Raw genomic sequence first — 114861 nt, 5'->3', positions numbered from 1 at the left:
CGTGGTTTATACCCAAAGAAAACAGTCAGCAGTACCGTCCGGGCCAGTAGGGACGCACGGACCGTGCGTCCTGAATCTCCCTTTTCTTTTCCCGCAAAAGAAAAGGGAAAATCAAAAGAAAGCTCCCGGCTGATGTCCGAAAGCTGAAAAATGACTGCGAGGTCCGGGGAAAAAGAACTCGCCGGGCTCGCTTTGCAGCAGCCGTTCGGCTGGCTATACAGCTCCGGGCCCTTCGACTGATTCGCTTCGGCTCAAACATCTTTTTCCCTTGTTCGTCCCTCTCCGTCATTTTTCTTTCCGCTTTCTCCCATAGGCCGGATGGCTTCGCGCTTCGGTCATGCCGCACTTGGATGCGGCATCTAGTCACACCGACAAGATTACCCGTAAGATTCACTTTCCTGGACCCCGCATCGGGTGCGAGGTGACACGGTGCGCATCGAGTGCGAGGTGACACCCTTAGTCATACCGCGCCCCGACGCGGAATCCAGAAATATCCGGGGAAGAGTCACTGTTGCTATTCCTCTTATGTCATGAACTGGTCCCCGCATCGAGTGCGGGGTGACACAAAAGAAGCGCCCCCCCTTTGCTCTTCTATCTTTTTTCTAATAGGCCGACGGGTTGGCGCTGGTTAGTCGATTTTTGCGTGGGGATAGTTTGGTTTTATCATAATGTTGTGGGGTTGAAGGCTATTTACGAAGAAAAAAATCAAAATCTTTTGTTTTTCAAATAAAAAGCGTGTACCTTTGCAGTCCGATTATTACCCAAATTTGAGAAAATTTGAATGGCAGTCGTTATTCCTTTGGCCGGGAATGTATGCACTGCTGTTATTTAAGTGTTTAATTATTAAAACAATAAACGGTGGATACTTTAAGTTATAAGACCATTTCTGCAAACAAAGAGACCGCTAAGAAAGAGTGGGTTGTAGTAGATGCAACCGACCAAGTTTTGGGTCGTCTGTGTGCAAAAGTTGCTAAGATATTGCGTGGTAAATACAAACCGTGCTATACTCCTCATGTAGATTGCGGTGATAACGTGATTATCATCAACGCTGACAAAGTGCAATTGACGGGTAAAAAATGGACTGATCGGGTTTATCTGAACTTTACGGGCTATCCCGGTGGTCAGAGAGAGCTCTCTCCTGCTGTTCTGATGAAAAAAGGAGAATCGAAATTATTCAAACGTGTGCTGAAAGGTATGCTTCCCAAAAACAAACTGGGCGCTCAACTGCTGAGAAATGTATATATCTATGCAGGTAGCGAGCATCCCCACGCTGCACAAACCCCCAAAACAATTGATATTAACACCCTTAAATAAGTAATATGGAAGTAGTTAATGCATTAGGCAGACGTAAAGCCGCAGTAGCACGAGTATTTGTGAGCGAAGGTACGGGTGTAGTAACCATAAACAAAAGAGAGTTGGCCGTTTACTTCCCCTCTTCGATACTTCAATACATTGTAAAGCAACCGCTCGAAAAACTGGGCGTTGCCGAGAAATATGATATCAAAGTAAACCTGAACGGTGGTGGTTTCAAAGGCCAGGCCGAGGCTCTGCGCTTGGCTATCTCGCGTGCTTTGGTAAAAATCAACCCCGAAGACAAGTCGGCCCTCAAAGCCGAAGGCTTCATGACTCGCGACCCGCGTGCTGTTGAGCGTAAGAAACCGGGACGTCCCAAAGCTCGTAAGAGATTCCAGTTCAGTAAACGTTAATATGCGACGGCCCTGTGCCGAAGATATATTTGTGTTTAGTATCCAAATCGCAAGGACTTTACCCTATTGTGGGGTAAGCTACCTTGAGGTTGTATAAGTAGAATGTAAACAAATTAAAATCAAACCAATGTCTATTACAACTTTTGACCAATTATTGGAAGCCGGTGTTCACTTCGGACACTTGAAAAGAAAATGGAATCCCGCTATGGCTCCTTACATCTTCATGGAGCGTAACGGTATCCACATCATCGACTTGTACAAAACCGTAGCCAAAATCGACGAGGCCGCTGCTGCCTTGAAATCGATTGCCAAATCGGGCAAGAAAATCCTGTTCGTAGCTACGAAGAAACAAGCTAAACAAGTGGTTGCCGACAAGGCTTCTGCCGTAAATATGCCGTATGTGATCGAGCGTTGGCCGGGTGGTATGTTGACCAACTTCCCCACAATCCGCAAGGCTGTGAAGAAGATGTCGACCATCGACAAGATGGAAAAAGACGGTACGTTTGACAACCTGTCGAAACGTGAGAAACTGCAAATCTCTCGTCAACGTGCCAAATTGGAGAAGACGCTGGGTAGCATTGCCGACCTGAACCGTCTGCCGTCGGCCCTGTTTGTTGTCGATGTTCTCAAAGAGCATATCGCCGTACGCGAGGCCAACCGTCTGGGTATCCCCGTATTTGCCATGGTCGATACCAACTCCAACCCCAATGACGTAGATTTCGTAATTCCTGCCAACGACGATGCTTCGAAATCGATCGAAGTTATCCTCGACGCCGTTTGCGGTGCTATTGCCGAGGGTCTGGAAGAGCGCAAAGCTATGAAAGAAGATGCTCCTGCCGAAGGCGAGGAGGCTCCTGTAAAGAAAGAGCGCAAAGCTCGTATCTCGCGCAAGAAAGCCGATGATGCCGAGGTTGCCGATGCCGAGGAAGCTCCTGAAGCCGAAGCTAAAGAAGTAGAAGAATAAAAATAATCAAAAGACAAAGAGTGAAGTCAAAGAACCGACTCCACTCTTTGTTTGTTTCTAATTTAAAGAATAGGAGATTAAGTATATGGCTGTTACAATGGCTGAAATCAGCAAGCTGCGTAAACTGACGGGTGCCGGTATGATGGATTGCAAAAATGCATTGACCGAGACCAATGGTGATATTGAAGCTGCAAAAGAGATTATTCGTAAAAAAGGTCAGGCCGTCGCTGCAAAACGCGAAGACCGCGAAGCCTCTGAAGGTTGTGTTTTGGCTGCCGCTAAAGGCGATTTCGCTGCTATCGTTGCCTTGAAGTGCGAAACGGACTTCGTGGCTAAGAACGAATCGTTCGTAGAGTTGACCCGTGCTATCCTCAACGCTGCCATCGATGCAAAAGCTGCCAATATGGACGCTGTAAAGGCTTTGGAAATCAACGGTACTCCCGTTGCCAACCTGATTGTTGACGAGATTGGTAAAACGGGCGAGAAGATGGAACTCGGTTACTACGAGGCTATCTCGGCTCCCTATACCACGGCATACGTTCACCCGGGTAACAAACTGGCTACCATCGTAGGTTTCAATTTGGCCGATACCGACTATCAAGTTGCTCACGACGTAGCCATGCAGGCTGCCGCTATGAGTCCTCTGGCTGTTCGTCGCGAGGATGTTCCTGCCGACGTGGTAGCTAAAGAGCTCGAAATCGCTAAAGAGAAAGCTCGTCAAGAGGGTAAGAAGGAAGAGATGCTCGACAAGATTGCTCAAGGTCGTCTGAACAAATTCTATCAAGAGGTTTGTCTACTCGAGCAATCGTTCGTAAAAGATCCGAAGCACAACATTCAACAATATCTCCAAACCAGCAACAAAGAGCTTACGGCTGTTGCCTTCAAGCGTGTTACTCTGAACGAGGAGTAATCAAGAGATAGGGTTACCGAATATAGAAAACGCCACATCATGCGATGTGGCGTTTTTTTGTATTTGAATTTCGAATCGATTGCATCGACAAACAAGTTGGCGTACTATCGCACCACCACCTTCACGGTGCTGGTCGGTGTCGATACCAGGTAGAATCCCGCAGGGAGTGGCAGGGAGCCGTGGCCGGCGATATGTTGCTCGCTTACGAGAGTGCCGTCGAGGGTATGGATGCGGAGGTTGACAGGCTGTGAGGCTTCGAAACAGAGAGTGCCTTGGGTACCCCACAGGCGAGTTGTGGCCTCGGTAGAGGTAGCTGTAACGGCCGACGGGGTGTAGTAGTCGCTGATGTGTATGTTGTCGATGTCTATGCCGTTGGCCGACGGGTCGGTCTTGGCAATCTTGATGCGCCAGGTGCCGGGGCGCATAATCTTGAACTGGTATTCGGTGAGTTCTTTTTCAATGGCAATGCCGGTTTGCACGGTCTCCCAGCTTTCTCCTTGGTCGTTGGAGAGGAAGATGCCGAACGAGGCGGCTCCTTTGTCCTCTTTGTAGCGGGCGGCCCACAGGCGGATATAGCCTATGCCGTCGGGTTTGTCGTCGAGCATGCAGATATAGCCCGGACTGCCGCTGGTCGATTGGGTGAGGCGCAGGTGAGCAGCGGCGTTGTCCCACTTCATGTCGTTGGAACTGTCGCCGTAGGTAGCACCCGCAAATTCCCACCGACAGGTCTCGCTGCTGGTGTAGGTGCCGCCGTTGTACATTTGCTCTCCGGCGGAGATATAGGCTTTTTTCGTCTCGAAAGTCTCGTAGAAATTCCAGTAGTGCGACTCGTCGTCGAGCGGTTCGGCCGGGGCAATCCAGTCGGTAAGGTTCTTGATGCCCGGCAGTGTGAAGTAGTCGGTGAGCGTACCTTTCACGGTGAGCTGCTTGCGCCAGTATTGCGGGTTTTCGTCGAGGTTGTAGTTGTCGACATAGTCTTTTATCTGTACGGGCATCATTCGGCTCAGGTCCATCTCGTCTACATCGTCGGCAATCAGGTAGGCCGAAGTACCGTCGAAGGGCGGAGCCAGGTAGTAGAAATGCTTGTTGTTGGAGTAGTCGCGATATTCGCCTACGATATATCCGCTCACGTAGTAGCTTTTCTGGTTGTTTTTCTTGACGAGGGCCTGCGATACGGTGAGGGGCGATTGGGCCGAACTGCCGTCACCGGCCATAACCGGGAGGATAGAAACGAGTAAGATGATAAACGATAATAGACGAAGTTTCATGGGAAATCGAGTTTTGGTCTAGGTGGGGCAAAGGTACGAAAACCCCTCGATTCCGGCGCAAAAGGTTTAAAACAAAAAAAATTGATTGTCATCACGACAACCAATCTTTGTTAACCTTAATTCTAATACCATGAAAAACACATTGCAAATGTACGCATATAATTTTATATGCAAGCAAAAAGTAGAAAAAAATCGCTGGTATTTAACATTATTTTTACAATCAGGGGTTTTTGTGGCAATATGACAGGCGATTGTTACAAACGTGTTACAAAATGCTTTGCTCTTTGTACTCTTTCGAGCTAAAATTTTGCATAAAAAGATGACCCATTACCCTCTAATATTGTTATGATGCTGTATAGTCATTCATTCAAAAAAGAGTCTTATGAAGAAAATCTTGTGCAGTTTTATGGTTTTGTTCGCTTGGGTAGCGATGAGTTCTTGCGACGATGACAAGCGGGTAGACTATCAGTATCTGCCGGCTGCCATTCACCAGTTTGTCGACAATTACTTTGCCGATGTGCAGGTGCTCAAGGCCGAGGAGGAGGACGATGAGCCCCGCTATAAATTGTGGTTGAGCAACGGTTTTGAGTTGAAGTTTTACCGCGACGGCGGTTGGCAAGAGGTCGACGGCAATCTGCAGGTGTTGCCTTCGGCGTTGCAGATAGGCATCCTGCCGGGCAATCTGCTCACCTATACGGCTACGCAGTACCCCGATGCCGGCATCGTAGAGGTGTCGCGCTACAGGTGGGGATACCAGATTGAGCTGAATACGGCGCCCGTCACCGAAGTGAAGTTCAACAACGACGGCGAGGTGACCACGACCGGCGGAGGGCGTTGACCCCCTCTCTTTCGGGCAATTCCTTTGCAGGTTTACCGTTTGCGTCGATAAGTGACAAAGGTGTAGGGGTAGGCGTGCCGTTCGTCGGCAGGCATCTCCTGCACCTCTTCTTTTGTCCAGAGGGCCTCGTCGATTGGGGGGAAGAAGGTATCGGCGTCGGCAAAGGTGTGGTGTATGTGGGTGATGTAGAGGGTGTCGGCCCGGTTGATAGTCTCGTTGTAGAGGGTGGCCCCGCCGATGATGAAGATGCGTTCGTCGGACGACAGGGAAGCCACCTCGTCGAGGCTGTGCACCACCTCGACCCCCGGCCACGAGAGCTCGGGATTGTGGGTGAGCACGATGTTGCGTCGGTTGGGCAGAGCCCCTTTGGGCAGCGATTCGAAGGTGCGGCGCCCCATCACCACGGTGTGGCCCGAGGTGAGGGTCTTGAAATGTTTCAGGTCGTTGGGCAGATGGCACAGCAACTGCTGGTTGCGACCGATGGCACCGTTGTCGGCTACGGCGGCGATGAGGGCTATCGGAGTCATGGGCGTCATACAGATACTTTTCCCGCAATGTGGGGGTGCGGATTATAATCGGTAAGTTCGAAATCTTCGTATTTGAAATCAAAAATGCTCTTCACGTCGGGGTTCAGCTTCATCTTGGGGAGCGGACGCGGCTCGCGGGTGAGCTGCTCGTGTACCTGCTCGAGGTGGTTGTTGTAGATGTGGGCATCGCCCAGCGTGTGGACAAACTCGCCCGGCTCGAGCCCCGTAACCTGGGCTACCATCAGAAGCAGCAGGGCATACGAGGCGATGTTGAAGGGTACACCCAGGAAGATGTCGGCGCTGCGCTGGTAGAGTTGCAGGCTCAGTTTGCCGCCGGCCACGTAGAACTGGAAGAAGGCGTGGCAGGGGGGCAGATTCATCTGGGGCAGGTCGGCGACGTTCCAGGCGCTCACGATGATGCGTCGCGAGTCGGGATTGTGCTTGATGGTCTCGATGGCCTCGGTTATCTGGTCGATGTGCCCGCCGTTATAGTCGGGCCACGAACGCCATTGGTAACCGTAGATGTGGCCCAGGTCGCCGTTCTCGTCGGCCCATTCGTTCCAGATGCGTACGCCGTGCTCCTGCAGATATTTCACATTGGTGTCGCCTTTGAGAAACCACAGCAGTTCGTAAATAATCGACTTGAGGTGCAGTTTCTTGGTGGTGAGCAGGGGGAACCCGTCGTGCAGGTCGAATCGCATCTGGTAGCCGAATACGCTATGGGTGCCGGTGCCGGTGCGGTCCTCCTTGAGCAGGCCGTGGTCGAGCACATGTTGCAGTAGGTCGAGGTATTGTTTCATGTCGTGTATCTATGCTTATTTGATTTGCAGCAAGCGGCTGAAGCCGAGGCACGAGATGGAGAATCCCAGTTTGCAGCCCCGAATCATGTCGCCCTGTATGGCATTGAAATTCTTGAATTGTTCGCGGTTGATAAAGATTTTGGTCCGAATCGACGCAGTGAATATCTCGCGGTGTCCGCGCCAGAACGAGGGAACCATCGATATGGTGTTGGAGAAGCGGTAGTCGAAGCAGATGCCCGCCGTCCAGTTGAAGTTGGCGTAGGCCAGCGTAGCCCGTTCGTTGCTGCCTTCGGGGATTTTCACCTGATCGGAGTAGCCCGACCAGATGCAGCCGGCGTAGGGCATGAGGGCGAAGTATTTGGTCGAAATCAACTGTTGGCCCAGGCTGAGCGAAATCGAGGTGTAGGAGTTGTGCCCGTTGCGCAGCCACACGTCGTGGATGTTGCCCTTTTGTACCCGGATGTCGCGGCGCGTGCGGGCCATACCGGCCGAGAAGTCGCACAACAGGTGGGTATTGATGTAGCCCAGGTCGAAGCCGAAGTGTATCTGCCAGGCGGGGTCCCAATAGTGTTCGATGTCGCCCACGGGCCACGATGCCCCCGTACCCAGGTAGAAGCCGTAGCCGAACCGGCGGGGCGAGATGCGGGGTATCGACGGGGCGGGATTCTCGATGAGCTCTTTGGTTACGTAAAACTCCCACTCTTGCAGTTTCTCCTCGTTTTGTCCGTGTTCGGTCTCCTCTTCGGCCTTCTGGCTTTGCTCCTTGTAGAGGTCCATATACTGGCGGGTGCGGTTGTCGGCCTCGATGCCCACCACGCCCAGGTTCAGCTCGGTCTGCAACCGGCGGCGATAAAACTCGAGCAGGTCGTATTTGAGCTGGAAGAAACGCAGTTGATTGTCGGTGCGCATCGTCGAGTCGGCAAAGGAGTGCCGACGGTCGAAACAGGCTTGGGCCTCGTTGCGTACCGTGCTGGTGTTTCCGTCGCGGTTTTTGGTCTTCTCGATGCGCAGGAAGGCGGTGAAAGCCGCGGGTACGCTTTTGAGACTGAGCGTATCCTGAAAGTCGTCCCAGGTCAGCTTGCCCTCGTTCCAGAACTTATAGTCGGCAAATTCTTCGGCCCGGGTGTATGCCGGGAGCAAGAGCACTGTCAAAAGGAGAATCAAAAACCGTTTCATAGGAGTAGAATTTATTGATTAAAGAGATTCGAGTATGCGTTTCAAAACGACCTCGGCCGAGATTTCGCGGTTGGCCGCTTCGGGGATAACCAGCGACTGGGGGCTCTCGATGACGTCATCGGTCACGATCATGTTGCGCCGCACGGGCAGGCAGTGCATGAAGAAGGCGTGGTTCGTGAGGGCCATCTTTTCGCTGTCGACCGTCCAACTACGGTCGGTGCTCAGCACCTTGCCGTAGTGCGGGTCGGCATAGGCCGCCCAGTTTTTGGCGTAGATGAAGTCGGCACCTTCGAAGGCTTTGCGCTGGTCATACTCCACGCGGGCCTTCCCCACGAAGCGCGGGTCGAGTTCGTATCCCTTGGGATGGGTGATGACAAACTCGTAGTCGGTCTCGTTCATCCACTCGGCAAACGAGTTGGGTACCGCTTGCGGTAGCGCCTTGGGGTGAGGCGCCCAGGTCAGCACCACCTTGGGGCGTTCGGTCTGCTTGTGCTCCTCGATGGTGATGAGGTCGGCAAAGCTCTGCAACGGGTGGCGGGTAGCCGCCTCCATGCTGAAGACGGGGCGTCCCGAGTATTGGATAAACTGGTTGAGAATCTTCTCTTCGTAGTCGTCGCGCTTGTTTTCGAAGCGGGCAAAGGAGCGTACCCCGATGACGTCGCAGTAGCAGCCCATCACGGGGATAGCCTCGAGCAGATGCTCGGGTTTGTCGCCGTCCATCACCACGCCGCGTTCGGTCTCGAGCTTCCAGGCGCCCTGGTTCACGTCGAGCACCATCACGTTCATGCCCAGATTCATCGCAGCCTTCTGGGTGCTCAACCGGGTGCGGAGGCTCGAGTTGAAGAAGATCATCATCAGGGTCTTGTCCTGTCCCAGGTGTTTGTAGGCGAAGCGGTTGGCCTTCACTTCGAGGGCCTCGCGGACGGCAGTTTTCAAATCGCCTATGTCGTGTACGTTGGTGAAGTGTCTCATAATCGTAGTTTATTCGCGGGTTTGTCCGTTGCCGGAAATGATGTATTTATAGGTCGTCAGTTCGGGTAGCGCCATGGGCCCCCGGGCGTGCAGTTTCTGGGTGCTGATGCCTATCTCGGCGCCGAAGCCGAATTGACCGCCGTCGGTGAAGGCCGTGGATACGTTGGTGTAGACGCAGGCGGCATCGACCTGCCGGGTAAAGCGGCGCTTGTGTTCCTCGTCCTCGGTTACGATACACTCGCTGTGTTTCGACGAGTAGCGGGCAATGTGTGCCAGAGCTTCGTCGAACGAGGCGACGGTCTTGATGGCCATTTTGTAATCGAGAAATTCGGTGCCGAAGCTCTCGGCCGTAGCCGGTTGCAACAGTTCGTCGGGGTATTGTCCGGCGAGGGCGTCACGGGCCTGCGGGTCGGCATAGATGATGACCTGCTTCTCGGCCAGCGGAGCGCAGAGTGCGGGCAGGTCGGTCAGCCGTTTTTGATGGACGATGAGGCAGTCGAGGGCGTTGCACACGCTCACCCGGCGGGTCTTGGCGTTGCACACGATGCGGCGTCCCTTCTCCAGGTCGCCCGCCTCGTCGAAGTAGGTGTGGCATATCCCTGCCCCGGTCTCGATGACCGGCACGAGGGCATGCTCGCGCACATAGTTGATAAGTCGGCTGCTGCCCCGGGGGATAACCAGGTCGACTTTACCCACAGCTGTTAACAACTGGTCGGTATAACGGTGGTCGTTGGGTAGTAAAACGGCTGTATTAGAGTCTATTCCATGACTTATCAACACCCTGTTGATAATGTTGATAAGTGCGGTGTTGGAGTCGTGGGCGTCGCTGCCGCCCTTCAGGATGCAGACGTTTCCCGACTTCATGCAGAGGGCGAAGACGTCGAACGTCACGTTGGGCCGGGCCTCGTAGATGATGCCGATGACGCCGAACGGAACCGACTCCTTGTCGATGTGCATGCCGTTGGGCCGGTCGTACGAGGCCAGCGTGCGTCCCAGCGGCGAGGGCAGCGAGGCCACGCGTCGCATATCGGCAGTGATGCCTGCCAGCCGTTCGCGGGTCAGCATCAGCCGGTCGTACTTGGGGTCACTCTCCGACATCCGTTCCAGATCGCGGCGGTTTGCCTGCAGAATGTAGTCGACCTGCCGATCGGCCTCGTCGGCCACGGCACAGAGCACACGGGCTATCGTGGCATCGTCGATGAGGTTCAGCTTGTTGGCGGCCACCCGGGCATTGTCGAGAATATGTGACAGATCGGTAGTCATGGCTGTGATATGTGTATTTGAACAAAAGTAATCTTTTTTTTCGAGTACGGGAATAAGATTGCCGTTAAAGTTGCTCGAGGTAGAGATAATCGCAGTGGACGAGCGGTCGGGCTCCCTGCTTGCCGATGAGCTGGCGGGCCGACTCGCTGTCGAACGCGACACGTCCCACCCCTATGGTGTGGCCGTCGGCATCGACAATGCGCACGATGTCGTCGCGCTCGAAGTCGCCTTCGACCCGGGTCACCCCGATGGGCAGAATGCTGGTCGCCTGTTGCGAGTGAATGGCCTCAACGGCCCCCGCGTTGAGGTGCAGCCGCCCTTTGGCAAACCCCTCGGAGTGGGCTATCCACCGCTTGATGCTCGAGATGGGCGTGGGCGAGGGGATGAATCGGGTGCACACCTCGGTGCTCCCCTCACGCAGCAGGAGGGGCAGGATGTTTTCGCGCTTGCCGTTGGCGATGATTACCTCGATACCCTCGTCGGCTACCTTGCGGGCAATGTGGCTTTTGGTCGTCATGCCGCCCCGCCCGAACGACGAGCGGCCCGACTGGATGTATTGCGACAGCTCCTCGCCCGGTCGCACCTCGGTGATGACCCGGCTGCCCGGCTCGCCCGGTGTGCCGTTGTAGATGCCATCGATGTTGCTGAGGATGACGAGCGTCTCGACGTCCATCATGGCCGAGATGAGGCCCGACAGTTCGTCGTTGTCGGTAAACATGAGCTCGGTCACCGATATGGTGTCGTTCTCGTTGACGATGGGGATGACGCGGTTTTCGAGCATCACCTCCATGCACTGCTTTTGGGTGAGGTACTGTTGCCGGGTCGAGAAGTTCTCCTTGGTGGTGAGCACCTGTCCGCAGGCGATGTGATGCTCGCGGAAGAGCTCGTAGTAGCGGTTGATGAGCTTTGCCTGCCCCACGGCCGAGAAGAGCTGCCGGGCCGATACCGAGTCGAGCTTGCGGTCGATGTGCAGCTCGCTGCGGCCCGAGGCCACGGCCCCCGACGAGACGACAATCACCTCGAGGCCGGCCTTGTGCAGGTCGGCAATCTGGTCGGTGAGGGCCGACATGCGGGTGATGTCGAGCGTGCCGTCGGGGCGGGTGAGCACGTTGCTGCCTATCTTCACGGCAATGCGTTTGCAGTTGTACCTCATGGCTGTATGGCAAATTGTTGTACGGTCTCGATATAGCTCTTCCACTCGGGGTCGCTCTCGGCTCCTATCCGTATGGGCAGGGGCGGATATTGGGCGAAGGTCTCTTCGACGATGCGGCCGAACTCCTCGGCCGACGTGCCGTAGTATTCGTAACGGGCAGCCCGGTTGCCGATGAAGATGGCGGTGAGTATGGCCGCCTCTTCATCTTCGAGCTTCTGGCGCAACTGCTCGTTGAGCAGGTCGAGCCCCCGGGTCTCCTTGTCGGTCGGCAGCCCCTTGCCGTCGCCGCCGTATGGCCACACGAGGGCGATGCGGGTGGTATACCGCCCCGACTGCCTGAGGGCGTCGAGAAACAGCCGGCCCCGTACGATGAGGGGCATCCCCTCGCTTTCGGCATCGGCCACGAACCATTCGTTGCTTGCTTGCATGGTCTCGGTTTTTATGGGGTTATTGAGCTTTTTCCTTATTGTCCTTGTCGCGAATCTCTACCCGGCGTATCTTGCCGCTGATGGTCTTGGGCAACTCGTCGACAAACTCGATCACACGGGGATACTTGTAGGGAGCAGTCACCCGTTTTACGTGGTCCTGTATCTCCTTGACGAGGGCCTCGCCGGCCTTCTCCTTATAGGCGGCCGAGAGCACGATGGTGGCCTTGACCACCTGTCCGCGTATCTCGTCGGGTACACCGGTGACGGCGCACTCCACTACGGCGGGGTGTGTCATCAGGGCACTCTCTACCTCGAACGGGCCGATGCGGTAGCCCGACGATTTGATAACATCGTCGGCACGGCCTACGAACCAGAAGTAGCCGTCCTCGTCGCGCCAGGCCACGTCGCCCGTGTAGTAGATGTTGTCGTGATAGACCTCGCGAGTTTTTTCGGGGTCGCGGTAATACTCCTTGAAGAGGCCCAGCGGCTTGCCGTGGTCGGTACGGATAACGATTTGTCCCTGCTCGCCATCCTCGGCGGGGCGACCGTCGGCCGTGAGCAGGTCGATGTCGTACTGCGGGTTGCGTATGCCCATCGAGCCCGGTTTGGGTTCTACCCAGGGGTAGGTGGCAATGGTAAGGGTGGTCTCGGTCTGGCCGAAACCCTCCATCAGCTTGATGCCCGTGAGGCGCAGCCACTCTTCGTATACCTTGGGGTTGAGGGCTTCGCCGGCGATGGTGCAGTATTGCAGCGACGAGAGGTCGTATTTCGTAAGGTCTTCGCGGATGAGGAAGCGGAAGACGGTGGGCGGCGCGCAGAACGAGGTGATGTGGTAGTTGTGTATCATGTCGAGCACGTCGGCCGGTTTGAACTTCTCGAAATCATAGACGAAGACGTTGGCTCCGGCAATCCACTGTCCGTAGAGCTTGCCCCACACGGCCTTGCCCCAACCCGTATCGGCCAGGGTGAGGTGCAGGCTGCCTTCGTGCAGGTTGTGCCAGAAGGAGCCGGTGATGATGTGCCCCAGCGGATAGGTGAAGTCGTGGGCTACCATTTTGGGTTCGCCGGTGGTTCCCGAGGTGAAGTAGAGCAGCGAGATGTCGTCGTTGCTGTTGGGGTGCTCGGGGCGCACGAAGGGGGCAGCCGCCTCGATACCCTTGTGGAAGTCGTCCCACCCTTCGGGGATAATCGGGCCTATCGAGATGCGGTGCTGCAACGAGGGCGAAGCAGGAAGTGCCCGGTCGATATGGCCGAGTACAATCTCGTCGCCGCAGGCTACGATGGCCTTGATGTCGGCGGCGTTGCAACGGTAGATGATGTCTTTTTCGGTCAACAGGTGGGTAGCCGGTATACACACCGCACCCAGCTTGTGGAGGGCGATAATCGAGAACCAAAACTCGAAACGGCGTTTGAGGATGAGCATCACCATGTCGCCGTGGCCGATGCCCAGCGATTGGAAGTAGGCGGCCGTTTTGTCGCTCTCGCGTTTGATGTCGGCAAAGGTAAAGTCGATGCGTTCGCCCCGGTCGTTGGTCCAGAGCAGGGCCTGCTTGTCGGGCTCGATGCGGGCCCATTCGTCTACGACGTCATACCCGAAGTTGAAATTCTCGGGTACCTTTACCTTGAAATTCTGCATGAAGTCTTCCTGCGATGAGAAAGAGGTCTTATCTAAAAAGCGTTCTAACATAATCGTGTATATGAGAGAGGAATGTCCCCTTCGATTTCGTTTTGATGTTTATAAATAAATAGGTCGTTTCGTGGACCGTCAGAAGATGATGGCCAGAAACTTGACCGGCTTTTCGCCAATAGCTTTCATGCCGTGTGGCCGGGTGGAGTCGAAAATAATGCTGTCGCCCTCGTGGAGTACCAGCTCTTTTTCACCGATGCGCAGGTGCATGCTCCCCTCCATCACGATGTTGAACTCCTGTCCCGGGTGGGTGTTGAGGGTGAAAGGCGCTTCGGGAGCCGTAGGCTCTACGGTCACCATGAAGGGGTCGGCCTTGCGGTTGGCAAACCCGGCTGCCAGCGACTGGTACTTGTAGGCTTTGGTGCGCTCGATGGCTACCCCTTTGTCTTTACGGGTGAGGAAATAGGCGTTCATGCGGGGCTCGTATCCAAACATGAGTGCCGGCAATTCCACGCCGTAGTGGCGGGCTATCTGGTGCAGAAAACTCACGGGAATATCTTTTTCGCCCGACTCGTAACCGCGGTAGGTCTCCACGTCGACGTGGCAGGCGGCGGCTATCTCTTCGGGCGTGAGGTCGAGTGCATCTCGCAGCCCTACCAGCCGTTCGGCTATCTGTTTTATCTCTTCGCTCATAGTGCAAATGTTTAAAAGAGGATTAAATAACTCTTACAAAATTAGCAAAATGAGAGAGCAAAAAAGAAAAATGCAACAAAAAATAGAAAAGACGATTCTATTTTGTAACTTTTATTAAGAAAAGGTATACAAGGTAATAACCTGGGTTGCGCATTTGCAAAACCGGTGTGCAGGTTCTACTCCTGAGGCTCGGCCTGGGGCACATACTGGTAGGCTCCGATGTCGACCCGGTCGGTACGAAGGTTGCCATACATGTCTTTGTCGAGGGGGGGTACGGCAAATGCCGGGTCGCCCTTGCCGATGGCCTGCGACTTCTCGGAGCCCAACTCGTAGTTGTAGTAGTAATGCTCCTCGCCGGTGGCCTTGAAGAGGGGCATGCCGCCCCACACGGTGTTGATGAAGTTGTCGTCGTCGGTACCCATGGAGTTGAAGAGGCACGAGCGGAAGAAGACGTGACTGCCCATGAAGTCGATGCCCGACACCTCGGAGGTCTTGCCGCAGAGAATCGAGTTGTTGAAGCTGGCCCGCAGCAGGGGCAGACCGCCGTCGATTGAGTCGGCTGCGGCGCAGTAGTTCACCGTGACGATGGGCGAGGAGATGACGTCGTAGAAGTAGTAGTTGACGATGGTGCAGTGGGTGAAGTCGGCTATGCCGCCCGTGAGCGAGAGTACAGCCCCGGCAGCATCGGACAGCTCGCTGTTCCAGCAGTAGAGGCGGCTGTAGTTCGAGGTGATGAGGTTGCCCGACGAGTTGCGTATGCGCGAGTTGGCAATCTCGAGGCGCATCTCTTCAGTGGCACACGAGTCGAGCACGATGCCCGAACTCATGCCCCTCACATAGGCATGGGAGATGACATTGCCCGTGCTTTCGGGGTAGAAGTGTATGCCGCCCCACTGTCCGCCCAGATTGTCGTAGGGCAGGTCGGCAAAGAGGCGGTCGAGCCGGTCGCCCCGTATCTGTATGGGAGCCTGCTGAGTACCCTCGGCCTGCAGGCGTCCCTGCACCAGCAGCGAGGCCCGGTTGTGGAAGTGCAGCCGGGTGCCCGGGTCGAGTTGCAGTGTGGCACCGGGAGCCACCACCAGACTGTCGTAGATGAGGTAAGGGCGGTCGGCCGTGAGCCGGGTGTCGGTAGTGAGGGTCTCACCCCGCTTGATGATGACGTCCTGTCCGTAGGCGGTGAGCTTCACATCCTGCTGCACGCCGTTGGTGAGGAAGACGATGGAGTCGACGATAAAGATGGGGTTGTCCTGGTTGGTGGGGTCGATGTTGGCCTCGACAAAGACATAGAGGCTGTCCTTGCCCCGGATTTCGACATCGGTAAAGTAGTCGCCCGACATGCCGTCGACATTGATATGGAATCCCGAGTGTTCGGCGTCGGCCAGCTTGATGCTCGAGATGTTGAGCGATTTCTTGTTGGGGTTGTAGATGCGGAACGAGCGGGTCGAGGTACCTATCGTGGTGAATACCGTGTCGAAGGCGACCGTGTCGGTCGAGAACGCAAGCACGTGCGACGGGCTCGTGGTGAAGTCGTCGTCGATGCAGCCGGTCAGCAGCATGGCCGCCAGCAGGCATAACGAAGTGATGGCAACGGTTATCGCTCTCATAGTATTATAAAAACGGGCTTTGTGCGGCTTTATTGCAGGGGCCGGCCTATTTCTTTGAATGGCTCCTGTTTTCGGCCGCAGGCAAAATTCAAATTCGGAAACTTGGTTTCCTGCTGTTTTTTCGCTATATTTACCACATGGATATTTCTGTTTCGAGACAGAGGGGATAAGGGAAAAATCATTTCTATTTTACGGACTGGTTGCACAAGGAGCATAGGAGATAACAGGCTTTGGCAAGAAGGGGCGCGAGACGCTCCGCTGTGGCATTCGGTGTGTGGCTGCAAGGGGGAATCGGGGAGAGGACGAAACGGATAGCCAGTGTAAAATGTAAAACGAATATGTGATGAAAAGTGTATGTTATGGAGCGACCGATGTGGGGCGTTGTCGACAGAACAACGAGGATACCTATCTTCTTCAGCCTGTGGGTGACGACAGTCATCTGTTGGCTGTCGTGGTCGATGGCCTGGGTGGGCACGAAGGGGGCGAAATAGCCGCAGCTCTGGCCGCCAAGTGTATGGTAGACTATCTGGAGGGGCTGTCGGTCGAGGAGTTGGGACTCGATGCCTTGAAGCAATCGGTGATATATGCCAATAATTCGATTGTGTCGCAACAGGCCAATCCCCGGTGGTATAACATGGGGTGTGTGCTTACGGCCCTCCTGTTCGACTTCGGGCAGGCGGTCGCCTACCTGTGCCATGTGGGGGATACGCGTTGTTACCAATTCGGAGAGGGGGCATTGACCAAACTGTCGCGTGACCATTCGCTGGTGGGTATCGAGGAGGACGAGGGCCGCCTGACCGAAGAGGAGGCCATGCACCATCCCCGGCGCAATGTGATTACGCGGGCCTTGGGACTGGGGCGGCTGGACTGGACGACCGACTACTTCTGGACGGCCACTATTCCCGTAGAGCCGGACGCGCAATATCTGCTCTGTTCCGACGGGCTGTACGACATGCTCCCTACCAGGGCCATCGCACAGGTGCTTGCCGAACAGCCCACCGCGAAGCAGCGGGTCGAGACCCTGATACGGCAGGCCAACGAGGCCGGCGGGAAGGACAACGTCACCGTGGTTCTGGTAGAGACTCGCCCGTGAGGCGAGGATGGATGCTTGCCGAAACTTGTACATTGTATATCCATGTTCCCGCAATCAGATAACCGGCACGTCCTGCCCGAGAGTTCTCTTTTTCATATCTGCGGGTGTTTTGTTTGTGTTGTTGCAAAAGAGCACTATTTTTGTAGAAGATAATTCTAAAAACAGAGATTATGCTACTGACGACAACGCCCACGGTAGAGGGGCGGCGAATTGTGACCTATTACGGAGTGGTAACCGGCGAGACCATTATCGGTGCCAATGTGATGCGTGACTTTCTGGCCGGCATACGCGACTTTTTCGGCGGCCGCTCGGGCGCCTATGAAGAGGTGCTGCGCGAGGCCAAGAACACGGCGCTCGAGGAGATGTCGCGCGAGGCGCAGAGACTGGGAGCCAATGCCGTGGTGGGTATCGACCTCGACTACGAAACGGTGGGCGGTTCGGGCAGCATGCTGATGGTGACGTGCAGCGGTACGGCCGTGCGCATCGAGTAGAAACAATTATGCTATCGGTTTGTCTATGAAATACTATCTGATTGCCGGTGAGGCTTCGGGCGATTTGCATGCCTCGAACTTGATGAAGGCGTTGAAACGGGAGGACCCCGACGCCGAGTTCCGTTACTTCGGGGGTGACCTCATGGCCGCTTGCGGGGGTACGCTGGTGAAGCACTACCGCGACATGGCCTACATGGGTTTTATCCCGGTGCTGATGAATCTCGACAAGGTACTGGCCAACATGCGCCTGTGCAAACAGGATATTGCCGCCTGGCGTCCCGATGTGGTGATCCTGGTCGACTACCCGGGTTTCAACCTGAAGATTGCCAAGTATGTAAAGACTCACTTGAATATCCCTGTCTATTACTATATCTCACCCAAGATATGGGCCTGGAAGGAGTGGCGGGTGAAGAGCATCCGCCGCTATGTCGACCGACTCTACTCCATCTTGCCCTTCGAGGTCGATTTCTATGCCCGCCACCACTATGCGGTGGAGTATGTGGGCAACCCCACGGTCGACGAGCTGGCGGCTCGTCCTCAGGCCGACGAGACGTTCGACGACTTTGTGACCGAGTGCGGGCTGGAGCGCAAACCCATTATCGCCTTGCTGGCCGGTAGTCGGGTCTCTGAAATCAAGGACAACCTGCCTATGATGATCGAGGCGGCCGAGGCTTATCCCGAATACCAGTTGGTGGTGGCGGGGGCTCCCGGTATCGCACCCGAGCTGTATGCGCCCTATGTGCAGGGTCATCGGGTGAAGGTGGTGCAGGGCAAGACCTACCGGCTGTTGCAACAGAGCCGGGCGGCACTGGTCACCTCGGGCACGGCTACGCTCGAGACCGCCTTGCTGCGGGTGCCGCAGGTGGTCTGCTATTGGGTAGGTGGCGGCAAACTGTTCTACAAGACGTTCGAGAAGATTTTGCGGGTGCCCTACGTGTCGCTGGTCAACCTCATTGCCGATGCTCCCGTGGTGTGCGAGCTGCTGGGCTACCGGGCTACGGTCGAGAATCTGCGTCGCGAGTTGGCTTGCCTGTTCGACGAAGAGAATCGCGAGCGCATGCTGGCCGGCTACGATCTGGTGGCCCGTCGGTTGGGTGCGCCGGGTGCGCCCGAGCAGGCTGCCCGCTCCATGGTCTCGGCTCTGCGAGGCTAAATCAATCTTGTTTTTTCAGCCCTTCGATGAGGGCGTCAAAGGTGGTGAACGGCTGCACTCCGGCAGCGGTGCGCAGGGTGAGCGTGTGCGCGTCGCTTACCGTCAGGCGGGGGAGTGAAGAGGTGTCTTCGTCGGGAGCGATGCGGCAGCCGTAGCTGTTGCGGTTGAGGGCGTTGACCGTCCAGTGGAGCAGGGTCTCGTCGGATGCTTCGACCACAATCTCCTTTTCCCATTGTACCGAGGGGTAGTAACTGCCGTGTGCGCGGTCGAAACAGATGTCGCGGCGGTCGAACAGCGTGTCGAGATCGCCGTTGAGGATGAGGTCTTCGGTCACACCGCTGCACAAGCCTTGCCCCTTGCGCAGCAACCACAGCCGGTCGGCCAGCACGAGCGCCTGCTCGATGTCGTGAGTCGACAGCAGTATCGCTTTGTGTTGCGTAGTGGCGATGCGGTGCAGCAAGGTCATGGTCTCGATGCGGCTCACGGCGTCGAGAAAGGCGGTGGGCTCGTCGAGAATCACCAGCGGGCACTCCTGGGCCAGCACTTTGGCAATCATTGCTTTTTGCTTTTCACCGTCGGAGAGTTGCGCCATGTAGGTGTCGGCTTTGTGGGCGATGCCTGCGGCCTCGATGGCCTCGTCGACCACCTGGCGGTCGTGGCGGTCGAGCCGTCCGAAGAATCCGGTGTGAGGCTGCCGCCCCAGCGATACCATTTCGTAGACGGTGAGTCCGCCGGTCTGGGTCTTGTCGGTGAGCACCACCCCGATGAGGCGCGAGAGTTCCCGCTCCGAGAGTGTCGACAGGTCGCGCCCCTCGAGTGTGATTGTGCCGGCCAGAGGCGGTTGTGCCGCGGCCAGGGTGCGCAGCAGCGTCGACTTGCCCGACCCGTTGGCACCCAGCAGGCAGGTGAGCTCGCCCCGATGCAGCGCAAAGGAGAGGTTGTGGTGAATCTGCTTCACCCCGTGGTGCCCCGTGCGGTAGCCGATGCTCAACGCTTGAGCCGATAGTATGGCGGTCGTGCTCTCCATCAGTTGAAATATTGTATTTTACGTTGGTTGATAATCACATAGATGATGACCGGGGCCCCCAGCACCGGCGTAATGGCGTTGATGGGCAGGATGCCCGACTCGCCGGGCAGGATGCAGATGAGGTTGCACAGCAGCGTGGTGACGGCCCCGCAGAGCAGCGTGACGGGCAGCAGGGTGTTGTGGTTCGAGGTGCCCAGCAGCAGGCGGGCGATGTGCGGCACGGCCAGCCCGATGAACGAGATGGGCCCGCAGAAGGCGGTGGTCGATGCTGTGAGCAGTCCCGTGACGATGAGCAGCAGGTTGCGGGTGAGCTTGATGTTCACCCCCAGGTTGGCGGCGTAGCGGTCGCCCAGCAGCAGGGCGTTGAGCGGTTTGATGAGTAGGATGGCGATGGCCAGCCCCACCCCCACCGAGAGGGCGAAGTAGGGCAGTTGTTCGCCGGTGACGCCGCTGAAGTTGCCCATGCCCCAGATGGTGTAGGAGTGTACCCCCTCGGCTGTGGAGAAGTAGTTGAGCAGCGAGATGACCGACGAGGTGACGTATCCCACCATGATGCCCACGATGAGTAGCATGATGTTGTTTTTGACCAGAGTCGAAAAGAAGAGTATCGTGCCCAGCACGATGATGGACCCGACGAAGGCCCCCGCGATGATGGCGGTAAAGCCCGTGAGGGTAGTCGATTGGGTGAGCCCCAGGCTTCCTCCGAAGAGGAGCATGACCAGTGCCACGCCCAGACTGGCCCCCGTGTCGATGCCCAGTATCGAGGGCCCCGCCAGCGGGTTGTTGAAGGCCGTTTGCAGCAGCAGGCCCGCCACGGCCAGCGCGGCTCCCGAGAGCAGGGCGGCCACCATTTGCGGCAGGCGCGACTCGAGTACGATGAAGCGCCACACCTCTTTTTCGCTCTCCCGGCCGCAGAGAATATCCCACACCGCCGAGGCCGGTATCTGCACCGACCCGAACCACAGGTTGGCGGCACACAGGGCGACCAGCAGTACGATGAGCAGCCCGATGAGGCGCTTGGCACGTGAGGAATGGCGAGGCTTGTTCATTCGGCTAAGGGTTGGAAGTAACGAAGTTGATAGTGGGGGAAGCGATCGGGGTGGAAGAGGGCCGCCAGCTCCTGCAAGAGCAGGTCGGGACGGAAGGGTGTCTCTTCGTAGTAGTTGCATTCGGCCGTGTTGCACCCGTAGATATTATGATTGCGGAAGGCCTTGAAACGGGCATAGGGAGCATACTCCTTCTGCAGGGCGCGGTAGGAGAGTTGTCCCACGTTGAACGACTTGATGAGCCAGATGTCGGCCTCGCCCGCCCGGTTGAATACCGTTTCGAACGAGAGGGGGATGGAGCCCGACTCGCCGTTGTCGCTCCAGGGGTACGCGCCGCCGGCGTCGGCAAAGAGGCGCGCCATGTAGCTTTTGCCGCCCGGCATGTACCAGGCCGAGCCGCTTTTCAGTTCGCTGATGACCATCGGTCTCGAGCCGCTTTGTTCCAGTTGCTCCTTCAGGGCGTTGTATCGCTGTTCGATTTGGGCAAAGAGCGAGTCGGCCTCGGCCTCTTTTCCGTAGAGCAGCCCCAGCAGCTTTATCCACTCGGCGCGGCCCAGCGGAGAAGTTTCCAGATAGTCGGCACACTCGATGATGGGGATGCCCATCTTGCCGATGCGTCCATAGCCCGCATTTTCGAAGGGCGAGAGCAGAATGGCGTTGGGCGAGAGTTCCATCACCCGCTCGATGTCGGGGCTCATGGAGTTGCCGGCGTCGACCAGTTTGCCCTGGCTGGCCCGGTCGAGCAGGGCCGGAGTCTTGATGTAGGCGAGGTCGCACACACCGCCTATCCGGTCGAGCGCACCCAGCAGCTCGAGGGCACTGGCGTGAACCGACGAGTAGACCAGTGTCTTTTCGAGGGGAGTCCTCACCACCGTACCTTGCGGCAGATTGGCAGGCAGCTCTTCGTCGCGGGGCACGAGCAGATAGCGGTGCAGCAGTCGGGTGGTGTCCCAGGGGTTGGTCACGGCCACGTCGGTAAAGCCGTCGTGACGGGTAATCGACAGCAGGTCGGCGTAGTGCACGAGGGTATCGTTGGCCGCCTCCCCGCCCGACTTTTGAGTCTTGGGGTTGTGGCACTGCACCGTGAGGAGCAGCAGGGTGGCGAGAGAAATCAGTCGAAACAGTCGGTTCATGGCGGGTATCGGTTTTTAACGGGGTTGATAACCTATGTATTTGCCGGTAAGGCCGTTGCTCATCAGGTATTGAGCCGTTTGCAATATCGAGAAGGAGTAGTCGCGCAGCGATTGGCGGGCCGCCGGGTCGGCTATGTCGCCGCTCTGTTCGATGGTCTGTTTGTGGGCGAGCAGCCACTCCTGGTTATCCTTGGGTTTATAGATGTAGAAGAGCGAATCGTTCACGCAGCCTACGGCATCGTCGGAGGTGAAGACCACCGCCGGACGCTTCTCGCGCAGCAGGTCTACGCCGAAACCGTTGTTGACGTAGTCGATTTGCAGCAGCCCCAGCAGCGTAGGAGCTATGTCGGTCTGTCCGCCCAGGTCGTCGATCTGGCGCGGCTCGATGGTCGAGGGGGCATAGATGAGCAGCGGCACGTGGTTGAAACTGAGGGGCATGTCGCTGCGAGGTGTCCCTACCAGCTTCCCGTGGTCGCCCACAAAGACAAAGATGGTGTTGTCGAACCACTCCTCCCGGCTGGCCTGGGTGATGAACTGCTCCAGAGCGTGGTCGGCAAACTCGACGATGCGCAGCTCGTCGGTGTTGTTGCGGGCCTTGAAATCTTTGGGCACCACATAGGGCGGGTGGTTGCTGATGCTCAGCAGGGCGGCAAAGAAGGGTTTACCCTCGCGGGCCGTCTGGGTGAGTACCGGCAGGGCATACTGGTAGAGGAAGTCGTCCTGCACGCCGAAGCTGTTGACCACCTTCTCCTTGGGATAATCTTCCTGGGCAAAGATGCGGTCGAAGCCGTTGGTGCGCAGGTAGCCGTTCATGTTGTCGTATTGCGACTCGTGCGTCATGAAGAAGAGGGTGCTGTATCCGTTGTCCTGCAGGATGGTGGGCAATCCGGCAAAGAAGGGGATGACGGCCCCCTTCATCGAGTTGCGTTTCATCAGAGCCGGGTAGGAGTACAGCGTGGAGTGGATGGCGTGGTTGGTGTGCGTGCCGGCCGAGAAAAATCGGTTGAAGCAGAGCGATTTCGTAGCGATGGTGTCGAGGAAGGGGGTCAGCTGCCACGGATTGCCGAAGTGCCCCATCAGCTCGGCCGACATCGATTCCATGAAGATGAGCACCACATTCTGGCGGGTCGGTTCGCCCGGGTTCTCTACCCGGCGGGCGATGGGCGACACCTCGGGCAGCGAGTCGGCGATGTGGTATTCCCGGCGCACGCGGGCGATGGCCTCCTGGTCGTCCATGAGCTCAATCTCGCGGTTCTCCGATTTCGAAGCCTCCAGCGAGCTGCGCAGCAGATTGAAGGCCGGGCTCACACCCAACTGATTCAAAAACGTATTGTTGCAATAGTAGGCCGCACTCACCTTGATGGGGTTGTAGCCCACCCGGCCCCGGATGCCGAACATGCAGCCGCCTATCAGCACGATAGAGCCCAGCAGCATGAGCAGCTCGTTGGGCCAGTGAAATTTCTCGTCCGATACCCGATGGATGTCGAGGCAGGTGCGTTGCCGCAACCAGCGGAGCAGAAAGACGAAGAGAATCGAGAGGGCGAGGAAGAGCACGAAGGCGACGATGTAGGAAAACTCGCCGAACATCAGCCCCAATGTGGTACCCGCGTAGCCGAACCAGTTGAATATCGAGGCGTTGATATGCTTGAAGAAGTAGGCAAAGTAGGGTATGTCGGCCGCCGATATGGCAAAGGCCAGCACGTAGAAAAGGGAGAAGAAGATGCCCACACCCCGGAACAGCGCCTTCCCGTAGTACCCCAGCAGGGCACATATCGATACCACCGTGAGCGGCAGTATCATGATGTAGCAGGCCACCACGTTGTCGAGCCACACGCCCCGGGCGAAAGCCTCGGCACGGGTGAGTACCGACAGGTTTTCACCCGCCAGGTAGTCGTAGCCTTGCATGAACAATATCAGGCGGAACGCGGCAAAGAAAAGAAGCCCCAGCAGATGTATCGAAACCAGATAGCGCAGGGCGTACAAATATCGTTTCATCGGTCGTATTGCTTAAACAACGCTGTAAAGATAGTGAAAGGAGAAAGCCGAGGCAAATGAAAACGGAAATTCCTGTGGTTTGTGCCGCCCCCGCACTGGCTGCAGAGCCAGCTTGGGGCGTGGGGAGAAGTCTCTTTTGTTGGCACGATTCCGCATCGTAGCGTGGAACAACCGCACCCACATCCGCGTGGAATATTCGGGCAGCGGAGTCCGGCTCGGAGAGATATGCCGGTCTTACCGGGCCGTAATGTGGAAACAGCCCTGCCGAACCTCGTACTTCACATAGCATTTGTGGTTTTTGCGCAGATTGTAGAGCACCTCGCCCAGCAGCAGGCGCAGGCGGTCGGAGGGGACGAAGCAGGTCGAGTCGGTCACGTTGTAGCGGTTGTAGGCAATGTCGAAGGTGGTGCCGTAGCGGTGGGCCGAGTTTTCGCTGGCGTTGGTGTTGCGCCGGCGCAGCGAGCGGATGGACTCGTCGGAGCGGAGGGCACTGGTGAGGATGATTTGCCGTCCGCCGGCACCGCGGCTCTCGAGCGAATCGTTGAAGTTCTTCCCGATGGTCATCAGCAGCCACTTGGTTCTGGGGGTGAGGTAGGGAATCGAGTGGGTGAGCTTGTCGACCGAGTAGTATTCGCAACTGTCTATTTTGGCCAGCTTCCAGAAGCCCATGCTGCGGGCCTCGTCTAGCGACTCGAGCGGGGCGATGCCGTTTTTGCGGGCAATGGCCAGGTGCTGGTCGTTGAGGTCGTTGAAGAGTTTGCGGAAACTGGTGTACTGGATGGGGCTCTTCGGCCAACCGGTGGGGCGGGGCTGGGTCTGCTGCTTCACCTCGAAGGTGTCGATAAAGGAACTGTCGGGGTAGTCGGGCTCGACCTGCTTGCCTTTGCAGCCGGTGATGAGGAGGGCGAAGATGACGAATATCGGTAGTAAGGTGTGACGCATGAGGTGAGGCTTTTCCGGGGGATTATCGAGCCGGATAGCCGACTGTCTGTGTCAATATTACTTTCTGGCGTTCATTCAGTTTCAGTACCTGGGCCAGTTCGGCGGCATCGAACGAGCCGCGCACCACGCTGCCCAGTCCGGCCGAGGCACAATAGAGATAGATGTTCTGGGCTATGAAACCGCAATCGACAAACATCATGTCGTTGCCCGGAGCCTTGTCGAGGTCGGCCACAAAAACGATATTGAGCGGAGCCGTCTGGGCAAAAGGCTGTTTGCCGGCACTCTTGCGGAAGTCGCCGGCGGCTACCTGAGTCAGCACGTTTTGACGGGCATCGTAGCAGTAAGCCCCCTGGGCGGTGATGACATAGAGCGAAATCTCCTGCCGGTTGAGGGCCGAAGGTGCCGTGCGTTTATCCTCCCGGTTGTATCCCCAGGCGGCCCACAGGAGGTCGGCCATGGTTTGCGGCTCGATGGCCCGGGTGGTATCGAACTGGCGGGTAGAGGCCCGTTGGGCGAGTACCTGCATGAGCGGTTGGCCTCCCTGTTTCTGGGGGGCGGGGAGCTCGATGTTCTGGGCCATGGCCATCATCGGGCTCGCTATGAGGAGCGACAAAAGTAAACCTTTGATTTTCATACTGCTTGGTTTTGAGTGCGACGAACAAAGATAACGATTTATTCGGTAGAGCCCTAAAATAAAAATGTAAAAATTATCAAAGTCGAAGAAAATAAAAGAGTTACCCTTCGGGTGAATCGAGCGGAAAGTTGTACTTTTACACCACATTTTTTCAGGCGATGAAATCGAGCATGTTGATAAAGGTACGATTATTCGTGGCTGCGCTGGTGGCCGCGCTGGCAATGAGTGTACAGGCCCAGGTCGAGAACCGCGACTCCCTGCAGGTGAGTCTGCTCACGTGCGGCCCCGGTACCGAGGTGTACGAGCTTTTCGGACACACGGCCTTGCGGGTCAGGCAGTTGACTCCCGGCGGATTTGACTATGTGTTCAACTATGGCATGTTCGACTTCAATGCCCCGGCCTTTGTGTGGCGGTTTACCAAGGGCGAGACCGACTATTGCCTGGGTGTGAACGACTTCCGCACCTTCCTGTTCAACTATGTGATGCGCGAGTCGCGGGTCGACGAGCAGATTCTCAACCTCACGCCCGAGCAGAGCCAGGCACTCTTCTACGCCCTGCTGGAGAATGCCCAGCCCCAGAACCGCGTCTACCGCTATAACTTCCTCTTCGACAACTGCGCCACCCGGCCCCGCAACATGGTCGAGGCGACCCTCGGCAATCGGGTGCGCTACCACGAACCCGAGGGCGAGTTGCCCACCTTCCGCGAGGAGATCGACAGCTACGCCGAGCGTTGCCCCTGGCTCATCTTCGGCATCGACCTGGCCCTGGGTGGCAGTCTGGACCGCCCCATGACTTACCGCGAACAGATGTTTGGCCCCGAGGTGCTGAAAGAGGCCTTCGCCCGGGCCGAGATTCAACTCGCGCCCGACTCGGCTGCCGTGCCGCTGGTGAGCCGCACCGAGGTGCTCTACGACCCCGAAGTCCCGGCCCGTCCCGGTGTGACCCCCTTCTACCTCACCCCTCTCTTCGTGGCCTGGTTGCTGGCGGCGATTGTGGCGGTGTGGTCGCTCTGCGACATCCGGCGGGGACGTTGCTCGCGGGTACTCGATACCGTGCTCTTTACCGCCTACGGATTGGGAGGAGTGATTGTCTTTTTCCTCATGTTCGTCTCGGTGCATCCGGCCACCTGGCCCAACTATTCGGCCTTTTGGCTTCATCCCCTGTGGTTGTTGATGGCCCTCTTCATTTGGTTTAAATCTCTTAAAAATATCGTTAGATACTATCATTTTGCTAACTTTGCGGGGCTGTTGATTTTTCTGGTGCTGTGGCACTGGATTCCCCAGCAGTTCAACCCGGCATTCATTCCGCTGGTGCTGGTGTTGATGATGCGTTCGCTCACCTGGCTGTGGGTGGAGCACGGCAAGAAGCGGAATTGAACAGATATGAAAAAAAAGGTATTAGCAACACTTCTGCTCTCTTTGCTGGTTGTACCGCTGGTACAGTCGGCCGACCAGGCACCGCGTCTGGTGGTGGGTATTACGGTCGACCAGTTGCGCACCGACTACCTGATGGCCTTGCAGCATCTTTTCGGAGAGAAGGGCTTCAAGCGATTGATGAAGGAGGGGGTGGTTTGCGAAAACTTGGTCTACGACTATCCCAATGTCGACAAAGCCTCGGCTACGGCCACGCTCTACACGGGCACGATGCCCTTTTTCCATGGCATCCCCTCGGAGCGGTTTTTCAATACTACATTCCAGCGCGAAGAGTTTATTCTGAACGACCCTTCCAAGATAGGCAACTATACGCAAGAGACCTTTTCGCCCGAACGGCTCAAGACCTCGACCATCAGCGACGAGGTAAAGATTGTGAGCGGCGGCCTGGGGCGCGTCTATGCCGTGGCTCCCGATGCCCAGCAGGCCATCATCAGTGCGGGTCATGCTGGTAACTGTGCTTTCTGGATAAACGACCGTAACGGCAAGTGGGCCACCACGACCTACTACCGCGATGTGCCGGCCTATATCGAGCAGTTCAACTACGGACGTTCGCTGTCGGCTCGCATCGATACGCTGGCCTGGACGCCGGTCTATACCCCCGACCTCTATACGGCCATACCCTACCTGACCAACGATTTTTCGTTCAAGCGCACCTTCTCGCACGACAACCGCGACCGCTTTGCCCAGTTCAAGACAACGGCGCTGGTCAACCGCGAGATTACCGATGTGGCCGTGGAGTTCCTCGACAAGGGGCTTCTGGGACGCCGGGGCGTGCTCGACATGCTCAACGTCGGCTATACGGCCGGGGTCTACCTGAACAAGACCGTGCAGGAGTACGGCCTGGAGTTGCAGGACACCTACGTGCGCCTCGATCGTGATCTGGCCCGGCTGCTCGACGAGATAGACAAGAAGGTGGGGCTCGACCATACCGTCATCTTCGTGGCCTCGACCGGCTACTTCAAGGGCGAAGCCAAGGAGTCGCCCATCTACAACATACCCTCGGGCGAGTTCTATCCGCGCCGTGCCGTGTCGCTGCTGAATGTCTACCTGATGGCTCTTTATGGCCAGGGCGACTGGGTCATCGGCTACCAGAACCGACAGATATTTCTGAATCGCAAACTCATCAAGGAGCGCGACCTCGATGCCGACGAGATGCGCGACAAGGCCGCTTCGTTCCTGATACAGATGGCCGGTGTACAGGATGTGTACACCATGCAACGGCTGTTGCTGAGCTACGGTACCGACCGGCTTGCCGCCATGCGCAACGGCTACTGCCCCAAGCTGTCGGGCGACCTCGTGCTCGATCTTTGCCCCGGGTGGGAGGTGGTGTATGAGGACAATGTCGACACCCGCGAGTATGTGCGCATCAATGCCATACCGGCCCCCTGCTTTATCCTCGCTCCCGATGTGAAGCCGGTACACATTGCCACGCCGGTGCGGGCTACGGCCATTGCACCCACCGTTTCTCGCCTGCTGCGCATCCGTTCGCCCAACGGTTCTTCGTCCACTCCGCTCTCCGAAATTCAATACTAATTTCTTCCTTTTTGCGGAGTTAGCAAAATTTGCATTATTTTTGCAGGGTTCTATAAGGTTCCCTGCGGGGAAGAACCTTTTATTAACGAATAAAACAGACACTTTATATGGGATTTAACGATTTATTGAAAAAGCTGTTCGGCAACAAGTCGCAGCGCGACTTGAAAGAGATAGAGCCTTATATCCAGAAGATTAAGGCCATATCGCCCGAACTCGAAAAACTGACGAACGACGAGTTGCGTCATCGCGTCGATGTGGTGAAGCAGCATATCCAGGATACGGTTGCTCCCGACCGTCAACGCATTGCCGAGCTCAAGGAGCATGTCGAGACGCTCGACTACGACAAGCGTGAATCGACTTGGGAAGAGATTGACAAAATCGAGAAAAACATTCTGAAGAAAATCGAAGATGTGCTCGACGAGTCGCTCCCCGAGGTTTTTGCCATCGTGAAGGAGACCGCCCGCCGTTTCTGCAACAACGAGACTATCGAGGTGACCGCCAACGACTTCGACCGCAACCTGGCCGTAGACCACGACTTCGTGCATATCGAGGGCGACAAGGCCATCTATGTGAACCACTGGATGGCCGGTGGCAACGAAGTGGTGTGGGACATGGTACACTACGACGTGCAGCTCATCGGTGGTGTGGTACTGCACAAGGGTAAGATTGCCGAGATGGCTACCGGTGAAGGTAAAACGCTGGTGGCCACGCTGCCGGTATTCCTCAACGCCCTGCCGGGCAACGGCGTGCACGTGGTGACGGTCAACGACTACCTGTCGAAACGTGACTCGGAGTGGATGGGCCCGCTCTACATGTTCCACGGCCTGTCGGTCGACTGTATCGACAAGCACGAGCCCAACTCCGAAGCTCGCCGCAACGCCTACAATGCCGATATTACCTTCGGTACCAACAACGAATTCGGTTTCGACTACCTGCGTGACAACATGGCCAGCTCGCCCCTCGACCTGGTACAGCGCATGCACAACTACGCCATTGTCGACGAGGTCGACTCGGTGTTGATCGACGATGCCCGTACGCCGTTGATCATTTCGGGTCCCACCCCCAAGGGCGACGACCAGATGTTCGAGCAGTTCCAGCCCAAAGTCGAGGAGCTGGTGAAGATGCAGCGTACCCTGGTAACCAAGCTGCTGGCCGAGGCCAAGACCAAAATCGCCTCGGACGACAAGAAGACCCGCGACGAGGGTGCCGTGCTGCTCTACCGTTGCTTCAAGGGTCTGCCCAAGAACGGAGCCCTTATCAAATACCTCAGCGAGCCCGGTATCAAACCCCTGATGCTCGAGACCGAGGCTATCTATATGGCCGACAACAACCGCCGTATGCCCGAGATTACCGACGACCTCTACTTCGTAATCGACGAGAAGAACAACAGCATCGACCTTACCGATAAGGGTATCGATGTGATGACCGGCAAGTCGGACGACCCCAACTTCTTCGTGCTGCCCAACATCAGCGAAGAGCTCTCAGACCTCGAGAATCAAAACCTCACGCCCGAGGAGAAACAGAACCGCAAGGACGAGCTGCTGCAAAACTACGCCATCAAGGCCGAGCGGGTTCACACCGTGCATCAGTTGTTGAAAGCCTATACCCTCTTCGAGCTCAACGACCAGTATGTGGTCATCGACAACAAGGTGAAAATCGTCGACGAGCAGACCGGCCGTATCATGGAGGGGCGTCGCTACTCCGACGGTCTGCACCAGGCCATCGAGGCCAAGGAGCACGTGAAGGTCGAGGCCGCCACGCAAACCTTTGCCACCATCACGTTGCAGAACTACTTCCGCATGTATCACAAGCTGGCCGGTATGACCGGTACCGCCGAGACCGAAGCCGGTGAGTTCTGGGACATCTATAAGCTCGATGTGGTGACTATCCCCACCAACAAGCCGGTAGCCCGTATCGATATGGACGACCGGGTATACAAGACCAAGCGTGCCAAGTACAACGCCGTAATCGAAGAGATTGTGAAGATGGTCGAGGCCGGACGCCCGGTACTGGTAGGTACTACGTCGGTCGAGATTTCGGAGTTGTTGAGCCGTATGCTCACCATGCGCAAGATCAAGCACAATGTGTTGAATGCCAAATATCACCAGCGCGAGGCCGAAATCGTGGCCCAGGCCGGACAGACGGGTACCGTGACCATCGCTACCAACATGGCCGGTCGTGGTACCGATATCAAGCTGTCGCCCGCCGTGCGCGAGGCCGGAGGTTTGGCCATCATCGGTACCGAGCGTCACGAGTCGCGTCGTGTCGACCGTCAGTTGCGTGGTCGTGCCGGACGTCAGGGCGACCCGGGTTCGTCGGTATTCTTCGTATCATTCGAAGATACGGTGATGCGTCTGTTTGCCACCGACCGCGTGGTGAAGATGCTCGACCGTCTGGGCCTCAAGGAAGACGAGATGATCGAACACCGCATGGTATCCAAGTCGATTGAGAACGCCCAGCGTCGCGTCGAAGAGAACAACTACGGTATCCGCAAACGGTTGCTCGAATACGACGACGTGATGAACGCCCAGCGTAACGTCATCTACACCAAGCGTCACCACGCCTTGATGGGCGAGCGTATCGGTATCGACATCATGAACATGTTCTACGATACCATCGAGTCGCTGGTCGAGGCCTACAACGGCTCCAACGACTACGAACCGCTGTCGATGGAGATGTTCAAGATATTTGCCGTAGAGATGCCTTTCGACGAAGAGAAATTCCGCTCGATGCGCAAGAACGAGATTATCGACAGCCTCTACGAGGCCGTGGTCGCCACCTTCAAGCGCAAGGGCGAACGCATGGCCGAGATTGCTCACATGAATATCAAGCCCTTCGTAGAGATGCGCGGTCTGTCGACCGGCATGATACGGGTGCCCATCACCGATGGCAAACGGGTGTTTGGTATCGCCTGCGACATCAACGAGGCCTACAAGAGCGAATCGCAGTCGGTGGTTAAGCAGTTCCAGAAAGCCGTATTGCTGATGACTATCGACGAGGCTTGGAAAGAGCACTTGCGCGAACTCGACCAGTTGCGCCAGTCGGTACAGAATGCCAGCTACGAGCAGAAAGACCCGCTGTTGATCTACAAGCTCGAGTCGTTCAACCTCTTCAAGTCGATGGTCGAGGCGATGAACCGCAAGGCTATCGCCATCCTCATGCGGGGTCAGATATACATCCAGGAGCCGCAGGATGTGCGCGAGGCCGCTCCCGAACGTCGCGAGGATTACAGCAAGTACCGCACCCAGAAGGACGACTACCCCGGTCAGGCCCAACAGCCGGCCCAGCAGGGTCAAGCCCAAGCTCAGGCACAGGCCGCCGCTGCACCGCAACAGCCGCGGGTTACCGAGCCTATCAAGGCTGCTCCCCGCGTAGGCCGCAACGATCCCTGTCCTTGCGGTAGCGGCAAGAAATACAAAAACTGTCACGGGAGAGGACTTTAATCTCCCTTTTGCCATACGCACGCAGCAGGCGACTCTCTTCGGAGAGCCGCCTGTTGTATTTTTGTTGAATAGCTTTTAAGGTCGGGGGGGAATACCTTAGAAGGGGTAGCCGATAGCCAGGTGGAAGGCGAGGCTGTTTTTGAATGAGGTCATGTTGTAGTACCCTTTGCGGCCGGTCTCGTAGGGGGCGTGGATGCCGATACCCAGATCGCCGCGTATCACCAGCATCCCGATGTCGTAGCGCAGCCCCACGCCGGTACCCAGGGCGATGTCTTTGAGGAAGGTGCGACCGTCCAGCTCGCCACCCGGGCGGTTGGGGTCGCGCTTCAGCAGCCAGATGTTGCCGGCATCGACAAAGGCGGCGCCGTGCAGGTCGCCCCAGATGGGGAATCGGTATTCGAGGTTGGCCTCGAGCTTGAAGGTACCCGTCTGGTCGAAGTATCCGTCTACATCGTCCTGCGGCGGCAGGTAGCTGCCGGGGCCCAGCGAGCGGATGGTGAAGGCGCGTATGCTGTTGGCTCCACCGATGTAGAACTGTTCGCTGTACGGAACCTCCTGCGAGTTGCCGTAGGCATGTTCGGCCCCGATGAACAGGCGGCCTACCAGCCAGTGGTCGGGGCGGAAACGGTGGTAGTAGACCATCTCGGCGCTCCCCTTGACAAACTGGGAGAAGCTGCTGCCGAAGATGCGTTTCTCGCCGTGTTGTCCCAGCAGCGAGGTAATGCCGCTCAGGATGTTGCCGGCCGACATGCCCATCAGTTGCCATACGAAGCGATTGTCGACTTCGCGGCCGTAGGAGGTGTCGTAGGTATAGGTGTAGCTCGACGAGGGGATGAACTGGTCGCGGAAGCTGAGGGCGATGGCGGGGTTCTCCTCCATGGTCTTGTCGAACGACTCGGTGGTATTGAGCAGTTTGGTATAGACCAGTTTGAAGGGGGTGACCGAGTGGCCGGCCCGCAGCGAGGTGCGGTACTCGTAACTCATCGACCCGTTGAACGACACCATGCGGAAGTAGTGCGGCCGATTCATCAGGTTGGCACCCAACTGGAACCGCGTGTAGGCGGGGTATCGGCGGGTGCGGGGCATCTGCGGCAGGAAACCGGGCACGATGCGGGGGAAGGAGAGCGACGAGTTCAAGCCGAATTCATAGGAGTTGAAGAGCGATGCCTTGCCGTGTTGCGAGCCGCCGCCCGTCTGCCACTCGTAGCTGCCGTTGAGTTTCACCGAGAGCTTCTCGCCGCCCCCGAAAAGGTTGTTGTGGTTGATACCGAAAATCAGTCCCGGGCCTATGTAACTGTTCGACTTGGACGAGACGTTGGCCTCGATGGTGGCCTCGAGCGGCACGTCGAAAGCCGCCTGTATCGTAACGTCGAGCGAGTCTCGTTGCGCAAGCGAGTCGAGCGGGGTCACCTCGACGGCTACCGAGCGGAATATGCCCAGCCGTCCCAGATTCGACTGGGTGGTGTTCTGCGTGGCTACCGAATAGATGGTGCCCGGTCTGAAGGTGATGTTGCGGGGCAATATCCACTGCTTCAGGTGGACAGGCTTGCGGTAGACTACCGTCAGGTGGGGATACCGGATGGTGTCGGGCGTGCCGCCGCCGTCGGCCCGTTGCAGGTTCACGTGGATGTGCCCCACGTAGTAGGGTTTGAGCGCCTGGGTAGGGATACCCTTCTTGAGGGTCATGCGCAGCGCCACTTTGCCGGGCGAGAGGGTCGTATCGGCCAGATACTCGATATACTCGGGACGGAAGTAGAAATAGCCGTTGTTGCGCAGGGCGCTGGTGATGCGGTCGCGTTCGGCCGAGAGCGAGTCGAGGCAGTAGCGGTCGCCGCGTTGCAGCAGGGATGCGCTGCTGATGCTGTCGATAAACCGGGTGAGGGGGGTGGTGGGTGCAGGCAGCTCGATGGTGTCGAGGGTGTAGGGCGGCGGCACCTCGACCTTGTACGAGATGCGGGCCTTGCGGGGGTTACGCTTGTTGTAGATGAGTTCGTAGTCGGCCTCGGCCCCGAAGTAGCCGTTGTTGCTCAAGATGTTCTTGATGACATTCATGCGCAGTTCTGGCTGTACGCTCGAGACGAGCACCGGCTCTTTGGCCAGCTTTTCGTAAATCCAGTGCTTCAATCCTTTGTCGCTTTTGGGTTCCAGATAGTTCCACACCCAAAGCCCGATGGGGAAGGGGGTGCGCACGTAGGGCGAGAAGAGGGGATTGTTGGGAGCCACCGAGAGGGAGGTCTTGATTTCGGACTTCACGTTGTCGGCAATCTTCACCCCCGAGTCGGGGATAATCTCCATCTTCTTCACGCCGGTATAGAGCACCTCGTCGTCGGTGAGGCGACGGGTGGTGGAACACCCGATGAGTATCGCCGTGGCCAGCAGGGCGACAAAGAGGTAGGCAAGGGTCTGTTTCATGGTGCGGCCTCCTTTCGGCTTTTGCGGGAACGGAAGAGCTCCCAGAGGTTGACCAGCCGTTTCTTCACGACGAAGCCCACGCCGGTCTGGGTGATTTCGCCCTCGAGAATACTCTCGTAACCCGTGTGGCGGAATACCTTGATATACATGTTGTCGCGCTGGTTGAGGTAATATTCCAGCGAAATATCGTCGATAAAGTTCTCCTTGAAATTGACGTCGGCATTGTCGTCGGGGCTGAGGCTACCCCCGATGACCACCTTCACCCGGTTGTTGAAGAGGCTCTTGGCCGCCCGGTAGGAGTAGTCGGTGCGGGTGTTGATGCCCGAGGCGTCGGTGTAGGAGTCGATGCCGAACGAGAGGTCGATGCCCTTCAGCCCCTGGGCCCACTGGTTGAGCTCCTTCTCGAGGAACGAGTTGAGCGGGTTGCCCAGCAGGTCGCTCCGCGTGGTCGAGGTGCCCGGCCCGGTGTAGGTATTGTAGATGAGCAGACTCATGGCTTGCGAGGCCCGCTGCTCGGCCGTGAGCGAGGTGAGCTGGTTTTGCAGGGTGAGGTCTTCGGGGGCCGAGAGGTCGAACGAGACCGAGAGGTTTTCGAGCGAGTTCTTGATGAGGATGCTGATGTCGAAGTTGACCTGCCGCGAGTTCTTGTCGTCTTCGGTAATGGTGGTGCGCACCGTCTCGACGGCGGTAATAGACATTTGCGGGTCGGCAATGTCGCCGTTCCACGAGACGAAGCTGCCGTCCTGTATCTTGAACAGCTTCTCCGAGATGATGGGCGGGTTGTAGCGCACGAATCCGCCCGAGAGGTTGTAGCGGCCCGAGAACCGGCTGTCGCCCAGGGTATTCATCGTGTAGGTGAGGTTGCCGCCACCCTGAAGATCGATGCGGTTTTTGCCGTCGACCGAGAGGTTTACCCCCATCTTCACGGTGGGCGATATGTTGATGTTGACCAGGATGTCCATGCCCATCATGTTGCTTTTGGGCAAAGTATCGGCCTCGATTACTTCGGTGCTGTCGTTGAACGAGACGAAAGTGACGATGTTGTTCTCCTGCTGTTGCAGGGCAAAGGGCGAGTCCTGCATCACGTAGGTCACCTCGGTACCGGTGAGCAACCCCACGTTGCCGGTTATCTTCAGGCCGTCGAGGGGGCCGTTTACCCGCATGTCCATATCGGCGATGACCGAGCCGTAGAGGGTGGCCTTGGTGCTGCGGCCCGACTTCACGGGCTGGAAGGCCGAGGCGAAGATGTGCAGGTCGGTGTTGATCTTCTCCAGATTCCGGAAGTCGACGTTCCCGTCGATGTGCAGCGGGTTCTTGTTGGCACCGGCAATTTCGTAGTTGTCGAACAGCAGCACGTTCCGGTCGATGCGTATGGGGTTGGGCGAGAAGCTGAGGCTGGCCCCCATCGATTTGGAGCTGGCCGAGGCCTGCTCCATCTGCAAATAGCCGTCGAGCTGGGGAGCCGAAGTGGTGCCGCCCACGGTCATCTGCCCGTTGAGGTATCCCTGCAACTGGGCCATGTCGGCCGGCAGAAAGGGGTTGGCCGTGGCCAGGGGGAGGCTGTCGACCGACAGTTGTAGCGTCACGGGCGATTCAGCCTTGTCGTCGAGCTCTCCCGACAGGGTCAGTACCTGCACGCTGTCAATCTGCAGGGCGGCCTGAGCCTCCTGCCGACCGAGCGAATCGAGCCGGTAGTCGACCTTCAGGTCGAAGTCGCCCACCCGTCGCTTGCCGTAGTAGAATTGCGATACCTCCAGGTTGCCGGCTACCTGGGTGCCGCTCTGCGGGAAATCGACCAGCAGGTTGGCCGAGACGCTGCCTGCAATCTGCGGCGAGAAGGGTGACAGTGCCAGCCAGGGGGCAATCTCCATGCCGTTGATGTCGACCTTCAGAGGCTCCTGCCGGGCCAGGTCGTGGTCGGCGGGCGAGCCGTGCAGGGTGGTGACAATGAGGTGACGGTCGCCGTGGGTGAGGGCGATGTTGGCATCGAAGTGGTGCCGGTCGTAGTGGTAAGCCAGGAAGTTGTCGGGGTTCAGGGTCCAGGTTTCGAAGCCGATGATGGGGTTTTTGGGGAAGAGCGAGACCTTCACGAGCGAGTCGAGGAAGTCGACCTGGCTACCGATGCGGAATCCCTCCTGTCCCTGCCGGTTTTTCTGCACGCAGAAGAATTTGGTTGTATTGCCCGACAGGAACCCGTTGAGGTTGACCGAGGCCAGTTGGTCCAGATTGCCGGGTTTGTTGCCCACCTGGAGCGAATAGTAGAGTCGCTCTTCGCGTTCGTGCCGTTCGAACAGCGAGAGCTGTATGGTGTCGATGACGATGCCGCTCGCCGAGAAGCGGTCGATCTGACTCCTGGCATTGAGCAGGGAGTCGTTGGCCGCCGTGAGGCTGAATTGCGAGAACCCCATGCCTGCCCCCTGGAGATATTGTTGCACCAGGTTGTTGCGTTTGGCACTGGCCGTGAGTTCGAAAGGGGGCAACGCCTGGTGCAGTGCCTCCATGTCGAGCCGTTTCTTCTCCTGCACCGAAGCGACGATGGGCATCGCGTCGCTAAGTTTGGCCAGGAATGGCGTGAGCCCCGTAGCCGAGGTGAAGTTCACCGCCAGGTCGCCGCTTTGCAGCGAAGCCTGTATGCGGGTCGAGTCGGTTTGAGCCGCGAGCGACAGCTTGTCGGTCTGCAGTCGCCCGGTGGGCAGCAGGAGCGACAGCTTGCTGAGGTCCAGGGTCGCCTGGTATTGCTCCTTCTCTGGTTCTACCTGCCCCGACAGCGCTATCGAGGTCGACATCTGGCAGGTCTCGGTGGTGAGTCGCAGCGCGTGGAGGTCGGTATGGATGTCGCCCGAGAGGGCTACGAGGTACTGTTGTGGAGAGATCGAGCCCGACAGGCTGAGGCCGACGAGCAGGTTGGGGTCGGTGCAGGCGATGTGGCCCGTGGCCCTCCCGCGGTTCACGCGGGCGTCGACGGTCAGTCCCGAGTAGAGATACCCCGCATATTGGGCGGTGTCTACCTCGAGGTGGGCCGTGAGTCGGGCCAGCGAGTCGAGCGGATTGTATCGCTCCCCTTCGATTCGAGCCGAAGCCGAGAGTACACCCAGCGAATCGTGCGGCAGGAAGGCCGAGAGGGGGAAGCGGTCGATGTGCAGACGCCCCCGGTATTGCTGGCTGCGGGTATCGAGTCGGGCTCGCAGTGCGATGCTGCCGTCGCCCGTTGAGAGTCGGGCCCGCGATTGGATGGTCGGGCCGGCCAGGGTGGCCCTGCCCGAGAATCGGGTAGGGGGAAGATGGAGGCGATGGCGCAGCGAGTCGGGTATGAATTGGGCGATGAGCGGCGACTCCCTGAGGGCGATGCCCCATTGCAGTTCGCCGGCCAGACGCTCGGTATCGGGCAGGTGTTGCACGCGCCCGGTGGTGCGGGCATTGAATGTGCCGGGCAGCGACAGGTCGCCCCGGGTGAGGAGCAGGTCGCCCAGCGTGCCGCCCACGGTTATGTCGGTGTGCAGCGTGCTCGAGAGGAGCACTCCCCGGGTATAGGAGTCGTATTGGGGAAAGAGTCGGATGAGGTCGCCCACGGCAATGCGGGCTTGCAGCTCGGCCTCGACGGGAGCCTGGGGCGACTGGGTGAAGATGTCGCTCCCCGCCTGCAGTTGGGCCGAAATTTCGGAAAGGGCGGTTTGCAGGAGGAAGTCGTGCAGGGCGATGCCGGTCGAGTCCATCGCAAAGACGCCTTGCGTGTGGGTGACGGCCAGCCCCGAGCGTTCGACAAAGGCAAGCTGTTTGATAGGTACCCGTATGGCACTGCCCTGGTTGTAGAGCGAGTCGATGGCAATCTCGATGCCGTTGAGCGACAGGTAACCCGGGTCGAGCCCCTTTTGTGGAATCTTCGTCGGCAGGGCATAGAGGGCGCTGTTTTGGTGCAGCCGCAGTTGTGCTATCCGCACGGTCCACGGTGGCGAGACCACCGTGTCGGCAGCCTCTTCGGAGGGAGTGGTAGTTTCGCCGGTCTCGCCGCTGCCCGGGTAGTAGCGGTAGTCGCCCCGGTCGATGGTCGCCTCGGCCACATCGACCTGCTGACGATAGAGGTCGATGTATCCCTTCCGCAGGGTCGCTGTCTCAATCGAGGCGTCGAGCTGCTGGATGGTGGGCTGCATCTGCATGGCGTAGTGTATCTGCGACAAGCCTATCTCGCCGACCGAGATGCGCCAGTCGAGCGGGGCGCTGGCGGTATCGGTGGTGTCGGTCGACTCGCCCGCGATGTCGAGGGCAATGTCGCCACCCTGGAGCTGGAGCGAGGGCAGCTCGATGAGCGAACCTTTCAGGTCGACGCGGGCCTCTTGGGTAGCAAACCGTTCGACGCGAGCTGAGAAGGTGAGGGTCGAGTCGGCATTTGCAAAGCGGAAACGGGTGGCGTGCAGGGCGATTTCGGTGACATCGACCTCGCCCTTCAGCAGCCGGGCCGGGGCGATGCCTACCTGTACGTTGCCACTTTGCAGCAGGGTGTCGCCCGGAGCGGTGAGCAGCAGGATGTCGTCGATTTGCAGCTTGAAGGGGAAGCGCAGCGACAGGTCGCCGATGGTCAGTTGCATGCCGGTCGACTGGTTCACGTAGCGGCATATTTCGGTTTTCCCCCATCGTTGCACGGCCGGTATGTAGATACACAGCGGCAGGGCAAGCAGCAGCACGAAAAGCGAGGCAAGGGTGATGGCAATATATTTCAGTGCTCTTTTCATGAGGGAGGAATCTTTTTCAAGTCTCTGTATTTACACCCTATTTAACGGTTTTCCAGTGACTGGATTATAAACATTGGCTTCGAGAAATTTGTTTTGAGAATATACCGAAAACCTAAAAAACGAGGTAAATATATGAAAAATTATTTGTATCTTATCGTTTTGTTCACAACGATTGCATTAGGCATAGGGCCGAGCCGAGGCGAAAACAAAACGACCAATCGGAAAATCTCGCTGTCGGAGCTTCCACAATCGGCGCGTCAGTTGTTGCAAACCTATTTTCCAGGGGCTCGGGTATTGCAGTGTGTACACTCGCGCACGTGGAACGAATACGGGGTGAAGGTCTCGGGTGGTTACGACCTGGAGTTCGACCGCAAGGGACGTTGGGAGGAGATCGATTCGCACGACAACCCGTTGGCTCCCGAGCTGGTGAAATTGCTTCCCGCACCCGTGGGCGAATATCTCGAGCAGCATTACCCCGGTGCGAAAGTCGAGAGTATGGAGCAGCGCAAGAATCTCTATAAGCTCACACTTGTCCATCCCGAGACCCATCTCTATTTTTCGAAAGCGGGCGAGTTTGTCAAGGCCCGGAACGATTGACGATTATCGGCCCGAGTAGGTCATGCCTATCCCGATGAGCTTGTCGTAGCGTTCGCCCGGTGCGCGGTGGTATACCTTCACCAGATACTCGTTGACCGTCTGGTAATAGTTGCCCTCGACAGGAGCTGCCGTGGCCGAGCTTGCGCCGTCGGGCAGGAACAGATACTGGTAGTTGTAGGAACCCTGTTTCAGAAGCAGGGTTTTCTCGTATTGGCCCGTTTCCGGGTTATAGACCATCTCGTTGTAGGGGGTGTAGAGATGGTTGGTCATCTCGCCGTCGATATAGATTTTGCCGCCTGGTATGGGGTCGGAGTCGAGGGTGAAGTGCACCACGAAGTAGTCGGCCTCGGTGTCGCTGTCGTTGGCACCGCTCTGGCGGATGACGAAGCGTCCGTTTTGAGTCTTGTCGTAGAGGTAGCTCGTCTCGGCCCGGGGCTCCGTGGTAGTCAGAACCACGTGGTAGTAGGGGTCGAAGTGGTAAATTTTCGAGACACCCAGCCCGGCGTAGCGGGTGGCTACCATCTCGAACCGGCGGAACTCGTTGCCCGCCTCGAAGATGAGGTTGCGGTCATGGTCGAATATGACCTGGTTGCCCTGTACGCGCAACGGCCGGGTTACAATCACCTCCTGGTCGCGCCGTCCGTTGGGGGTGACGCTCACCTTCAGTTCGTTGTAGGGGTTTTGTATGCGGTAGTTGTTGGCATTGAGACTGACGCTCACCTGCTGGTGCTCGCTGTTGTAGTCGATGTCGGTACGCGAGGTGACGCTGGGGGCTACCAGAATATCGTTTTCGTAGACCGAGAAGCAGACCTGCAGCAATATCTGTTCGGGTTCGTTCTCGGGGTAGACCAGCAACACGTAGTTGCCCGATGCCTTGAACTGTACATCCTCGTTGGGGAGGGTGAGGCTGTAATGCACATAGTGAGCAAAGGTGGCGATGGAGTAGTCGAAGGTTTCGATGGGGTTGGTGTTGAAGCCGTCGAGGTATTCGAGCTCCGACAGGGCCGAGGGTCGCCAGTCGGCATTGCAGTGTATGAGACTGTATTGCAGGTACGAGGCCTCCTCGGTCATCTCGTCGAACGAGATGGTGATGTGCTCGTTGCTGTTCAACTCGATAATCGGGGGGAAGAGGTCGCGCCCCTCGACGTCGGTGCGGATGGTCTTGAAGCGGTCGCTGAAGGCGCGGGTTTCGTAGACCTCGTTCGAGAAGTTCTGGGCCAGAACGGTCAGCGGACTCCACAGGGCAATCGCGGCGAGCAGGGCGTACAGTCTGTATTTCGGTTTCATAAAGTGTCGGTTTGAAAGTTCTTAGTGGCAAATGTACGAAATTTTATGCCGGTTTCCTAATAACTGTTATACAAATGGAGCAATTATCGCGTAATATGAAAATATTGGCTATATTTGCGCGCAACTTGACATGAGAATTGAATAAGAAAGACGATATATGAATTGTAAACATTTGACTATTGCCTGCGCATTGTCCGTGGTTTCGGTGTGCGCTTGGGCCGGAGAGAACAAGAAAGATTCCGTAGGGTATCAGTTTACCGTTACGAAAGAGTTGAAAACCAATTCGGTGAAAGACCAGAGCCGCTCGGGCACGTGCTGGAGCTTCTCGACGCTGTCGTTTATCGAGGATGACCTCTTGCGCCAGGGCAAGCCGGCGGTCGACCTCTCCGAGATGTTTATCGTTCGCAACGACTATATCGAGAAGGCCATCAAGTATGTACGCATGCACGGCAGCATCTCGTTCTCGGCCGGAGGTAGCGCCTACGACGTGCTCTACATTATCGATAAATACGGTGTGGTTCCCGAGGAGGTCTATACCGGCCTGAACTACGGTACCGACAAACACCAGCACGGTGAGCTCGATGCCATTCTCAAAGGCTATGTCGATGCCGTTATCGCCAACCCCAACAAGAAGCTGTCGTCGGCCTGGCTCGACGGATTCAAGGCGGTGCTCGATACCTACCTGGGCAAGGTGCCCGAGAAGTTTACCTACAACGGGGTAGAGTACACGCCCAAGTCGTTTGCCGAGTCGCTGGGTATCAAGTCGAGCGACTACATTCCGTTGACTTCGTTTACACACCACGACTTCTACAAACCTTTTGCCATCGAGGTGCCCGACAACTGGTTGTGGTCGCAGTACTACAACATACCCCTCAACGAGCTGATGGAGACCATCGACTACTCGATTGACAAGGGGTATACGGTGATGTGGGCGTCGGACGTGAGCGAAAAGGGATTCCAATACCTCAAGGGCTTTGCCGTAGTTCCCGTCGAGAAGAAAAACGACAACCTCTCGGGTACCGAGCTGGCCCGCTGGGTGAAACTGTCGAAGGCCGAGAAAGAGGGCGAACTCTACAAATTCGAGGAGCCCGAGGAGGAGATGGTCATCGACCAGAAGGTGCGCCAGGAGGCTTTTGACAACTACGAGACAACCGACGACCACGGCATGGTGTTCGTGGGTACGGCTGTCGACCAGAACGGTACGAAGTACTACAAGGTGAAAAACTCGTGGGGGACCGAGCAGGTGTATGGCGGATTCTTCTATGCGTCGGAGGCCTTTGTCAAATACAAGACGATGGATATTCTGGTGCACAAGGATGCCGTCCCAGCCAAGATTCTGAAGAAATTGCATTTGCAGTAAAGATATGAAACGGCGCTTAGGTGCCGTTTTTCTGTTGGTGTTGTGCCTGCCGTTATTGACTATCCCCCTTTGTAACGACAAAGTGGTGGACCATTATATCGATAAGATATGGTTGCACCGGACCAATACGATAGAGAAGCTGCACGAGTTTGAAGGAGAGTATAAGAATTTCGAGTGCGATGTGCTGTTTGTACCCGAGCTGTCCGATTTCAGAACCGGGCACGACACCCCATCGTCCGAGTCGCTCGGCCTCTATCTCGATTTTCTGGGCAAGAATCCCGGTCGGGAGTTGTGGATAGACCTGAAGAATCTGAACGAAGCCAACAGCCGGCAGGCCGAGTCGCTTCTGACTGCCATGCTGGCCCGCTCGGGTGCCAGCAAGGAGCAGCTCATTGTCGAGTCGCGCGACTGGAAGGCCCTGCGCCATTTCACACAAGAGGGGTATTATACCTCGTGTTACCTCGATATACCACATCTCGACGAGATGAGCGACCGCGAGCGAGGCGAACGGCTCGACTCGATTCAGCAGATAGCCCGAAGCGGAGCCGTCGAGGCTCTGTCGTTCCCCGCATCGTATTATGGATTTTTGAGAGATCTCGATTTTTCGGTCGATTTGCTCACGTGGGAGCACCGCCGTTGGGCCTGGCAACTGCCCTTCTTCTCGCGCTCGAGAGCCATCCTCAAGGATGGCCGGGTGAAGGTGGTGCTGGTCAAGGAGAAGGGGCACTATCACCAGTGAAGCCGCGTGTAGAGGGCGAGCAATACCTTGCGGTAAATCCAGGCAACAGCCAGGCACAGAGCTAGGTAGAGCAGCCCCGACCATTCGGCAGGTAGCGGCTTGGCATAGATGAGTATCTGTTGCCGCACGAAGGCGTGGGTGATGAACAGTGCGGCCGACAGTCCGCCCAATACCAGAGTGATTTTGTAGAGAATGCCTCTCTTGAAAAGCGGCAGAACTGCCGTGAAGGGGAAGAGCACCAGGGTCGAGCTGAATACCCACAGATAGGGGTTGAAGAGACTCAATACAAAGAGCACGCACCCCAGAGCCACCCAACCCCACGGGAGCCGCAGCGGATGCCGGGCTGCGAGTATGCCGATGCAGAATACCGGCAGCCACCCCACAAAGTTGTAACGGAGGGTAAAGACGAGGTCGTTGCAGCCCAACCCTTGAAGCACAAGCAGCAGTGCCCAGGCGACGGCCGAGGCAATCCACACCGCCCGGTCACCGGCCCGGCGCAGAAACAGCACATAGATAACATAGAGTTGAAAGGCCATGCCGAAGTACCACCACGGACCGGCAATGACGAAGCGGTCGACCAGGAAGTTGGCGGTAAAGGTAAGCATCGCCAGCAGGTCGGTCCATATCTTTTGATTCTCCAGATACTGATAGGTAATGTGGGTGTGGCCCGAGTAGCGGTCGAGCAGGAGCAACAGGGCCATGGGGACTATCCACTTCCACAGTTGCGTGGCCCGGTGCAGCAGAATGCGCCACCCCGCATCGGGGCTCTGTCCGTATCGCTTGGCCAGTCCGTAACCGCTCACGAAGACAAAAACCGATACTCCGTAATGCCCTAGAAAAGAGAAAAGCGACAGCACGATGGTGCGCAGGTTGCCCCTGCCCAGGGTGTCGACAAACCGTTCCACGTTATCGGGGATATATTCAAACTCGCACTCGGGCGGGAACTCGGGGAAGGTGTGGAAAAAGTTGTGTAGGACAATGAGTAAAATGCCTATACCCTTGAGTACCTGAGAGTCGGAGCGGTCGTATTGCAGCGTGGGCATGGCGGCATCATGCTTTATCCAGCTCTTCGTTGAGCTTTTCGCCGATGAGGCGGGCTGCCGAGGCTACGTAGTTGGCACAGGGTCGGCGCTTGTAGTAGGCTTCGGTGCGAGGTTCGGGTGTAGGTTCGTCGCTCTTGTGGTCGAGCCCGAGCAATTCGCGGCAGATGATGGAGCCGTTGAGTGCTTTGGAGCGCGCCGCCAGATCCTGCACGGCCGTGTAGACCACTTTCCGTTTGGCCAGATCGCCCGGCTTGTCGTTTTTGTAGTAGAGTCCGGCAATCATGAACATGCCGCTCACGGCACCGCACACCTCGCGTAACCGGCCCATGCCGCCGCCCAGCGGGGCGCTTATCGAGGCAGCCAGTTGCTGGTCTACGTCAAACAGGTCGTTATAAGCCAGTACGACCGATTGGGCACAATTGTAGCCCTCGCAAAAAAGTTGGCGAGCCTTCTCGGCTCTCTGTTCTACATCTATCTTTTCCATGCTTGTTTTTATGATTTACCATTGAATAGGCTCGATGCCGTGGGCCACCAGATATTGGTTGGCCTGGCTGAAGTGATGGTTCCCGAAGAACCCCCGGTGAGCCGACAGGGGCGAGGGGTGGGGCGATTGCAGCACCAGGTGCCGGCTGCGGTCTATGAATTCGCCCTTGCGTTGGGCATAGGCTCCCCACAAGATGAAGACCAAGTGTTCGCGCTCCTCGGCCAGTTTGTGGATAACGGCATCGGTAAAGGTCTCCCACCCTTTGCCCTGGTGCGAAGCGGCCCGATGCGCCTCGACCGTGAGCGTGGCGTTGAGCAGCAATACCCCCTGGCGTGCCCAGCGGGTGAGGTTGCCGCTTTGAGGTACGGGAATACCCAGGTCGCTCTCGATCTCCTTGAAAATATTCTGGAGCGAAGGGGGGAAGGGCACGTGGTCGTTGACCGAGAAGCAGAGTCCGTGAGCCTGATTGGGTTCGTGGTAGGGGTCTTGTCCCAGAATCACCACCTTCACCCGGTCGAAGGGGCAGGCATCGAACGCCGCGAATATCTGGCTGCCGGGCGGGTAGACCGTTTTGGTGGCATACTCGTGACGAACGAAAGAGGTCAGTTGTTCGAAATAAGGCTTGTCAAATTCGGGTTGTAACCGCTGTTGCCAACTGGGTTCGATGCGAACATTCATAATCTTTTTTATATAAGATTTTAACCGTAACTGTTTGCAAAGCTACAAATATTTCTTACTTTTGCCACGCAATTAGGGGGAGATTCTCACCGACGAGGCGTACTTTTCTCCCGAATCGTTTAGCGGCACCCGTAGTTCAATGGATAGAATAAAGGATTCCGGTTCCTTCGATTGGGGTTCGACTCCCCACGGGTGTACAAGGCGTTCCATCGGGCTCTTCCGGTGGAACATTTTTTAATATCTCTCCCTCAAGTTTGTATTGCGAGCTTCCCGATAAAATCCATACCTTTGCGGCATGAAAAGTAAGCAGATAGATTGGAGCCGTACCGACGCTCTTATTTTCGATATGGACGGCACCCTGTGGGACGCGGTCGACACCTATGCCCGCATCTGGAACGAGGTCTTTGCCCGGGCGGGCCGCGAGGTTCACGTTACCCGCGAGACACTCATCGGCAACATCGGGAAACCGATTCCTCGCATTATGGAAAATCTTTTCCCCGATATAACCCCCGACGAGGCGGCCCGCTTCTCGGCCGAACTGGCGCAGGAGGAGCCCGCCTTGCTGTCGCGCTACGGAGGCACGCCCTATCCCGGGGTGGTCGAGGGGCTGGAACGGCTGTCGCACAAGTACAAGCTGTTTCTGGTGAGCAACTGCGACTCGCACACCTTGCCCGTGTTTATGGCCTGCATTGGCATTACTCCCTACATTACCGAGGGGCTCGCTTTTGGCAACACGCACAAGCCGAAGGGCGACAACATGTTGTTGCTCAAGGAGAAATACGGATTGCAGCAACCGCTCTACATGGGCGACATCGACGCCGACGGGCAGGAGACCCACCGCGTGGGTCTGCCCTTTGTCTATGCGCGTTACGGCTTTGGACAGACCGACGACTACGAACTGGCCTTCGACTCGTTTACCGATTTTACCGAATTCTTTTTAAATTGTAAATAAGCTATGTTCTCGAGTGAATTTCATGCCGAGATTTTGCGGCGTTGTCAAAAAATACAGGCGGGCTTGCAGGCCGTGGGGGCCGATGCCGCCTTGATTCACACCAATGCAAACCTCTATTACACGTCGGGTCGGGTGTTCAACGGTTACACCTATATCCCGGCCGTGGGCGAGCCGCACTATTTCGTACGTCGTCCCGTGGGGTTGAAAGGCGACAGCGTGCACTATATCCACAAGCCCGAGCAGATACCTGCCCTGTTGACCGAACTGGGTATGCCGCAACCCCGGCGTATCGCGCTGGAGTGGGATGCCTCACATGGCGATTATGTGCGTCTGGCTGCCGTATTCCCCGAGGCCGAGGTGGCGAACGCGTCGGCTGTGATGCGTGGGGCGCGGGCCGTGAAGACCGAGTATGAACTGGCCCGGTTGCGCGAGTCGGCCGTGAAGCATGCCGAGGTGTACCACCGCATCGAGTCGATTTATCGCGACGGCATGACCGACATCGAACTCCAGATCGAAATCGAGCGTCTGTTGCGTCTGCACGGCAACCTGGGGCTCTTCCGCATCAACGGGCAGAGCATGGAGATATTCATGGGCAATGTGCTTTGCGGCGACAATGCCGACACTCCTACACCTTACGATTTTGCCATGGGCGGAGCCGGCATGAGCTGCTCGATACCGGTGGGTGCCAACGGTACCCTCATGCGTCCGGGCATGGCGGTGATGGTCGACATGTGCGGCAACTTCACCGGTTACATGACCGATATGACCCGGGTCTATTCGATAGGCGAACTGCCTCAGAAAGCACTCGATGCACACCGCTGCTCTATCGAGATACACCGCCAGATGAGCCAGATGGGCAAGCCCGGCGTGGCTGCGTCCGACCTCTACCACAAGGCGGTCGAGATAGCGCACGAGGCGGGGCTGGACGACTACTTCATGGGTCACACCCAGAAGGCGGGTTTCGTCGGTCACGGCGTGGGCATCGAGGTGAACGAGTCCCCGGTGCTGGCTCCCCGCTCGAAAGAGGTGCTGGCCGAGAACCAGGTGATTGCCATCGAGCCCAAGTTCGTGATTCCGCACGTGGGGGCCGTAGGCATCGAAGATACCTATGTGGTTACTCCCGACGGTTTGCAGGCCATCACACAGGCCCCGGTCGACATCTTCCCGCTCTTCTGATTCCTTCCCCCCCCCTCTCTGGGGGTGAGCGAAACGATATTTTCCCTTTTGGGGATTCCTGTCCCGGCAGAGTTGTCTGCCGGGACAGTTTTTTCAGGAGCGGGCCGGTGTGTATAAGTTGTTCAAAAAACATCGGCCGGCGGCTTCGTTCTCTGCGAATATCTTTGTACCTTTAAGCCCACGAATCTAAATCCAGTCTCATATATGCAACCCTTTGTTCATCTGCACGTTCACTCCCAGTACTCTATTCTCGACGGACAGGCTTCCATACCGGCGCTGGTCGACAAGGCCATGAAAGACGGCATGAAGGGCCTGGCCCTGACCGACCACGGCAACATGTTCGGGATAAAAGAGTTTTTCAATCTGGTGAAGAAGAAAAACGGTGCGGTGAAGGATGACATCAAAAAGATACAGAAACGCATCGATGCCATCGAGAAGGGCGACGAAACGGTCGACGACAAGGAGGCCGAGCTGGCCTCGTTGCGCCAGCAGGTAGCCGACCTCGAAGCCAAGATATTCAAGCCCATCCTGGGTTGCGAGGTGTATGTGGCCCGCCGTCGGCTTACCGACAAGGAGGCCACTCCGCGCGAGGTGCGCAGTGCCGTGGTCAACGAGGTGAACGGCATCTCCATCCGCAAGGGTGCCATCGATGATGGCGGTTATCACTTGATTGTGCTGGCCAAGAACCTGAAGGGGTATCACAACCTCATCAAGCTGGTGTCGAAAGGGTGGACCGAGGGTTTCTACTCGCGTCCCCGTACCGACAAGTACGAACTCGAGAAATATCACGAAGGGCTCATCGTCTGCTCGGCCTGTTTGGGTGGCGAGATTCCCCGCAAAATACTGACGGGCGACCTGGCGGGAGCCGAGGAGGCCATCCTGTGGTTCAAGCGGATTTTCGGCGACGACTACTACCTGGAGTTGCAACGCCACAAGGCCACCGTGCCGCGGGCCAACCACGAGACCTTCGTCTTGCAAAACGAGGTGAATGCCCACCTTATCGAGATGTCGCGCAAGCACGGCATCAAGCTGGTATGTACCAACGACGTCCATTTTGTCGAAGAGGAGAATGCCGAGGCGCACGACCGCCTCATCTGCCTGAGCACGGGCAAGGATCTCGACGACCCCACCCGCATGCTCTATTCCAAACAGGAGTGGCTGAAGACCCAGCAGGAGATGAACGACCTCTTTGCCGATGTGCCCGAGGCGCTCGCCAATACGCTCGAGATTCTCGACAAGGTCGAGTTCTACTCGATAGACCACGCCCCGCTTATGCCTACCTTCCCCATTCCCGAGAGCTTCGGTACCGAGAAGGAGTATCGCCGCAAGTTTACCGATGAAGATATTTTCAACGAGTTTACCCGCGACGAGAACGGCAATGTGGTGATGGACGAGGAGTCGGCCCGCAAGAAAATCGAGAAGCTGGGCGGTTATGAGAAACTCTACCGTATCAAGCTCGAGGCCGACTATCTGAAGGAGCTCACCTTCAAGGGGGCACACGAGCGCTATGGCGAGGAGCTCTCGCCCGAGGTGCTGGAGCGCATCACCTTCGAGCTGCACATCATGAAAACGATGGGTTTCCCGGGTTACTTCCTCATTGTGCAGGACTTTATCAACGCCGCCCGCACCGAGCTCGACGTGTCGGTAGGCCCCGGTCGTGGTTCGGCCGCCGGTTCGGTGGTGGCCTACTGCCTGAAGATTACCCAGATAGACCCCATGAAGTACGACCTGCTGTTCGAGCGGTTCCTCAACCCCGACCGTATTTCGTTGCCCGATATCGATGTCGACTTCGATGACGATGGTCGCGGACGGGTGCTGCAGTGGGTGACCGAGAAGTATGGGGCCGAGAAGGTGGCCCACATCATCACCTACGGTACCATGGCCACCAAGTTGGCTATCAAGGATGTGGCGCGGGTGCAGAAGCTGCCGCTCTCCGAGTCGGACCGCCTGACCCGCCTCATTCCCGACCGCCTGCCCGAGAAGAACGGCAAGGCTCAAAAAATCAATCTGAAAAACTGTATCGAAAATGTTCAGGAGTTGAAAGATGCTTGCAACTCGAGCGACCAGCTCCTGGCCGATACGATGAAATATGCCCAGATGCTCGAAGGCAACGTGCGCAATACCGGCGTGCATGCCTGCGGTGTCATTATCGGCCGTGATGCCATTACCGACTGGGTGCCTGTGAGCACGGCCGACGACAAGGAGACCGGCGAGAAGATGCTCGTGACCCAGTACGAAGGGAGCGTGATCGAGGATACCGGCCTCATCAAGATGGACTTTCTGGGGCTGAAAACCCTCTCGATTATCAAGGAGGCGGTCGAGAACATCCGGCAGACCCGACATATCGACCTCGACATCGATTCGATTCCCATCGACGACCCCAAGACCTACGAGCTGTACAGCGCCGGCCGCACGACCGGTACCTTCCAGTTCGAGTCGGCCGGTATGCAGAAGTACCTGCGCGAGCTGCATCCCACCACCTTCGAAGACCTCATCGCCATGAATGCCCTCTACCGGCCGGGACCTATGGAGTATATCCCCCAGTTCATCGCCCGTAAGCAGGGCAAGGAGCCTATCGTCTACGACATCCCCATCATGGAGAAGTATCTGAAGGATACCTACGGCATCACCGTCTATCAGGAGCAGGTGATGTTGCTCTCGCGTCTGTTGGCCAACTTCACCCGCGGTCAGTCCGACGGTCTGCGTAAGGCCATGGGTAAGAAGTTGAAAGACAAGCTCGACGCCTTGAAGCCCCTCTTCATTTCGGGCGGCGAGAAGAACGGTCACAAGAAGGAGGTGCTCGAGAAGATTTGGGCCGACTGGGAGAAGTTTGCCTCCTACGCCTTCAACAAGAGCCACGCTACCTGTTACTCGTGGGTGGCTTTCCAGACCGCCTACCTCAAGGCCAATTACCCCTCGGAGTACATGGCGGCCGTGCTCAGCCGAAACCTCAACAACATCACCGAAATCACCAAATTCATGGACGAGTGCAAGGCCATGAAGATTCAGGTGCTGGGCCCCGATGTCAACGAGAGCCAGTACAAGTTCTCGGTCAACAAGAAGGGAAACATCCGTTTCGGTCTGGGGGCCATCAAAGGGGTGGGCGACTCGGCCGTGCAGGCCATCGTGCGGGAGCGCGAGGCCAACGGTCCGTACAAGGGCATTTTCGATTTCGTCGAGCGGGTCAACCTCTCGGCCTGTGGCAAGAAGACCATCGAGTCGCTGGCCATTTCGGGGGCCTTCGATTCGTTCAAGGAGATTCACCGCGAGGACTTTTCGGCCATGACCAGCAAGGGCGAGCCCTTCCTCGATACGCTGGTACGCTACGGAGTGAAGGTACAGAGCGACAAGCTGTCGCAGGTGGCTTCGCTTTTCGGCAGCGACTCCTCTATCGTGACGACTCCGCCCGAGATACCGCGGGGTGTACCTCTCTCCGACATCGAGCGGCTCGACAAGGAGCGCGAGCTCGTGGGCATGTATCTCTCGGCTCACCCTCTCGATGCCTATAAACTGGAACTGCTCTACGGTTGCAACACCCGTATGACCGACTTGAAGAACCGCGAGGCGCTGCTCGACAAGGAGCTCACTTTCGGCGGCGTGGTGGTCGACTACCGCACCGGCATCGGCAAGCGCGGCGGGCAGTATGGATTCATCAAGATCGAAGACTATTCGGGGGCCGACGACATCCCTCTCTTCGGGCAGGATTTCATCGACTACGGCAAGTTCGGTGCCAACAACGGCACCTTCGTGTGGGTGCGGGCCCGCTGTGTCCCCTCGAAGTATACCCCCGGACGCATCGACCTGAAGATACTCGAAATGAAACTGCTCTCGGAGCTGAAGGGCACGATGCTCAACTCCATCACCATCGAGATGCCGGCTCGCCTCGTGAAGAACGGTTTCATCCAGACCCTCTCCGACTTTATGCCGCCGGCTCATCAGCACAAGGCCGAACTCAACTTCAAGATTTACGATTCGGAGCTGGGCAAGTCGGTGCGGTTGCGCTCGCGGCGTCGTCCCATGATTACCGAGGAGCTCATCGATTTCCTCAACGAGAACGAAGAGGTGACCTTCAAAATAAATGAATAATCGTTTGCGACTCAACCACAGAATACCTAATTTTGTTCCGTAATACGTGATAACGATAAATTATAAACAGATAGAACTATGGCATTGAAAATCAATGATGAAAATGCAAAGGAGCTGATTGCTTCGGGCAAACCCGTGGTAATCGATTTCTGGGCAGAATGGTGTGGCCCTTGCCGGGCTATCGCCCCCTCGGTCGACGAACTCGCCGAAGAGTATGAAGGCAAAGTGATTATCGGTAAATATAACGTCGACGACGATTCCGATATCAGCGCCGAGTATAGCATCCGCAATATCCCCACGTTGCTCTTCTTCAAGGAGGGTAAACTGGTAGATAAGCACGTAGGTTCTGCCTCGAAGGCCGACCTCGAAGCTAAGGTGAAGGCTCTGCTCTAAGCGTGGCAGAAAAAGCTAACACGGGCCGACTCGAAATCAATCGAGCCGGCCCGTGGTGTATTTGTGCGCGTCACTCCATACCCCGATGCGCATTGTGTTACCCCGCACTCGATGCGGGGTCCAGCTTTGGAGGTGGTAGTGGGTGGAGTAGGGACGCGCGGCTCGTGCGTCCTGAGTTATACCATGCCCGGGTATTTCTGGATTCCGCGTCGTGGCGCGGAATGACACAGACGTCGCTACTTCTGGCTACCGCATGATGCCTCGCTTACAGTTTCAGATACTCCTTGAGCGCCTCGACATACTGTTCGAACGCATCGCGGCCCCGTTCGGTAATCTGGCAGGTCGTGCGGGTCTTTTTCCCTACAAACTCTTTCTTCACCCCAATGTATCCGGCCGACGCCAGTTTGTCTATCTGCACGCTCAGGTTGCCCGCCGTGGCGCCCGTCTGCTCTTTCAGGTAGACGAAGTCGGCTTCGTCTACCGAGAGGAGTATCGACACGATGGCCAGTCGCAGTTGCGAGTGTAGCAGGGGATTCAGTTCGCGCAGCATCACTTACGACATTTAGCGTTCAGGTTATGCCCGGGGATAACCATCATAATCAGAAACGAAATACCAAAGTAGAGGTGCCAGGTGGCAGGTACGTGCTGCAAGGCAGGCAGGGTCATCAGCATGTAGATGGCAAAGACCAGTCCGAAGAGCGGCAGGTAGGCCAGCACCGAGTCTTTAATCACCAGCCCCGTAATCGAGGTACCTATACCGCAGTAGATGAGGGCCAACGGCATCATCAGTCCGAAGTTGACACTCCCCAGGGCATAGCCCAGAATCATCATCGTCAGCACGGTGATGACGAAGAGGGTGCCTATCACCTTCCACGTCTCGTCAATCATGCGGTCGGTATAGGTAATCACCGCGGGGCGGTGCTTGCGGTCATGTACGGTGGTATAGATAAAGGGGGCAAACATGAGGAACCAGGCGGCGGCCCATACCGAGTTGCCGGTTGTGCTGACCAGCGCAAAGACCACAACCGCAAGCACTACGGCCAGGTAACCGTAGAGCAGAAACCGGTTCCCACTGCCGGTCCCGATATTCTTCCGGCTCTGCCGAATCATTTGGGTGATGAGCTCCAGGCTCTCCTTTTCGTTCAGTTTTTTCTCTTCCATACGTTCAAATTTTAAGGTTTACAAATTGGTTTGTTTTATAAACTATATAGCTATATGGTTTCTCTTTAGGGAATATTGATGCTGCAAATATAAATCGGTTTATAATATAAACCAAATATTCCGGAATATTTTTTTATGCGAGGGTGAATTTTTTTTGAGGGAGGAGGAGCCGCTCTGCATCCGATGGGGTCTTTGTGTCACCTGTACCCCGATGCGCACTGCGTCACCCCGCACTTGATGCGGGGTCCAGCTTCTGGAGGTGGCAGTGGGAGGAGTAGGGACGCACAGCTTGTGCGTCCTGAGTTCTTGCCCGGATAATTCTGGATTCCGCGTCGTGGCGCGGAATGACGAGAGGGTCACCCCGCACCCCGATGCGCATAGTGTCACCCCGCACTCGATGCGGGGTCCAGCTTCTGGAGGTGGCAGTGGATGAAGTAGGGACGCACGGCTCGTGCGTCCTGAGTTATATCTTGCCGGTATTTCTGGATTCCGCGTCGCAGCGCGGAATGACGAGAGGGTCACCCCGCACCTTGATGCGCACAGTGTCACCCCGCACTCGATGCGGGGTCCAGCTTCTGGAGGTGGCAGTGGGAGGAGTAGGGACGCACGGTTCGTGCGTCCTGAGTTATATCTTGCCGGTATTTCTGGATTCCGCGTCGTGGCGCGGAATGACGAGAGGGTCACCCCGCACCCCGATGCGCATAGTGTCACCCCGCACTCGATGCGGGGTCCAGAGGGTGCAGGCGGAGGATTTATTTACGTAGTCTCTTGCCGGTATTTCTGGATTCCGCGTCGTAGCGCGGAATGACCGAGAGTATCACCCCGCACGCGATGCGGGGTCCAGAGAGTGCAGGCGGAGGATTTATTTGCGTAGTCTCTTGCCCGGATATTCCTGGATTCCGCGTCGCAGCGCGGAATGACAAGAGTGGCCGGTATATCCTTGGATATTGTGCTGCAAAACGTCAGGGTCATTTTCTGTGTAGAGTAGCGGTACCCCCGCCTTTATCGGGCCGGGAGGAGGCCAGCCGGTTGAGGAGTGAGGGCGAGGACTGTTTGAGCGCAGCGAGTTCCGCAGCCCCCGAAGGCGGCGCCAGCCTCCGAACGAGATAGCCCGATAACAGCAGCGGCGCTTCTTGGTTCGTTCTTCTCGCTGTAGAGAAGAATGAACATAGTGTGTCACTCGCCCCCGATGCGGGGTCCAGCTTCTGGAGGTGACAGTGGGAGGAGTAGGGATGCACGGCTTGTGCGTCCTGAGTTATATCTTGCCGGTATTTCTGAATTCCGCGTCGTGGCGCGGAATGACCGAGAGTGTCACCCCGCACCCCGATGCGGGGTCCAGAGGGTGCAGACGGAGGATTTATTTACGTAGTCTCTTGCCGGTGAATCATGGGGTTTTGTGCTTAACGAGAGGCAGAAAGGTGATGCCAATTTTGTTTTTTTAAGAAAAAGCACTACTTTTGTTTCGTTCGCCCGAGGGGCGGGCAGACATATGACGACATAAAAAGCGCATTGGCTTTTCTTTCTTACTGATGAAACTTGGCGGTTTTAAGAGAAAAGGAAGAGCAAAGTTGATGTTCGCGCTGTTCATACGGCGTGGGCGTTTGCATCATCTCTTTTCTCGGGTACGCCAAGACCTCATCAGTGGATAGTGCAAATTGTCCACGTTTTTTTTGTCTGGAGTAGCACTAAGTTTAATCCTTAATATTTACTGTTATGAAGACAAAAATTTTTATGATGATGGCGTTGGTTACCCTGCTGATGGGGGGTAATGCTTGTACGGAGGAGGATAAGGGGCTCGCTCCGGATGACGGTACCTCATTGGGGAATGGTGGTGATGCAGTTCCCGATCCAGAGGGGACAATCCTTGTTTCGGTTCGCAATGAGAGTAATGGAAAAACTATTGTCAAACTCTCGGAAGTAGGAACTTTTTACATAGATGAGGGTGATAATTTTGTCTCATCATCTACTTATATAGAATTTTGTTCGGTAGGAGCGGTCAATAGCTTGGGTAATATACGTGCTGTCCCTGATAAGGGATGGGCATCGCGAGTCGCTGTACAAAAAGGATGTGGTTATTGGGTGCGAGCTAAGATTAATGATGATAATATATATGATGATTATATATATGCTCGATTGTATGTAGATGACTACATTTTATCGGCTATCAATACGATATTAGGAGCCTATGTCAAATATCAGTCTCCATATACGCCTGTAAATCCAGAAGATTTATTAGAATACTTTCCAGATAAGGCGTTTAAGGATTATGTGCTTCGCGAATTTGATATTGATAATAATAAAAGATTAACGCGAAAAGAGGCCGATTTAGTAACGAGTATTAACTGTGTAAAAATGGGAATTTCATCTTTAAAAGGGATTGAATTTTTTACGAATTTAACATCTTTGGAGTGTGATAGCAACCAATTGACCACATTGGATATGAGTAAAAATGTATTGTTAAATTGGTTATGGTGTGATGCTAATCAGTTGACTTCTTTAGATGTGGCCTCTAATATTCGGTTGAGATATTTGTCTTGTAATGATAATCAATTAACCTCCTTGGATGTTCGTTCAAATCAGAGGTTAGTATTTTTAGGATGTAGTAACAATAAATTGAGAGCGCTCGATGTGAGTAAAAATCCAGAAATATATTATTTGTCTTGTTGGAACAATGAGTTAACAGAGTTGAATATAAGTGCCAATATTCTATTGGAGCGTTTATACTGTAATGATAACCAGCTGAGTTCCTTAGATGTAAGTAAGCATAGTGTATTATCGTCTTTGACCTGTGGTAATAACTTATTAACTACATTAGATATCAATTCAAACCAGATGCTAAAAAGTTTATCATGCTATAATAATCAAATACAGGCATTGGATTTGAGTAAGAATACACAACTAACGCATGTATGGTGTAATGGAAATCAATTAACTTCATTAGATATAAGTGAAAATAGAGCTTTGGAAAGGTTTATGTGTGCAAACAATCCGGGAGATGGATTGGTATTCCTTATAACCGCATGGTTCGATAATTCCAATATTCCTGAAAATTTTTCGAAAGGAAGCTATACTTATGATGGTAAGGCAATAACTATTCAGTATATACTCAAAGATTGAGACAGAATAAAGAAAAGGAAATTCAATAGCAAGGATGGTCCTAAGAATATAATTATTATAGAGAAAAATTTATGAAAAGAAAGATTATACATATTGTGGTATTTTTTGCTTCGTTGTTGAGTTTGAATCAAGTACATGCACAAGCTTGGACTTCATTTGGCTCTACTGTTGGATTGGAACTCAAACAAAATAATGCTTCATATGAAAGTGCGTTTAGTCCAGATGTAGAACTGGGATTTCGATGGCCTACAACTGTAGGTTTTGGCGCTGTTGTTGATTTGCGATGGATAAATACCGAGAAAATAGAATGGTTCAGTGATTATAAATTTATATGGGATGTCTATGTAGGGCCATCGTTCTTTTTCCGATTTGGTGACGATTATAGGACGGGAATTCTCCTAAATACATTTTTTGGATATTCTACCTCGGGGGCTTGGTTTGACCCAGATGTTAGTTCGGGCTCTTTTTCTATCAAATTATCGGCTGATCTGGTTATCAAAGGTGTTATGATAGGTGCCTTTTGGTATCCTTTGAAACAACATGTCGAGGGGAACAGTTCTTCGTCCAAATATGGGGGCAACATGAGGTTTGGCGAATTTGACATGCCTTCGAGATTTGGATTGAGGATAGGGTATGTATTTACCTTTAGCTAAGTTTATAAAGTTTTTACAACATACAACAGGCGAGAGACTCTTTGGAGAACCTCCCGCCTGTTGGGCTTATTCAACAATAACTAACTGTCTGTTTGTTACAAGATGCCTTGTGCCATCATGGCCTTGGCCACTTTCATGAAGCCGGCGATGTTGGCGCCCTTCACGTAGTTGGTGTAGGTATCGCTCTCTTTGCCGTAGCGGGTACACTGCTCGTGAATGTCGTGCATGATTTGTTTCAGTTTCTGGTCCACCTCTTCGGCTGTCCAGCTTATCTTCATGGAGTTTTGCGTCATCTCCAGTCCGCTCACCGACACGCCGCCTGCGTTGGCAGCCTTGCCCGGAGCGTAGAGAATCTTGGCGGCGAGGAACTGCTCGATGGCCTCGGGGGTCGAGGGCATGTTGGCGCCTTCCGACACGGCGAAGCAGCCGTTGGCCAGCAGGGTGCGGGCGTCGTCGCCGTCGAGTTCGTTCTGGGTGGCGCTGGGCATGGCGATGTCGCACTTCTCGCCCCAGGGCCGTCCGCCCTCGACATATTTGCAGCCATACTCCTCGGCATATTCGCGGATGCGGCCGCGGTAGAGGTTCTTGAGTTCGAAGATATAGGCCAGTTTTTTCTCGTCGATACCGTCGGGGTCGTAGATGTAGCCGTCGCTGTCGGACATGGTCACCACCTTGGCACCCAGTGCGATGAGCTTCTGCACGGTGTATTGGGCCACGTTGCCCGAGCCCGATACCGTAACCACCTTGCCCTTGAGGTCGATGCCGCGGGTCTTGAGCATCTCGAGCAGGAAGTAGACGTTGCCGTAGCCGGTGGCTTCGGGGCGGATGAGCGAGCCGCCGAACTCAAGGCCCTTGCCCGTAAAGGTTCCCGTATTCTCGCGGGCCAGCTTCTTGTACATGCCGTACATGTAGCTTACCTCGCGGCCGCCCACGCCTATATCGCCGGCGGGTACGTCGGTATCGGGGCCGATGTAGCGCCACAACTCGGTGACGAAGGCCTGGCAGAAGCGCATGATTTCCATGTCGGATTTACCCTTGGGGTTGAAGTCCGACCCTCCTTTTCCGCCACCCATGGGCAGCGTGGTGAGGGCGTTTTTGAAGGTCTGTTCGAAGGCGAGGAACTTGAGGATAGAAGGATTGACCGACGAGTGGAAACGGATACCTCCCTTGTACGGGCCGATGGCGTTGTTGTGCTGTACGCGATAGCCCATGTTGGTTTGCACGCGGCCCTGGTCGTCGACCCAGGTGACCCGGAACGAGAAGATGCGGTCGGGGATACACAGGCGTTCGATCAGGTTGTAGCGGTCGAACTCGGGGTGTTGGTTGTAGACCTCTTCGATCGTCGACAATACCTCTTCGACGGCCTGGTGGTACTCCGGCTCGTTGGGGAACCGGCGTTTCAATTCGTTCAATACTTCTGTTGTTTTCATCGATAAGTATGTTTTTTGGTTTGATGGAATGCTATTCCTGGTGTAACACGTTGCAAGCGTGATGCTTTCTTATGGCGACATCGTGTTGTGCAGTGCCTCGATTCCGTAACAAATTGTGCTGTAGAATAGCGGCTCGGCTTTATTTGTGCCGACAAAGATAGTAAAAATAAATAAAGTGAAAGCCTTTTTGGATAAAAACTTTCATTTTACAAAGAAAATTGACGGAATAATATCTTTTTGAGCGAATTATCGCTCGAAATGTGAGAAATCTCTCATAATTATACTATTTCTCGACCGGTTGCAATCCCATGGCGGCTGCGGTCTCGAGCATGAATTGGCGGGCCGGCTCGTGTTCGTTGGGAATTTTGCCGTCGAGTATGGCCTCTTTGATGGCCGAAAGCAGTTCGCCTACCGGGCGCGAGGGGGGCAGCCCGAAGGTCTCCATAATCTCTTCGCCGCGGATGGGCAGCTTCATGTTGCGGATGCTGTCCTTCTCTTCGATTTCGCGCAGTTTGGTGCGCACGAGTTCGAAGTTGTCGAGAAACCGTTTCACCTTCTCGCGATTTTTCGAGGTGATGTCCGACTCGCACAGCAGCATCAGGTCGTCTATGTCGTCGCCCGCGTCGAAGAGCAGCCGGCGCACGGCCGAGTCGGTAACCACCTCTTCGGCCAGGACGATGGGCCGCATGTGCAACCCCACGAGCTTCTGTACATACTTCATCTTGTCGTTGAGGGGCAGTTTCATACGGCGGAAGATACCGGGTATCATCTTCTCGCCCACGTAGTTGTGGTTGTGGAAGGTCCATCCCAGCCGGGCATCGTAGCGTTTGGTGCGGGGTTTGCCTATGTCGTGCAGCAGAGCGGCCCACCGCAGCCACTCGTTGCGGCTGCGCAGCGCTACGTTGTCGAGCACGGCGAGCGAGTGGTAGAAGTTGTCTTTGTGTCCGCGACCCTTGACGGTCTCTACCCCTTTGAGGGCGGCCACCTCGGGGAAGATGAGGGGCAGCAGCTTGCAGTCGTCGAGCAGGATGAATCCCTTGGAGGGGATGTCGGAGCGGATGATTTTGCCCAGTTCGTCGATGATGCGCTCTTTCGAGATGATTTCGATACGCGAGCGGTTGCGCTCGATGGCGGCGAAGGTCTCGGTCTCGATGCGGAAGTTGAGCTGCGTGGCGAACCGTATGGCCCGCATCATGCGCAGGGGGTCGTCGCTGAAGGTGATGTCGGGGTCGAGCGGGGTGCGGATAATCCCTTTTTCGAGGTCGTCCATACCGCCGAAGGGGTCGACCAGTTCGCCCCAGCGGTCGCGGTTCAGACACAGGGCCAGGGCGTTGATGGTGAAGTCGCGCCGGTTCTGGTCGTCCTGCAGGGTTCCGTCCTCGACTACCGGCTTGCGCGAGTCGTGGCTGTACGACTCCTTGCGGGCGCCGACGAACTCGATTTCGAAATTCTCGCCCCGGCGGTTATATTTCACCTGAGCCGTGCCGAAGTTGCGGAAGGTCGAGAGGTGAGCCCGTTTGCCCAGCCGGGCGGTGAGGGCCTCGGCCAGTTCGATGCCGCTGCCCAGGGTGACGATGTCGATGTCCTTGGAGGGGCGGTTCAGAAAGATGTCGCGCACATAGCCGCCGATGACGAAGCAGGGGCGGTTCATCGCGTCGGCCACCTCGCCGATGAGGTGGAATATGGGTTGATCGAGATGATCGAGAATAAGCTGATTGTCGGCTTGCATAATCGTGGGGTTGAATTGACGGTAAAAATACGACTTTTTCGCCATTGTGGCAAATGCCGCCCGCCGTTAATACCAGTCGAGGCGGTCGTAGGAGTTGCCCCGCTTGTCGTACTTGAGGTCTTGCAGCAGCGACGACTTGACGCTGATGTGGAAGTTGTACGACTTGTAGGGGCCCACGGGCACGAAGCTGGCACTCATCGACCAGCAGTGCAGGTCGCGGGTGATGTTACAGTTCATGTAGGCAATCTTCTTGGCCTCGAAGTCGTAGCTGGCCGAGAAGTTGAACGACCAGTTTTTCGTGAGGTTGATGTTGCCCGAGAGGCTGAGGTTCTGGGTGAACTTGCCGTTGTACTCCATCTTCTTTTTGTTGAAGGTGCCGTAGCCGTAGTTGACCGAGTAGTTGATCGAGAGGCTCCACGGCACTTCCCAGATGGCATATCCGTCGGGGCCGAACTGCACATCGTCGTCGCCCGACGAGCTCTCCTCCTCGTCGTTGCTCATGTTGGGGTCGGGTGGCATGTTGTTCTGTGGCAGGTTTTGCTGCGTCTTCTTGGTGTCGGAGCCCTTGTCCTTCTTCTTGAACGTATCGTTGTTGAAGGTGTAGGAGAACGAGGTACCGGTGCTCGAGAGTCGTCCCAGTCCCTTGCCTACGGTCCAGCGGGGCTTGTTCACCCGCACGGGGTTGCCGTAGCTGTCGAGCTGGTAGGTATAGGTATCCCACGTGGCGCTCATCTGCAGGTTGAAGTTCTTGGTGAGCTTGATGAGAATCGAGGTATTCAGGTTGCTCCACTTCATCGAGTCGGCAGCCATGTTGTAGCTCATGTTGGCCGAGAGGTTCTCGATGAGCGATATTTTGCGCACGCCGGTCGAGTCGCGGTCCGACTTGACCTTCATCTCCAGATTGTTCGATACGGCAAACGAAACGGTTCCCTGCTTGCCCTGCGACACGGTGCCGTAGATGCCGTTCGAGAAGGGGGAGTATTTGGTGGTTACCGTTTCGCCCAGCGAGTTGACGTAGGAGTAGGAGTCCCAGAATCCGTAGCGGGGCGAACTGAAGTCGGGCGCTGCGCTGAACGATACCGAGGGGGTGAAGATGTGGCGGATGGCCTGCACCTTGTCGCCGAAGATTTTCCACGGGGTGTAGAAACCGTAGAGTTTGGTATCGGCGCTCAACGAACCGTAGTAGTTGTAGACGTTGTAGAAGCCGTAGACCGTGTCCTGCACGACGCGGGCCTGCTGGGTGTCCCACGACTGCATCACCTTGTTGGAGTACATGCGGTCGGTAAAGTTGAAGCTGGCGGTGAGGTTGAGGTATTTGAATACGTTGAACGTGGCCGAGATAGGTATGTTGTGATACATGCCGTTGCGCCAGTCCTTGATGAGGTTCGATTTGAGTATCTGGTCCTGCTTGGTGAGAATCGAGTTCTGGAACCGGCCGCTGTACGACATCTGTATCTTTTCGTACCAGCGCTCGTTGCCTACCACGGTTTTACGCTTGAAGGGGTAGATCTGGCCCATCGAGATGGTGAGGTTGGGGAACGAGACATTCAGCGTAGAGTCCTGTGTACGCTGGGTGACGTTGGCCGTAGCCGAGAAACTCCACACCGAGTTGGGGATGCGGTAGGTCATGTTTACCGTCGAACTCTTGGTGTTCTCGGTGAAGCTGTTGGCGTTGTAGTAGCTGTTCAGGTCGTTGCGGGTGTAGCCGCTGGTGGTGTAGTTCACACTGGCCGAGAGCGACATGTTGGGGTTGTTCTTGGTGTCCTGGGTGTGGGTCCAGGCCACTTTGAAGTTCTTCATCTTGGTGTAGTCGGGCAATCCCTTGTCGCCCGTGATGGTGGTGATGAAGCTCAGGTCTACGTTACCCGAGTATTTGTATCGCTTGATATAGGCCGACTTGGCATTGACACCCCACGAGCCTTTGGTGTAGATTTCGCCCGTGAGAGCCAGGTCGACGTAGTCGTTGATGGCAAAGTAGTAACCGCCGTCGCGCAGGTAGTAACCGCGCGCCAGCTCGTCGCCGAAGGTGGGCATGATGATACCCGACGAATACTTCTCGGTGAAGGGGAAGAAGCCGAAGGGGATAGCCAGCGGCAGGGGCACGTCGGCCAGCACCATGTAGGCGGGGCCGGTGACGATGTTCTTTTTGGGGCGCACCTTGGCCTGGGTCAGTTGCAGGTAGAAGTGGGGGTGTTCGTGGTTGTCGCAGGTGGTGTATTTACCGTCCTTCATGTAGAACTCGTCGTTCTCCATTTTCTTGGTCTTGCCGCCGGTGAGGTAGCCTTCGCCCTGCTGGGTGACGATGTTGGTGATGTATCCCTTCTTGGTCTTGAAGTTGTAGTGCATGGTCTCCGACTCGTATTCGCCGCTCTTGTCCTTGAACACGGGTCGACCCACGATGTCGCCTACCGAGTCGGGGCGGCCTACGGCATAGACCAGGCTGCTGTCCATGTTCATCTCTATCTGGTCGGCGTTCAACTCCATGCCGTCGAACTGTACCACGCCTTGGCCATACATGTACACCTCGTTGCCGTGGGTGAATACAATCGAGTCGTTGGCCTTGTAGTCGACGACCGAGGTAAGTCCGGCTTTCTTCTTTTTGGGAGCTACCGAATCGGTAGCCAGCGAATCGGCCGCCAATGAGTCGGTGAGCAGCGAGTCGACCCCGAGCGAGTCGATGCCGAGGCTGTCGGGCAGTGCCGGTAAGGTGAGTCGGGCTGCCCCGGTGCTGTCGCCGCCGGGTGTAGTGTCGGATGCAGCCGGTTGATTATAAGAGGGATGCCTGTCTTGCGCTATGAGCGACACAAACAGGGAAGAGAATAGCAGCGATAGAAGTATGGCGTATTTCTTGCTCACTTTCGGCATCGGGGTGTCCATCTGTAATCAACGTGCAAAAATACACATTTTCTACGACTTATCGGCTTTTGGACTTTATTTAATATATTTTATTCTCTGTTGGGTAGAGTGGCCGGCGGGCTTGAACGACAGTCGGTCAGAGGAACAGGGCGGCCATCTCTTCGAACCGACGCAGCGAATCTTCGCCATACCGGGCTACGCTTTTGCGTACCTTGTCGAGTGGTTTTTCGCGATCGGGATTCGACTTGGAGTAGAACTTGTCGGCAAAGCAGACGAGCTTCTCCTCGAGGCTCACGGGGCACATGTCGCGGTGGGGCAGCGGCAGGTTCTGGGCGATGATGTCGGCCACGGTGAGGCCCGTGCCGGTGTGGCGCTCGCACACGAGGGCGTGGCGGGGATAGCCGTCGGCCCGCATGAGTTCGGCCCCCAGCACGCCGTGGCAGATGTAGGGCTGGTCGCCCGTGCAGTAGATGGAGGGGGCGTTGGTGAGGAATACCCCGATGTCGTGAATCATGGCGGCCTCGTAGACGAAGTCGAGGTCTATCTCGAGCTCGGGATGAGCCTGGGCCAGCTGCAGGGCCTTGTCGGCCACCAGGCGGCTGTGCGACCACACGCTGTTGTATAGCGGGGTGCCGGGTTGGTAGTATTTGTTGAAAACGGCTTGAACGTCCATGGTGATGTGTGGTTATAAAAGCAGCAGCCCGAAGCGGATGCCTTCGAGCTGCCTGAATATGAAGCGGGTTTGTAATTACTCGACGATGGTTACCCAGTTGTGGGTATCGGGCTCGTCGCCATATTGGATGGCACGCAGCTTGTGATAGAGCTTCTCGCAGATGGGGCCGGGTTTGCCGTCTTTGGAAAACACATACGACTTGTTCTCGTCGAGGTCGTCGATGCGGGCGATGGGGCTGATGACAGCAGCCGTACCGCAAGCACCGGCTTCGTCGAACGTGGCGAGTTCTTCCTCGGGTACCTGACGTACTTCGACCGTCATGCCCAGGTCTTCGGCCAGTTGCATGAGGCTCTTGTTGGTTATCGAGGGGAGAATCGAGCTCGATTTCGGCGTGATGTAGCTGTTGCCCCGGATGCCGAAGAAGTTGGCCGGACCGCATTCGTCGATATATTTCTTCTCTTTGGCGTCGAGGTAGAGCACGGCCGAGTAGCCCATGGCGTGAGCCTTTTCGCCCGATACCAGGCTGGCTGCATAGTTACCGCCCACTTTGTAGCGGCCGGTACCGAGCGGTGCGGCACGGTCGTATTGACGCAAGATGACCATCGGGGTGGGTTTGAATCCCTCTTTGAAGTAGGGACCTACCGGCGAAACGAAAACGATGAAGAGGTACTCTTTGGCCGGTTTCACACCTACCTGGGCCGATGTACCGATGAGCAGCGGGCGGATGTAGAGCGAAGCGCCGCTTTCGTAGGGAGGCACGAAGCGCTCGTTTTTCTTGACAACCGTCAGGATAGCCTCGTTAAATTTTTCGGTGGGCAACTCGGGCATCATGATGCCGCGGCACGAGCTTTGCAGGCGGGCGGCATTCTCGTCCATGCGGAAGATGCGGATTTTGCCGTCTTTCCCCCGGAAGGCCTTCATACCCTCGAAAGCCTCTTGTCCATAGTGCAGACAGGTGGCTGCCATGTGTATTTCGAATGTTTGAGAGCTGGTAACCGTGATGTCGCCCCATTTTCCGTCCTTGTAGGTGCATCGTACGTTGTAGTCAGTGGGCATATAGCCGAATGACAGGTTTGACCAATCGATACTTTCCATAGTTTCGTTGTTTTTGTGTTTGACTTTATAGGGACAAAGATAACGATAAAAGCCGAAAATTAAAATTTGAAACCGATTAGTTTGGTCTGACTTTTCAGCTATTTTTCAACGAAACTCAGACTCTTCATGCCGGGCGTGGAGCTGGTTGGTGTTTACAGGGGGGCAGGGGCTGCGCAGTCGGGGGGACAATTACAAGGCCACTTTCTGGGTCTTGCCTTCGATCTTGACCAGATAGATGCCGCGGGTACCGATTTTCAGCTCCGATATGCCGGGGTTGATGGTGCGCTCGGTAACAATCTGTCCCAGAATGGTATATACCGTTACTTTCACCCGGCGAGGTGTGCGTATGTAGATATTCCCCTCTTTGCTCGAGACTTCGATTTCGGGGGCTCGGCTGGAGCCGTCGGTGCGGTCGTCGTCGCTGAGGGCCCATGCCGATTGGCTCGTCCAATCTTGAGCGAATGCCTGTGGAGCGGCCGAGCAACCGAGTGCCAATGCAATGAGAATAGCGTATAGATGTTTCATGACGACGACAATATCTTTTGCAAAGATAACCTTTTTTTGCGGAATGGTGCAGGATAAGTCGTTAAATGTGGCCCCTTTGTCCCTAAAATTTGTAGGTACGCTTGGGATTTTTGGGGAACCACCCCTTTTGCACCCGCTTCTCCTGGTCGAAGAGCTCTTTGATGGTCCAGAACGACGAGAAGGCAAACACCCCCGACAGCGACGAGAACATGACGTTTTCGAGGTACAGCGAGGCGGCGATACCGGCCAGTCCCAGCAGCAGGAATATCCACCAGCAGCGGGTGCCCCAGTGGTACTCGGCTTTGACTACAATCGGGTGAAACAGCCCGATGATGAGAAAGGTGCAGACTCCGATAACGAGTCCTTGCAGGTGGTTGTCGATGATGAAGTCCATAACGAAACGGTAAAAAAGGTTGTCTACGGTTTTTGTAGCCTCGCAAGCTGTGCCGGTCGTGCCGGGGTATTTGTTTGCGGGGTGTGCAAAAATAAAAATTCCCGTTGAAAGTAAAACTCTCGAACGGGAACTTAGTTCGCTTAAAATCTATAATTCTTTGAAACAGCTCCGGGGTGCCTGGCATACCGGGCATTTGTAGTCGTCGGGCAATTCTCCTTCGTGTATGTATCCGCACACTTCGCACACATACCGTTTGGTCGAGGTTGTGGTTTGGGGTGCTTCGGTAGCGGGGGCTTTCTCCTCCTCGACATAGGTAGGGGCGTTTTTGGGAGCCCGACCTTTAATCACCTGGTGATAGTAGGTATAGGTCATGGGGGTGCCGTCGTCGGGCAGGGTGTCGATTACGCGGGCAAAGAAGACGTCGTGTGTCTCGTTGTCGGCCACATGCAGCAGCTCGCATACGATGTGGCCCGAGAATTTACCCTTGAGGATGGGCACGTCGTGTTGCCACGTGTAGTCGCGTCCGTCGTATTTGTTGCGGTCGCGTCCGCTCTGGAACCCGAAGGTGGTGATGAGGCTCGTGTCGCTCTCTTCGGCCAGGATGGCCAGGCTGAACCGGCGGTGGCTTATGATGGCATCGTGGGTATAGTTGTTTTTGTTCATCGAGATGGCCACGATGGGATTTTCGCTGGTCACCTGAAAGCAGGTGTTGATGATGCAGCCGGTGGGCCGACCCTTGTCGCTGGTCCCCACTACGTAGAGGCCGTAAGTTATTTTTTGCAGGGGTGTTATGTTCATAGGAGGTAGCGTGGTGGTAAACAGCATCGGCCTGCCCCGACAGAGCAGGCCGATGGTAGTTTACGGGGGATTGATACTGAATTAGTAGTTGTTCTTTTTGCGTTCGAAATAGGCGCGCGGGTGTGCACAGGCGGGGCAGGCTTCGGGAGCCGTTTTGCCGCGGTACACATATCCGCAGTTGCGGCATTGCCATTCGATCTCTTCGCTGTCGGAGAATACGGTGCCGTTCTCGACATTCTCGAGCAGTTTGCGGTAACGCTTCTCGTGCTCGGCCTCTACCTTGGCCACGTTGCGGAAGGTGAGGGCAACGGCGGGGAAGCCTTCCTGTTCGGCCACGTCGGCAAAGTGGGGATAGAGGTCTACCCACTCTTCGTTCTCACCCTCGGCGGCAGCCTTCAGGTTTTCGGCTGTGGTGCCGATGACACCGGCGGGGAACGATGCGGTAATCTCGACCATACCGCCTTCGAGGTATTTGAAGAATTTCTTGGCGTGCTCCTTCTCCTGTTCGGCCGTCTCCATGAAGATGGCACTAATCTGTTCAAAACCCTCTTTCTTGGCCACGCTGGCAAAGAAGGTGTAGCGAGTGCGGGCTTGAGATTCGCCGGCAAAAGATTTCAGCAGGTTCTGCTCGGTTTGGGTTCCTTTGATACTTTTCATGACGTTTCGTTTTTTGTTGATGTGTTTGTTATTTCTGGTGCAAATATAATTAGAATGATTCTAAAACTAAAATTATTATAGATAAAAATGGCCAGATTTAAGATAATTTCAGATTCGGGGGTAAAGATAGTCGCTTTGTGGAAAGAAAAAAATAGTTGGAGCAATTTAACAAATTCTTACTATCGTTCTCGGGCGGTAAGGATAGCGGTGTGCTGCTCAACTTGTGCCTCGACTATATCCGCCGCCGGCAGCCGGGGCGTCGACTGGGAGTGTTTCATATCGATTACGAGATGCAGTATCGCGAGACAATCGACTATGTAGACCGGGTATTGGCCTCCAATGCCGATGTATTGGATGTCTATCGGGTGTGTGTGCCTTGCAAGGTCTCTACCTGTACTTCGATGTTTCAGAACTACTGGCGGCCCTGGGAGCCGTCGAAACGGGAGTTGTGGGTACGCCCGTTACCCGCGGAGGCTTATACTCAGGACGATTTCGATTTCTTCGACGATACCCTGTGGGACTATGAGTTTCAAATCAGGTTTACCGAGTGGCTGCACAGGCGCAACCGGGCCGGTCGCACTTGTTGCCTGATAGGCATACGTTCCCAGGAGAGTCTGAACCGATGGCGCACCGTGCACAGCGACCGCAACTACAAAAAGTATAAAGGGCTCCAGTAGATTCGCGAGATGAAGCATGGCATTTTCAATGCCTACCCCATACACGACTGGCTCACGACCGATATTTGGGTGGCCAACGGACGTTTCGGCTGGGATTACAACCGCCTTTACGATCTCTACTATCGGGCGGGTGTACCTCTCGAGAAGCAGCGGGTGGCCAGCCCCTTCATTTCGCAGGCGCTCTCGAGCCTGCATCTCTACCGGGCTATCGACCCCGACATGTGGGGCAAGATGGTGAGCCGGGTCAACGGGGTCAATTTCGCCGGGCTGTACGGCCGGTCGTCGATGATGGGCTGGTATTCCATCAAGCTGCCGCCCGGCATGACGTGGGAGGGGTATCTCGACTTCCTGCTGAAGACGTTGCCCGAGCCGACTCGCCGCAACTACCAGCGAAAACTGGCGGTGAGTGTCAACTTCTGGCGGGAGAAAGGGGGGTGTCTCTCCGATGAGACCATCAAGAAGTTGGAGGCGCTGGGTATCCCTATTGTCGTGGGCGACCACTCCAACTACAAGACCAACAAGTGGCCGGTGCGGATGGAGTATCTCGACGACATAGACCTGCCCGAGTTCAAAGAGCTGCCGACCTTCAAGCGCATGTGCATCTGCATACTCAAGAACGATCATACCTGCAAGTACATGGGTTTCTCGCTCAACAAGGTCGAGAAGAAGCTGAAAGATCAAGTGATGGAAAAATATAAAGCGTTGAAGTAGAAAATGAAAGAGTATAAAAGTCCGGTGTATCAGGTCCGGGCGGTACCTGTAGAAAAGGTGGTGGCCAATACCTATAATCCCAATGTGGTGGCTCCGCCCGAGATGAAACTGCTCGAGCTCTCGATTTGGGAAGATGGCTATACGATGCCCTGTGTCTGCTACTATTTGCCCGAGACCGACCAGTACGAACTGGTGGACGGGTTTCACCGCTACAAGGTGATGCTCACCTCGCCGCGCATCTACGAGCGGGAGAAGGGGATGCTGCCGGTGGTGGTCATCGACAAGGATATTTCGAACCGCATGGCCTCGACCATACGCCACAACCGGGCACGGGGTACGCATTGTGTCGAACTCATGTGCAAGATTGTCTCCGAACTGACCAAGGCGGGCATGTCGGATAGCTGGATTATGAAGAATATCGGGATGGACAAGGACGAGCTGCTGCGCTATAAACAGATTTCGGGTCTGGCCGAGCTCTTTGCCGACAAGGAGTTCAGCCTTACGAAAGAGATATAGAGCAGAGCGCAACATACAACAAAGGGAGCTCCGTCTGGGGCTCCCTTCGTTGTATGTAAACCGGTTGAGGTGTCATTTCGCATGACCTGCCGGCTGGTGCATGCCGGCCAACAGCAGGTGGTTCTGGCGGGCATAGTCGAGGTAATAGCGGCGTTGCTTGATGGCCGATTGCGGGTCCATGTCGTAGGCGGCGCAAATCTCGGGGTGGGCCAACTGCAGGGCGGCGCCATGCACAAGGTCGCCCACGATGAGGAACTTGCCGGCCCGGTAGGCGGTGTGTCCCGGGGTGTGCCCCACGCAGTCGAGGGCTACCACGCCGCAGGGCAGCGTGTCGCCGTAGGCCACGAGGTGAAGCCGGTCTTTATAGGCCTCCATCGTAGCGGCTACTTGAGTCTTTTTGTCGTCGGGCATCTGCATCCAGGCGTCGTACTCCTGTTGGGCGGCATAGACTTCGGCCTTGGGGAAGACGACCGTATCGCCCTTCATCATGCCGCCGATGTGGTCGCCGTGGAAGTGGGTCAGGTAGAGGTAGTCGATGTCGGCGGGAGTGACTCCGGCGGCCGACAGATTGGTGAGCAGACGGCTGTCGGGTGCTCCCATACCGGTGTCGAACAAGATGCGTTTACCGTCGATCTCCAGCAGGAAGGCGCTCACCGAGGCGGGCACTCCCTGGCCGATGTTCAGGCTGTCGATGAGCGTTTGCGGCAGTTCGCCGAAGAGGCGCAACTGCATCAGCCGCTCCTGGGCATTGTCTCTGATTTGGGTTAGTTTCACTCCGTCACACTCGGTGGTGACGCTGTCGGTACAGGCAAATACGGCCTCCGTTTCGTCGGTAGCCGATGCCTGCTTTTGCGACGAGCTGCAACCGGCTCCGCACAGCGAAGCCACCAGCATGCTCGAAAGCAGGAATACACTTTTTCTCATCATCGTATGATTGGTTTTGTGGGTTGTCGATGAGGTAAAAATAAAACATTCCGTGCGGTTTGTCAAGCGAAATTTCTCTCGTTTTTTGTCGAGGGCAAGAGCCGTGACACAACGGAGCGGTTGGTCAGGGGGGCGTGCCTGTCGCTACGAAACAAAAGCAAAGCGAGACCGGCCGGAGCCCGTCTCGCTTTGTATGGGATTGTTGCAAGGAGGTCGATTACATGATGCCTCTTTCGCGCAGTTTCAGTTGCCATTTCCACGCCGAAGCCAGCGTATCTTCGATGCTCTCTTGAGCCGTCCAGCCCAGCACCTTGTTGGCCTTTTCGGGGTTGGCCCACACCTGCTCGATGTCGCCTTCGCGGCGGCCTACGATCTTGTGGGGAACTTTCACACCCGTAGCCTTTTCGAAGGCAGCGATGAGTTCGAGCACCGATACGCCGCGGCCCGTGCCCAGGTTGAAGATTTCGATAGCCTCGGGCGATTTCTTTTCGAGCATGCGGTTCATGGCGATGACGTGAGCCTTGGCCAGGTCGACTACGTTGATGTAGTCGCGGATACACGAACCGTCGGGCGTGTTGTAGTCGTCGCCGAATACACTCAACTCCTTGCGGATACCCATAGCCGTCTGGGTGAGGTAGGGGATGAGGTTTTGAGGCACGCCGTTGGGCAGTTCGCCGATTTCGGCACTGGGGTGAGCACCGATGGGGTTGAAGTAGCGGAGGATAATCGATTTGAACGGAGCGTTGGCATGAATCGTATCCTTGATAATCTCTTCGCTTATCTGTTTGGTATTGCCATAGGGCGACAGAGCCGGTTTGATAGGAGCCGTTTCGTCGACCGGCAGCACGTCGGGCTGACCGTAGACGGTGCACGACGACGAGAATACGATACCCTCTACACCATACTCGGGCATGAGTGTGAGCAGGTTGATGAGCGACAACAGGTTGTTGCGGTAGTAGAGCAGCGGTTTCTGTACCGATTCGCCCACGGCCTTGCTGGCGGCAAAGTGGATGATACCCTTGATACCCGGATTCTCCTCGAAGAGTTTACGCAACGCCGCGATGTCGGTACAGTCGGCCTGTACGAAGGTGGGGCGTACACCCGTGATGCGTTCGATACCGTCGAGAACCTCGATATTCGAGTTAGACAGATTGTCGATGATAACAACTTCGTAGCCTGCATTCTGCAGCTCTACGGTCGAGTGGGAGCCGATATAACCCGTCCCCCCGGTAACCAAAATTTTTCCCTTCATGACGATTGGTCTGTTATTAAGTTTCTTACTGAGCTACAAAGATAGTGAAAGGCGAGAGCAAAAAAAATTAAGTTTGCTTGAATTTTTTTTGCCAAGCCGCATCCTCTCTTCTGGAAAGAGAAGAAAACTTCTTTTTCAGTGAACGCGTATCATCTCCTTAGAACTGCGAATAGATGAAGGGCACCAGTTCGCTCGAACGCACCTGCAACACAAAGAAGAGCACCAGGGCCAGGATGGCGGCCTTGACCACCAGCGGCGACCACGAGAGCTCGCGTTGCAGCCATTGCGACCAGCGGTGCGGGGCAAAGTGCAGCAGGTATCCGGCCACGAGAGTAACGAAGATAACGGCATATCCCGAGACGAAGGCGGGGATGGCTTCGGGGCGGAAGTTGGTGAATATCTGGGTCAGTATCTGCCAGGCGATGTCGAGCGAAGGGGCGCGGAAGAATATCCACCCGGCGGCTACCACATGGAAGGTGAGCAGCACGTTGAGGAAGTGGCGGAAGTGCCCGGCCCGATAGTTCTTGGCCACGGGGAAGATACGCCGGTAGAGTTTGTGGATGATGAGCATCAGGCCGTGCCAGGCTCCCCAGATGACAAAGAGCCACGAGGCACCGTGCCACAGACCGCCCAGCACCATGGTGATGAAGAGGTTGAGATAGGTGCGCACCGTACCCCGCCGGTTGCCGCCCAGCGAGATGTAGAGGTAGTCGCGCAGCCAGCTCGACAGGGAGATGTGCCACCGCCGCCAGAACTCGGTGATGGAGCCCGACTTGTAGGGCGAGTCGAAGTTGATTTTGAACCGGTAGCCCATGAGCAGGGCGATGCCGATGGCCATATCGGAGTAGCCCGAGAAGTCGCAATAGATTTGCAGCGTGTAGCCGTAGACGCCCATCAGGTTCTCGAACCCGGTATAGAGCATGGGGTTGTCGAAGATGCGGTCAACGAAGTTGACGCTGATGTAGTCGGAGATGACTACCTTCTTAATCAATCCGCACATGACCAGGAAGAGCCCTTCGCCCAACAGCGCCGGGGTGATGTCGAGCGGCCGGTGTATCTGCGGCACGAAGTCTTTGGCCCGCACCACGGGGCCGGCGGCCAACGGCGGGAAGAACGAGAGGTAGAAGAGGTAGTCGCGGAAGCTGGTGACCGGAGCCATCTGCCGGCGATAGAGGTCGATGATGTAGCTCAGCGAACGGAATGTGAAGAACGAGATACCGATGGGCAGCACGATGTCGAGCGGTTCGAACGGCTGGTGCGTCAGGTCGGCAAAAGTCCCCAGCAGCAGATTGGTATACTTGAAGTAGCAGAGCATGCCCAGGTTCACCACCATGCTCGCCAACACGCAGAGCTGCCGCAGCCCCTTTCGCGAGAGCCGCCCCAACAGCCGCCCCAGCGAGTAGTCCGAGAGGGCCACCACGACCAGCAACAGGAAGCAGAGTCCGCTCGACTTGTAGTAGAAATAGAGCGAGAAGAGGATGACAAACCCGATGCGCAGGGCCTCGCGATGGGCCAGCAGACGGTATATCCACATGAACCCGATGAAGAGAAAGAGGAAGAGCCCGGTATTGAACATGAGGGGATTCTGCCCGTCGTAGACGAACAGCGAAGCCACCTTCGACCAATCGATACTCTCCGCAAAGGCGGCCACGTCGGCCACCCGATTATTGAGCCACTCCATTATCCACATAATCTTGATAAGCATTCATAAGTGTGCGATACAACATTTCGCCCTGTATGCGATAGCCGGTCTCGGTACAGTGCGTGCGGTCATAAGCCATGAGCCCCGCCTTGCGCCACGCCGTCGATGAGCCCTTGCCACCCGATACCTCGTACCAGTCCCAGCAGGCCAGATGGTGGTCGGCGGCATAAGCCTTCAGGGTCTCCCGCACCAGCGTGACCCGCGAGTTGGGCGAATAGTAGACCCGGCGGCGCTTCTTCACCCAGCGGGTACGCCGGCGGGCACACTCGGCCGGGGTCGTGAGCAGAATCAGGGCCTGCGGGCAACTCGCTTGTAGCGGAGCCACCACGGCATCGATCTGTTTATAGAGTTCGTCGCGGGTCAGCGAGGTAGAAAACGATTCGTTGGTGCCGAGCGAAATGACGATGAGCCGCGGTGCCAGGGCGGCCACCTGCTCGGCAAAGTGAGGTATGGCGGCGTAGCTGCTGTAAAAAGCACCGTTGTTGCCGATGGTATGGTAAAGGATACCGCTCTCGCCCGTCTCGAGACTCGCCCCGTAGATGGCCAGCCGTTCCTCGCCGGGAGCAATCTGTCCCGAGAAGTGGATGCTGCACACCGGGTCGTTCCACGAATAGCAGGTGAGGAAGGGGCTGCGAGCCTCGCCCGTGACCCGATAGGGTTCGGAGATGACTGCCGGGAACGAGTCGGTAGGCTCGTGGAAGAGGCGCACCCGTCGGAACCCCTCGCAATCGTCGGTCTTGCTGAGGGTCGAGACCGTAAGGTCTATGCGGTTGGTACGAGGCACGATGGCTATCCCCCCGATGCCCGGGGTATAGGCGCTGTATTTGCGACCCACACAGCGGGCGAAATTCCAGGCACCGTCGGCCACCACCGAGTAGTCGTGCGGCTCGTTGGTCTTGGCCAGTTTCAGTGGCACCACCAGCCCGCGTCCGGCATCGCCGAAACGCCGTTGCAGCGGCAACCGCACCGCCTCGGTGAGGTAACCCGCCTGGATGTGCGAGTCGCCTATGTGTACGATAGAGACCACGCGGGCCGTCGAGTCGGAGCCGTTTTGCAACGAATCCATCTCGGCAAAGAGCGGCGACCAGTCGGCCCCGTTGAAGTCGATGAGGTTCTTCTCCTTGTTCAGGAACGCCGGTACCGATACGGTGTCGCCCACCCATTGCGCGCGCAGCGGTGCGGCACACATCAGCAGCAGAAGAGATGCTATGAGGTGACGTATTTTCATAACCCGTTTCGGTTCAAGCTGTATTCCAGCGATTTGACAAACTCGCCCGCCAACCGTCGGCCCCCTTTGTGGTTGATGTGCGTATAATCCTTGTTGGCCTGTTTCTGGGCTACATAGTCGGCCATGCCGTTGAGGCCGCCCATGGCGGCAAAGGTATCCCAGAAGACTACGCCGGCATTTTTGGCCGCCAGCCGTTGCGCCCGCGAGAGAGCCAGTACGGCCGGCATGGTGGTAAACGACCCGTTGAGCTTGCGGCTGCGGTCGCCCACACCCATCAAGATGATGTCGGTATTCGGGTAGCAGGCCTTCAGGTGGTTGATGACCGCCACCATCTTGCGGGCATACGACTCGTAGTGAAGTATCTCGGGGGTCATTACATTCAAGCCATATTGCAGCACGATGGCATCGTAGGGGACGATAGCCTCCATCTGCGTGCAGCGAGCGGCCGGGATAGATACCAGCGACAGACCCGAATAGCCGCGCGTCGAGATGTTGTCGACGGCAATGCCCTGCGTATCGTCGAGCCATACGCCTATGGCTGTAAAGCCGGCAATGGCGCCGGTGCGCACGTCGAAGCGGTTGGTCTTGCCCTCCACCTCGAGCGCCTGGATGTCGGGCGAGCCGGTTACGGCATAGCTCTGCCAACTGCCATCGCCTGTCTTAAGGTCGACCGAACAGTCGTTGCGTGCCACGAAGAGGAACCGCGAGACGGTCCAACTGTCGGCCCGTTCGATGCGTGTGGTTCCCCGGTATTGTGCCCGGGCCCCCTCCAGCGGCACGAAATATTGTTGTTGCAGCGGCATCAGGCTCCAGTCGGCCTCCCGGGGCTTGAGCACGCTATGCACCTCCCAGCCGTTGCCCGACTGGACTACCGAGCGGCGGAAGCCCGGGAAGTCGGAGTGCATCGACACGTAGCCGACTCCGCATCCGCCATACTGCTTTTGCAACTGGCTGCGGACATCCTGCGTGAAGATGTCGGCCTCGATAAACGAGTCGCCCAGAAAGGCAATACGGACCGGGCGCCCCAAGGTAGCGCGTTGCTCCATGGCTGTGAGCAGATGCGACAGGCCGTTCCCGTCGGGCGAGAAGTCCTCGAACAGCACCACCTCGCCATCCTTGCGGGGCGGCGCGTCGACCATCGAGGTGTCGAGCCGGGCCGGTGCCGCCACGGCTGCCCGCGGGGGCGTGAGGCTGTCGCCCGGTGTCACTGATTTCTCCACCACCGAGTCGGCCGGCTGTTCCTGAGCCGCAAAGAGCGAGTCGCTCTCGGCATCGTGCCACACGGCATCGCCCGGCAACTCGAGCATGGACTCGTCTACCCGAATATCAGAAAAGAGATCGATAGGTTTTGTCGTGAAACCGCCCCATTCCATCACAGGCAGTTTTGTCAGGAGGAATAGAAAAACTACAGCTATCACCAACAGGGCCACCACATGCCCGCTTGTATGTTTGGGGGAGTTGCTCCCCGCTTTCTTTTTCTTCACTTTGGCTTTCAATGAGAGCACAAAGATAAACAAAGCATCTCACGATAGGAGCGGTCGAGCCGAAAAAATAACGGTGCCACCGCCCCGGATTTGTTTTTTTCGGAATATTTTTATAATTTAGCTTTTACTTATGTTTACACTCGCCTTGATGCCCTTTACCGACTGGGTCTATCTCGTAGTCTATACGATATATGCCATCACCATACTGGGAACGATTGTGATTGTCATCACCGAAAATCGTAACCCGGTAAAGAGTCTGGCGTGGGTCATCGTGCTCACTTTCCTTCCCGTGGTGGGGTTGGTCTTTTATATCTTTTTCGGACAGAATTTCAAGGCCAAGCGCATGGTGTCGCGACGCATCAAGCGCAAATTGCGCAAGCGCGACTACCATTCGATTGTCAATATCGACGAGCTGCCGTTGAACGAGGAGAGCAAGCAGGAGATCAAGCTTTGTCACAGCCTGTGCAGCATGCCCTACTACTCGGGCAACCGGGTGAAGATCTTCACCACGGGGCAGAGCAAGTTCGACCAGTATCTGCAAGATCTGGAGGCAGCCCGCGAGTACATACACATACAATACTATATCTTCGAAGACGACAAGCTGGGTTCCCGCGTGAAAGAGGTGTTGCTGCGATGTGCCCGCCGGGGGGTACAGATACGGGTGCTCTACGACGACGTGGGGTGCTGGTCGGTCAAGAAGCGTTTTTTCAAGGAGATGCAGGAGGCCGGCATCGTCGTGCGTCCCTTCCTCGAGATAACCTTCCCCCAACTGGCCAGCCGCATCAACTACCGCAACCACCGCAAGATAACCATCATCGACGGCCACATCGGCTACATCGGCGGCATGAACATCGCCGACCGCTACATCGAGGGGCTCAAGTGGGGCATCTGGCGCGACACGCATCTGCGCATCGAGGGGCCGGCCGTGCAGGGACTGCAACTGCTCTTTGCCGTCGACTGGAGTTTCGAGTGCAAAGAGGTGTTGTCGGCGCCGCACTTCTTCCCGCCGATAGAAGATCGGGGAGAGAGTGGTATCCAGATTGCGCCGGGTGGACCCATAGGCGAGTGGTCCAACATTGCCATGCTCTTCCTGAAAGCCATTACCAACGCTAAAAAGGCGGTCTACATACAGACTCCCTACTTCCTGCCCACCGACAGTCTGGCTAAGGCATTGCAGACGGCAGCGCTGGCCAAGGTCGACGTGCGGGTGATGATACCCGAGCGGTCCGACTCGCAGATACTGCGCTTCGCCTCGTTCTCCTACATCGCCGAGATGTTGAAGGCGGGAGTGAAGGTCTACTTCTACCAACCGGGACTGCTCCATGCCAAGACCGTCATTATCGACGACGAACTCTGCACGGTGGGGTCGACCAACTTCGACTTCCGCAGCTTCGAACACAACTTCGAGGCCAACGCCTTCATCTACGACCGCGAGGTCAACAGCGAGATGAAGCGCATCTTCATCGACGACCAACAGCACTGCCGGCGCATCATCCTGCACTACTGGCGTCACCGCCCGTTGTGGCAAAAGGGACTGGAGTCGATCATGCGGCTGTTGAGCCCGGTATTATAGCGGTTGTTCCAGAAACTGTTCGCTCACATTGACGAGCCACACCTTCTCGGTAGCCCGGGTAAAGGCGGTATAGAGCCAACGGTAGAAGTCGAGCGAGAGAGCCGCCCCCTGCTGAATATACCCCATGTCGATATAGACGTGTTTCCATTGGCCGCCCTGCGCCTTGTGGCAGGTAACTCCGTAGGCATATTTCACCTGCAGAGCGTTGAACCACGGGTCGGTTTTGAGGCGTTTGAACTTCTCGCGCCGGGTGGTGAGGTCGTAGTAGTCGGCCATGACCTGCGTGAACAGCGCCTCCTGCTGTTCGCGGGTGAGCGAGGGGGAGTCGCTTGAGAGGGTATCGAGCAGAATCCTGGCATCCATCTCGACCTCGCGATCGGGGAAATAGAGCAGTACATCGGCAAAATGAAATCCGTACAGTTCGGTGCGTCGGGCCACCCGCACCACCCGGGCCACGTCGCCGTTGGCAATGAAATCGAGCTCCTTGTACTCCTTGCCCCAGAAGTAGTTGTTCTTGGCCACCAGCAGCAGGTCGCCGGCGGTGAGCTCCTCCTCGCGATAGAGAATCTGGTTGCGGATACCCTGGTTGAAGATGTTGGCCCGCTTGTTGGAGCGGGTGATGACGATGGTCTCGTCGAGCCCCACCCGGTCGTACGAGTCGGAGATGCGCTCCACCAGATACTCGCCGCTAAGGGCCTCGACGTCGGGGAATCCCTTGACCCGGAGGCGGGGCATGGGCAGTGGTACCTGCTCCATCTCCTCGCGCAGACGGGTGGCGTTGCTGAGGATACCCGACTCGGCCGCCTGCCGCGCCACCTCGCGCAGTTCATATTCCCACACGGTGAGGCCATACCCCTTCAGCACCGCAGCGTCGAGGGCCGGGCTGCGCTCCTGACCTACCGGCGGCAACTGGGCCGTATCGCCTAGCAGAATCAGGCGGCAATGTTCGCCCGAATAGACATACTCCACCAGGTCGTCGAGCAGCCGGCCGGTACCATACACCGCACCCTCGCCCGACGAGTTGGCAATCATCGAGGCCTCATCGACGATAAAGAGGGTGTGTTTGGCCAGATTCTCGCCCACGAGGAAACCCTCCATGTCGGGCGAATAGCTCTTCTGCCGGTAGATGCGGCGGTGTATCGTATAGGCGGGATGGCCTGCGTAGCGGGCAAAGACCTTGGCCGCCCGTCCCGTAGGGGCAAGCAGCACCACCTTGCTCTGCAACTGGGCGAGGGCCTTGACCAGCGCCCCCACCAGCGAAGTCTTGCCCGTGCCGGCATAGCCTCGCAGCAAAAAGAGCGTGTCGTTGTGCTCGTCGAGCACAAAAGTGGCCAGCATCTGCAGCAATTCGCACTGCTGCCGGTTGGGGGCGTAGGGCAGATAACTCTCTATCTGTTGAACAAGCAGGTCGGTAATCATGGACGAATGCGATAAAGTGTATCACAAAAATAGTGTTTCCCGTTTTCTTTTCTTACATTTGTACGATTTAAATGGCGAAAATGTCTGTGCCCCTCTTCGCCGGGAGTGTGCGATACCCCCGTGCCGGAACGTGGCCCAGACCTCAAAAAAACAGAATAGCAAAGATGGAACCGATAGCGGCATTGAACCAGTTGATGAAAGAGAGTCACAAGTACATCCTCACGATGTATGCCGACGGTTCGTACCTGCACATCTTGTTGCAGCACACCGAGAATCGCGACTCGATTGTGACCGAACGGCTGCCCATCGGGTCCACTCAACAGTCGCTCGAGGAGGCAGTTTTTTCCCAACCCGTCCTCACCCGGGCCTTCGAGAAGGTCTTCTTTCTGGTCGACTCGCCCCGCTATACCTTCATCCCCAACGCTTTCGCCTCGGCCGACGACAACCCGCTCTACTTCAAATTCTGTTTCCCCGACAGCGACGGCACCGCCGTAGCGGCCGAGCTGCCTCATACCGGAGCGCAGATGCTCTTTGAGGTAGATACCGAGCGGCTTTCGTTCATCCGGCGCACCTTCGACCGCCCCGTCGTGCTGCACCGGTTGGCTCCCGTGTGCGAATACTTCTACCGCAAGAGCCGGCTGGGCTACAACGCCAAACTCTACGTGCACTGGGGTAACGACTCGATCGACCTGTTTGCCTTCAACCAACAGGGATTCCTGCTGGCCAACAGCTTTGCCATGCACCACGTGAACGACGGCATCTACTACATTCTGAATGCCTGGAAACAATTGGGATTCAGCCCCACCGACGACGAGCTCTCGCTCTCGGGCAACCACCAGGAGCTGCGGCAGCACATCATTCCGCTCATTCGCAAGCATCTGGCTTTTATCACCCTCACGAAATTCCCCTCTCACCTGCCGGCCGGCGACGAGAGTCTACCCTTGCCGCTGCGGCTCATCACCGCCTATACTCGATAGAGTGGGGCTTCAATCCCCTCTCTGCCTGCGGTATTGCGAAGGGGTACAACCATATTTTTTCTGGAAAGAGCGGCGGAAGGTCGAGACCGAATTGAACCCGCTCAAGAGGGCTGTCTCTTCGATACTGCCCCCGAAAGCCGCATCGCCGAGAAGCGACTTGGCTCGTTCGAGCCGGAACGAGTTGATGAAGTCGTAGAAGGTCACCCCCAACTCGTTGTTCAGGCAGTTGGAGAGGTAGCTGCGGTTGGTCCCCATCTCGGTGGCCAGGTCGTTGAGCGACAGCTTGGCGTTGAGAAACAACTCCTTTTCGCGGATATACTCCTCGAGTTTCTGACTCATTGGCGACGAGCCGTTACGCAACGGTTCCAAGGCCTCGGCTTCGGGTGCTGGGGCGTTTTGCGGCACATCGGGTATCCACTCTTGCCGCAGACTGTAGTAGAGCACTACCGACCACAGCAGGGTCGAGGTGGTATAGTAGACGAGGTCGCCCAGATGGCTGATGTGGGTACAGGTATAGAGCCAAAGCAACAGACAGAGGGCCAGAATAATCATGCTGTTGATGAGCCAGCGCACATTCACCCGCTCGGTGTAGGAGTAGTTCTCGCGCATGAACCGGTTGTAGTTTCTCACCTTGGAGACGATGAAGAGTACCACGACCAGACAGAAGAGGGCCATATAGATCACACTCCCTACGTAAAAAGCCGATGCACCCGTTGTGGCAAATCCGGCGGTGAGGAGTACCAACGGCAATTCGAACTGCACCACCCGCTTGAGGCTGAAGAAGCCGGGGTAGAGAATCTCGAGCAGGAAGAGGGCGCAAAACGGTACTGCCCACATGTCGAACGACAGCAACAGGGTAGAGTAGTAGTACGACTCGCTCACCGAGTCGACGTAGAGCAACAGGTCTTTTACATTCTGTACACCCCACAGGCAAAACAGGTATCCTAGTACCTGCAATGGTCGGTTGGTGCCCCGAAAGAAGGCCAGATTGATTCCAAAGTAGATGAAAAAGGCCGATGACAAACCGTGTGCAAAATTGGACAGACTTTCGATAAACAGCGTGTTTAGAACCATTCCCCCGTGGTGTTTGATTATGATATTTTCATAGACTCAATGGAATTGCAAATATAGTGTGCCACGCTATAAAAATCAAGAGAACTTGATTTTATGCTCTCGCCTTTCGCTATCTTTTCAGAAGAGAGGATGCGGCTCGGCATAGTCAAATTTGAAAAACAAGTTTTCCCGTTTGCCTCTGCCCTCACCTTTCACTATCTTTGTATCATAAACCAAAGAGCAAACAGCATGCGAATCATCAGCGGTAAATACGGGCGTCGGCGGTTCGATGTCCCCACTAATATCAAGGCTCGGCCCACGACCGACTTTGCCCGGGAGAATATCTTCAACGTACTGGAAAACCTGATCGACTTCGAGGGCATCGAGGCGCTCGACCTCTTTGCCGGCACGGGGGCCATCAGCTTCGAGCTGCTCTCGCGCGAGTGTGCCCGGGTGGTGTGTGTCGAGATTTACCCCACGCAATACAACTTTATCCGCAAGGTGCAGCAACAGCTCGGCGACCGCAACCTCACCCCCATCAAGGGCGATGTCTTCAAGTTTGTACAAAGCTGCCGCCAGCAGTTCGACCTGGTGTTTGCCGACCCTCCCTACGACTTGCCCAAGCTGGAGACTCTGCCGCACGAGGTGCTGTCGCGCAACCTCTTGAAACCGGGCGGTATCTTTGTACTCGAGCATTCGAAGAACAACGACTTCTCGTCGCACCCGCTCTTCGACCAGCACCGCAGTTACGGCAGCGTGAACTTCTCGATTTTCCGTCAGCCCGAGGCCGAGGCCTCCGGGGCGACCGACTCCCCGGACCTCTAACCGGGAGTGAAGCGGCTCGGCCCGCATCGTTATCTCCAGCCCTTTACACGAAAACAGAAGGGCTTCGCCCGGCCCGACGGCCACAGGCAAAGCCCCTTTGAAAGAAAGAAAATAAGAAACTCGTGTTATTTGGTGCGCGTAACCGTGTGCAGCACATGGCCGGTCTTGTCGAGCATGTAGAGGCTCAACTCCTGGTCCGATACCGATACGACTGAGAATCCCGGTTCGGGGCTGCAATATTGCGTTCCCTCGATGGGGCTCACCTTGCGGCTCAGCGAGGCCGACGAGTTGACCACGTAGTCGACCGGGCTGTCGGGCATCTGTATGTGCTGGAAGTTGTGAATGTGCCCGGCGATATACATGTCGACACCATATTTCCTCAACAGCGGGTCGAGACGCTCCTGCAGGTTCTCGCGCTCGATTTCGTCCTTGGGAGTCTGAGCATAGACGGGGTGATGGCCGATGACCACCTTCCAGGTGTCGTGCGAGGCATTCAGCACCGAGTCGATCCAGTGAAGCTGGGCCTGCATGTCTTGGGCGGCCACGTCGCGATACGACTCTTCCGACTCCTTGTGGTATTTGTCGATAAGCGGTGCCGTGTCGATAAAGACCACCTTGAGCGTAGAGCTGTCGCCCACCTCGAAGGTCTTGTCGTAGTAGCGGGCCGGCATGCACCAGCGGCGGCTTACGCCCGAATAGTCGAGTACGGCCTGGGTGTTGCCCCGGTATTCGTGGTTACCCAGCACGGGATACCAGTCGAGCATCAGCTCGGGGTGCGAATAGATGTATTCGTAGTTGGTATTCCACAGAGGGTCGTCGACGCTGGCCACCCCCTCGAAGTGGTGAATGTCGCCGGCGGCGGCTACAAACTCGATGCCTATCTCGCCGGCCGTCTCGCCCATCTGCTCGGCAATGGGCTTCTGGTCGTAATAGCCGTTACGTCCCATGTCGTTGGCTACGATAAAGTTGAAGTTATCGTCGATCGACTCGGGGAAGGTGCTGTTTTGCGTGTCGTTGGTCTGGCGGCACGACCAGCCGCACAGGATAATCCCCACCAGCAGCAAGGCCGAAAAGGTGCGGACATGTCTCAAAAAGAATCTAACGGATTTTTTCATTTCGCTTCGTTTATTTGTTTTTATCATTTACTTGTTTTTTAGAACTCCCATTTTACACCGATGTCGAAGGTCGACTTGTAATACTCGAGCTGTGCCATGTACTGCTTGGAGCCCTGGTAGTAGCGCAGCGGCTGGTTGGTGAGGTTGTTGGCCTCGGCAAAGATGCGCAGGCCGTCGGCAATGCGATACGAGGCGTTGGCGTCGAGGAAGAGCTGCCCGTCGTAATAGCGGTCTTCAAAAGCCGTGCTGGCCACCTCGTCGAGATACCCGGCGGTGTAGTTCAAAGAAACACGTGCCGAGAAGCGATTGTTCTCCCAAGCCAGCGAGGCGTTGAACATGTGCGGAGCCGTGCCCGGGAAGCTCACGTCGGTACGCTCCTCGCCGTCCTCGTTGTAGATACCTTTGGTAATCGAGTGGGTATAGGTGTAGTTGAGCATCACGCTGAAGTTGCGCATGAAACTCGAGGCAAAGAAGTCGAGCTTGCGCTGGAAGGCCAGCTCCACACCGAAGAGGTGTACCTGGTCGCCGTTCAGGGGGCGCAGGAACTGCCACTGCTCACCGGCCGGGATGGGGTTGGGCAGGTTGGGGAAATCGGCGGCAAACTTCTCGGTCGTATAGTTGGCATCGAGGTAGTTGTAGATGAAGTTGTCGAGATTTTTGTAGAAGAGCCCGGCCGAAACGATACCCACCGACTGGAAGTAGTATTCGCCGATGAGGTCGGCGTTGTAGGAGTAGGTGGCCTTCAGGTCGGAGTTACCGGCCGAGATTTCGCGGTCTTCCGATTTTACATCGGCAAAGGGAATCAGGGCGTAGTAGTTGGGGCGGGCGAGTGCCGTCGAGAAGACACCGCGGAGCACCATATTCTTTCGGGGTGTGTAACAGATGGTCACGTTGGGCAGCACGTTGGTGTAGCTGTTTTTCACGTTGCGCAAGTCGGCGTTGGCATAGTCTTCGTCGAGCACATAGTTGCCCTCGTAGTCGACCCGGGTATGCTCGATGCGGGCCCCCACGATAAAGGTGAGGTCGGGGGTAATATCCTGGTCCCAACGCAGATAACCGGCGTAGATTTGCTCCTTGGCCTTGTAGTTGTTGACCAGATACTCCGACGGGTCGGCCTCTTTCTCGAAGAGAGAGGTGTTGTTGAGGTCGACATTGCCCAGCCATTTTTTGGAGACGAACGAGCCCGGTATGTAGCGGTCGCCCTGTGTCAGCGGCGAGTTGTAGGTGACCGGTTCCATGTCGCCCAGCGAGGGGAGACCGTCGATGGGGGTATATTCATAAAAGTTGTTGTTGCGCTCCTTGCTCTTGATGCGAGCTTTCAAACCGAAGTGGAGACGACCCTTTTGCGATGCGATGGCCGAGAGAGGTACCCGGGCGTTGATTTTGGCCGAGTATTCATCCTCGTCGGTATAGTCGTGCTGTTCGGTGAGCTTGTCGAAGGCAAAGAGACTCAAGTCTTGCCCGGGAGCCGAGATAAAGGGCAGTCGCGGGTTGGTCAGATCTTGTGTGAGCGAAAGTCCCTCTTGCGTATACTCGATGTAGCGTTCGTGCGGACGGTCTTCCTGAGCCTTGGCATAGCTGAGGTTCCAGTCGAGGTCGAACCGGGGCGAGAGCAGGTGCGTACCCGTGAGCGAATAGGATTGCACCCGCTGGTCTTCGAGACGGGCGTTCTTGTTGCGGCAGTTGTCTATACCGCCTTTGGTCTCGCGGGTGATGTTACCCGTGTATCCGGTAATCGCCTGCGTAGCCTCGTCGTATACGGGCTCCACATCCTTGAACTGGGTGCGGAAGCGGTTCTCCCTGTCGTCGCGCCAGTTGTACATCAGGTCGGCAGCCAGCGTGTTGTTGGCATCGATTTTCCAGTCGGTATTGAGCGAGATGCTGCGGCGGATGCGTTGCACGTCGTATTTGCGAATATCCATCTCTTCGAGGAAAATATTCTGGGCGTCGTCCTTGCCCCACACCCCTTCGATATTGTCCGAACCGTAGCTCTTGTTCATGTACGAGGCGCTGAGTACCACGCCCACCTTATCGTCGGCAAAGCGGTTGGAGTAGACAAACGAGCCCGACCCGGTAGCCCCGTTGCGGATGGGGTTGAAACCGCCCAGTGCCGTGAGCGAGATGCGCTGCCGGCCCGATGCGGCGCGAGTCACCAGGTCGACCGAGCCGCCTATGGCATCGCCATCCATGTCGGGAGTAAGGGTTTTGTTTACCCGTATGGTCTGTATCATGTCCGAGGGAATCAGGTCCATCTGCACCTTGCGGTTGTCGCCCTCGGCCGAGGGGATGCGGTTCCCGTTCAGAGTCACCGAGTTCAACTCCGAAGCCAGACCCCGTACGATGATGTTGCGGGCCTCGCCCTGGTCGTTCTGCATGGTGATACCCGGTACCCGTTTCAGCGCATCGCCTATGTTCGAGTCGGGGAAACGGCCCACCTGGTCGGCCGAAATCACGTTGGTTACATTGCGGTTGGTCTTCTGCTGGTTGAATGCCTTGGCCTGTCCGCGAGCCTGGTCGCCCATGACTACCACCTCGTTCAAGACTTTCGAATCTTCCTGCAACTGAAACTCGATGACCGAGTTTCCTCCCTCTTTTACCGTGACGTCCTGATACGCCGTCGTATATCCTAAGTAAGTGACTTCGACCCGATACTCCCCGTCGGGAACATTCAGGAACTCGAAGTAACCGTTTTTGTCCGAGACTGTGTAGCGGTTAAATTTGTCCAGTCGCAGTACGGCGCCCGGCAACGTGTGGTGCTCGGTCCCCTCTTTCACCGTACCCGAAATAAGTCCTGCTGCTTGTGCAACAGCAATTTGCACGAGAATAAAAATCAATGTGAATGTCCTTTTCATACTGTTTTTCCGTTGGTTATATGCTGCGCCAAAATTATCGGGCCCGTGCAACATTTGTGTTACAACTGTTTTAAGCCTAAGCAACATTCGTTATACATTGATGCTACAACTCGTTTATTATCAGTGAGGTTGGCTAAACGAGAGAAGGGTATGAGCCGGGGGGGACAAAAAAAATCCCCAGGCCCGAAAACAATCGGGTCTGGGGATACTATCGGTCACGACGGGCGGCCTGCCCGCCGGATACATTTTTCGGTTACAACAATTTCTGCAGAAGCTCGGGCACCTGGATGTCGCAACATTGCAACCGGGCGAGGCAATCGGCTCCCTCGGGCGAAAGCGAGAAGTACATCTGCCGCTTGTCGTCATCGCCCAGGCTGCGCTGAATGAGCCCCTTTTTCTCGGCCGAGCGAATCACCTTCGAGGCGTTCGACTGGGAGAGGTTCAACTGTCTGGCAATATCGCCCGACGACAGTTTGGGGCAATCGCTCAAGGCACACAGCAGGGAGCCCTCGTTGAGCCCGAGGCCGTAGCGCTTTTCAAACCGGGCTTCAAACTCGGTGATGGCCCGGTATACATCGCGTATCTTGCAAAACGATTCCATACGCTTACTTGATTTCATACATGGCCTGTTTGAAACACGAACGAACACACTTGCCGCACTCTATACACTTGTCTGCATCGATTTGCGGCAACCCGAACCCCACCTGGCTGATGGCCTGCCGGGGGCAAAGGTCGATGAGCGGGCAGCGATGGTTCTGCGGACAACGGTCTTTGTCTACTACGATTGGCATATCTTTTTTTCCTCCTTTCTTTACACAAAAGTCGAACCTGCTGTGGGCCTCTCTGCCCCGGTCGATACGACTTTTGTATCGGTTTACAAAATTACATTTTCTTTTCCAATGCAGAACAAGACCGGGAGTCGCTTTTGCCTGCGGGCAAAACGAAGGGGGAATCTCCCCGTGCGGGAGACTCCCCCTCGCCGATAGGTTCTGCGTTATTTGATAGACTTGGTTTGCAGCACTTGTCCGTCGGCCATGGCCCGAACCAGATAAACGCCGCTCGACAAGTGGTCGACATCGAGGGTCGATTGATTTTCACAACCGGCTACCTGACGTCCGCTGGCATCGAAGACCACGATGCGGTCTACCTGCTCGGCCGAGCATACTACCTGACCGGCACTTACCCACAAGCGGCCGTCGGCTGCAACCGACTCTACGGACGAACCGCCTTTGACTATATCGCCATAGAACCCGATGTTGTCGATCGAGAGCATGTAGCCGTCGGTCGTCGTCAGACGGATGGCTACGTAGATGTTCTGTCCCTTATAGGCGCCCAGGTCTACACCGCGGGTGCTGGGATTGGTGGCGAAGTTCTCGTCGGTAACCGTCAGAATCGAGGTGAAGCTCTCGGGCTCGGCATCGGTGGTCGATACCATAATCTCGTAGTCCTCGGCAAAATCTTCACCGGCATCGCCCGACATGGCCGACCATACCATATCGGCATTGTCGGAAGTAACCCCGATTTGGGGGAAGATGCACCAGCGGTCGGCCGGAACAACCGTCGTAAACCACGAAGCAGCGGTAAGCATCCACGAACCGAAGGTGGGGTGCTCGTTGATTTCAATCACGTTCCACGGCTCGTTGTTGGGGAATATGTCGTTCAACGACGAGTTGACCGTGGCACCGTCTTCGGCTCTCAACGTCAGCTCTTCGGGAACGGTTCTCGTTTCGAAGTCGTAGTACATGACCGGGTTCTTCACTACGGTGAACTCGACTTCGAGAGTATTGTTTTCGAGATTCTCGCTGCCCTCGTTCTCGATGGTAATCGTCAGCGTGTGACCGCCGGACGAGAGGCTGGCCAGGGCTTGCTCGCATACGTAGTTTTTAGTCTCCTGAGGTTCGATGCTCTCGATGTCGAAGGTCTCGACAACCGTACCGTCGACGGCAACTTCGACCGAGGCATTGGTAATCGTGTTGACCGAATTGTTGATTACCGAGAAGGAGATGTCTTGCGACTGTTGCGACGATACATATTCGTTGACCGGCGAGGTGAGGTTGGTCACAGCTAGGTCGTTGCCGAGCATGTCGATCTCTTCGAGCGAAATGTCGTCGATGCAAATCACATTCTTGTTAGCATCGCTGAAGGCGTGGAAGCCAAAGTAGTAAACCCCGTCCTCCTCGATGTGGACTACACTGGCCGACTCCATATATTCGTCGGTATTGAAGGGGGCATACTCTACCACCTTCGTGGTCATGGCTTCGGGCGTAGCCTCGGTACCATAGTATACGGCAAATTTCTCGTCGTAGGAGAAGGAAGAGTACCAGAACTTGAGACTGTAGTAACCGGCTTTCAGTTGAATGGGCTCCAAGATGAACCAGTCGTCGCCCACGTTGTTGCTGCTGTACCAATATATCATGGCATAGTCGCCGGTACGGGAGAACGAAGAGAACCACGAGTTGGCCTCGATTGCCCAGCAACCGTTACCGCCGTCGGCTTCGTCGAAGTTCAGGTCGAAGTATTTGATGGCTTCGCGGCTGTATGCATCTTCAAAACCGTTGAAGTAGGGTACTTTGGCCGGACCGAAGTGACGCACGCTCACCGTGCTGGTATCGTTGTCGGCAATATCGTCGTTCTCCAGATTGCTCCAGGCTTTGATGGTATACGAACCCGATTCCGAAAGGTCGGCCTTGGTCTCGAAGGTATAGATATACGACTCACCTGCACCGATGGTTTCGGCAATCGTCTCGGTTACGGCCGGTTGCTGGTCGATCTGATTCAATTAGTTATCATAGGGTAAATCCATCCGATACCAGGGCCGCCGATTTTTTTCTTGTATCTGTCCCGTCGCAGCAAACGATATTCATCTCCACGGCAACGGTAGAAGCCGTGGAGATGAAAAAGCGACACCTCTTTCGCAGTCCCCGCTCGGGAGAACGTGGCTTCATGGGGTTATTTCTTCAGCAATACCTTGTCGATAGCCTCCTTGAACGAACTTTTGGGCATGGCTCCCGTAGCCATCTGCGGCTGCTCGCCCATGGGGATAAAGAGTATCGAGGGGATGCTTCGTATCCCGAACAGACCGGCCAGCTCCTGTTCCTCTTCGGTATTCACCTTATAGATATAGATTTGTCCGTCGTACTCTTCGGCCAGTTCCTCGAGTATGGGTGCTACCATTTTGCAGGGGCCGCACCACGAGGCGTAGAAGTCGATGATGGCCGGCTTGTCGCCCAGGTATTTCCACTCATTGGGATTGGTTTCATAATCCATCACTTTTTTCAAGAAATCGGCTTTGGTCAATTCAATCGTTTTCATCTTGTTCTCCTTTTTATTATTTTTATCATTGTTCGTCGCTTGGGTTTCACAGGCGGCCAGCAGAAGCGCAACCAGACTCACCGCCCAAATCATCAGTCGTTTATTCATAACTTTTCTCTTTTTTAAATGAACTCATCAATAATCCGCCTATGGCTGCTCCCCACACCGTGCTGGTCCAGGGCGATGCCGTGATGGGGCAGGTGCCGCTGGCGCAACCTACATACCGCCAGTAAAGGTATCCGCCTACGGCTCCCAATATCAAGCCCAGAGCCAACAATCCGTATCGCTTCATCCAGCTCTTCATCACTTGCTTTTTGTCCTTTATCTCTATATTTGTTTTCATAAGAAAAATATTCCATTAGAAATTACTTTGCAAAGATGTATATTGTTTTCCATATAAACAATATTCCTATGGAAAATATTTATGGATATAATATCTTTTAACACTCTCGGCTATTCCGGGACATCTGCAGGGAGGGTATCTGGGAGACTGTCGAATAAAAAAATCCTCCGCACCGGGTGAGGCGCGAAGGATTCTGTTACAAGGTTTTAGCGGTAATCTTACAATTCGAATTTGTACATGCGGGCCAACCGCAACTGGTATTCATACTCGAGCGAGAGCCGGTTGTCAAACGCCTCGTAGAGCTGGGTCGCATCTACCAGATATTCGACCATCGATATTTGTCCGGCCGTGAGGGCCTTTTGCAGCAGCCCCAGGTTGTTCTGGCGCATCAGCAGGTCGTAGCGGGCGTGGTCGCGTTGCAACGATACGGCTTCGTCGTAGGCGGTCTGCAGCTCGGCCAAAGCCTGTTGCTCGCGATTGTTCACGGCAAAGCTCCCGGCCAGAGCCTGGGCCTTGGCCATCTTCACCTTCTTGCGATTGGCAAAGAGGGGGATGGAGATACCTACCGAAAGACCGTTGAACCGCTCGCCCAACTCATAGGCATGGCGGTAGCCCAACTCAAACTTGGGCAGCCACCCGGCCCGGTTGAGGGCCACCGACTTGTCGGCGATGAGGCTCTCCTGGCGCAGCAGCTGCAGCTCGGGGTCGGCCTGCAGGGCCTGGGCTTTCAGGTCGTCGAACGAGGCGGGCATCGCTGCCTGCGGGTAGTCGGCCAACGTCTCGAGGCCCCCTTCGAAGGGTTCGCCGCCGTTCAGCGCCCGCAGTTGGGCCAGACAGGCCGAACGGTCGTTGCGCAGCCGTGTGTTGGCGGTGGTGACGTTGAGCTGTTCGATTTCGATTTTGTTCACGTCGAGTATGGCGGCATCGCCCGTCGCGAGTCGTTCGCGATAGAGGGCGGCCAGCCGGTCGGCAGCCGCCTGCCGCTCCTCGCCCAACTGAATGCAGCGGTTCAGATAGACGATGCGCAGGCACAACTCCTTGGCCTGCAACAGCACCTGCTGCCGCAACAGTGCCTGCTGCCCGTCGTAGAGGCTGCGCTTGAGGTTGCCCATCTGGTTGCGCTGCACGTAGAGCGAGGGGAAATCGAATGCCTGCGACACGGTGATGTCGTATTTGCGGTCGCCGGCATTCTGGGCACCCCACAGGTGCTCCAGTTCGAAAGTTGGGTCGGCGAGCGAGTTTTGCGACGACACCTCGGCCTTCTGGCTCAGCACCATCTGGGCCCCGGCCTTCAGCTGGGGATTGTTGGTCTCGATACTCGACAGAATATCGGCCATCTTATTTTGAGCTCCTGCACCCGCAACGGCGAGTGCGCAGAGCAGGAAAAGCGTTTTTCTCATCGGTTTTCTTTTTTACGGTTCATAATCCAATAAACGACCGGCACCACAAAGGCGTTGAGGAAGGTCGAAGTAATCAATCCGCCCAGAATCACTTTGGCCATCGGGCTCTGTATCTCGTTGCCCGGCAGGTCGCCGCCCAGAGCCAGCGGGATAAGGGCCAGGGCCGAGGTGAGCGCCGTCATCAGGATAGGGTTCAACCGGTCGAGCGAGCCGTGCAATACGGTATCGTGCAGCGTATGTCCCTCGGCCAGCATGGTGTTGTAGTGCGACACGAGCAGCATGCCGTTGCGGGTGGCGATACCGAAGAGCGAGATGAAGCCGATGATGGCGGGGATACTGATTTCGCCCGTGGTGAAGCGCAGGATAAAGACGCCGCCGATGAGGGCCAGCGGCAGGTTGAGCAGGATGACGGCCGACTGCGACGCGCTGCGGAACTGGTTGTACAACAGCAGGAATACCACCAGCAGCGAGAAGAGCGACACAATCGAGAGGGTGCGCGAGGCGGCGGCTTCGCTCTCGAACTGTCCGCCATACTCGATGAAGTAACCCTCGGGCAGGGTGATGGTCTCGTCGATGCGTTCCCGGATGTCGTCGACTACGCTATGCAGGTCGCGGTCGCTCACGTTGGCCGAGATGACGATTTTACGTTTCACATTCTCGCGGTTGATGGTGTTGGGGCCGGTGGCCGACTCTATCTCGGCCAGCGTGCTCAACGGCACTTTGCCCATCTGCGTGTCGATCATCAGGTCGCCGATGCGGGAGGCCGTGGCCCGTTCGTCGTCTTTCACCTTGACCGTGAGGTCGAAGGTACGGCTACCCTCGTAGACCTGCGAGACTACCTCGCCGGCCAGGGCCACGTCGATAAACTCCGAGAACTCGGCCAGCGTTACCCCGTAGCGGGCCAGCATCTCGCGCCGTGGCGTAATCTTCAGTTGCGGCCGTTCGATTTGCTGCTCGACATTCAGGTCTACCACGCCGTCGATGGTCGAGATATTTTTCTTGATCTGGTTGCCCAGCATGAACATGCGGTTGAGGTCGTCGCCGAAGAGCTTGATGGCGATGCGGGCCTGTGTACCCGAGAGCATGGCGTCGATGCGGTGCGAGATGGGCTGCCCGATTTCGATGTTGACACCGGGCAGAATCGAGAGTTTCTTGCGCACATCGGCTACCACCTCGGCATGCGAGCGGTCTTTCAGTTCGAAGGGGGCTTCGATTTCCGAGGTGTTCACACCCAGCGCGTGCTCGTCGAGCTCGGCACGTCCCGTCTTGCGGGCCACGGTCTTGATTTCGGGCACCTCGAGCAGCAGTTGCTCGGCCCGGCGGCCGATGTTGTCCGACTCCTCGAGCGAGATGCCCGGCAGGGTGCTCACGTTGATGGTGAACGACCCTTCATTGAACGACGGCAGGAAGCTGCGGCCCAGGGTAAAGAAGGTAATCAGTGCCGCTACAAAGAGCACGATGGTGCCGCCCAGTACCTCGCGGCGGTGGCGCAGCGACCACTCGAGGGCCCGCTGGTAATACTTCTTGAGGGTGCGGGCCACGATGGGTTCGCGGCTCATCTTGTCGTCGCCACCCTTACCCAACAGGTAGCTGCAGAGTACCGGCGTGAGGGTGAGGGCCACGATGGTCGAGGCAAACAGCGCCACGATGAAGGCGATACCCAGCGGTACCAGCATGCGCCCCTCCATACCGGTGAGGAAGAAGAGGGGGATGAAGGTGACGATAATGATGAGCGTCGAGTTGAGGATAGGCATACGCACCTCGCGCGAAGCCTCGAATACCACGTCGATAACCCGCTTGCGCTCGCCGGGCGGCAGCTTGCGGTTTTCGCGCAGGTGCTTGTAGACATTCTCCACGTCGACAATGGCATCGTCGACCAGCGACCCGATGGCGATGGCCATACCGCCCAGACTCATGGTGTTGATGGTGAAGCCCATGAAGTGCAGGGCCAATATCGAGAAGAGCAGCGAGAACGGCAGGGCAACCAGCGAGATGATGGTGGTGCGCACGTTCATCAGGAAGAAGAAGAGCACGATGACCACGAAGAAGGCCCCTTCGTAGAGCGACTTCTTCACGTTGTCGATAGAGCTCTCGATGAAGTGCGACTGGCGGAAGATGTCGGTCGATACGGTCACGTCGGCCGGCATGTTCTTTTTCAGCTCGTCGACCGACTCCAGCAGCTTGTCGGTCAAGTCGAGCGTGCTGGTGTTGGGCTGCTTGGTGACGGTGAGCAGCACGGCCGGATGAGCCTCGACCGAAGCGCACCCCAGCTTGGGCGCCTTGTCGCCAATCTTCACCTCGGCGATGTCGCCCATCAGGATGGGGACACCGTCGACGCGTTTCACCACACCCTTGGCAATGGCGTCGACATCGGTCGTAGCCACGGCACCGCGTATGATGTATTCGTTGCCATATTCATAGAGGATGCCGCCGTTGGCATTGCGGTTCATCTGGCGGGCAGCGGTCAGCACCTCGTCGAGCGAAACCCCGTATTGTTTCATGCGGGGCAGGTCGAGCAGAATCTGGTACTCCTTCATCTCGCCGCCGATGACGGTAACCTGTGCCACCCCACCGATGGAGAGGAGGCGGGGACGAATGGTCCAGTCGGCCAGCGTGCGCAAGTCGCGCATCGAGGTCGAATCGGCCGTGAGGCCGATAATCATCATCTCGCCCAGAATGGACGACTGCGGGCCCAGCGTAGGGGTACCTACCCCCTGGGGCAGGCTCTCGCCCACGACGGCCAGTTTTTCGGAGGTTATCTGGCGGGCCCGATAAATATCGGTACCCCAGTCAAACTCGACCCACACGACCGAGAAGCCGGTGGTCGACGACGAGCGCACCCGACGCACGTCGGTGGCACCGTTGAGGGCCGTCTCTACCGGGAAGGTAACCAGGCGCTCCACCTCTTCGGGAGCCATGCCCGGAGCCTCGGTCATCACCACGACGGTGGGGGCGTTCAGGTCGGGGAATACGTCGACATCCATCTTGAGCGACGTATAGATGCCTGCAAACATCAACAGTATCGAAGCAACCAGCACGAGCAGCCGATTGTTCAGCGAATATCGGATAATCTTGTTCAACATGGCTGCGGCGGATTAGTGGTTGTGGGAATGACCTTCGGGAATGACACCGCTGTGTGCGGCCAGTTTCACCTGATAGACACCGCGGGTAACCACCCGGTCGCCCTCGTGCAGACCCGAGAGGATGCGCACGTTGGCCCCGTCGGTATCGCCCAGCGTGACCTCTTGCTTCTTATATCCCTCTTCGTCGAGACGCAGGTAGACGAAGTAGAGTCCCTGCTCCTCGGTGAGGGCCGAGACGGGTACCACCAGGGCATTGTCGACCGGCGTAGAGAGCAGATAGACCTCGACACAGGCACCGGGCACTACATCGCCCCGGTTGTCGAGTTCGAAGACCACCGGCACGTAGGCACCGCCGGCCAGGGAGCCGCGGCCGTAGCTCAGCAGCTTGCCGTTCAGTTGGTCGAGGCTGTATACCTGGTCGTCATACGAGGTCTTGAAGTGGGCCGATGCGATGGTAGGCAGTGCCTTGTAGTAGCGTTGCGGCACCTCGGCCCGCAACTGCAACCGGCGGTTTTGCGAGAGGGTCATCAGCGGTTGTCCCATCTCCACGAAGTCGCCGTCGTTCACCAGAATGTTTTTCAAGTAGCCGCTCATGGGAGCCTGCACGGCACTGCCCGTCCCGTTTCCGCCGATAGCCTCGTAGGCCAGCCGGGCGGTCTCGTAATCCTTGGCTATCCGTTCGTACTCCTGGCGCGAGATAATCTGGTCTTTCACCAGTTCGCTGGCCCGGTCGTAGGCCTTGCGAGCCGTCTCGTAGTCGATATGGGCGCGTTGTGCCGGGTCGCCTGCGGCCAGCTTTTGGGCCGAGAGGCGCAGCAGCACGCTCCCTTTCGATACTTGACTGCCGTCGGTGATATGCCGTCCGGCCAGCGAGACCACGCCCGACACGGGGGCTACGACCGTCATCTCGTCGCCCTGGGCGGCCGAGAGAGTACCCGAGCAGGGAATCACGCTGTGAAACTTCTCGGGCTTTATGGTTTTGGTGGTCAGGCCGATGGCTTCGGCCTCGGCTTTTTTCAGGATGATTTCGTCGCCATGGCCTTCGGCTTCGTAGTCGTGACCTTCGTGCTCGCTGTGCTCATGGTCGTGCTCTTCGATGTGGTCGCTGTGTTCGTGGGCTTCGCCATCGGTGTGCGACGAGCCCGAGCAGCTCCACAGAATATACGATAAGATTGTGATTGTCAATAATATGTTTCGTTTCATAGGTATTGCTTTAATATTGAATAAACAGATGTTTCAATCGTTACGGCCATGTCGGTGGCCGCACGTACGCATGGCTCGGCAGTGCATGATGCTCTGCGAGACAACACGATTTCAAAACTATATACCTATGCTACGGGAGGGGCCCTCAGAGCGAGGGTCTGGAGAAAGACGGCCGTATGCAGCCGTTCGACATAGATGCCATACGTGGGCGACTCGTCGGGGATGTCGACGACCCAGTCGGCCAATACGGCCCAGGTACCCAGCAATATCTTGACCGGGGCAAACCGAAGGGTTAGGTGCTGATGCAACGATGCCAGATCGACCGGTATCTTGTAGGCAAACCAGTTGCAGCCGGTGCAATCGTCGGTCTCTTCTTCGGCGCTTTTGGCGTGGGAGTCGTCGCTGCCGAGCAGGTTGAACTCGAGGCATATCATGCCGTTGGCGTGGTGATGATGCGGAAGTGTCGTAGAGAGCACTCCCAGGCAACCGGCCAGCAACAGACATACTATTTTCAGCTTCTTAGCCCACATAAAAGATAGATTTGCAACGGCAAAGGTAAGGCACAATCCCCGGGAACGGGATATTACCCCTGCAGTTTCAATCGAGTTTTAAATTTATTTAATATTATTCCTCGTCCAGGTCGTCGTCGAAATCGAAGTCAAAATCGAATCCGTCGTCGGCATACTGCGACTCGAGGAACTGTGCCATCTGTCGGCCGTCGCGTTTCGTGGGGCGTCCCAGCCCCTTCTGCCGGTTGACAAAGCCGCTGATGCGCACCATGTCGAGCAGTTCGTATTGCTCGGGTGGGGTGACATTCTCGAGATAGCCCGGCACCAGTTTGGCCCCCATGCGGTTCTCGGCCAGAGCCAGAATCTTGAACGAGTAGGTCACGGGCGGCTTGCGCACCTGTATCGTGTCGCCCACCTTGACCGTGCGCGAGGGCTTCACCCCTACGCCGTCGACCATCACCCGGCCCTTTTTGCAGGCCTCGGTAGCGATGGTGCGGGTTTTGAAGATGCGGGTGGCCCACATGAACTTGTCGATTCGTACCTCTTCTTTTGCCATAGTTGCTACTTGTTGTTATACTGGTTCATGGTCTGCTGTACACCGGCCAGACAGAAACTCTTGATAATTTCGCCGGCCCGTTCCAGCTTCTCGGGCAGTTGTGCCTCTTGTTCCGGGGGGAAGGCCCCCAGCACGAAATCGATCTGCCCGCCACGCGGAAAGTCGTTGCCGATGCCGAACCGCAACCGCGAATAGACCTGCGTGCCCAGTGTCTCGCAAATGTGCTTCAGTCCGTTGTGACCGGCATCGCTGCCTTTGGGTTTCAGCCGCAAGGTGCCGAAGGGGAGAGCCAAATCGTCGACCACGACGAGCAGATTTTCTACGGGGATATTCTCCTTCTGCAACCAGTAGCGCACGGCGTTCCCGCTCAGGTTCATATAGGTCGAGGGCTTGAGCAGCACGAGGGTACGTCCCTTGATGCGAAGCTCGCAGGTAGCTCCGTAACGGCCGTCGGTAAAAACGAGATTGGACGCCTTAGCCAAGGCGTCCAATACTCTGAATCCTATGTTATGCCGGGTATTCTCGTATTCGTAACCGATATTCCCCAGCCCTACAATCAGATATTTCATCTACAAAAAGATGGTGTTTGATTAGTCTTGTTTAGCTTGAGCACCACGAGCGGCACGCGTCAGGTTAACGGCGCAAACCACAGCATTCTTGGCGTTCATCAGTTCCAGACCCTCGAAGTGGAGCTCGCCTACTTGCAGCGTCTTGCCCAGACCCAGGTTGTCGATGTTGATAACCAGACGTTCGGGGATGTTGGTGTAGATGGCTTTCACTTTGAGTTTTCTCATCGAGAGGCTCAGTTTACCACCGGCACGTACACCTTCGGAGTGACCTTCGAGTTGAACGGGAACTTCCATAACCACCGGTTTCTTGTCGGTAACCTCGAGGAAGTCCATGTGCAGAATAGCGTCGGTTACGGGGTGGAATTGCAGGTCTTTCAAGATGGCCATTTTCTTCTCACCGTCGATGTTCAGTTCTACGGCAAAGATATCGGGAGTGTAAACCAGTTTGCGAACAGCGTCTTTGGTTACAGTGAAATCGGTAACGATAATACCTTTTTTACCACCCGTGAGTTCTACCAGTTTTTCGCAGGGTTTCAGGGTGCCGGTGTAAGGCAGGTCTACCAGTTCGCCACCGTTGAGAACGGCAGGAATCAGGTTTTGTTTACGCAGGCCTTTTACAGCTTTCTTGCCCAGATCGGTACGGGCCGTACCATTCAGTTGAAATGTTTTCATTGTTTTGTTGTTTTGTGTTACTCAAAATTAAGTGATTTCTCTTGCTCCTTAATTTCCCATCACACGGAATTTTCAAAAAGCGGGGCAAAGATACGATATTATTTTCTAATGTACAATAGCTTAGTTGATAATTCACAGTGCTTATGTGGCGGTTGTCGTCGGTAGCCGCGGTGAGCGCGTGGGCGGACCGTGGTGTGGTGACGGTCTCGAGGCGGCAGTTAAGGCAGGTCGTCGAAAGGGAGCCGCAGTTGTATGCCGTCAAGACCTGCCTCGAGCGAGTTGCCTACGCCTGCGCCGATAAGTCTGATTTTGTGTCCCCCGAAGTCGCAGGCCGCGAGCAGCTCCTGCGCCACGCGGTAGAGTGTGGCCAACGAGTCGACCGGGGTCGGTAGCGTCTTCGAGCGGGTGATCTGTTTGAAATTGTCGAATTTGAGTTTCAGCACCACCGTCTTCCCCTTGAAACGGTGGCGTTGAAGCCGTCCCCATACCTCGTCGCACACCTCGCCCAGGTCGGCCGCCAGCCGGGCGCGGTCGTCGGTATCTTCGATAAAGGTGGTCTCGGCGCTGATCGATTTGCGTATGCGGTTGGGCACCACCTCGCGGTCGTCGATGCCGCGGGCATAGCCGTAGTAGAGAAGTCCCGCCTTGCCAAACTGGCGCATGAGCGAGGCGCGGTCCCACTGCCGCAGGTCGGCCCCGGTGAGGATACCCAGCGCGTGCATCTTCTGGGCCGTCACTTCGCCGATACCGAAGAACCGTTCGATGGGCAGGGTGGCGACAAACGCCTCGATTTGAGCAGGAGCGATGGTAAAGAGCCCGTTGGGCTTGCGGTAGTCCGAGGCGATTTTGGCCAGCATCTTGTTGACCGACACCCCGGCCGATGCCGTGAGTTGCGTCTCGGCCAGAATGCGGCGTTTGATTTCGCGGGCCACCAGCGTAGCCGACCGCTCGTGCGACACGTCGAGAAAAGCTTCGTCGAGCGACAGCGGCTCAATCAGGTCGGTATAGTCGGCAAAGATGCTGCGTATCTGCATCGACACCGCCTTGTAGACCTCGTGCCGCGGTTCCACGAAGATAAGCTGAGGGCAGAGCCTCCGGGCCTGAGCCGACGAGAGAGCCGAGTGCACGCCATAAGGACGAGCCTCGTAGCTGGCCGTAGCCACTACGCCCCGCGGGCCGCTGTGCCCCACGGCGATAGGCTTGCCCCGATAGACCGGGTTGTCGCGCTGCTCGACCGAGGCATAGAAGGCATCCATGTCGATGTGTATGATTTTCCGCATAATGCAAAGATAGTGAAAGGCGAGAGCAGAGGCAAATGAAAACTTGTTTTCAAATTTGACCATGCCGAGCCGCCTCCTGTCTTCTGAAAAGATGGCAAAAGGCGAGAGCAGAGGCAAGTCGATACGCGGGTCCGAAAATTTTTCGCAAGAAATATCAGAAGAGATGGCTTGTCAAATAAACTTAAAAATTGTGATAATTTTGAGAAAATAAGAAATATTCCCCCTGTTTTTGTCGCTTTTGTCGGGAATTATCTATATTTGTATAGAATTTGGTGAGATAATGGCCGGAAATTCGAAAGACATAATAGAATCGCTTATCGCTAAGTTTCACGCTATTAGCGATTTATGTAAGTCTCTCGAAGAGGAGAACGGGTCACTCAAAGACCGCTTGGCGCAATGCGGGCAAGATATGCAGGCATTGCAGCAACGATACGACGAGCTGGAGAAGAGGTATAACAATCTGAAACTCTCGCGATCGATTACGGCACAAGAGGGGTCGAGTGTCGCCGAAACAAAGGCCAGATTTGCCAGGTTGGTGCGGGAAATCGATAAGTGCATCTCACTCTTGAACGAATAGGATGCTATGAACGATGATAAATTAAAGATAACTCTGAGAATTGCCGACCTGAAAAACCCGTTAGCCTTGCGGGTCGATTACGGTGCGGACGAAAAATATTGGAGAGATGCCGCCGACTTGTTCAACAAGCGATGGGCTTTTTACCGGGACAAGTACAAAGACGGACTGATGGATTCGGAATCGGTAATGGCGATGGTCGCCGTCGAGATAGCTCGACTCTACTGCGAGATGGTACAAGATCGCAAGAACCTGCTGGCCGATTTGAAGAGACTCGAAGTCGAGGCGGAACAGATATTAAACGAGCATACCGTATAGAATAGCGGTATCGAAAAGAGAGATAATTCCTGCACTGCAGCAGCTCCGGAGGTGGGCGGCTGGTAGTGCTTTTTTTATAATTATAATTTAGAAACGATGAATTACATACTACTAATCTCCGCAAGCGTAGGCGGTCTCGTGATAGGCGGTCTCGTTGTATTTCTGGTGAACCGCTACCTGTTGGCGGCTCGCTCCAAGACCATCCTCGAAGAGGCCGAGAAAGAGGCCGAGGTCATCAAGAAAAACAAACTGCTCGAGGTGAAAGAGAAGTTTATCCACATGAAGGCCGAAATGGAGAAGCAGGCCAATGCCCGCAATGCCAAGATACAGTCGGCCGAGTCGAAACTCAAGCAACGCGAAATGCAGCTCTCGCAGCAACAACAGGAGTTGCAACGCAAGAAAAGCGAGACCGAGGCCGTGCGTGCCAACCTCGACAGCCAGCTCGAACTGGTAGAGAAGAGGAAACAGGAGCTCGAGAAACTCCACAAGTCGGAAGTAGAGCGTCTGGAGCACCTCTCGGGTATCTCGGCCGAAGAGGCTAAGGAGCGTCTCGTCGAGTCGCTCAAGGAGGAGGCCAAAACGCAGGCTGCCTCGTATATCAACGACATCATGGACGATGCCAAGATGACCGCCAACAAAGAGGCCAAGCGCATCGTGATACAAAGTATCCAACGGGTAGCCACCGAAACCGCTATCGAAAACTCGGTAACGGTATTCCATATCGAATCGGACGAAATCAAAGGCCGCATCATCGGTCGCGAAGGCCGCAACATCCGTGCCCTCGAGGCTGCTACCGGGGTCGAGATTATCGTCGACGATACCCCCGAGGCCATCGTGCTCTCGGCCTTCGACCCCGTGCGTCGCGAGATTGCCCGTCTGGCCCTGCACCAGCTGGTAACCGACGGCCGCATCCACCCTGCCCGTATCGAAGAGGTGGTAGCCAAGGTGCGCAAACAGATTGAAGAGGAGATAATCGAGACCGGTAAACGTACCGCCATCGACCTGGGTATACACGGTCTGCACCCCGAGCTTATCCGCCTGGTGGGCAAGATGAAATACCGCTCGTCTTACGGTCAGAACCTGCTGCAACACTCGCGCGAGACGGCCAACCTCTGTGCTGTCATGGCTTCGGAGCTGGGTCTCAATCCCAAGAAAGCCCGTCGCGCCGGTCTGCTGCACGATATAGGCAAGGTGCCCGACGAGGAGCCCGAATTGCCGCACGCCCTGCTGGGTATGAAACTGGCCGAGAAGTACAAGGAGAAACCCGATATCTGCAACGCCATCGGCGCTCACCACGACGAGACCGAAATGACCAGCCTGCTGGCTCCCATCGTACAGGTGTGCGATGCCATTTCGGGTGCACGTCCCGGCGCCCGTCGCGAAATCGTCGAGGCCTACATCAAGCGGTTGAACGACCTTGAGCAACTGGCCCTCTCGTATCCCGGCGTATTGAAGACCTACGCCATACAGGCCGGCCGCGAGTTGCGCGTGATTGTGGGTGCCGACAAGATCGACGATGCCGAAACCGAAAATCTGTCGACCGAAATCGCCAAACGTATTCAGGACGAGATGACCTATCCCGGACAGGTGAAGATTACCGTCATCCGCGAGACGCGGGCCGTAAGCTTCGCCAAATAAGCCGGGCGACGCCATACCGCTCCATTCCCCCATTTATCAACCAACGACGAGGCCGTAGGGCGTTACCCGAACCGCTGTTTCGAGTACGGTCTGGGGCCTTGTCGGTGTTAACGATTTACCCAACATGGACCATACAAACGACAATCATACTACAAACCCGTCGGAGAAGCCGCAGCTTACCTCGGCCAACTGCCGCCGCAAGGGGGCGAAGCTCGAGGTCTACGACTGGCTGGCCGACATTCCCGAGTCGCACGACGACACCGACCTGGTCGAGGTGCGGTTCAAGAATACCCGCAAAGGGTACTACCGCAACACGACTCACATCCGGCTCGTGCCGGGCGATCTGGTAGCCGTCGAGGCTTCGCCGGGGCACGACATCGGCGAGGTGACCCTTACCGGCCGGCTGGTGTTGCTGCAGATGAAGAAGAACAACGTCAAGATCGACAATCCCGAGCTCAAGCGGGTCTACCGCAAGGCCAAGCCCAACGACCTCGAGAAGTTCGAAGAGGCCAAGGCCAAGGAGCACGACACCATGATCAGGGCCCGCAAGATTGCCGAGGACCTGCACCTCGACATGAAAATCGGCGACGTCGAGTATCAGGGCGATGGCAACAAGGCCATCTTCTACTACATCGCCGACGAACGGGTCGACTTCCGCCAGCTCATCAAGGTGCTGGCCGAGGTCTTCAGGGTGCGTATCGAGATGAAGCAGATCGGTGCCCGTCAGGAGGCCGGACGCATTGGCGGTCTGGGTCCCTGCGGCCGTCAGTTGTGCTGCTCGGGCTGGATGACCAATTTCGTGTCGGTAGCCACCAGTGCCGCCCGCTATCAGGACATTGCTCTCAATCCGCAGAAACTGGCCGGGCAGTGTGCCAAACTGAAGTGCTGCCTCAATTACGAGGCCGATGCCTACGTAGAGGCGCAGAAGCGGCTCCCCTCGCGCGAGATTCCGCTCGAGACGAAACTCAACACCTACTACCATTTCAAGACCGATATTTTCAAACGCGAGATGTCCTACTCGACCGACAAGTCGATGGCGGCCAATCTGGTGACCGTGAGTGCCGAGCGGGTGTTCGAAATCATCGCCCTCAACAAGCGGGGCATCAAACCCGATACCCTCGAGGCCGAGGCCGGAGCTCGTGCTCCCGAACGCCGCGACTTCGAAGATGTGGTAGGACAGGACAGCCTTACCCGCTTCGACAAGGCCAAGAAGAAGAAAAAAGGCAACGGCGGCGGAAACAACGGCAACAATGGCGGCGGCAACAACAACGGACGTCGTCAGCAGGGTGGCGGTGAGCCGCGCAACAAGTCGGGCAACGGCAACAATGGCGGCAACCGCGGGCAGAACAAGCCTCCGCGCAACGGCAAGAAGGGGGGCGGAGGCAAAGAGTCCAACGCTCAGCAGCCCAACGGCCAGCAACCCCGTAAAGAGGGGGGCGAGAATGCCGCACCCAAGCAACAGGGAGCACCCAAACAGCAAGGGGCGCCCAAGCGGCCGGCACCCAAACCGGCCGCTCCCGAAAAGCGCGAAGAGAAAAAAGAGTAAGACCGAGGCAAACGATGAAACGAAACGGGTTGTATATAGGATGTGCCGCGCTGTGGCTGGCGAGCTTGCTTTCGTGTGGACAGAACGATGTCTACAACGAGTTCAATACGCTGCCCAAGAACGGTTGGTTCAAACGCGACGTACAGCGGTTCACCCCCGAGTCGCCCGACTCGACGGGGCGTTACGACCTCTTCCTCACGCTGCGCCATAATGGCGACTATGCCTACCGCAACCTGTGGCTCTTCGTCTCCTATACCGGGGCCGACGGCCGGCAGAAGACCGATACCGTCAACTGCGAGCTGGCCGATGAGTTCGGTCGCTGGTCGGGTGGTGGCTGGGGCTCGTACTACCAGCAGGAGTTGTTGCTCGACAATCGTTTCCGTTTCGGTCGCGACCAGGTAGTGACTATCCAGCAGGCCATGCGCGACGACCGCATCCGCGGCATCTCCGACATAGGTATCCGCATTGCCCCGCATAAACCTTGATTGTAAACTCGAACAGCCTCGTCACCACGAGGTTGTACAAATACCACCAGAGAGGTGTGTCGACCGGTTCTCCGGCAGGCACACCTCTCTCGCATGTAGTGGCATACTCTTTTTGAACCGGATTCAAAAAGGGATAGGCCGCCCTTTGCTCTCGCAAGAGGCGGCCCGAGTTCTCAAAAATTAAAAGATGCAAATTGAGACTTGTATATTATTGATTCTCTTCCTGGAATTTTTGGTTCATCTTCAGCAGGTTGATGGTGTAGGCCACCACGTTCTGCGACTCTTGGATGACGGTGAGGTAGACGATGCCCACCTTGATGTAAGACACCTGTTCACGCATGTTGCGAATCTCCTCCCGCTTGAGCACACCCAGCTGGTTGATGAGCTGGTTGCCCCGGTTGTAGAGTGTGGAGTACTGGCTTGAGTTGTTCTCTTCGACAAGCTCCCGACTCTTCTCCAGGAAGCCGACAATCTCGGGAGCAATGGCACCGAAGTTCTCCTTCTGGCTCTTGTCGAGCGGGTTGAAGTTGTTGTCGGTGTGCTCCAGACACGGCTCACACATGCGCTTGATGGCGTGGATAATGTCGTAGGAGAAGTCGTTGCCCTGGAAGTAGTAGAGACCCTTTTCCAGACCAACCTGATCGCTCAGGTGCGATACGCCTATGGTCCCCAACCGTTTCACCTGTTTGAAGTAGCTGCGCTCGGTCTCGATGTCGCCCATGGCCTTACGCAAGGTGCGGTAGCTCTCGTGCAGAAATCCCGTAGTTACCCGGTTGTAGAGGTCGGCGCTCCACTCCAGCACTTTGGTGTACTCTTCGCGGCTGAACTGGCGCAGCAGCACCAGCGCCTCTTCCTTGTCTTTGTTGGCCACCAGCTGTTGGGCTAGCGAGCTCTTTTTCTCTTGTTTCAGTTTCTTGTTATAGGTGATTTGGCTGTGGATAAGCATGTAGGCGGCGAGGGCGCTCAGCAGGATGATGGCGATGGTACCACCGTAGTAGACAATCATCGTAACGATGAAGCAGATGAGGAAGGCTGCACCAGCCGTGATGAACCATCCGCCCACTACCGAGATGACACCCGTAATGCGGTATACGGCGCTGTCGCGTCCCCAGGCCCGGTCGGCGAGCGAGGTACCCATGGCCACCATGAAGGTAACGTAGGTGGTCGAGAGGGGCAATTTCAGCGAAGTACCCAGGGCGATGAGCAGACTGGCCAGCACCAGGTTGACCGAGGCCCGCACCAGGTCGAAGGCGGCGCCGTGCTCGAGTATCACTTCGTCCTTGTCGAACCGGCTGTTGAGCCAGGCCCGGGCTTTGGGCGGTATGCTGTTGATGATGTACGACGAGGTGTTGGTGGTCATGCGCACCAGTTTACGGGCGATAGGCGAGGTACCGAAGTTCTCTTCGCCGGTCTCCTGACGCGAGAGGTCGACCGAAGTCTTGATGACGTTCTGTGCCTTTTTCGAGGTGAACAGGGCGATAACCATGATGATACCCGAACCGATGAGGAATACCGGCGGTGTCTTGGCCGAGTCGAGCAGCGTGGTCATCAGGTATTGGTCGGGGGCTGCGCCGCCGCCATTGGCCACATAGTCGGTGTAGGCCGAGAAGCCGGCCAGAGGCACACCGATGAAGTTCACCAGGTCGTTGCCGGCGAAGGCCAGAGCCAGGGCAAAGGTACCCAGCAGCACAACCACTTTCAGCACATTCACGCGGCACCATGTGAGTATCTGCATCAGCACCGTAGTGGCCACGAAGCAGCAGCCCAGCAGCATCGTGGTGTTTTCGTGAATCCATTGCCGGGTATCGGCGGTCATCAGGGTCGACTCTTTCAACCCTTTGAAAAGGATGAAATAGATAATCGTCGTGGCTGCAAAACCGCCGAACAGCGCACCGAAATATTTAAGTTGCCGCCGATAGTTGAACTTGAAAATCAGTCGGGCAATATACTGTACGATAACACCGAAGAAGAAGGCGATGGCCACCGACACGAATATGGCGACAATCACTTGCAGCGCCTTGTCGGTGTTGATGAGGTCGCCCATCTGCAGCAGTCCGTTGCTGTTTATCGTTTTGATGATGGCCAGCGCAAAGGTACCGCCCAGCAACTCGAATACCATCGAAACCGTGGTCGAGGTGGGTAGACCCATGGTGTTGAAGACATCGAGCAGCACCACATCGGTGAGCATGACCGCCAGCGATATACACATGATTTCGTTCAGGTAGAAGTACTGTGGCTGGTATATGCCGTGTCGGGCAATATCCATCATGCCGTTCGACATGGAGGCTCCCACAAAAATACCTACGGCAGCTATGGCCATAATCATTTTGAACGAAGCGGCTTTCGACCCGATGGCCGAGTTGAGGAAGTTGACGGCATCGTTGCTCACGCCGACCGACAGGTCAAAGACGGCGATGAAGAAAATAAAGATGACGATAATCAGATAGAATGTTTCCATAATCTCCAATTTGCATGTTTTTTGGCATCGCAAAGGAACGATTTTCATGTTACAGAATCGTTACAAACGTATATCTATCTTATTTCGTTTCGGCGAAATGTAAGGTGCAACGGGGTGAGGTGTAGCCTTTTCCCGTTTTCTTAGAGAGGCAAGAAGCCCTGGTCGGTCGGGTGGGGTGATGAGTTGTGGGGAGCGAGGGGGCGGTGGAGCGTTCTTCCGGGTGAGGTATATGCAAGTCGAGGGCATCCCCGTGTGGGAAGCCCTCGATTGGATGGTGTTCGGTTGTTCTACCGATTATTGCTTTTTCGCTTTTGTGGTTTTGGTCGAGCGGGCAGCCGCTTTTCTTTCCGTCTTCGGTTTTTGGGCAGTTTGGGCGGTTTTCCGGGTCGAGCTTTTTTCGGTCGCTTCGGGGGTGTTGCCTATCTCTTCGGGTCTCTTCCAGCGAAGAATTTGAGCCGAACGGGCCGGCAGGTAGAGCAGCAGCCACTCCTTCTTCTCTTTTTCGAAGAGCGGGTCGCGCCGTGTAAAGTGGGGAACGCTCTTGTCTACGAGTCCATATCCACCGAATTCGGTATCGTCGCTGCTGAGCAGGGTGGTGTATTCGCCGGCGGGGGCCAGAATGCCGTAGCCGTTGAACGACTTGCAGGGGTGGAAGTTGAAGACGAAGAGCAGGTCGTCGCGCATGAAGGCGAGCACCTGGTCGCCATCGTTTTCGCACAGTTTGACGATGGGGGTCTGCTCGAACTTCTTCTTCTGGCTTACCAGATGAATCATGGCCTGGTCGAAGGCTCCGAGGTACTGGTACTTGAGGTCTTCGCGGTCAACGAGGTCCCACTGGCGGCGGGCATATTTGTAGGACCAGCCGTTGCCCTGGCGGGGGAAATCGATCCACTCGGGGTGACCGAACTCGTTGCCCATGAAGTTGAGGTACCCGCCGTTGATGGTCGAGAGGGTAACGAGCCGTATCATCTTGTGCAGGGCCATGCCCCGGTCTACGACAAAGTTGGTGTCGCCCTTGCTCATGTGCCAGTACATCACGTCGTCGATGAGGCGGAATATGATGGTCTTGTCGCCCACGAGAGCCTGGTCGTGGCTCTCGGCATAGTTGATGGTCTTTTCGTCGGCCCGCCGGTTGGTCAGTTCCCAGAATATGGCGGTAGGTTTCCAGTCCTCGTCCTTCTTCTCCTTGATGGTCTTTATCCAGAAGTCGGGGATACCCATGGCCATGCGGTAGTCGAAGCCGATGCCACCGTCCTTGAATTTGGCTGCCAGGCCCGGCATGCCGCTCATCTCTTCGGCAATGGTGATGGCGCGCGGGTTTACCTGGTGGATGAGTTCGTTGGCCAGAGTGAGGTAGACGATGGCGTTGTCGTCCTGCCCGCCGTTGTAGTAGTCGTCGTACGAGCAGAAGGCCTGCCCCAGCCCGTGGTTGTAGTAGAGCATCGAGGTGACGCCGTCGAAGCGGAACCCGTCGAAGTGGAACTCGTCGAGCCAGTATTTGCAGTTGGAGAGCAGGAAGTGAATCACTTCGTTCTTGCCGTAGTCGAAGCAGAGCGAGTCCCACGCCGGGTGCTCCCGCCGGTTGTCGCCGTAGAAATATTGGTCGTAGGAGCCGTCGAAGCGGCCCAGACCCTCGACCTCGTTCTTCACGGCGTGCGAGTGCACGATGTCCATGATGACGGCGATGCCGCGCCGGTGAGCGTCGTCGATGAGGGCCTTCAGGTCGTCGGGGGTACCGAATCGCGACGAGGGGGCAAAGAAGCTCGACACGTGGTAGCCGAACGAGCCGTAATAGGGGTGCTCCTGTATGGCCATAATCTGTATGGCGTTGTAGCCGTCGGCATCGATGCGAGGCAGAATCTTCTCGCGAAATTCGTTATAGGTGCCCACCTTCTCCTCCTGCTGGGCCATACCGATGTGGCATTCGTAGATGAGCAGGGGCGAAGTCTTGGGTTTGAAGTTGGTCTTGGTGAAGGTAAAGGGCTGTCTGGGGTCCCAGATCTGAGCCGAGAAGATATAGGTCTCGGGGTCTTGCACCACGCGGGTAGCCCAGGCGGGTATGCGTTCGCCCTGCCCGCCGTTCCAGTGGACCGACAGCTTGTAGAGGTCGAGGTGATGCAGTGTCTTGAGGGGAAGCTTGATTTCCCACACGCCGTTCCCGATAGCCAGCAGTTTGTATTGAGGTTGTTCTTTCCAGTCCGAGAAGGTACCAATCAGGTAGATGGCGTTGGCGTTGGGAGCCCATTCGCGGAATACCCAATGACCTTTTTCTTTGTGAAGGCCGAAGTAGAGGTATCCGTCGGCAAATTCCGAGAGGTTGCCGCTGCCGTTGGTCAGTTCGGCCATTTTTTCTAAGGCACGGTTATGACGGCCTTCGATTGCCTGTTTATAAGGGGCCAGCCAAGGATCGTTTTTTATCAGTTTCAGAGTTTTCATAGGGCTGTTTTTAAGGAAGAACGACATGACTGCAGGAGCGCATTGATGGCGCCTCCCTGCCGGTTGAAACAGGCCGATTGCCGGGCTTGGTAGAGAGGAATTTCCGTACCTGCATCCCAGTCGACTTTCGTCCTATTCCTACATGCAAAAGTAATAAAAAAACCGATATATGAAACTTTTGGAGCGGAAACATTGTGAAGGGAATGTGAAAAAGTTTTTGCCCGATTTTTCCCTGGGAGATAGGATGCGGTTCGGGATAAAAAATACTGAAACAAGTTTCGATATTTTATTCTCCGCTCACCTTTCACTATTTTTGCACCACACATATAATATTATAGTCGCCATAAGAAAGGGATATGGCGAGCCATATTACAGAAACAGTAGTAGAGATGTCTAAAATGAAAAACAATCGAGTGAAACCATTTTTTATAGTGGCTTTGTGTGTGTCGTTGGCTGCATCGCTGTATGCCCGGCCGCGCACCGTGCAGCAGGCACAACAGATAGCCAGCGAATTTGCAGGCAGTGCCGGCAATCTTAAAAAGACGATGGGGACCTCGACGCGGCTCGCCTATACCCGCAGCGGGGATTCGCAGCCGTTGTTCTATGTCTTTAACCGGGGGGAGGGTTTTGTTATCGTGTCGGCCGACGACCGGGCTCCCGAGATTCTGGGGTATTCCGATGCCGGTCCGTTCGACATTGACAGCCTGCCCGACAACTTCCGGTATTTGTTGAATTCCTATGCCACCGAACTCGAGTCGCTTGCTGCTGCACCCGAGGCCGTCGCCCTCTCCGCGAAAAAGGTAGAGCGCTCCACACAGGCCACGGGCAAGTCGGTGGCTCCGTTGTTGGGCAGTATCCTGTGGGACCAGGGCGATCCCTACAATCTGCAATGCCCGGTGATGAGCGATGGCGGCAGGTCTGTGGTGGGCTGTGTGGCTACGGCCATGGCTCAGATTATGGGGTACCACCAGTGGCCCGAGAAGGGAACCGGAACGATACCGGGGTATACCACGCGAAGCCAGGGTTTGGTGATTGACGAAGAGAATATCGAGAATACCTATTACGATTGGGACCATATGACGCCCGCACCGGGCGAAGAGCTGCAGGTGCCCGTGGCCGATTTGCAGGTCGGCACCTATCTGTTGCGGGTACGCACGGCTCAAGAAGTGAAGACAACCCAATTTATCAAGAAATAGAAACCTTATGAAACCGATTATTTTTCTTTGTTCGGCCATGTTGATTCTCAGTGCAGGATGCAAAAGTTCCAAACCGGTTACCCAGGCTCCCGAAAAGACCTCCTCGGGGCAGGTGCTCACGGGGGCGAAGCCTGCCCAGGCTCTCCCGTCGGCTATTGTGTATAAGACGACACGCGACTTCAGCGACCATGTGCCGGTGACACTCGATGCCCGGCACGAGCATATCGTGGCCTATCCGGCTCCCTCCGATCTCTATTATCAGGGCCGCCTGGCCAAGCCCACCGCACTGGCCGACGGCTATTGGCTCGACAACCGCGGTATCAACGAGCACGTGGCTTTCCTCGACTATACCTATGAGGAGTACAGTGCTCTGGAGCAGACGCCTACCGTGCAGCAGCTCGAGGCTCGTATTCTGGAGCGCTACCCGCTCACCGAACTCTACGTGTGTGGCAAGCGGGGTAGCTATGCCGATGAGGTGGCAGAGCTCAATGCCTTGATAAAAGATGGTTTTCCCGGCTGCCGCAAGGTGGAGTTGCCCCGGGATATGAGCCGGGTGTCGGCTCCCAAGTTGTAGCGGGTGAATCGTGAACAGGTACAGGGCGAGGGTATGGCGAAGGCCGTACCCCCGTTTCCGTTTCGGGGGGGTATCGGGTAGTCGAGACGAATACCTCGTGCTTATACGTGTTCGACAGGCTGGTCGGGCAGGAGGTCGGGGGTGTAGCCGCTGCGGATGCGCCACTCCTGCGGATAGAGGTTGTTGGCCCGGTTGCCCAGATTCTTGACCCACCCGAGGGGGAAACCGCGGTAGGCGACGATGAGGTATCCGCGCGGCTGGTCGGGTGGCAGCACGATGCTCTCGCGGCGCAGGTAGGCCAGGGCCGTAGCGAGGTCGGCTTCGAAGCGGGGTGTCTTTTCGGGGTCGAGAGCCGTCGAGAGAGCCAGCGAGGGGTGAGGAATGTAGTCGCGACCCTTGACGGTAGCCAGAGTGACACCGGCCTGCAGCAGGGTGAGGTGCCGGTCGAGCAACTGGTAGTCGGCCCGGTATTCGCGGGGGATGGCCAGGAAACTGTCGCCGCGCGACACAAAGTCGAAATCGTCGGGACGAGCCAGCCGTTGGCACCATTCGTCGGGCACGGGAGTCGCCGGGGTGGTCTTCTTCCCCTTCTTGTTGCGTTTGCCGGCCGGTTCGTCGAGCAGCCGGGAGTGCGAGTCGTCGGGTTCGCCGGGTTTCCGCAACACCGCCATGAAGAGCCCTTCGCCCCGTGTGAGATGCGGCATGAAGCGGTAGGCCGTCACACCCGGTACGAGAGCCGAAGCGATGCCCCAGGCCGGGTCGGTATCGACCGTGAGCGGGGTGGCTCCCAGCTCTTTCATCAGGTAGAGCACCATCTCTTCGTTCTCCTCGAGGTTGTAGGTGCAGGTGCTGTAAATGAGCACTCCGCCCGGCTTGAGGGCCGGCCACACGTCGGTGAGGATTTGCCGCTGGCGTTCGGCGCAGCGGTCCACCCCGGCAGGCGACCACTCGGCAATGGAGTCGGGGTCTTTGCGAAACATCCCCTCGCCCGAGCAGGGCACATCGGTAGCCACCACGTCGAAGTAGCTCTCGAGACGGGCAAAGTCGGCCGCCTCGTTGCGGGTCACCACCGAGAAGGGAGAGCCCCATTTCGTCAGGTTCTCGGCCAGGATATAGGTGCGGTTGGGCACCACCTCGTTGCTCACCACCAGACTGCCGGCCGGGAGCGAGGCGATGGCATCGGTCGATTTTCCGCCGGGTGCGGCGCAAAGGTCGAGGTAGCGCACCGGGGTGTGTATGTACTGGTCGATGACCCGATGCAGGAACATCGAGGCTGCCTCCTGCACATAGTAGGCCCCGGCATGGAAGCAGGGGTCGAAGGTGAAGGCCGGCCGTTCGGGCAGATAGTAGCCCTCTTGCGACCAGGGTACCGCTTCGCCCAACGGTCTGCCCGGCCAGCATTTGGCCGGGTTGAGCCGGATGCTCACCGGCGACTCGGTAGCGAGCGCCTGTTCAAAGCGGGGGTAGTCGTCGCCCAGCAGGCGGCGGGTGCGGTCGATAAACGAAGAGGGCAGTTCTGTCATAATCGGGTCGAGGAAATTTTCACGATTCGACAAAGATAGGTATTTTTGCCGATAGATTTTGTAGCCCTCAAAAAAGTCGTTATGCTCAAAGCCGCTTTATACCTCATACCCGTACCGCTGGGCGATACTCCCATCGACCGGGTACTGCCCGCCTATAACCGCGAAGTGATAGCCGGAATCAGCCATTTCGTCGTGGAGAATGTGCGTTCGGCCCGTCGTTTTCTCAAGAAGTCGAACCCCGATATTTGCATCGATGCCCTCACCTTCTACGAGTTGAACCGCCACACCCCGGCCACCGAGGTGAGCAGCTACCTCAATCCGTTGCGTCAGGGCCAGCCCGTGGGGGTTATTTCCGAAGCGGGGTGTCCGGCCGTGGCCGACCCGGGAGCCGATGTGGCGGCGATTGCCCAGCGCGAGCATCTGCCGGTGGTGCCGTTGGTGGGCCCGTCGTCGATACTGATGTCGCTCATGGCCTCGGGCTTCAACGGCCAGAGCTTTGCCTTCCAGGGCTATCTGCCCATCGAGGCCGGCGAGCGGGCCAAGCACATCAAGCAGCTCGAGCAGCGGGTCTATGCCGAAGACCAGACCCAGATATTCATCGAGACTCCCTACCGCAACCACAAGATGATCGAGGACCTCGTGCGCACCTGTCGCCCGCACACCCGCCTGTGTGTGGCGGCCAACATCACCTGCCCCGACGAGAACATCCGCACCCTCTCGCTGAGCGAGTGGGCCAAGACCTCGTACAACTACCAGAAGACCCCGGCCATCTTCCTGCTCTACAAATAGGGCGGAGTGCCTGCCGGGCTTCGGGAAAAAATTGTCGGAATCGCGGCAATATCTTTGTGGCCGATAATTTTCTATTGTGCGGCTAAAAAACTATCTTTGTACCCCAAGGAGAAAAAAGGATATGAGCTTGCAATTTCTGAGCTTGGCCAGCGGAAGCAGTGGCAACTGTTATTATTTGGGAACGGAAGATTATGGCATACTGATCGATGCCGGCAAAGGTGTACGCACCATCAAAAAGGTTTTGAGGGAGTATGGCATACCGTTTGAAAAAATCGTGGCCTTGTGCATCACCCACGACCACGCCGACCACATCAAGGCGGCCGGAACCTTGGGCGAGAAATTCGGAATCCCCATCTATACCACCGAGACCATCAAGAACGGCATGAACCGCAACTACTGCATGGTCGACAAGGTATACAGCGCGCACCGCGCCATCATCAAGGAGGTACCCTTCAAAATCAGAGACTTTACCATCACCGCCTTCGAGGTGCCCCACGACGGGAGCGACAACGTGGGCTTCCTTGTTACGTACGGCAATCTGCATTTTGCCTTTGCTACCGACCTGGGTACCATCACCCCGACGGCCGACAAGTATCTGCGTCAGGCCAACTACCTGGTCATCGAGTCGAACTACGACGAGGCCATGCTGCAACACGGCACCTATCCGCCTCACCTCAAGCGGCGCATCCTGGCCGACAACGGCCACATGGACAATGCCCGCACGGCCGACTATCTGGCCCGTATCTATACCCCGGCGTTGCGCAACATTTTCCTGTGCCACCTCAGCGGCGACAACAACCATCCCGAGCTGGCTTACAAGACCATCGAGAACCGGCTGTACGAGGAGGGTATCCGCGTAGGCAAGGATGTGGAGCTGGTGGCGCTTACCCGCAACCACCCCTCGGCGCTTTATACCTTCGAGGAGCCCGACGGGCAGGAGTAGATGCTGCTCTTTTTTTACGAATTTTGCACATTGCCGAAAAATTTTTTGAAGAATCCTTTGCAGGTTTCTCGAAAAGCCTTACCTTTGCACCCGTTCCTTATGGAATGACTCCGTAGCTCAGTTGGTAGAGCAAATGACTCTTAATCATTGGGTCGAGGGTTCGAGCCCCTCCGGGGTCACAGACAACGGCGCTTGCATCACGATGCAGGCGCTTTTTTTATGCCTTTTGCGCTCGGGGCTCCCCACGGGAAAGGGGGGCGGCAGTGGAAAATCTTGGGCGTTTTGTCGACCACGCCTCTAAGCCGGAATTTGTAAAAATAGAAAAAATGTCTATTTTTGTTCAGAGCGAAGAGGCTGAACCTCTTCCCCGGCAGCATTCCTGCTTGGGGCGATAGGGCTCTTTTTAATACCGGTTGATAAAAGGGGATATATGGACAGAAGCTGTTACCTGGCACAAGATAAGGCCACCGATGTCTATCGCATGGTGCGTGCGTTTGTCATCTATTTGATTTTGATTTGCATTTTGCCGTGGTGCAACTTCGGGTTGTGGAACCTGATCGACTACTCGTCGATGAAGGTCGGGCAGGTGCGGGAGCGGTCGCACGAGGTGACCTTGCGCTGGAGCACCGACTTGCGGGTTGTGGATGCCGACGGCCAGGAGCAGGTGCGGCGTTTGCCGGCCGGTACGCCGGTGCGGGTGTTGGCTATCTGCTACGACCTGCCCGACGAGCGGGTGCTGCTTAGTTACAAGCCGTGGGCCGAGTATCAGATAGAGTTGCGCGACGGAACGCGGGGGCTGGCTGTGGTGCCCGAGACGGCTACCGGGCTGGAGGTGAAGGTCGAGGCCGACGGTCGACTGGAGTCTCGCCGGGTCGTGCGGGTGGAGCGGTTGGCCGAGAATCCCATGAAGTCGGAGACGAAACGGAGCGACTATCCCTACCTCTATGTGCTCGATAGCGGCGAGAAGCTGGCTTTCGAGCCCCTCTACTGGCCCATTCGCGGGCAGATGCCCGTCTATACCTGGCGCAGTCCCGACAAGGAGTATCTCATTGTCGACCGGCTGGCGGTCTTCGACCGGGACCTGGACCGGCTGAAGGGTGACAGTCTGGCAGCTATCGAGGCGTTGTACGAACCGGCGCAGAGCGTGGTGGTGAAGGGGAGCCGCAAGTATGCCTTCCTGCCCAGTGTCGATGTGTTGCAGAACGACTCGCTGCTGTACCGTACACTGATGCTCGTCTTCGAGAATGATACGCTGGCCGATTACCGTATCTCGGGGCAGTCGACCCGGTCGCTGCCCTTCTTCTCGCACCTGATCAATTCGCACATTCGCTACAACCCCAACTATGTGCGGGCCGGCTATTATGCTGCCTATCCGCTGGGCGAAGGGGTGGGGAGCCGGTTGCTGCCGCTGTGGGCCGCGCGGGGCGTGGTGGGGCTGGTCGATGCCGCGCTGTTGCTGCTGTTGGCCTTCGTGGTGTCGTGGGGGTTGCGCCACACGGTCATCTATCTGCACCCGCTCTCCAACCGATGGCTCAAGGTGGTGGGTGTGCTGTGCATCCTGGTGGTCTATCACCTCTACCTCTTCTATTTCTCGATGGTGTCGGTCAACATGTTTTTCGTTTACGTAGCCTTGATTCTCTCGGCGATGTTCTGGAGTGCCGATGTCAATGGCCGTTGTCCCTACTGCCATACGGTCAAGGGGTTGAAGTTCCTGGGGCGGGGCGATTTGAAACGGGTCGTTACGGTCGATGAGTACGACGACAGCCGGCTGCTCTCGCGCAAGGTCGAGCGGCAGGGCGACAAGCTGGTCGTCTCCGATACGGTCGACGAGTTTGTGACGCGCGAGACCTCGGTTGTCGAGCACTACTATTCCTACTACCGTTGCTCGTGCTGCAACCGGTCGGTACGGTTCAAGGGCAAGCGGCTGGTGGGGAAGGAGGTGACCTATCGCGACCGGGAGGGCCGAAAATAAAAAAACACCTGCAAGCCGATTGCTTACAAGTGCGGACTTATATGTTGTTTTTGGTGAGTGGTGGGCGTTGACGGATTCGAACCGCCGACCCTCTGCTTGTAAGGCAGATGCTCTAAACCAGCTGAGCTAAACGCCCCTGTTTTGTTGCGGCTTGTGACCGCCACGCAGGGATTATCTCCGACCGTCAAACGATTTTTTTGCCTCTCGGTTGTCCGGCCTTGGTGGTGGGCGTTGACGGATTCGAACCGCCGACCCTCTGCTTGTAAGGCAGATGCTCTAAACCAGCTGAGCTAAACGCCC

91 protein-coding genes, 4 tRNA genes and 2 pseudogenes are annotated in these 114861 nt (G+C 56.4%); 36 read left to right on the top strand and 61 right to left on the bottom strand.

What is annotated here, in order from left to right; all coding sequences use genetic code 11:
- Window positions 1-858: 858 nt before the first annotated feature.
- The 4 genes and pseudogenes from rplM (at window position 859) to tsf (ending at window position 3580) form a co-directional block, all read left to right on the top strand.
- Window positions 859-1314, top strand: a complete 456-nt coding sequence (rplM, locus tag B5F38_RS09905) for a 50S ribosomal protein L13 (RefSeq protein ID WP_087409122.1) — start codon at window positions 859-861, stop codon at window positions 1312-1314.
- Window positions 1315-1319: 5 nt separating this feature from the next.
- Window positions 1320-1706 (top strand): 30S ribosomal protein S9, encoded by a 387-nt coding sequence (gene rpsI, locus B5F38_RS09900; RefSeq protein ID WP_087409121.1) that lies wholly within the window; start codon window positions 1320-1322, stop codon window positions 1704-1706.
- 127 nt (window positions 1707-1833) lie between these two features.
- Window positions 1834-2592: pseudogene (gene rpsB, locus B5F38_RS09895) on the top strand (30S ribosomal protein S2); the annotation flags it as partial.
- 163 nt (window positions 2593-2755) lie between these two features.
- Window positions 2756-3580, top strand: a complete 825-nt coding sequence (gene tsf / locus B5F38_RS09890; protein WP_087409119.1) for a translation elongation factor Ts — start codon at window positions 2756-2758, stop codon at window positions 3578-3580.
- A gap of 104 nt (window positions 3581-3684) precedes the next feature.
- On the opposite strand, the gene B5F38_RS09885 is transcribed toward tsf, so the two are convergent.
- Window positions 3685-4848 (bottom strand): DUF6359 domain-containing protein, encoded by a 1164-nt coding sequence (locus tag B5F38_RS09885; protein ID WP_143240963.1) that lies wholly within the window; start codon window positions 4846-4848, stop codon window positions 3685-3687.
- Window positions 4849-5230: 382 nt separating this feature from the next.
- Here B5F38_RS09885 and B5F38_RS09880 point away from each other — a divergent pair, with 382 nt between their 5' ends.
- Window positions 5231-5686 (top strand): PepSY-like domain-containing protein, encoded by a 456-nt coding sequence (locus tag B5F38_RS09880; RefSeq protein WP_087409117.1) that lies wholly within the window; start codon window positions 5231-5233, stop codon window positions 5684-5686.
- A gap of 32 nt (window positions 5687-5718) precedes the next feature.
- On the opposite strand, the gene B5F38_RS09875 is transcribed toward B5F38_RS09880, so the two are convergent.
- The 10 genes from B5F38_RS09875 to B5F38_RS09830 form a co-directional block, all read right to left on the bottom strand.
- The gene (locus B5F38_RS09875) at window positions 5719-6213 is read right to left on the bottom strand and encodes a dihydrofolate reductase (RefSeq protein ID WP_087409133.1); all 495 of its coding nucleotides are present in this window, start codon (window positions 6211-6213) and stop codon (window positions 5719-5721) included.
- 5 nt (window positions 6214-6218) lie between these two features.
- Window positions 6219-7013 (bottom strand): thymidylate synthase, encoded by a 795-nt coding sequence (locus B5F38_RS09870; RefSeq protein WP_087409116.1) that lies wholly within the window; start codon window positions 7011-7013, stop codon window positions 6219-6221.
- A 15-nt stretch (window positions 7014-7028) separates the two neighbouring features.
- Window positions 7029-8189, bottom strand: a complete 1161-nt coding sequence (locus tag B5F38_RS09865; RefSeq protein WP_143240962.1) for a hypothetical protein — start codon at window positions 8187-8189, stop codon at window positions 7029-7031.
- 18 nt (window positions 8190-8207) lie between these two features.
- The gene (locus B5F38_RS09860; protein WP_087409114.1) at window positions 8208-9161 is read right to left on the bottom strand and encodes an N-acetylornithine carbamoyltransferase; all 954 of its coding nucleotides are present in this window, start codon (window positions 9159-9161) and stop codon (window positions 8208-8210) included.
- A 9-nt stretch (window positions 9162-9170) separates the two neighbouring features.
- Complete coding sequence (locus B5F38_RS09855) at window positions 9171-10424, bottom strand: glutamate-5-semialdehyde dehydrogenase (protein WP_087409113.1); 1254 nt, start codon at window positions 10422-10424, stop codon at window positions 9171-9173.
- Window positions 10425-10488: 64 nt separating this feature from the next.
- The gene (gene proB, locus B5F38_RS09850) at window positions 10489-11577 is read right to left on the bottom strand and encodes a glutamate 5-kinase (RefSeq protein WP_087409112.1); all 1089 of its coding nucleotides are present in this window, start codon (window positions 11575-11577) and stop codon (window positions 10489-10491) included.
- Window positions 11574-12005, bottom strand: a complete 432-nt coding sequence (locus tag B5F38_RS09845) for a DUF695 domain-containing protein (protein WP_087409111.1) — start codon at window positions 12003-12005, stop codon at window positions 11574-11576. The genes proB and B5F38_RS09845 overlap by 4 nt, the downstream gene beginning before the upstream one ends.
- 19 nt (window positions 12006-12024) lie before the next feature.
- A complete protein-coding gene (locus B5F38_RS09840) occupies window positions 12025-13692 on the bottom strand; it encodes an AMP-binding protein (RefSeq protein WP_087409110.1) in 1668 nt (555 codons plus the stop codon).
- A 78-nt stretch (window positions 13693-13770) separates the two neighbouring features.
- Complete coding sequence (locus tag B5F38_RS09835) at window positions 13771-14325, bottom strand: XRE family transcriptional regulator (protein ID WP_087409109.1); 555 nt, start codon at window positions 14323-14325, stop codon at window positions 13771-13773.
- A gap of 176 nt (window positions 14326-14501) precedes the next feature.
- Window positions 14502-15929, bottom strand: coding sequence for a hypothetical protein (locus B5F38_RS09830; RefSeq protein ID WP_143240961.1), 1428 nt, complete (start codon window positions 15927-15929; stop codon window positions 14502-14504).
- Window positions 15930-16272: 343 nt separating this feature from the next.
- Here B5F38_RS09830 and B5F38_RS09825 point away from each other — a divergent pair, with 343 nt between their 5' ends.
- The 3 genes from B5F38_RS09825 to lpxB all read left to right on the top strand — a co-directional run bounded on the left by B5F38_RS09825 (window position 16273) and on the right by lpxB (window position 18666).
- Window positions 16273-17022 (top strand): protein phosphatase 2C domain-containing protein, encoded by a 750-nt coding sequence (locus B5F38_RS09825; RefSeq protein ID WP_087409107.1) that lies wholly within the window; start codon window positions 16273-16275, stop codon window positions 17020-17022.
- A gap of 170 nt (window positions 17023-17192) precedes the next feature.
- Complete coding sequence (locus tag B5F38_RS09820) at window positions 17193-17513, top strand: heavy metal-binding domain-containing protein (protein ID WP_087409106.1); 321 nt, start codon at window positions 17193-17195, stop codon at window positions 17511-17513.
- A gap of 25 nt (window positions 17514-17538) precedes the next feature.
- Window positions 17539-18666 carry a lipid-A-disaccharide synthase gene (gene lpxB / locus B5F38_RS09815; RefSeq protein WP_087409105.1) on the top strand — a complete coding sequence of 376 codons (1128 nt, stop codon included), beginning with the start codon at window positions 17539-17541 and terminating at the stop codon, window positions 18664-18666.
- Window position 18667: 1 nt separating this feature from the next.
- Here lpxB and B5F38_RS09810 read toward each other — a convergent pair whose 3' ends face one another.
- The 6 genes from B5F38_RS09810 to B5F38_RS09785 form a co-directional block, all read right to left on the bottom strand.
- Window positions 18668-19693 (bottom strand): ABC transporter ATP-binding protein, encoded by a 1026-nt coding sequence (locus B5F38_RS09810; RefSeq protein ID WP_087409104.1) that lies wholly within the window; start codon window positions 19691-19693, stop codon window positions 18668-18670.
- Window positions 19693-20742: an iron ABC transporter permease gene (locus B5F38_RS09805; RefSeq protein WP_087409103.1), complete on the bottom strand. Its 1050-nt coding sequence runs from the start codon at window positions 20740-20742 to the stop codon at window positions 19693-19695. The genes B5F38_RS09810 and B5F38_RS09805 overlap by 1 nt, the downstream gene beginning before the upstream one ends.
- Window positions 20739-21872, bottom strand: a complete 1134-nt coding sequence (locus B5F38_RS09800) for an ABC transporter substrate-binding protein (RefSeq protein ID WP_087409102.1) — start codon at window positions 21870-21872, stop codon at window positions 20739-20741. The genes B5F38_RS09805 and B5F38_RS09800 overlap by 4 nt, the downstream gene beginning before the upstream one ends.
- 15 nt (window positions 21873-21887) lie before the next feature.
- Window positions 21888-23867 (bottom strand): alkaline phosphatase family protein, encoded by a 1980-nt coding sequence (locus B5F38_RS09795; protein WP_087409101.1) that lies wholly within the window; start codon window positions 23865-23867, stop codon window positions 21888-21890.
- 234 nt (window positions 23868-24101) lie between these two features.
- A complete protein-coding gene (locus B5F38_RS09790) occupies window positions 24102-24809 on the bottom strand; it encodes a DUF5715 family protein (protein WP_087409100.1) in 708 nt (235 codons plus the stop codon).
- A 22-nt stretch (window positions 24810-24831) separates the two neighbouring features.
- Entirely contained in the window at window positions 24832-25443 is a 612-nt protein-coding gene (locus B5F38_RS09785) for a SagB/ThcOx family dehydrogenase (RefSeq protein ID WP_087409099.1), read from the bottom strand.
- 170 nt (window positions 25444-25613) lie between these two features.
- Between B5F38_RS09785 and B5F38_RS09780 the strand changes: the two genes are divergently transcribed.
- From B5F38_RS09780 to secA, 3 genes are all read left to right on the top strand, one after another.
- A complete protein-coding gene (locus B5F38_RS09780) occupies window positions 25614-26819 on the top strand; it encodes a DUF4105 domain-containing protein (RefSeq protein ID WP_158096870.1) in 1206 nt (401 codons plus the stop codon).
- Window positions 26820-26825: 6 nt separating this feature from the next.
- Entirely contained in the window at window positions 26826-28409 is a 1584-nt protein-coding gene (locus B5F38_RS09775) for an alkaline phosphatase family protein (protein ID WP_087409097.1), read from the top strand.
- Between the two features lie 107 nt (window positions 28410-28516).
- Window positions 28517-31852 (top strand): preprotein translocase subunit SecA, encoded by a 3336-nt coding sequence (gene secA / locus B5F38_RS09770; RefSeq protein ID WP_087409096.1) that lies wholly within the window; start codon window positions 28517-28519, stop codon window positions 31850-31852.
- A 96-nt stretch (window positions 31853-31948) separates the two neighbouring features.
- On the opposite strand, the gene B5F38_RS09765 is transcribed toward secA, so the two are convergent.
- On the bottom strand, window positions 31949-34264 hold the full coding sequence (locus tag B5F38_RS09765; protein WP_087409095.1) for a BamA/TamA family outer membrane protein: 2316 nt from the start codon (window positions 34262-34264) through the stop codon (window positions 31949-31951).
- The gene (locus B5F38_RS09760; protein WP_087409094.1) at window positions 34261-38991 is read right to left on the bottom strand and encodes a translocation/assembly module TamB domain-containing protein; all 4731 of its coding nucleotides are present in this window, start codon (window positions 38989-38991) and stop codon (window positions 34261-34263) included. The genes B5F38_RS09765 and B5F38_RS09760 overlap by 4 nt, the downstream gene beginning before the upstream one ends.
- A 132-nt stretch (window positions 38992-39123) precedes the next feature.
- Between B5F38_RS09760 and B5F38_RS09755 the strand changes: the two genes are divergently transcribed.
- A complete protein-coding gene (locus tag B5F38_RS09755; RefSeq protein WP_087409093.1) occupies window positions 39124-39588 on the top strand; it encodes a PepSY-like domain-containing protein in 465 nt (154 codons plus the stop codon).
- 3 nt (window positions 39589-39591) lie between these two features.
- On the opposite strand, the gene B5F38_RS09750 is transcribed toward B5F38_RS09755, so the two are convergent.
- Window positions 39592-40875 (bottom strand): DUF5103 domain-containing protein, encoded by a 1284-nt coding sequence (locus B5F38_RS09750; RefSeq protein WP_087409092.1) that lies wholly within the window; start codon window positions 40873-40875, stop codon window positions 39592-39594.
- Between the two features lie 157 nt (window positions 40876-41032).
- On the opposite strand from B5F38_RS09750, the gene B5F38_RS09745 reads away from it, so the two are divergent.
- Window positions 41033-42235 (top strand): C1 family peptidase, encoded by a 1203-nt coding sequence (locus B5F38_RS09745; RefSeq protein WP_087409091.1) that lies wholly within the window; start codon window positions 41033-41035, stop codon window positions 42233-42235.
- A gap of 4 nt (window positions 42236-42239) precedes the next feature.
- Window positions 42240-42974, top strand: a complete 735-nt coding sequence (locus B5F38_RS09740) for a hypothetical protein (protein ID WP_087409090.1) — start codon at window positions 42240-42242, stop codon at window positions 42972-42974.
- On the opposite strand, the gene B5F38_RS09735 is transcribed toward B5F38_RS09740, so the two are convergent.
- The 3 genes from B5F38_RS09735 to ung are packed head-to-tail and all read right to left on the bottom strand — an operon-like array spanning window position 42965 to window position 45179.
- The gene (locus B5F38_RS09735; protein ID WP_087409089.1) at window positions 42965-44017 is read right to left on the bottom strand and encodes an acyltransferase family protein; all 1053 of its coding nucleotides are present in this window, start codon (window positions 44015-44017) and stop codon (window positions 42965-42967) included. The two genes, B5F38_RS09740 and B5F38_RS09735, sit on opposite strands and share 10 nt — an antisense overlap.
- A gap of 7 nt (window positions 44018-44024) precedes the next feature.
- Window positions 44025-44501: a C-GCAxxG-C-C family protein gene (locus B5F38_RS09730; protein WP_087409088.1), complete on the bottom strand. Its 477-nt coding sequence runs from the start codon at window positions 44499-44501 to the stop codon at window positions 44025-44027.
- A 15-nt stretch (window positions 44502-44516) separates the two neighbouring features.
- On the bottom strand, window positions 44517-45179 hold the full coding sequence (gene ung / locus B5F38_RS09725; RefSeq protein ID WP_087409087.1) for a uracil-DNA glycosylase: 663 nt from the start codon (window positions 45177-45179) through the stop codon (window positions 44517-44519).
- 125 nt (window positions 45180-45304) lie between these two features.
- Here ung and B5F38_RS09720 point away from each other — a divergent pair.
- The 5 genes from B5F38_RS09720 to trxA (B5F38_RS09700) all read left to right on the top strand — a co-directional run bounded on the left by B5F38_RS09720 (window position 45305) and on the right by trxA (B5F38_RS09700) (window position 51786).
- A tRNA-Arg gene (locus B5F38_RS09720) sits at window positions 45305-45376 on the top strand.
- A 98-nt stretch (window positions 45377-45474) separates the two neighbouring features.
- The gene (locus B5F38_RS09715) at window positions 45475-46131 is read left to right on the top strand and encodes an HAD family hydrolase (protein WP_087409086.1); all 657 of its coding nucleotides are present in this window, start codon (window positions 45475-45477) and stop codon (window positions 46129-46131) included.
- A gap of 3 nt (window positions 46132-46134) precedes the next feature.
- Window positions 46135-47307, top strand: a complete 1173-nt coding sequence (locus B5F38_RS09710; protein ID WP_087409085.1) for a Xaa-Pro peptidase family protein — start codon at window positions 46135-46137, stop codon at window positions 47305-47307.
- A gap of 204 nt (window positions 47308-47511) precedes the next feature.
- A complete protein-coding gene (gene dnaE, locus B5F38_RS09705) occupies window positions 47512-51393 on the top strand; it encodes a DNA polymerase III subunit alpha (protein ID WP_087409084.1) in 3882 nt (1293 codons plus the stop codon).
- A 78-nt stretch (window positions 51394-51471) separates the two neighbouring features.
- Window positions 51472-51786, top strand: coding sequence for a thioredoxin (gene trxA / locus B5F38_RS09700; protein ID WP_087409083.1), 315 nt, complete (start codon window positions 51472-51474; stop codon window positions 51784-51786).
- A 265-nt stretch (window positions 51787-52051) separates the two neighbouring features.
- On the opposite strand, the gene B5F38_RS09695 is transcribed toward trxA (B5F38_RS09700), so the two are convergent.
- Together B5F38_RS09695 and B5F38_RS09690 are read right to left on the bottom strand one after the other, a co-directional pair.
- Window positions 52052-52336, bottom strand: coding sequence for a transcriptional regulator (locus B5F38_RS09695; RefSeq protein WP_087409082.1), 285 nt, complete (start codon window positions 52334-52336; stop codon window positions 52052-52054).
- A complete protein-coding gene (locus B5F38_RS09690; protein WP_087409081.1) occupies window positions 52336-52947 on the bottom strand; it encodes a hypothetical protein in 612 nt (203 codons plus the stop codon). Before B5F38_RS09690 ends, B5F38_RS09695 begins: the two co-directional genes overlap by 1 nt.
- 1713 nt (window positions 52948-54660) lie before the next feature.
- Between B5F38_RS09690 and B5F38_RS09685 the strand changes: the two genes are divergently transcribed.
- Together B5F38_RS09685 and B5F38_RS09680 are read left to right on the top strand one after the other, a co-directional pair.
- Entirely contained in the window at window positions 54661-56064 is a 1404-nt protein-coding gene (locus B5F38_RS09685; protein ID WP_087409080.1) for a DUF5036 family protein, read from the top strand.
- A 71-nt stretch (window positions 56065-56135) separates the two neighbouring features.
- On the top strand, window positions 56136-56717 hold the full coding sequence (locus tag B5F38_RS09680; protein WP_087409079.1) for a hypothetical protein: 582 nt from the start codon (window positions 56136-56138) through the stop codon (window positions 56715-56717).
- A 95-nt stretch (window positions 56718-56812) separates the two neighbouring features.
- Here the strand turns inward: B5F38_RS09680 and B5F38_RS09675 are convergent, their stop codons facing one another.
- From B5F38_RS09675 to rbr, 9 genes are all read right to left on the bottom strand, one after another.
- A complete protein-coding gene (locus B5F38_RS09675; protein WP_087409078.1) occupies window positions 56813-58147 on the bottom strand; it encodes an NADP-specific glutamate dehydrogenase in 1335 nt (444 codons plus the stop codon).
- A 283-nt stretch (window positions 58148-58430) separates the two neighbouring features.
- Window positions 58431-59876 (bottom strand): HD domain-containing protein, encoded by a 1446-nt coding sequence (locus B5F38_RS09670; protein ID WP_087409077.1) that lies wholly within the window; start codon window positions 59874-59876, stop codon window positions 58431-58433.
- Between the two features lie 66 nt (window positions 59877-59942).
- A complete protein-coding gene (locus B5F38_RS09665) occupies window positions 59943-62753 on the bottom strand; it encodes a putative LPS assembly protein LptD (protein WP_241147847.1) in 2811 nt (936 codons plus the stop codon).
- Window positions 62754-62868: 115 nt separating this feature from the next.
- The gene (locus tag B5F38_RS09660; protein ID WP_087409076.1) at window positions 62869-63405 is read right to left on the bottom strand and encodes an HD domain-containing protein; all 537 of its coding nucleotides are present in this window, start codon (window positions 63403-63405) and stop codon (window positions 62869-62871) included.
- Between the two features lie 75 nt (window positions 63406-63480).
- On the bottom strand, window positions 63481-64560 hold the full coding sequence (locus B5F38_RS09655) for a branched-chain amino acid aminotransferase (protein ID WP_255376520.1): 1080 nt from the start codon (window positions 64558-64560) through the stop codon (window positions 63481-63483).
- Between the two features lie 129 nt (window positions 64561-64689).
- Window positions 64690-65025, bottom strand: coding sequence for a T9SS type A sorting domain-containing protein (locus B5F38_RS09650; protein WP_087409074.1), 336 nt, complete (start codon window positions 65023-65025; stop codon window positions 64690-64692).
- 82 nt (window positions 65026-65107) lie between these two features.
- Complete coding sequence (locus B5F38_RS09645; protein ID WP_087409073.1) at window positions 65108-65419, bottom strand: DUF4491 family protein; 312 nt, start codon at window positions 65417-65419, stop codon at window positions 65108-65110.
- Window positions 65420-65566: 147 nt separating this feature from the next.
- Complete coding sequence (locus B5F38_RS09640) at window positions 65567-66217, bottom strand: flavin reductase (protein WP_087409131.1); 651 nt, start codon at window positions 66215-66217, stop codon at window positions 65567-65569.
- An 81-nt stretch (window positions 66218-66298) separates the two neighbouring features.
- The gene (gene rbr, locus B5F38_RS09635) at window positions 66299-66874 is read right to left on the bottom strand and encodes a rubrerythrin (protein WP_087409072.1); all 576 of its coding nucleotides are present in this window, start codon (window positions 66872-66874) and stop codon (window positions 66299-66301) included.
- A gap of 155 nt (window positions 66875-67029) precedes the next feature.
- On the opposite strand from rbr, the pseudogene B5F38_RS09630 reads away from it, so the two are divergent.
- Window positions 67030-68262 (top strand): annotated as a pseudogene (locus B5F38_RS09630) (DUF3440 domain-containing protein).
- Between the two features lie 3 nt (window positions 68263-68265).
- Window positions 68266-68778 (top strand): ParB/RepB/Spo0J family partition protein, encoded by a 513-nt coding sequence (locus tag B5F38_RS09625; RefSeq protein ID WP_087409071.1) that lies wholly within the window; start codon window positions 68266-68268, stop codon window positions 68776-68778.
- A gap of 72 nt (window positions 68779-68850) precedes the next feature.
- Here the strand turns inward: B5F38_RS09625 and B5F38_RS09620 are convergent, their stop codons facing one another.
- The 5 genes from B5F38_RS09620 to B5F38_RS14335 all read right to left on the bottom strand — a co-directional run bounded on the left by B5F38_RS09620 (window position 68851) and on the right by B5F38_RS14335 (window position 75368).
- Window positions 68851-69705 carry an MBL fold metallo-hydrolase gene (locus B5F38_RS09620; RefSeq protein ID WP_241147846.1) on the bottom strand — a complete coding sequence of 285 codons (855 nt, stop codon included), beginning with the start codon at window positions 69703-69705 and terminating at the stop codon, window positions 68851-68853.
- 214 nt (window positions 69706-69919) lie between these two features.
- Window positions 69920-70954, bottom strand: coding sequence for a UDP-glucose 4-epimerase GalE (gene galE / locus B5F38_RS09615; RefSeq protein WP_087409070.1), 1035 nt, complete (start codon window positions 70952-70954; stop codon window positions 69920-69922).
- 157 nt (window positions 70955-71111) lie between these two features.
- The gene (locus B5F38_RS09610; protein WP_087409129.1) at window positions 71112-72644 is read right to left on the bottom strand and encodes an MBOAT family protein; all 1533 of its coding nucleotides are present in this window, start codon (window positions 72642-72644) and stop codon (window positions 71112-71114) included.
- Window positions 72619-73884: a GDSL-type esterase/lipase family protein gene (locus tag B5F38_RS09605; protein ID WP_158096869.1), complete on the bottom strand. Its 1266-nt coding sequence runs from the start codon at window positions 73882-73884 to the stop codon at window positions 72619-72621. Before B5F38_RS09605 ends, B5F38_RS09610 begins: the two co-directional genes overlap by 26 nt.
- Window positions 73881-75368, bottom strand: a complete 1488-nt coding sequence (locus B5F38_RS14335; RefSeq protein WP_158096868.1) for a hypothetical protein — start codon at window positions 75366-75368, stop codon at window positions 73881-73883. Before B5F38_RS14335 ends, B5F38_RS09605 begins: the two co-directional genes overlap by 4 nt.
- Window positions 75369-75498: 130 nt before the next feature.
- Here B5F38_RS14335 and cls point away from each other — a divergent pair, with 130 nt between their 5' ends.
- Entirely contained in the window at window positions 75499-76941 is a 1443-nt protein-coding gene (gene cls, locus B5F38_RS09600) for a cardiolipin synthase (protein ID WP_087409069.1), read from the top strand.
- Here the strand turns inward: cls and B5F38_RS09595 are convergent.
- Entirely contained in the window at window positions 76936-78360 is a 1425-nt protein-coding gene (locus B5F38_RS09595) for an AAA family ATPase (RefSeq protein WP_087409068.1), read from the bottom strand. The genes cls and B5F38_RS09595 overlap by 6 nt on opposite strands.
- A 164-nt stretch (window positions 78361-78524) precedes the next feature.
- Here B5F38_RS09595 and B5F38_RS09590 point away from each other — a divergent pair, with 164 nt between their 5' ends.
- A complete protein-coding gene (locus tag B5F38_RS09590; RefSeq protein WP_158096867.1) occupies window positions 78525-79337 on the top strand; it encodes a DUF3822 family protein in 813 nt (270 codons plus the stop codon).
- A 9-nt stretch (window positions 79338-79346) separates the two neighbouring features.
- On the opposite strand, the gene B5F38_RS09585 is transcribed toward B5F38_RS09590, so the two are convergent.
- A complete protein-coding gene (locus B5F38_RS09585; protein ID WP_087409066.1) occupies window positions 79347-80411 on the bottom strand; it encodes an AraC family transcriptional regulator in 1065 nt (354 codons plus the stop codon).
- A 228-nt stretch (window positions 80412-80639) separates the two neighbouring features.
- On the opposite strand from B5F38_RS09585, the gene B5F38_RS09580 reads away from it, so the two are divergent.
- Entirely contained in the window at window positions 80640-81215 is a 576-nt protein-coding gene (locus tag B5F38_RS09580; protein WP_087409127.1) for an RsmD family RNA methyltransferase, read from the top strand.
- A gap of 125 nt (window positions 81216-81340) precedes the next feature.
- Here B5F38_RS09580 and B5F38_RS09575 read toward each other — a convergent pair whose 3' ends face one another.
- From B5F38_RS09575 to dinB, 15 genes are all read right to left on the bottom strand, one after another.
- Entirely contained in the window at window positions 81341-82306 is a 966-nt protein-coding gene (locus tag B5F38_RS09575) for a metallophosphoesterase (RefSeq protein ID WP_241147845.1), read from the bottom strand.
- 62 nt (window positions 82307-82368) lie between these two features.
- Entirely contained in the window at window positions 82369-85182 is a 2814-nt protein-coding gene (locus B5F38_RS09570; protein ID WP_087409064.1) for a TonB-dependent receptor, read from the bottom strand.
- A 253-nt stretch (window positions 85183-85435) separates the two neighbouring features.
- Complete coding sequence (locus B5F38_RS09565; RefSeq protein ID WP_087409063.1) at window positions 85436-85783, bottom strand: winged helix DNA-binding protein; 348 nt, start codon at window positions 85781-85783, stop codon at window positions 85436-85438.
- A gap of 4 nt (window positions 85784-85787) precedes the next feature.
- Window positions 85788-85973: a 4Fe-4S binding protein gene (locus tag B5F38_RS09560; RefSeq protein WP_087409062.1), complete on the bottom strand. Its 186-nt coding sequence runs from the start codon at window positions 85971-85973 to the stop codon at window positions 85788-85790.
- A 203-nt stretch (window positions 85974-86176) separates the two neighbouring features.
- Window positions 86177-87961: a choice-of-anchor J domain-containing protein gene (locus B5F38_RS09555; RefSeq protein ID WP_087409061.1), complete on the bottom strand. Its 1785-nt coding sequence runs from the start codon at window positions 87959-87961 to the stop codon at window positions 86177-86179.
- 170 nt (window positions 87962-88131) lie between these two features.
- The gene (trxA, locus tag B5F38_RS09550) at window positions 88132-88602 is read right to left on the bottom strand and encodes a thioredoxin (protein ID WP_087409060.1); all 471 of its coding nucleotides are present in this window, start codon (window positions 88600-88602) and stop codon (window positions 88132-88134) included.
- Window positions 88595-88801, bottom strand: a complete 207-nt coding sequence (locus tag B5F38_RS09545; protein ID WP_162611679.1) for a DUF6132 family protein — start codon at window positions 88799-88801, stop codon at window positions 88595-88597. The genes trxA (B5F38_RS09550) and B5F38_RS09545 overlap by 8 nt, the downstream gene beginning before the upstream one ends.
- A 254-nt stretch (window positions 88802-89055) precedes the next feature.
- On the bottom strand, window positions 89056-90237 hold the full coding sequence (locus tag B5F38_RS09540) for a TolC family protein (protein ID WP_087409059.1): 1182 nt from the start codon (window positions 90235-90237) through the stop codon (window positions 89056-89058).
- Window positions 90234-93320: an efflux RND transporter permease subunit gene (locus B5F38_RS09535; RefSeq protein ID WP_087409058.1), complete on the bottom strand. Its 3087-nt coding sequence runs from the start codon at window positions 93318-93320 to the stop codon at window positions 90234-90236. The genes B5F38_RS09540 and B5F38_RS09535 overlap by 4 nt, the downstream gene beginning before the upstream one ends.
- Window positions 93321-93332: 12 nt before the next feature.
- Complete coding sequence (locus tag B5F38_RS09530) at window positions 93333-94523, bottom strand: efflux RND transporter periplasmic adaptor subunit (protein WP_087409057.1); 1191 nt, start codon at window positions 94521-94523, stop codon at window positions 93333-93335.
- 125 nt (window positions 94524-94648) lie between these two features.
- Window positions 94649-95053 (bottom strand): DUF6769 family protein, encoded by a 405-nt coding sequence (locus B5F38_RS09525; protein WP_087409056.1) that lies wholly within the window; start codon window positions 95051-95053, stop codon window positions 94649-94651.
- Between the two features lie 94 nt (window positions 95054-95147).
- On the bottom strand, window positions 95148-95588 hold the full coding sequence (locus B5F38_RS09520) for an RNA-binding S4 domain-containing protein (RefSeq protein WP_087409055.1): 441 nt from the start codon (window positions 95586-95588) through the stop codon (window positions 95148-95150).
- A gap of 5 nt (window positions 95589-95593) precedes the next feature.
- Complete coding sequence (gene pth / locus B5F38_RS09515) at window positions 95594-96157, bottom strand: aminoacyl-tRNA hydrolase (protein ID WP_087409054.1); 564 nt, start codon at window positions 96155-96157, stop codon at window positions 95594-95596.
- Between the two features lie 21 nt (window positions 96158-96178).
- Complete coding sequence (locus tag B5F38_RS09510) at window positions 96179-96829, bottom strand: 50S ribosomal protein L25 (RefSeq protein ID WP_087409053.1); 651 nt, start codon at window positions 96827-96829, stop codon at window positions 96179-96181.
- Between the two features lie 218 nt (window positions 96830-97047).
- Window positions 97048-98109, bottom strand: coding sequence for a DNA polymerase IV (gene dinB / locus B5F38_RS09505; RefSeq protein WP_206422490.1), 1062 nt, complete (start codon window positions 98107-98109; stop codon window positions 97048-97050).
- Between the two features lie 583 nt (window positions 98110-98692).
- Here dinB and B5F38_RS09495 point away from each other — a divergent pair.
- The 4 genes from B5F38_RS09495 to B5F38_RS09480 all read left to right on the top strand — a co-directional run bounded on the left by B5F38_RS09495 (window position 98693) and on the right by B5F38_RS09480 (window position 102670).
- Entirely contained in the window at window positions 98693-99001 is a 309-nt protein-coding gene (locus tag B5F38_RS09495; RefSeq protein WP_087409051.1) for a cell division protein ZapA, read from the top strand.
- Between the two features lie 96 nt (window positions 99002-99097).
- Entirely contained in the window at window positions 99098-100639 is a 1542-nt protein-coding gene (rny, locus tag B5F38_RS09490) for a ribonuclease Y (RefSeq protein WP_087409050.1), read from the top strand.
- A gap of 124 nt (window positions 100640-100763) precedes the next feature.
- Window positions 100764-102185 (top strand): regulatory iron-sulfur-containing complex subunit RicT, encoded by a 1422-nt coding sequence (ricT, locus tag B5F38_RS09485; protein WP_087409049.1) that lies wholly within the window; start codon window positions 100764-100766, stop codon window positions 102183-102185.
- A gap of 14 nt (window positions 102186-102199) precedes the next feature.
- On the top strand, window positions 102200-102670 hold the full coding sequence (locus tag B5F38_RS09480; protein WP_087409048.1) for a gliding motility lipoprotein GldH: 471 nt from the start codon (window positions 102200-102202) through the stop codon (window positions 102668-102670).
- 208 nt (window positions 102671-102878) lie between these two features.
- Here the strand turns inward: B5F38_RS09480 and B5F38_RS09475 are convergent, their stop codons facing one another.
- Window positions 102879-105128, bottom strand: a complete 2250-nt coding sequence (locus tag B5F38_RS09475) for an inorganic phosphate transporter (RefSeq protein WP_087409124.1) — start codon at window positions 105126-105128, stop codon at window positions 102879-102881.
- 294 nt (window positions 105129-105422) lie between these two features.
- Complete coding sequence (locus B5F38_RS09470; RefSeq protein WP_087409047.1) at window positions 105423-107564, bottom strand: alpha amylase C-terminal domain-containing protein; 2142 nt, start codon at window positions 107562-107564, stop codon at window positions 105423-105425.
- 413 nt (window positions 107565-107977) lie between these two features.
- Here B5F38_RS09470 and B5F38_RS09465 point away from each other — a divergent pair, with 413 nt between their 5' ends.
- Window positions 107978-108760: a thiol protease/hemagglutinin PrtT gene (locus tag B5F38_RS09465; protein WP_158096866.1), complete on the top strand. Its 783-nt coding sequence runs from the start codon at window positions 107978-107980 to the stop codon at window positions 108758-108760.
- A gap of 7 nt (window positions 108761-108767) precedes the next feature.
- Window positions 108768-109334, top strand: coding sequence for a hypothetical protein (locus B5F38_RS09460; RefSeq protein ID WP_087409045.1), 567 nt, complete (start codon window positions 108768-108770; stop codon window positions 109332-109334).
- Between the two features lie 101 nt (window positions 109335-109435).
- Here B5F38_RS09460 and B5F38_RS09455 read toward each other — a convergent pair whose 3' ends face one another.
- Complete coding sequence (locus B5F38_RS09455; protein WP_087409123.1) at window positions 109436-110857, bottom strand: rRNA cytosine-C5-methyltransferase; 1422 nt, start codon at window positions 110855-110857, stop codon at window positions 109436-109438.
- Window positions 110858-110938: 81 nt separating this feature from the next.
- Between B5F38_RS09455 and B5F38_RS09450 the strand changes: the two genes are divergently transcribed.
- The 4 genes from B5F38_RS09450 to B5F38_RS09430 all read left to right on the top strand — a co-directional run bounded on the left by B5F38_RS09450 (window position 110939) and on the right by B5F38_RS09430 (window position 114561).
- Window positions 110939-111646, top strand: coding sequence for an SAM-dependent methyltransferase (locus B5F38_RS09450; RefSeq protein ID WP_087409044.1), 708 nt, complete (start codon window positions 110939-110941; stop codon window positions 111644-111646).
- A 121-nt stretch (window positions 111647-111767) separates the two neighbouring features.
- Window positions 111768-112589: an MBL fold metallo-hydrolase gene (locus tag B5F38_RS09445; RefSeq protein WP_087409043.1), complete on the top strand. Its 822-nt coding sequence runs from the start codon at window positions 111768-111770 to the stop codon at window positions 112587-112589.
- Between the two features lie 106 nt (window positions 112590-112695).
- Window positions 112696-112768, top strand: a tRNA-Lys gene (locus tag B5F38_RS09440).
- Between the two features lie 251 nt (window positions 112769-113019).
- Window positions 113020-114561, top strand: a complete 1542-nt coding sequence (locus B5F38_RS09430) for a hypothetical protein (RefSeq protein WP_087409041.1) — start codon at window positions 113020-113022, stop codon at window positions 114559-114561.
- A gap of 58 nt (window positions 114562-114619) precedes the next feature.
- Here B5F38_RS09430 and B5F38_RS09425 read toward each other — a convergent pair.
- Window positions 114620-114697: transfer RNA gene (locus B5F38_RS09425), tRNA-Val, on the bottom strand.
- A gap of 86 nt (window positions 114698-114783) precedes the next feature.
- Window positions 114784-114861, bottom strand: a tRNA-Val gene (locus B5F38_RS09420).

It is taken from the genome of Barnesiella sp. An22 (assembly GCF_002159975.1).
In the GTDB taxonomy this organism is placed as follows: domain Bacteria; phylum Bacteroidota; class Bacteroidia; order Bacteroidales; family Barnesiellaceae; genus Barnesiella; species Barnesiella merdigallinarum.
This window is presented reverse-complemented; position numbering and strand designations above follow the sequence as displayed.

Bases quoted from the DNA above. Each gene is read 5' to 3' on its own strand.
- rpsI (WP_087409121.1), top strand. From the start codon at position 1,320: ATGGAAGTAGTTAATGCATTAGGCAGACGTAAAGCCGCAGTAGCACGA.
- tsf (WP_087409119.1), top strand. From the start codon at position 2,756: ATGGCTGTTACAATGGCTGAAATCAGCAAGCTGCGTAAACTGACGGGT.
- B5F38_RS09885 (WP_143240963.1), bottom strand. From the start codon at position 4,848: ATGAAACTTCGTCTATTATCGTTTATCATCTTACTCGTTTCTATCCTC.
- B5F38_RS09880 (WP_087409117.1), top strand. From the start codon at position 5,231: ATGAAGAAAATCTTGTGCAGTTTTATGGTTTTGTTCGCTTGGGTAGCG.
- B5F38_RS09875 (WP_087409133.1), bottom strand. From the start codon at position 6,213: ATGACTCCGATAGCCCTCATCGCCGCCGTAGCCGACAACGGTGCCATC.
- B5F38_RS09870 (WP_087409116.1), bottom strand. From the start codon at position 7,013: ATGAAACAATACCTCGACCTACTGCAACATGTGCTCGACCACGGCCTG.
- B5F38_RS09865 (WP_143240962.1), bottom strand. From the start codon at position 8,189: ATGAAACGGTTTTTGATTCTCCTTTTGACAGTGCTCTTGCTCCCGGCA.
- B5F38_RS09860 (WP_087409114.1), bottom strand. From the start codon at position 9,161: ATGAGACACTTCACCAACGTACACGACATAGGCGATTTGAAAACTGCC.
- B5F38_RS09855 (WP_087409113.1), bottom strand. From the start codon at position 10,424: ATGACTACCGATCTGTCACATATTCTCGACAATGCCCGGGTGGCCGCC.
- proB (WP_087409112.1), bottom strand. From the start codon at position 11,577: ATGAGGTACAACTGCAAACGCATTGCCGTGAAGATAGGCAGCAACGTG.
- B5F38_RS09845 (WP_087409111.1), bottom strand. From the start codon at position 12,005: ATGCAAGCAAGCAACGAATGGTTCGTGGCCGATGCCGAAAGCGAGGGG.
- B5F38_RS09840 (WP_087409110.1), bottom strand. From the start codon at position 13,692: ATGTTAGAACGCTTTTTAGATAAGACCTCTTTCTCATCGCAGGAAGAC.
- B5F38_RS09835 (WP_087409109.1), bottom strand. From the start codon at position 14,325: ATGAGCGAAGAGATAAAACAGATAGCCGAACGGCTGGTAGGGCTGCGA.
- B5F38_RS09830 (WP_143240961.1), bottom strand. From the start codon at position 15,929: ATGAGAGCGATAACCGTTGCCATCACTTCGTTATGCCTGCTGGCGGCC.
- B5F38_RS09825 (WP_087409107.1), top strand. From the start codon at position 16,273: ATGAAAAGTGTATGTTATGGAGCGACCGATGTGGGGCGTTGTCGACAG.
- B5F38_RS09820 (WP_087409106.1), top strand. From the start codon at position 17,193: ATGCTACTGACGACAACGCCCACGGTAGAGGGGCGGCGAATTGTGACC.
- lpxB (WP_087409105.1), top strand. From the start codon at position 17,539: ATGAAATACTATCTGATTGCCGGTGAGGCTTCGGGCGATTTGCATGCC.
- B5F38_RS09810 (WP_087409104.1), bottom strand. From the start codon at position 19,693: ATGGAGAGCACGACCGCCATACTATCGGCTCAAGCGTTGAGCATCGGC.
- B5F38_RS09805 (WP_087409103.1), bottom strand. From the start codon at position 20,742: ATGAACAAGCCTCGCCATTCCTCACGTGCCAAGCGCCTCATCGGGCTG.
- B5F38_RS09800 (WP_087409102.1), bottom strand. From the start codon at position 21,872: ATGAACCGACTGTTTCGACTGATTTCTCTCGCCACCCTGCTGCTCCTC.
- B5F38_RS09795 (WP_087409101.1), bottom strand. From the start codon at position 23,867: ATGAAACGATATTTGTACGCCCTGCGCTATCTGGTTTCGATACATCTG.
- B5F38_RS09790 (WP_087409100.1), bottom strand. From the start codon at position 24,809: ATGCGTCACACCTTACTACCGATATTCGTCATCTTCGCCCTCCTCATC.
- B5F38_RS09785 (WP_087409099.1), bottom strand. From the start codon at position 25,443: ATGAAAATCAAAGGTTTACTTTTGTCGCTCCTCATAGCGAGCCCGATG.
- B5F38_RS09780 (WP_158096870.1), top strand. From the start codon at position 25,614: ATGTTGATAAAGGTACGATTATTCGTGGCTGCGCTGGTGGCCGCGCTG.
- B5F38_RS09775 (WP_087409097.1), top strand. From the start codon at position 26,826: ATGAAAAAAAAGGTATTAGCAACACTTCTGCTCTCTTTGCTGGTTGTA.
- secA (WP_087409096.1), top strand. From the start codon at position 28,517: ATGGGATTTAACGATTTATTGAAAAAGCTGTTCGGCAACAAGTCGCAG.
- B5F38_RS09765 (WP_087409095.1), bottom strand. From the start codon at position 34,264: ATGAAACAGACCCTTGCCTACCTCTTTGTCGCCCTGCTGGCCACGGCG.
- B5F38_RS09760 (WP_087409094.1), bottom strand. From the start codon at position 38,991: ATGAAAAGAGCACTGAAATATATTGCCATCACCCTTGCCTCGCTTTTC.
- B5F38_RS09755 (WP_087409093.1), top strand. From the start codon at position 39,124: ATGAAAAATTATTTGTATCTTATCGTTTTGTTCACAACGATTGCATTA.
- B5F38_RS09750 (WP_087409092.1), bottom strand. From the start codon at position 40,875: ATGAAACCGAAATACAGACTGTACGCCCTGCTCGCCGCGATTGCCCTG.
- B5F38_RS09745 (WP_087409091.1), top strand. From the start codon at position 41,033: ATGAATTGTAAACATTTGACTATTGCCTGCGCATTGTCCGTGGTTTCG.
- B5F38_RS09740 (WP_087409090.1), top strand. From the start codon at position 42,240: ATGAAACGGCGCTTAGGTGCCGTTTTTCTGTTGGTGTTGTGCCTGCCG.
- B5F38_RS09735 (WP_087409089.1), bottom strand. From the start codon at position 44,017: ATGCCCACGCTGCAATACGACCGCTCCGACTCTCAGGTACTCAAGGGT.
- B5F38_RS09730 (WP_087409088.1), bottom strand. From the start codon at position 44,501: ATGGAAAAGATAGATGTAGAACAGAGAGCCGAGAAGGCTCGCCAACTT.
- ung (WP_087409087.1), bottom strand. From the start codon at position 45,179: ATGAATGTTCGCATCGAACCCAGTTGGCAACAGCGGTTACAACCCGAA.
- B5F38_RS09715 (WP_087409086.1), top strand. From the start codon at position 45,475: ATGAAAAGTAAGCAGATAGATTGGAGCCGTACCGACGCTCTTATTTTC.
- B5F38_RS09710 (WP_087409085.1), top strand. From the start codon at position 46,135: ATGTTCTCGAGTGAATTTCATGCCGAGATTTTGCGGCGTTGTCAAAAA.
- dnaE (WP_087409084.1), top strand. From the start codon at position 47,512: ATGCAACCCTTTGTTCATCTGCACGTTCACTCCCAGTACTCTATTCTC.
- trxA (WP_087409083.1), top strand. From the start codon at position 51,472: ATGGCATTGAAAATCAATGATGAAAATGCAAAGGAGCTGATTGCTTCG.
- B5F38_RS09695 (WP_087409082.1), bottom strand. From the start codon at position 52,336: ATGCTGCGCGAACTGAATCCCCTGCTACACTCGCAACTGCGACTGGCC.
- B5F38_RS09690 (WP_087409081.1), bottom strand. From the start codon at position 52,947: ATGGAAGAGAAAAAACTGAACGAAAAGGAGAGCCTGGAGCTCATCACC.
- B5F38_RS09685 (WP_087409080.1), top strand. From the start codon at position 54,661: ATGAAGACAAAAATTTTTATGATGATGGCGTTGGTTACCCTGCTGATG.
- B5F38_RS09680 (WP_087409079.1), top strand. From the start codon at position 56,136: ATGAAAAGAAAGATTATACATATTGTGGTATTTTTTGCTTCGTTGTTG.
- B5F38_RS09675 (WP_087409078.1), bottom strand. From the start codon at position 58,147: ATGAAAACAACAGAAGTATTGAACGAATTGAAACGCCGGTTCCCCAAC.
- B5F38_RS09670 (WP_087409077.1), bottom strand. From the start codon at position 59,876: ATGCAAGCCGACAATCAGCTTATTCTCGATCATCTCGATCAACCCATA.
- B5F38_RS09665 (WP_241147847.1), bottom strand. From the start codon at position 62,753: ATGGACACCCCGATGCCGAAAGTGAGCAAGAAATACGCCATACTTCTA.
- B5F38_RS09660 (WP_087409076.1), bottom strand. From the start codon at position 63,405: ATGGACGTTCAAGCCGTTTTCAACAAATACTACCAACCCGGCACCCCG.
- B5F38_RS09650 (WP_087409074.1), bottom strand. From the start codon at position 65,025: ATGAAACATCTATACGCTATTCTCATTGCATTGGCACTCGGTTGCTCG.
- B5F38_RS09645 (WP_087409073.1), bottom strand. From the start codon at position 65,419: ATGGACTTCATCATCGACAACCACCTGCAAGGACTCGTTATCGGAGTC.
- B5F38_RS09640 (WP_087409131.1), bottom strand. From the start codon at position 66,217: ATGAACATAACACCCCTGCAAAAAATAACTTACGGCCTCTACGTAGTG.
- rbr (WP_087409072.1), bottom strand. From the start codon at position 66,874: ATGAAAAGTATCAAAGGAACCCAAACCGAGCAGAACCTGCTGAAATCT.
- B5F38_RS09625 (WP_087409071.1), top strand. From the start codon at position 68,266: ATGAAAGAGTATAAAAGTCCGGTGTATCAGGTCCGGGCGGTACCTGTA.
- B5F38_RS09620 (WP_241147846.1), bottom strand. From the start codon at position 69,705: ATGATGAGAAAAAGTGTATTCCTGCTTTCGAGCATGCTGGTGGCTTCG.
- galE (WP_087409070.1), bottom strand. From the start codon at position 70,954: ATGAAGGGAAAAATTTTGGTTACCGGGGGGACGGGTTATATCGGCTCC.
- B5F38_RS09610 (WP_087409129.1), bottom strand. From the start codon at position 72,644: ATGTGGATAATGGAGTGGCTCAATAATCGGGTGGCCGACGTGGCCGCC.
- B5F38_RS09605 (WP_158096869.1), bottom strand. From the start codon at position 73,884: ATGAAAATACGTCACCTCATAGCATCTCTTCTGCTGCTGATGTGTGCC.
- cls (WP_087409069.1), top strand. From the start codon at position 75,499: ATGTTTACACTCGCCTTGATGCCCTTTACCGACTGGGTCTATCTCGTA.
- B5F38_RS09595 (WP_087409068.1), bottom strand. From the start codon at position 78,360: ATGATTACCGACCTGCTTGTTCAACAGATAGAGAGTTATCTGCCCTAC.
- B5F38_RS09590 (WP_158096867.1), top strand. From the start codon at position 78,525: ATGGAACCGATAGCGGCATTGAACCAGTTGATGAAAGAGAGTCACAAG.
- B5F38_RS09585 (WP_087409066.1), bottom strand. From the start codon at position 80,411: ATGGTTCTAAACACGCTGTTTATCGAAAGTCTGTCCAATTTTGCACAC.
- B5F38_RS09580 (WP_087409127.1), top strand. From the start codon at position 80,640: ATGCGAATCATCAGCGGTAAATACGGGCGTCGGCGGTTCGATGTCCCC.
- B5F38_RS09570 (WP_087409064.1), bottom strand. From the start codon at position 85,182: ATGAAAAGGACATTCACATTGATTTTTATTCTCGTGCAAATTGCTGTT.
- B5F38_RS09565 (WP_087409063.1), bottom strand. From the start codon at position 85,783: ATGGAATCGTTTTGCAAGATACGCGATGTATACCGGGCCATCACCGAG.
- B5F38_RS09560 (WP_087409062.1), bottom strand. From the start codon at position 85,973: ATGCCAATCGTAGTAGACAAAGACCGTTGTCCGCAGAACCATCGCTGC.
- trxA (WP_087409060.1), bottom strand. From the start codon at position 88,602: ATGAATAAACGACTGATGATTTGGGCGGTGAGTCTGGTTGCGCTTCTG.
- B5F38_RS09540 (WP_087409059.1), bottom strand. From the start codon at position 90,237: ATGAGAAAAACGCTTTTCCTGCTCTGCGCACTCGCCGTTGCGGGTGCA.
- B5F38_RS09535 (WP_087409058.1), bottom strand. From the start codon at position 93,320: ATGTTGAACAAGATTATCCGATATTCGCTGAACAATCGGCTGCTCGTG.
- B5F38_RS09530 (WP_087409057.1), bottom strand. From the start codon at position 94,523: ATGAAACGAAACATATTATTGACAATCACAATCTTATCGTATATTCTG.
- B5F38_RS09525 (WP_087409056.1), bottom strand. From the start codon at position 95,053: ATGTGGGCTAAGAAGCTGAAAATAGTATGTCTGTTGCTGGCCGGTTGC.
- B5F38_RS09520 (WP_087409055.1), bottom strand. From the start codon at position 95,588: ATGGCAAAAGAAGAGGTACGAATCGACAAGTTCATGTGGGCCACCCGC.
- pth (WP_087409054.1), bottom strand. From the start codon at position 96,157: ATGAAATATCTGATTGTAGGGCTGGGGAATATCGGTTACGAATACGAG.
- B5F38_RS09510 (WP_087409053.1), bottom strand. From the start codon at position 96,829: ATGAAAACATTTCAACTGAATGGTACGGCCCGTACCGATCTGGGCAAG.
- dinB (WP_206422490.1), bottom strand. From the start codon at position 98,109: ATGCGGAAAATCATACACATCGACATGGATGCCTTCTATGCCTCGGTC.
- B5F38_RS09495 (WP_087409051.1), top strand. From the start codon at position 98,693: ATGAACGATGATAAATTAAAGATAACTCTGAGAATTGCCGACCTGAAA.
- rny (WP_087409050.1), top strand. From the start codon at position 99,098: ATGAATTACATACTACTAATCTCCGCAAGCGTAGGCGGTCTCGTGATA.
- ricT (WP_087409049.1), top strand. From the start codon at position 100,764: ATGGACCATACAAACGACAATCATACTACAAACCCGTCGGAGAAGCCG.
- B5F38_RS09480 (WP_087409048.1), top strand. From the start codon at position 102,200: ATGAAACGAAACGGGTTGTATATAGGATGTGCCGCGCTGTGGCTGGCG.
- B5F38_RS09475 (WP_087409124.1), bottom strand. From the start codon at position 105,128: ATGGAAACATTCTATCTGATTATCGTCATCTTTATTTTCTTCATCGCC.
- B5F38_RS09470 (WP_087409047.1), bottom strand. From the start codon at position 107,564: ATGAAAACTCTGAAACTGATAAAAAACGATCCTTGGCTGGCCCCTTAT.
- B5F38_RS09460 (WP_087409045.1), top strand. From the start codon at position 108,768: ATGAAACCGATTATTTTTCTTTGTTCGGCCATGTTGATTCTCAGTGCA.
- B5F38_RS09455 (WP_087409123.1), bottom strand. From the start codon at position 110,857: ATGACAGAACTGCCCTCTTCGTTTATCGACCGCACCCGCCGCCTGCTG.
- B5F38_RS09450 (WP_087409044.1), top strand. From the start codon at position 110,939: ATGCTCAAAGCCGCTTTATACCTCATACCCGTACCGCTGGGCGATACT.
- B5F38_RS09445 (WP_087409043.1), top strand. From the start codon at position 111,768: ATGAGCTTGCAATTTCTGAGCTTGGCCAGCGGAAGCAGTGGCAACTGT.
- B5F38_RS09430 (WP_087409041.1), top strand. From the start codon at position 113,020: ATGGACAGAAGCTGTTACCTGGCACAAGATAAGGCCACCGATGTCTAT.